111 protein-coding genes, 1 tRNA gene, 1 other RNA gene and 2 pseudogenes (1 of these 115 cut by a window edge) are annotated in these 111,865 nt (G+C 63.5%); 59 read left to right on the top strand and 56 right to left on the bottom strand.

Going from position 1 to position 111,865, the window contains the following annotated elements; all coding sequences use genetic code 11:
* Window positions 1-1,119: the 3' portion of an NAD(P)H-hydrate dehydratase gene (locus tag HOY44_RS00575; RefSeq protein ID WP_287432467.1), read on the top strand. 522 nt of this gene lie to the left of the window's left edge; 1,119 of the gene's 1,641 nt are visible here — the last part of the coding sequence; its start codon lies beyond the left edge, outside the window; it ends in the stop codon at window positions 1,117-1,119.
* Window positions 1,120-1,242: 123 nt separating this feature from the next.
* On the opposite strand, the gene HOY44_RS00570 is transcribed toward HOY44_RS00575, so the two are convergent.
* From HOY44_RS00570 to HOY44_RS00520, 11 genes are all read right to left on the bottom strand, one after another.
* Window positions 1,243-1,449, bottom strand: a complete 207-nt coding sequence (locus HOY44_RS00570) for a YgaP family membrane protein (protein WP_008328355.1) — start codon at window positions 1,447-1,449, stop codon at window positions 1,243-1,245.
* A gap of 72 nt (window positions 1,450-1,521) precedes the next feature.
* A complete protein-coding gene (locus HOY44_RS00565) occupies window positions 1,522-2,181 on the bottom strand; it encodes a Crp/Fnr family transcriptional regulator (RefSeq protein ID WP_287432465.1) in 660 nt (219 codons plus the stop codon).
* Window position 2,182: 1 nt separating this feature from the next.
* Complete coding sequence (mmsB, locus tag HOY44_RS00560) at window positions 2,183-3,055, bottom strand: 3-hydroxyisobutyrate dehydrogenase (RefSeq protein WP_287432464.1); 873 nt, start codon at window positions 3,053-3,055, stop codon at window positions 2,183-2,185.
* An 11-nt stretch (window positions 3,056-3,066) separates the two neighbouring features.
* The gene (locus HOY44_RS00555; protein ID WP_287432463.1) at window positions 3,067-4,095 is read right to left on the bottom strand and encodes an enoyl-CoA hydratase/isomerase family protein; all 1,029 of its coding nucleotides are present in this window, start codon (window positions 4,093-4,095) and stop codon (window positions 3,067-3,069) included.
* 1 nt (window position 4,096) lies between these two features.
* A complete protein-coding gene (locus HOY44_RS00550; protein ID WP_287432461.1) occupies window positions 4,097-5,242 on the bottom strand; it encodes an acyl-CoA dehydrogenase family protein in 1,146 nt (381 codons plus the stop codon).
* Window positions 5,243-5,535: 293 nt separating this feature from the next.
* Window positions 5,536-6,669, bottom strand: coding sequence for a carboxylate-amine ligase (locus tag HOY44_RS00545; RefSeq protein ID WP_287432459.1), 1,134 nt, complete (start codon window positions 6,667-6,669; stop codon window positions 5,536-5,538).
* Window positions 6,670-6,731: 62 nt separating this feature from the next.
* Window positions 6,732-7,151: a hypothetical protein gene (locus HOY44_RS00540; protein ID WP_287432457.1), complete on the bottom strand. Its 420-nt coding sequence runs from the start codon at window positions 7,149-7,151 to the stop codon at window positions 6,732-6,734.
* Between the two features lie 98 nt (window positions 7,152-7,249).
* A complete protein-coding gene (locus HOY44_RS00535) occupies window positions 7,250-7,705 on the bottom strand; it encodes a hypothetical protein (RefSeq protein ID WP_008328365.1) in 456 nt (151 codons plus the stop codon).
* A 74-nt stretch (window positions 7,706-7,779) separates the two neighbouring features.
* Window positions 7,780-8,379 (bottom strand): L,D-transpeptidase, encoded by a 600-nt coding sequence (locus HOY44_RS00530; RefSeq protein WP_008328368.1) that lies wholly within the window; start codon window positions 8,377-8,379, stop codon window positions 7,780-7,782.
* 112 nt (window positions 8,380-8,491) lie between these two features.
* Window positions 8,492-8,911: a hypothetical protein gene (locus HOY44_RS00525; protein WP_287432455.1), complete on the bottom strand. Its 420-nt coding sequence runs from the start codon at window positions 8,909-8,911 to the stop codon at window positions 8,492-8,494.
* A 108-nt stretch (window positions 8,912-9,019) separates the two neighbouring features.
* Window positions 9,020-10,519: a CoA-acylating methylmalonate-semialdehyde dehydrogenase gene (locus HOY44_RS00520; RefSeq protein WP_008328372.1), complete on the bottom strand. Its 1,500-nt coding sequence runs from the start codon at window positions 10,517-10,519 to the stop codon at window positions 9,020-9,022.
* Between the two features lie 99 nt (window positions 10,520-10,618).
* Between HOY44_RS00520 and HOY44_RS00515 the strand changes: the two genes are divergently transcribed.
* From HOY44_RS00515 to coaD, 3 genes are all read left to right on the top strand, one after another.
* On the top strand, window positions 10,619-11,515 hold the full coding sequence (locus HOY44_RS00515) for a LysR family transcriptional regulator (protein WP_008328373.1): 897 nt from the start codon (window positions 10,619-10,621) through the stop codon (window positions 11,513-11,515).
* 68 nt (window positions 11,516-11,583) lie between these two features.
* Window positions 11,584-12,018: a CBS domain-containing protein gene (locus HOY44_RS00510; protein ID WP_008328374.1), complete on the top strand. Its 435-nt coding sequence runs from the start codon at window positions 11,584-11,586 to the stop codon at window positions 12,016-12,018.
* A 151-nt stretch (window positions 12,019-12,169) separates the two neighbouring features.
* On the top strand, window positions 12,170-12,667 hold the full coding sequence (gene coaD / locus HOY44_RS00505) for a pantetheine-phosphate adenylyltransferase (RefSeq protein ID WP_287432451.1): 498 nt from the start codon (window positions 12,170-12,172) through the stop codon (window positions 12,665-12,667).
* Here the strand turns inward: coaD and HOY44_RS00500 are convergent, their stop codons facing one another.
* The 7 genes from HOY44_RS00500 to gap (HOY44_RS00470) all read right to left on the bottom strand — a co-directional run bounded on the left by HOY44_RS00500 (window position 12,668) and on the right by gap (HOY44_RS00470) (window position 17,381).
* Window positions 12,668-12,829, bottom strand: a complete 162-nt coding sequence (locus HOY44_RS00500; RefSeq protein ID WP_187432394.1) for a DUF1127 domain-containing protein — start codon at window positions 12,827-12,829, stop codon at window positions 12,668-12,670.
* 105 nt (window positions 12,830-12,934) lie between these two features.
* Window positions 12,935-13,894, bottom strand: coding sequence for an alpha/beta fold hydrolase (locus tag HOY44_RS00495; protein ID WP_287432447.1), 960 nt, complete (start codon window positions 13,892-13,894; stop codon window positions 12,935-12,937).
* A 78-nt stretch (window positions 13,895-13,972) separates the two neighbouring features.
* Window positions 13,973-14,599 (bottom strand): MarC family protein, encoded by a 627-nt coding sequence (locus tag HOY44_RS00490; RefSeq protein ID WP_287432446.1) that lies wholly within the window; start codon window positions 14,597-14,599, stop codon window positions 13,973-13,975.
* A gap of 84 nt (window positions 14,600-14,683) precedes the next feature.
* Entirely contained in the window at window positions 14,684-15,682 is a 999-nt protein-coding gene (gene gap, locus HOY44_RS00485) for a type I glyceraldehyde-3-phosphate dehydrogenase (RefSeq protein ID WP_287432444.1), read from the bottom strand.
* 140 nt (window positions 15,683-15,822) lie between these two features.
* Window positions 15,823-15,966, bottom strand: a complete 144-nt coding sequence (locus HOY44_RS00480) for a hypothetical protein (protein ID WP_008328382.1) — start codon at window positions 15,964-15,966, stop codon at window positions 15,823-15,825.
* A 53-nt stretch (window positions 15,967-16,019) separates the two neighbouring features.
* Complete coding sequence (locus tag HOY44_RS00475) at window positions 16,020-16,196, bottom strand: hypothetical protein (protein ID WP_287432442.1); 177 nt, start codon at window positions 16,194-16,196, stop codon at window positions 16,020-16,022.
* 189 nt (window positions 16,197-16,385) lie between these two features.
* A complete protein-coding gene (gap, locus tag HOY44_RS00470) occupies window positions 16,386-17,381 on the bottom strand; it encodes a type I glyceraldehyde-3-phosphate dehydrogenase (protein ID WP_008328383.1) in 996 nt (331 codons plus the stop codon).
* Window positions 17,382-17,663: 282 nt separating this feature from the next.
* On the opposite strand from gap (HOY44_RS00470), the gene HOY44_RS00465 reads away from it, so the two are divergent.
* Window positions 17,664-18,641 carry a DUF808 domain-containing protein gene (locus tag HOY44_RS00465; protein ID WP_287432439.1) on the top strand — a complete coding sequence of 326 codons (978 nt, stop codon included), beginning with the start codon at window positions 17,664-17,666 and terminating at the stop codon, window positions 18,639-18,641.
* Between the two features lie 9 nt (window positions 18,642-18,650).
* Here the strand turns inward: HOY44_RS00465 and HOY44_RS00460 are convergent, their stop codons facing one another.
* Window positions 18,651-19,199, bottom strand: coding sequence for a hypothetical protein (locus HOY44_RS00460; RefSeq protein WP_287432438.1), 549 nt, complete (start codon window positions 19,197-19,199; stop codon window positions 18,651-18,653).
* 140 nt (window positions 19,200-19,339) lie between these two features.
* Between HOY44_RS00460 and HOY44_RS00455 the strand changes: the two genes are divergently transcribed.
* Together HOY44_RS00455 and HOY44_RS00450 are read left to right on the top strand one after the other, a co-directional pair.
* Window positions 19,340-19,681: a hypothetical protein gene (locus tag HOY44_RS00455; RefSeq protein WP_287432436.1), complete on the top strand. Its 342-nt coding sequence runs from the start codon at window positions 19,340-19,342 to the stop codon at window positions 19,679-19,681.
* Window positions 19,682-19,738: 57 nt separating this feature from the next.
* The gene (locus tag HOY44_RS00450) at window positions 19,739-20,422 is read left to right on the top strand and encodes a L,D-transpeptidase (protein WP_287432434.1); all 684 of its coding nucleotides are present in this window, start codon (window positions 19,739-19,741) and stop codon (window positions 20,420-20,422) included.
* Between the two features lie 60 nt (window positions 20,423-20,482).
* Here HOY44_RS00450 and tkt read toward each other — a convergent pair whose 3' ends face one another.
* Window positions 20,483-22,504, bottom strand: coding sequence for a transketolase (gene tkt, locus HOY44_RS00445; RefSeq protein WP_287432432.1), 2,022 nt, complete (start codon window positions 22,502-22,504; stop codon window positions 20,483-20,485).
* 224 nt (window positions 22,505-22,728) lie between these two features.
* Here tkt and HOY44_RS00440 point away from each other — a divergent pair, with 224 nt between their 5' ends.
* Window positions 22,729-23,223, top strand: a complete 495-nt coding sequence (locus HOY44_RS00440) for a hypothetical protein (protein WP_008328394.1) — start codon at window positions 22,729-22,731, stop codon at window positions 23,221-23,223.
* 1 nt (window position 23,224) lies between these two features.
* The gene (locus HOY44_RS00435) at window positions 23,225-23,590 is read left to right on the top strand and encodes a cell division protein ZapA (RefSeq protein WP_008328396.1); all 366 of its coding nucleotides are present in this window, start codon (window positions 23,225-23,227) and stop codon (window positions 23,588-23,590) included.
* Between the two features lie 287 nt (window positions 23,591-23,877).
* On the opposite strand, the gene grxD is transcribed toward HOY44_RS00435, so the two are convergent.
* The 3 genes from grxD to HOY44_RS00420 form a co-directional block, all read right to left on the bottom strand.
* Window positions 23,878-24,237 (bottom strand): Grx4 family monothiol glutaredoxin, encoded by a 360-nt coding sequence (grxD, locus tag HOY44_RS00430; RefSeq protein WP_138423059.1) that lies wholly within the window; start codon window positions 24,235-24,237, stop codon window positions 23,878-23,880.
* Window positions 24,238-24,260: 23 nt separating this feature from the next.
* Complete coding sequence (locus HOY44_RS00425) at window positions 24,261-24,503, bottom strand: BolA/IbaG family iron-sulfur metabolism protein (RefSeq protein ID WP_008328399.1); 243 nt, start codon at window positions 24,501-24,503, stop codon at window positions 24,261-24,263.
* A 97-nt stretch (window positions 24,504-24,600) separates the two neighbouring features.
* Window positions 24,601-25,110 (bottom strand): hypothetical protein, encoded by a 510-nt coding sequence (locus HOY44_RS00420; RefSeq protein WP_287432430.1) that lies wholly within the window; start codon window positions 25,108-25,110, stop codon window positions 24,601-24,603.
* 78 nt (window positions 25,111-25,188) lie between these two features.
* Here HOY44_RS00420 and HOY44_RS00415 point away from each other — a divergent pair, with 78 nt between their 5' ends.
* Window positions 25,189-25,944 (top strand): MerR family transcriptional regulator, encoded by a 756-nt coding sequence (locus HOY44_RS00415; RefSeq protein WP_287432428.1) that lies wholly within the window; start codon window positions 25,189-25,191, stop codon window positions 25,942-25,944.
* Here the strand turns inward: HOY44_RS00415 and HOY44_RS00410 are convergent.
* The 4 genes from HOY44_RS00410 to HOY44_RS00395 all read right to left on the bottom strand — a co-directional run bounded on the left by HOY44_RS00410 (window position 25,922) and on the right by HOY44_RS00395 (window position 30,886).
* Window positions 25,922-26,419, bottom strand: coding sequence for a hypothetical protein (locus HOY44_RS00410; protein ID WP_287432426.1), 498 nt, complete (start codon window positions 26,417-26,419; stop codon window positions 25,922-25,924). The genes HOY44_RS00415 and HOY44_RS00410 overlap by 23 nt on opposite strands.
* A gap of 23 nt (window positions 26,420-26,442) precedes the next feature.
* A complete protein-coding gene (gene purL, locus HOY44_RS00405) occupies window positions 26,443-28,608 on the bottom strand; it encodes a phosphoribosylformylglycinamidine synthase subunit PurL (protein WP_287432425.1) in 2,166 nt (721 codons plus the stop codon).
* A 243-nt stretch (window positions 28,609-28,851) separates the two neighbouring features.
* Window positions 28,852-29,949, bottom strand: a complete 1,098-nt coding sequence (locus HOY44_RS00400; protein WP_287432423.1) for a hypothetical protein — start codon at window positions 29,947-29,949, stop codon at window positions 28,852-28,854.
* A gap of 31 nt (window positions 29,950-29,980) precedes the next feature.
* Window positions 29,981-30,886 (bottom strand): LysR family transcriptional regulator, encoded by a 906-nt coding sequence (locus HOY44_RS00395; protein WP_008328406.1) that lies wholly within the window; start codon window positions 30,884-30,886, stop codon window positions 29,981-29,983.
* Between the two features lie 159 nt (window positions 30,887-31,045).
* Here HOY44_RS00395 and HOY44_RS00390 point away from each other — a divergent pair, with 159 nt between their 5' ends.
* The 9 genes from HOY44_RS00390 to HOY44_RS00350 all read left to right on the top strand — a co-directional run bounded on the left by HOY44_RS00390 (window position 31,046) and on the right by HOY44_RS00350 (window position 39,919).
* Entirely contained in the window at window positions 31,046-34,468 is a 3,423-nt protein-coding gene (locus tag HOY44_RS00390; protein WP_287432420.1) for an indolepyruvate ferredoxin oxidoreductase family protein, read from the top strand.
* A 174-nt stretch (window positions 34,469-34,642) separates the two neighbouring features.
* Complete coding sequence (locus tag HOY44_RS00385; protein ID WP_287432418.1) at window positions 34,643-35,560, top strand: lysophospholipid acyltransferase family protein; 918 nt, start codon at window positions 34,643-34,645, stop codon at window positions 35,558-35,560.
* An 11-nt stretch (window positions 35,561-35,571) separates the two neighbouring features.
* Entirely contained in the window at window positions 35,572-36,384 is an 813-nt protein-coding gene (gene murI, locus HOY44_RS00380) for a glutamate racemase (RefSeq protein WP_287432416.1), read from the top strand.
* A 54-nt stretch (window positions 36,385-36,438) separates the two neighbouring features.
* Window positions 36,439-37,467 carry an N-acetyl-gamma-glutamyl-phosphate reductase gene (gene argC, locus HOY44_RS00375; RefSeq protein WP_287432414.1) on the top strand — a complete coding sequence of 343 codons (1,029 nt, stop codon included), beginning with the start codon at window positions 36,439-36,441 and terminating at the stop codon, window positions 37,465-37,467.
* Window positions 37,468-37,540: 73 nt separating this feature from the next.
* Window positions 37,541-37,984, top strand: a complete 444-nt coding sequence (gene ccmE / locus HOY44_RS00370) for a cytochrome c maturation protein CcmE (RefSeq protein ID WP_040885396.1) — start codon at window positions 37,541-37,543, stop codon at window positions 37,982-37,984.
* Window positions 37,985-38,050: 66 nt separating this feature from the next.
* Window positions 38,051-38,662, top strand: coding sequence for a holin-associated N-acetylmuramidase (locus tag HOY44_RS00365; protein WP_287432412.1), 612 nt, complete (start codon window positions 38,051-38,053; stop codon window positions 38,660-38,662).
* Window positions 38,653-39,183: a holin family protein gene (locus tag HOY44_RS00360; RefSeq protein WP_138423067.1), complete on the top strand. Its 531-nt coding sequence runs from the start codon at window positions 38,653-38,655 to the stop codon at window positions 39,181-39,183. The genes HOY44_RS00365 and HOY44_RS00360 overlap by 10 nt, the downstream gene beginning before the upstream one ends.
* The gene (locus HOY44_RS00355) at window positions 39,173-39,364 is read left to right on the top strand and encodes a hypothetical protein (RefSeq protein WP_008328420.1); all 192 of its coding nucleotides are present in this window, start codon (window positions 39,173-39,175) and stop codon (window positions 39,362-39,364) included. The genes HOY44_RS00360 and HOY44_RS00355 overlap by 11 nt, the downstream gene beginning before the upstream one ends.
* Window positions 39,365-39,493: 129 nt before the next feature.
* Window positions 39,494-39,919, top strand: a complete 426-nt coding sequence (locus HOY44_RS00350; protein WP_138423068.1) for a hypothetical protein — start codon at window positions 39,494-39,496, stop codon at window positions 39,917-39,919.
* Window positions 39,920-39,947: 28 nt separating this feature from the next.
* Here HOY44_RS00350 and HOY44_RS00345 read toward each other — a convergent pair whose 3' ends face one another.
* From HOY44_RS00345 to HOY44_RS00335, 3 genes are all read right to left on the bottom strand, one after another.
* Complete coding sequence (locus HOY44_RS00345) at window positions 39,948-40,451, bottom strand: outer membrane protein (RefSeq protein WP_287432409.1); 504 nt, start codon at window positions 40,449-40,451, stop codon at window positions 39,948-39,950.
* 128 nt (window positions 40,452-40,579) lie between these two features.
* Entirely contained in the window at window positions 40,580-40,858 is a 279-nt protein-coding gene (locus tag HOY44_RS00340; RefSeq protein WP_138423069.1) for a hypothetical protein, read from the bottom strand.
* Between the two features lie 70 nt (window positions 40,859-40,928).
* Complete coding sequence (locus HOY44_RS00335) at window positions 40,929-41,402, bottom strand: outer membrane protein (RefSeq protein ID WP_008328428.1); 474 nt, start codon at window positions 41,400-41,402, stop codon at window positions 40,929-40,931.
* 239 nt (window positions 41,403-41,641) lie between these two features.
* On the opposite strand from HOY44_RS00335, the gene HOY44_RS00330 reads away from it, so the two are divergent.
* The 3 genes from HOY44_RS00330 to HOY44_RS00320 all read left to right on the top strand — a co-directional run bounded on the left by HOY44_RS00330 (window position 41,642) and on the right by HOY44_RS00320 (window position 44,956).
* On the top strand, window positions 41,642-43,618 hold the full coding sequence (locus HOY44_RS00330; RefSeq protein ID WP_287432406.1) for a heme lyase CcmF/NrfE family subunit: 1,977 nt from the start codon (window positions 41,642-41,644) through the stop codon (window positions 43,616-43,618).
* The gene (locus HOY44_RS00325) at window positions 43,615-44,067 is read left to right on the top strand and encodes a cytochrome c-type biogenesis protein (protein WP_287432404.1); all 453 of its coding nucleotides are present in this window, start codon (window positions 43,615-43,617) and stop codon (window positions 44,065-44,067) included. Before HOY44_RS00330 ends, HOY44_RS00325 begins: the two co-directional genes overlap by 4 nt.
* 112 nt (window positions 44,068-44,179) lie before the next feature.
* A complete protein-coding gene (locus HOY44_RS00320) occupies window positions 44,180-44,956 on the top strand; it encodes an enoyl-CoA hydratase-related protein (RefSeq protein ID WP_138423070.1) in 777 nt (258 codons plus the stop codon).
* Window positions 44,957-45,042: 86 nt separating this feature from the next.
* Here HOY44_RS00320 and HOY44_RS00315 read toward each other — a convergent pair whose 3' ends face one another.
* From HOY44_RS00315 to ssrA, 6 genes are all read right to left on the bottom strand, one after another.
* Window positions 45,043-45,951, bottom strand: coding sequence for an AEC family transporter (locus HOY44_RS00315; RefSeq protein WP_287432402.1), 909 nt, complete (start codon window positions 45,949-45,951; stop codon window positions 45,043-45,045).
* Window positions 45,952-46,071: 120 nt separating this feature from the next.
* Window positions 46,072-47,466, bottom strand: a complete 1,395-nt coding sequence (fumC, locus tag HOY44_RS00310; RefSeq protein WP_287432400.1) for a class II fumarate hydratase — start codon at window positions 47,464-47,466, stop codon at window positions 46,072-46,074.
* 62 nt (window positions 47,467-47,528) lie between these two features.
* A complete protein-coding gene (locus HOY44_RS00305) occupies window positions 47,529-48,083 on the bottom strand; it encodes a class I SAM-dependent methyltransferase (protein WP_287432399.1) in 555 nt (184 codons plus the stop codon).
* An 81-nt stretch (window positions 48,084-48,164) separates the two neighbouring features.
* Window positions 48,165-48,659, bottom strand: coding sequence for an SspB family protein (locus HOY44_RS00300; RefSeq protein WP_138423306.1), 495 nt, complete (start codon window positions 48,657-48,659; stop codon window positions 48,165-48,167).
* Between the two features lie 71 nt (window positions 48,660-48,730).
* Complete coding sequence (gene chrA / locus HOY44_RS00295) at window positions 48,731-49,948, bottom strand: chromate efflux transporter (RefSeq protein ID WP_287432396.1); 1,218 nt, start codon at window positions 49,946-49,948, stop codon at window positions 48,731-48,733.
* Window positions 49,949-50,004: 56 nt separating this feature from the next.
* Window positions 50,005-50,354, bottom strand: a transfer-messenger RNA (tmRNA) gene (gene ssrA / locus HOY44_RS00290).
* A 433-nt stretch (window positions 50,355-50,787) separates the two neighbouring features.
* On the opposite strand from ssrA, the gene HOY44_RS00285 reads away from it, so the two are divergent.
* The 10 genes from HOY44_RS00285 to HOY44_RS00240 all read left to right on the top strand — a co-directional run bounded on the left by HOY44_RS00285 (window position 50,788) and on the right by HOY44_RS00240 (window position 61,594).
* On the top strand, window positions 50,788-51,207 hold the full coding sequence (locus tag HOY44_RS00285; RefSeq protein ID WP_008328444.1) for a universal stress protein: 420 nt from the start codon (window positions 50,788-50,790) through the stop codon (window positions 51,205-51,207).
* Between the two features lie 20 nt (window positions 51,208-51,227).
* Entirely contained in the window at window positions 51,228-52,958 is a 1,731-nt protein-coding gene (locus HOY44_RS00280; protein WP_138423075.1) for a BCCT family transporter, read from the top strand.
* An 89-nt stretch (window positions 52,959-53,047) separates the two neighbouring features.
* Entirely contained in the window at window positions 53,048-53,485 is a 438-nt protein-coding gene (locus tag HOY44_RS00275) for an SRPBCC family protein (RefSeq protein WP_138423076.1), read from the top strand.
* Between the two features lie 31 nt (window positions 53,486-53,516).
* On the top strand, window positions 53,517-54,944 hold the full coding sequence (locus HOY44_RS00270; protein WP_287432393.1) for a cryptochrome/photolyase family protein: 1,428 nt from the start codon (window positions 53,517-53,519) through the stop codon (window positions 54,942-54,944).
* 60 nt (window positions 54,945-55,004) lie between these two features.
* The gene (locus HOY44_RS00265) at window positions 55,005-56,213 is read left to right on the top strand and encodes an SAM-dependent methyltransferase (protein ID WP_138423078.1); all 1,209 of its coding nucleotides are present in this window, start codon (window positions 55,005-55,007) and stop codon (window positions 56,211-56,213) included.
* Window positions 56,214-56,223: 10 nt separating this feature from the next.
* On the top strand, window positions 56,224-56,688 hold the full coding sequence (locus tag HOY44_RS00260; protein ID WP_138423079.1) for a TrgA family protein: 465 nt from the start codon (window positions 56,224-56,226) through the stop codon (window positions 56,686-56,688).
* Window positions 56,685-57,815, top strand: a complete 1,131-nt coding sequence (locus tag HOY44_RS00255; RefSeq protein WP_287432391.1) for an NUDIX domain-containing protein — start codon at window positions 56,685-56,687, stop codon at window positions 57,813-57,815. The genes HOY44_RS00260 and HOY44_RS00255 overlap by 4 nt, the downstream gene beginning before the upstream one ends.
* Window positions 57,816-57,875: 60 nt before the next feature.
* The gene (locus HOY44_RS00250; RefSeq protein WP_287432389.1) at window positions 57,876-58,910 is read left to right on the top strand and encodes a cysteine synthase A; all 1,035 of its coding nucleotides are present in this window, start codon (window positions 57,876-57,878) and stop codon (window positions 58,908-58,910) included.
* Window positions 58,907-61,438, top strand: coding sequence for a DUF3772 domain-containing protein (locus tag HOY44_RS00245; protein WP_287432387.1), 2,532 nt, complete (start codon window positions 58,907-58,909; stop codon window positions 61,436-61,438). The genes HOY44_RS00250 and HOY44_RS00245 overlap by 4 nt, the downstream gene beginning before the upstream one ends.
* A gap of 66 nt (window positions 61,439-61,504) precedes the next feature.
* Window positions 61,505-61,594: transfer RNA gene (locus tag HOY44_RS00240), tRNA-Ser, on the top strand.
* Between the two features lie 579 nt (window positions 61,595-62,173).
* Here the strand turns inward: HOY44_RS00240 and HOY44_RS00235 are convergent.
* From HOY44_RS00235 to HOY44_RS00200, 8 genes are all read right to left on the bottom strand, one after another.
* Window positions 62,174-64,123 carry a DUF3732 domain-containing protein gene (locus tag HOY44_RS00235; RefSeq protein WP_287432386.1) on the bottom strand — a complete coding sequence of 650 codons (1,950 nt, stop codon included), beginning with the start codon at window positions 64,121-64,123 and terminating at the stop codon, window positions 62,174-62,176.
* A complete protein-coding gene (locus HOY44_RS00230; protein WP_287432385.1) occupies window positions 64,120-64,608 on the bottom strand; it encodes a three component ABC system middle component in 489 nt (162 codons plus the stop codon). The genes HOY44_RS00235 and HOY44_RS00230 overlap by 4 nt, the downstream gene beginning before the upstream one ends.
* The gene (locus HOY44_RS00225) at window positions 64,605-65,828 is read right to left on the bottom strand and encodes an ABC-three component system protein (protein WP_287432384.1); all 1,224 of its coding nucleotides are present in this window, start codon (window positions 65,826-65,828) and stop codon (window positions 64,605-64,607) included. The genes HOY44_RS00230 and HOY44_RS00225 overlap by 4 nt, the downstream gene beginning before the upstream one ends.
* Window positions 65,829-66,926: 1,098 nt before the next feature.
* On the bottom strand, window positions 66,927-67,958 hold the full coding sequence (locus HOY44_RS00220) for an ABC transporter permease (RefSeq protein ID WP_287432383.1): 1,032 nt from the start codon (window positions 67,956-67,958) through the stop codon (window positions 66,927-66,929).
* A complete protein-coding gene (locus HOY44_RS00215; RefSeq protein WP_287432382.1) occupies window positions 67,951-69,504 on the bottom strand; it encodes a sugar ABC transporter ATP-binding protein in 1,554 nt (517 codons plus the stop codon). The genes HOY44_RS00220 and HOY44_RS00215 overlap by 8 nt, the downstream gene beginning before the upstream one ends.
* Window positions 69,505-69,557: 53 nt before the next feature.
* Window positions 69,558-70,532: a sugar ABC transporter substrate-binding protein gene (locus tag HOY44_RS00210; protein WP_287432381.1), complete on the bottom strand. Its 975-nt coding sequence runs from the start codon at window positions 70,530-70,532 to the stop codon at window positions 69,558-69,560.
* 44 nt (window positions 70,533-70,576) lie between these two features.
* On the bottom strand, window positions 70,577-71,689 hold the full coding sequence (locus HOY44_RS00205) for a CapA family protein (RefSeq protein WP_287432379.1): 1,113 nt from the start codon (window positions 71,687-71,689) through the stop codon (window positions 70,577-70,579).
* Entirely contained in the window at window positions 71,671-72,675 is a 1,005-nt protein-coding gene (locus HOY44_RS00200; RefSeq protein ID WP_287432378.1) for an isopenicillin N synthase family dioxygenase, read from the bottom strand. Before HOY44_RS00200 ends, HOY44_RS00205 begins: the two co-directional genes overlap by 19 nt.
* Before the next feature lie 159 nt (window positions 72,676-72,834).
* Here HOY44_RS00200 and HOY44_RS00195 point away from each other — a divergent pair, with 159 nt between their 5' ends.
* Window positions 72,835-73,521, top strand: a complete 687-nt coding sequence (locus HOY44_RS00195) for a GntR family transcriptional regulator (protein WP_287432376.1) — start codon at window positions 72,835-72,837, stop codon at window positions 73,519-73,521.
* A 222-nt stretch (window positions 73,522-73,743) separates the two neighbouring features.
* Here the strand turns inward: HOY44_RS00195 and HOY44_RS00190 are convergent, their stop codons facing one another.
* From HOY44_RS00190 to HOY44_RS00175, 4 genes are read right to left on the bottom strand one after another with little or no spacing between them, the layout of a single operon-like run.
* Complete coding sequence (locus HOY44_RS00190) at window positions 73,744-74,127, bottom strand: ParB/RepB/Spo0J family partition protein (RefSeq protein WP_287432375.1); 384 nt, start codon at window positions 74,125-74,127, stop codon at window positions 73,744-73,746.
* A complete protein-coding gene (locus tag HOY44_RS00185; RefSeq protein WP_287432374.1) occupies window positions 74,124-75,434 on the bottom strand; it encodes a recombinase family protein in 1,311 nt (436 codons plus the stop codon). Before HOY44_RS00185 ends, HOY44_RS00190 begins: the two co-directional genes overlap by 4 nt.
* Window positions 75,431-75,880, bottom strand: a complete 450-nt coding sequence (locus HOY44_RS00180; protein WP_287432373.1) for a DUF2924 domain-containing protein — start codon at window positions 75,878-75,880, stop codon at window positions 75,431-75,433. The genes HOY44_RS00185 and HOY44_RS00180 overlap by 4 nt, the downstream gene beginning before the upstream one ends.
* On the bottom strand, window positions 75,877-76,080 hold the full coding sequence (locus HOY44_RS00175) for a hypothetical protein (RefSeq protein WP_287432372.1): 204 nt from the start codon (window positions 76,078-76,080) through the stop codon (window positions 75,877-75,879). The genes HOY44_RS00180 and HOY44_RS00175 overlap by 4 nt, the downstream gene beginning before the upstream one ends.
* A 121-nt stretch (window positions 76,081-76,201) precedes the next feature.
* Here HOY44_RS00175 and HOY44_RS00170 point away from each other — a divergent pair, with 121 nt between their 5' ends.
* From HOY44_RS00170 to HOY44_RS00120, 11 genes and pseudogenes are all read left to right on the top strand, one after another.
* Window positions 76,202-78,370, top strand: a complete 2,169-nt coding sequence (locus HOY44_RS00170; RefSeq protein WP_287432371.1) for a hypothetical protein — start codon at window positions 76,202-76,204, stop codon at window positions 78,368-78,370.
* Window positions 78,371-78,864: 494 nt separating this feature from the next.
* Window positions 78,865-79,584 carry an RNA polymerase sigma factor gene (locus HOY44_RS00165; RefSeq protein ID WP_287432369.1) on the top strand — a complete coding sequence of 240 codons (720 nt, stop codon included), beginning with the start codon at window positions 78,865-78,867 and terminating at the stop codon, window positions 79,582-79,584.
* Entirely contained in the window at window positions 79,574-79,759 is a 186-nt protein-coding gene (locus HOY44_RS00160) for a hypothetical protein (RefSeq protein WP_287432368.1), read from the top strand. Before HOY44_RS00165 ends, HOY44_RS00160 begins: the two co-directional genes overlap by 11 nt.
* On the top strand, window positions 79,759-79,971 hold the full coding sequence (locus HOY44_RS00155) for a helix-turn-helix transcriptional regulator (RefSeq protein WP_287432367.1): 213 nt from the start codon (window positions 79,759-79,761) through the stop codon (window positions 79,969-79,971). The genes HOY44_RS00160 and HOY44_RS00155 overlap by 1 nt, the downstream gene beginning before the upstream one ends.
* Window positions 79,972-79,977: 6 nt before the next feature.
* Window positions 79,978-83,010: a bifunctional DNA primase/polymerase gene (locus tag HOY44_RS00150; RefSeq protein WP_287432366.1), complete on the top strand. Its 3,033-nt coding sequence runs from the start codon at window positions 79,978-79,980 to the stop codon at window positions 83,008-83,010.
* A 404-nt stretch (window positions 83,011-83,414) separates the two neighbouring features.
* Window positions 83,415-84,647, top strand: coding sequence for a GAF domain-containing sensor histidine kinase (locus tag HOY44_RS00145; RefSeq protein ID WP_287432364.1), 1,233 nt, complete (start codon window positions 83,415-83,417; stop codon window positions 84,645-84,647).
* A 461-nt stretch (window positions 84,648-85,108) separates the two neighbouring features.
* Window positions 85,109-86,346, top strand: a pseudogene (locus HOY44_RS00140) (site-specific DNA-methyltransferase).
* Window positions 86,343-86,471 carry a hypothetical protein gene (locus tag HOY44_RS00135; protein ID WP_287432362.1) on the top strand — a complete coding sequence of 43 codons (129 nt, stop codon included), beginning with the start codon at window positions 86,343-86,345 and terminating at the stop codon, window positions 86,469-86,471. Before HOY44_RS00140 ends, HOY44_RS00135 begins: the two are co-directional and overlap by 4 nt.
* Window positions 86,471-86,917, top strand: a complete 447-nt coding sequence (locus tag HOY44_RS00130) for a hypothetical protein (protein ID WP_287432361.1) — start codon at window positions 86,471-86,473, stop codon at window positions 86,915-86,917. The genes HOY44_RS00135 and HOY44_RS00130 overlap by 1 nt, the downstream gene beginning before the upstream one ends.
* Complete coding sequence (locus HOY44_RS00125; RefSeq protein ID WP_287432360.1) at window positions 86,914-87,411, top strand: phage terminase small subunit P27 family; 498 nt, start codon at window positions 86,914-86,916, stop codon at window positions 87,409-87,411. The genes HOY44_RS00130 and HOY44_RS00125 overlap by 4 nt, the downstream gene beginning before the upstream one ends.
* 75 nt (window positions 87,412-87,486) lie before the next feature.
* Window positions 87,487-88,185 (top strand): recombinase family protein, encoded by a 699-nt coding sequence (locus tag HOY44_RS00120; protein WP_287432359.1) that lies wholly within the window; start codon window positions 87,487-87,489, stop codon window positions 88,183-88,185.
* 287 nt (window positions 88,186-88,472) lie between these two features.
* On the opposite strand, the gene HOY44_RS00115 is transcribed toward HOY44_RS00120, so the two are convergent.
* On the bottom strand, window positions 88,473-89,645 hold the full coding sequence (locus tag HOY44_RS00115) for a cytochrome P450 (protein ID WP_287432358.1): 1,173 nt from the start codon (window positions 89,643-89,645) through the stop codon (window positions 88,473-88,475).
* A gap of 3 nt (window positions 89,646-89,648) precedes the next feature.
* Window positions 89,649-90,050 (bottom strand): carboxymuconolactone decarboxylase family protein, encoded by a 402-nt coding sequence (locus HOY44_RS00110; RefSeq protein WP_287432357.1) that lies wholly within the window; start codon window positions 90,048-90,050, stop codon window positions 89,649-89,651.
* Window positions 90,051-90,188: 138 nt separating this feature from the next.
* Between HOY44_RS00110 and HOY44_RS00105 the strand changes: the two genes are divergently transcribed.
* Window positions 90,189-90,890, top strand: coding sequence for a GntR family transcriptional regulator (locus HOY44_RS00105; protein ID WP_287432356.1), 702 nt, complete (start codon window positions 90,189-90,191; stop codon window positions 90,888-90,890).
* Window positions 90,891-90,945: 55 nt separating this feature from the next.
* On the opposite strand, the gene HOY44_RS00100 is transcribed toward HOY44_RS00105, so the two are convergent.
* The 4 genes from HOY44_RS00100 to HOY44_RS00085 all read right to left on the bottom strand — a co-directional run bounded on the left by HOY44_RS00100 (window position 90,946) and on the right by HOY44_RS00085 (window position 94,580).
* Window positions 90,946-91,701 carry an SDR family NAD(P)-dependent oxidoreductase gene (locus HOY44_RS00100; RefSeq protein ID WP_287432355.1) on the bottom strand — a complete coding sequence of 252 codons (756 nt, stop codon included), beginning with the start codon at window positions 91,699-91,701 and terminating at the stop codon, window positions 90,946-90,948.
* A gap of 20 nt (window positions 91,702-91,721) precedes the next feature.
* Window positions 91,722-92,510 (bottom strand): SDR family NAD(P)-dependent oxidoreductase, encoded by a 789-nt coding sequence (locus tag HOY44_RS00095; RefSeq protein WP_287432354.1) that lies wholly within the window; start codon window positions 92,508-92,510, stop codon window positions 91,722-91,724.
* A 2-nt stretch (window positions 92,511-92,512) separates the two neighbouring features.
* Window positions 92,513-93,700 (bottom strand): serine hydrolase domain-containing protein, encoded by a 1,188-nt coding sequence (locus HOY44_RS00090; RefSeq protein WP_287432353.1) that lies wholly within the window; start codon window positions 93,698-93,700, stop codon window positions 92,513-92,515.
* 85 nt (window positions 93,701-93,785) lie between these two features.
* The gene (locus HOY44_RS00085) at window positions 93,786-94,580 is read right to left on the bottom strand and encodes an N-acyl homoserine lactonase family protein (RefSeq protein WP_287432352.1); all 795 of its coding nucleotides are present in this window, start codon (window positions 94,578-94,580) and stop codon (window positions 93,786-93,788) included.
* Between the two features lie 128 nt (window positions 94,581-94,708).
* Between HOY44_RS00085 and dctP the strand changes: the two genes are divergently transcribed.
* The 5 genes from dctP (at window position 94,709) to HOY44_RS00060 (ending at window position 99,328) form a co-directional block, all read left to right on the top strand.
* On the top strand, window positions 94,709-95,722 hold the full coding sequence (dctP, locus tag HOY44_RS00080) for a TRAP transporter substrate-binding protein DctP (RefSeq protein WP_287432350.1): 1,014 nt from the start codon (window positions 94,709-94,711) through the stop codon (window positions 95,720-95,722).
* A gap of 84 nt (window positions 95,723-95,806) precedes the next feature.
* Window positions 95,807-96,391, top strand: coding sequence for a TRAP transporter small permease (locus tag HOY44_RS00075; RefSeq protein WP_287432349.1), 585 nt, complete (start codon window positions 95,807-95,809; stop codon window positions 96,389-96,391).
* A complete protein-coding gene (locus tag HOY44_RS00070; RefSeq protein ID WP_287432348.1) occupies window positions 96,384-97,694 on the top strand; it encodes a TRAP transporter large permease in 1,311 nt (436 codons plus the stop codon). The genes HOY44_RS00075 and HOY44_RS00070 overlap by 8 nt, the downstream gene beginning before the upstream one ends.
* Window positions 97,695-97,703: 9 nt before the next feature.
* Window positions 97,704-98,624, top strand: coding sequence for an NAD(P)-dependent oxidoreductase (locus HOY44_RS00065; protein ID WP_353806580.1), 921 nt, complete (start codon window positions 97,704-97,706; stop codon window positions 98,622-98,624).
* Window positions 98,621-99,328: an SDR family oxidoreductase gene (locus HOY44_RS00060; RefSeq protein ID WP_287432346.1), complete on the top strand. Its 708-nt coding sequence runs from the start codon at window positions 98,621-98,623 to the stop codon at window positions 99,326-99,328. Before HOY44_RS00065 ends, HOY44_RS00060 begins: the two co-directional genes overlap by 4 nt.
* A gap of 335 nt (window positions 99,329-99,663) precedes the next feature.
* Here the strand turns inward: HOY44_RS00060 and HOY44_RS00055 are convergent, their stop codons facing one another.
* On the bottom strand, window positions 99,664-99,915 hold the full coding sequence (locus tag HOY44_RS00055; protein WP_287432345.1) for a hypothetical protein: 252 nt from the start codon (window positions 99,913-99,915) through the stop codon (window positions 99,664-99,666).
* A gap of 97 nt (window positions 99,916-100,012) precedes the next feature.
* On the opposite strand from HOY44_RS00055, the pseudogene HOY44_RS22690 reads away from it, so the two are divergent.
* A pseudogene (locus tag HOY44_RS22690) lies at window positions 100,013-100,166 on the top strand (IS6 family transposase); the annotation flags it as partial.
* Window positions 100,167-100,631: 465 nt separating this feature from the next.
* On the opposite strand, the gene HOY44_RS00045 reads toward HOY44_RS22690, so the two are convergent.
* A complete protein-coding gene (locus HOY44_RS00045) occupies window positions 100,632-102,341 on the bottom strand; it encodes a thiamine pyrophosphate-requiring protein (RefSeq protein ID WP_287432344.1) in 1,710 nt (569 codons plus the stop codon).
* Between the two features lie 151 nt (window positions 102,342-102,492).
* On the opposite strand from HOY44_RS00045, the gene HOY44_RS00040 reads away from it, so the two are divergent.
* The 8 genes from HOY44_RS00040 to HOY44_RS00005 all read left to right on the top strand — a co-directional run bounded on the left by HOY44_RS00040 (window position 102,493) and on the right by HOY44_RS00005 (window position 111,739).
* Window positions 102,493-103,446, top strand: coding sequence for a TAXI family TRAP transporter solute-binding subunit (locus HOY44_RS00040; protein ID WP_138423084.1), 954 nt, complete (start codon window positions 102,493-102,495; stop codon window positions 103,444-103,446).
* Window positions 103,447-103,465: 19 nt separating this feature from the next.
* Complete coding sequence (locus HOY44_RS00035; protein WP_287432343.1) at window positions 103,466-105,394, top strand: TRAP transporter permease; 1,929 nt, start codon at window positions 103,466-103,468, stop codon at window positions 105,392-105,394.
* Window positions 105,391-106,176, top strand: coding sequence for an IclR family transcriptional regulator (locus tag HOY44_RS00030; protein WP_287432341.1), 786 nt, complete (start codon window positions 105,391-105,393; stop codon window positions 106,174-106,176). The genes HOY44_RS00035 and HOY44_RS00030 overlap by 4 nt, the downstream gene beginning before the upstream one ends.
* Before the next feature lie 22 nt (window positions 106,177-106,198).
* Entirely contained in the window at window positions 106,199-107,215 is a 1,017-nt protein-coding gene (locus tag HOY44_RS00025) for an amidohydrolase family protein (RefSeq protein ID WP_287432340.1), read from the top strand.
* An 8-nt stretch (window positions 107,216-107,223) separates the two neighbouring features.
* Complete coding sequence (locus HOY44_RS00020; protein ID WP_287432338.1) at window positions 107,224-108,663, top strand: aldehyde dehydrogenase family protein; 1,440 nt, start codon at window positions 107,224-107,226, stop codon at window positions 108,661-108,663.
* A complete protein-coding gene (locus HOY44_RS00015; RefSeq protein ID WP_287432337.1) occupies window positions 108,660-110,228 on the top strand; it encodes an FAD-dependent monooxygenase in 1,569 nt (522 codons plus the stop codon). Before HOY44_RS00020 ends, HOY44_RS00015 begins: the two co-directional genes overlap by 4 nt.
* A 248-nt stretch (window positions 110,229-110,476) precedes the next feature.
* Window positions 110,477-110,929, top strand: a complete 453-nt coding sequence (locus HOY44_RS00010) for a MarR family winged helix-turn-helix transcriptional regulator (protein ID WP_287432336.1) — start codon at window positions 110,477-110,479, stop codon at window positions 110,927-110,929.
* A gap of 132 nt (window positions 110,930-111,061) precedes the next feature.
* Window positions 111,062-111,739 carry a hypothetical protein gene (locus tag HOY44_RS00005; RefSeq protein WP_287432335.1) on the top strand — a complete coding sequence of 226 codons (678 nt, stop codon included), beginning with the start codon at window positions 111,062-111,064 and terminating at the stop codon, window positions 111,737-111,739.
* Window positions 111,740-111,865 lie beyond the last annotated feature (126 nt).

Raw genomic sequence — 111,865 nt, 5'->3', positions numbered from 1 at the left:
GCCGACAGCGGTCGGGTCATCGGCGGCGACGAGCAGGGGGACGAGCTGCCGTATTTGCCCGCTTTGACGGTCACTTTCGGCGCGGCGAAGGTCGGGCATATGCTCCTGCCTCATGCAGCACACACGCGGCACAAGCTGGTGGTCGCCCCCATCGGGGTCGAGGATGACATCGCCCGCGCGTACCTGACGTGGAACGTGGTCGAACACCTCGACCTCGCGGCGGTCCGCCATATCGACCTTCTGGGCAGGCCGGATATCAGCCTTCAGGCGCTTGAGCTTGCAAAGGACGTGGCCTCCCACAAGTTCGGCCACGGCCATGCGGTGATCCTGTCGGGGCCGGCCGGGCGCACGGGGGCCGCCCGGCTCGCCGCCCGCGCTGCCCTGCGCGTTGGGGCCGGGCTGGTGACCGTGGCCGCACCGCGCGATGCCATGGCCGAGAACGCGGCCCAGCTGACCGCGATCATGCTGCGCGAGGCCGAGGGGGGCGAGGCGCTTGCGGATCTGCTGCAAGACAAGCGCCTCAACGCGATCTGTCTGGGGCCGGGGTTGGGGCAGCCGCGCGCCCGTGACCTTGTCCCGGTGGCGCTGGACGCGACGCGGGATCGGGATATGGGCGGCGTCGTGCTGGACGCCGATGCGCTTTCGGCCTTCGCGGACGATCCCGGCGGCCTGTTTAAGATGCTCCACGACGGATGCGTGCTCACGCCCCACGCGGGCGAATTCGCGCGGCTTTTCCCCGACCTCTCCGCCCGCCTGAACGCGCCTGCTACGGCCGGCCCGGCCTATTCCAAGGTCGACGCGGCGCGCGACGCCGCCGAGCGCGCAGGCTGCACGGTGCTTTTCAAAGGCCCGGACACGGTGATCGCGGATGAAACGGGTGACGCGGCCATCAACGCGGCCTGCTGCGACCGCGCCGCCCCATGGCTGGCGACGGCCGGGTCGGGCGATGTGCTCGCCGGTCTGGTCACGGGACTTCTGGCGCGCGGCTACGCCCCCGTGACGGCGGCCGAAACCGCCGCCTGGCTCCACACCGAAGCCGCCCTCAGCTTCGGCCCCGGTCTCATTGCCGAAGACCTCCCCGAAGAATTGCCGAAGGTGTTTCGCGCCCTCGGCGTCTGACCTTCTCCGGTCCGAAAATACCTCGGGGAGGTCGCCATTTCAGCGCCATAGGTGCGAGCGACAATGGCGACGGGGCAGCACCCCTCGCATCGGTCGCTCCGGCGCAAGCCGAAGCGAAGCCTCTCAGGTCTTCATCTTGCAGGTGTTGATCCCGAACACGGTGTAAAGCGCGCACCAGCCCACGGCGGCGGTGAACAGGGCCAGCACCGCCACGACGAGCGCGACCCAACCCAGCGTCGTGCCTTGATTGAGGAAGAAAACCACCAGCGCGGCGATGCCGATCACGGCGCGAATGATGCGGTCCATGCCGCTTTCGTTGGTCTTGAACATGATGACCTCCAGTCCATGCGTGTCTGATGGAGTGAGTCTACTCTCACCTTCAGGACATTGCATGTGACGTGGTCACACAGCGGGGCTGTCGATCAGTTTTTCCAGCGCGGATGTGTCCAGAACCCGAACGCGGCCCCGCTCATGCGCGATGATCCCGGCGCGGGCCATCCGGTCGAGCCGACGCGACACGACCTCGCGCGCCGATCCGATCGCGCGGGCCATGGCGGCCTGCGTCATCGCCACTTCGCCGTCCTCTGCCCGTTCGAGGAGCAGGGCAGCCAGCCGCGCTTCGACCCTGAGGAACGACATGGTTTCGATCAGTTGCATCATCGCCTGCATCCGCTCGGCAAAAGCGGCGAACACCACCTTGCGAAACGCGGGCGAGCTGTCGACCAGTTCGAGAAAGACCGGGCGCGGGATCAGGACGAGGCGCGTTGCATTCGTCGCGACCGCCTCGGCCGAGTAATCGTCGCCGCCCAAAAGGCCGAGCGTCGACTGGATGCAGCTTTCGCCGGGCTTGACCTCGTAAAGCAATATGTCGCGGCCGTTCGGGCCGACGAGGTGCACACCCACATGGCCGGTCAGGACCACGACATAGCCTTTCACCGTTTCGCCCGGCGAGAACAGAACGGCGCCTTCGGGCACCTCCAACGGTTTCAGCCGGGCGAGCGCGGTCCGGGCCGGCGGCTCGAGCGCCGCAAGCTCCTGAGCCGCGTCGACCCAGCCGGACACGTCAGCCGCGTCCGCGCTTTTCGAACCGGGGCAGCATGGCCGAGAAATCGGCGCCTTCGCCGCCTTCGTTCTCGACGAATTGCGCGTAGAGTTTCATCGCGGCTTCGCCCATGGGGGTGTCTGCATCCGCTGCCTCGGCGGCCTGCATGGCAAGGCGCAGGTCCTTGAGCATCAGTTCGCTCGCGAAGCCGGGCTTGTAGCCGTTGTCGGCCGGGCTGGTCGCGCCGATGCCGGGGGCAGGGGTGTAGGCGTTCATCGTCCAGCTGTAGCCGGACGAGGTCGAGACGACATCGAACATCGCCTGCCGGTCGAGGCCCAGTTTGTCGGCCAGCGCAAAAGCCTCGCAAGTGACGATCATGGTCGCGCCGAGGATCATGTTGTTACAGATCTTGGCGGCTTGACCGTTGCCCGACGGGCCGCAATGCACGGCTTTTTGCCCCATGATGTCGAGAAGGGGTTTCACCTTGTCGAACGCCTCTTCCGATCCGCCCGCCATGAAGGTGAGCGTGCCGTTCGCCGCGCCCGTGATCCCGCCCGAAACCGGCGCGTCGATCGCCAGAAGCCCGGCTGCCATCGCCTGATCGGCCACGGCGCGCGCGCTTTCCACGTCGACGGTGGAGCAATCGGCAAAGAGCGAGCCCTTGTCCATCGCCGGCACGATCTCGTCCGCCACGGCGCGCAGGATCTTGCCGTTGGGCAGCATGGTGATGACCACTTCGGCGCCCTTCGCGGCCTCTGCCGCGGTGTCGGCCTTGGTCACGCCCTCGGGCATCGGGGCGGCGAGGTCGAAGCCCGTCACCTCATGCCCGGCGGCGGCGAGGTTGGCGGCCATCGGTCCGCCCATGTTGCCGAGGCCAATAAATCCGATCTTCATGTCATCCTCCCTCAGATGCTCAAAGCTTCGTCACCCAGCGGCGCGCGCATACGGGCGATGTCCTCTTCGGGCACCTCCTCGATGCTGGCGTGGCGCCATGTGGGGTTGCGGTCCTTGTCGATGATCTGCGCCCGGACGCCTTCGAGGAAATCCCCGTGCTCCATCGCGCGATAGGTGAATTCGAACTCGTAGGCCAGCACCTGCCGCACGCTCTCGGCGTTGCGCGCGCGGGTGATGTTGGCAAGCGTGCAGCAGACCGACAGGGGCGAGGCGCGCCGGATCGCCTTGGCCGAGGCCCGAGCGATTTCGCTGTCGCCCGCGTCGCATTTCGCGGCGATGTCGGCGGGGGTTCCGTCGAACAGCCTGTCGATCTCGGTCTGGGCGCGGGCCAGCGGGCTTTCCGGCGGCGTCGTGGCCATCGTGGCCACGAGGCCCGCGTTTCCGGTTTCTTCCAGTTCCGACACGAGGTCGAGCCAGTATTCCCGTTCGATATAGTGATCGGCGAAGCCCGCATGGATCGCGTCGCCCGCGTTCATGCGCAGGGACGTGGCGCCGAGGTATTCGCCCAGCTTGCCCGGCGCGCGCGACAGCAGGTAGGTGCCGCCCACGTCCGGGGCGAGGCCGATGCCGGTTTCGGGCATGGCGACCTGCGAGGTTTCGCAGACCACGCGGATGCCGGCGTGACCGCCCACGCCGACGCCGCCCCCCATGACGAAGCCCTGCATCAGCGCGACGATGGGTTTCGGGTATTCCGCGATCTTGGCGTTCATCCGGTATTCGTCGCGCCAGAACGTGCGGCCGTAGTCGTAATCGCCCTTCAGCCCATGCTCATACATCGCCTGAATGTCGCCGCCGGCGCAGAACGCCTTGTCGCCCTCGGCGTCGATCACCACGATCTCGACCGTGTCGTCGTCGCGCCAGGCATCCAGCGCGGCCTCGATGTCGAGGCACATCTGGTAGGACAGGGCATTGAGCGCCTTGGGGCGGGTCAGCGTGATGCGACCGGCCTTGCCGATGATGCGGGTCGAGACTTCGCTCATCTCAGCCCCGATCCGCCAGCATCTGACGGCTTACGATCAGGCGCATGATCTCGTTCGTGCCTTCGAGGATCTGGTGCACGCGCAGGTCGCGCACGATTTTTTCGATCCCGTAATCGGCGAGGTAGCCGTAGCCGCCATGCAGTTGCAGACAGTCGTTGGCCACGTCGAAGGCCACGTCGGTGACGAACATCTTGGCCATGGCGCAGAACTTGGTCGCGTCATGCGCCTTGTTGTCGAGCTTCCATGCCGCCTGCCGCAAGAAGGTGCGGGCGGCCTGAAGCTTGATCTCGTTGTCGGCGAGGCGGAACTGGAGCGCCTGAAATTGGTCGATGGTTTTGCCGAACGCTTTACGCTCGCCCATGTAGGCCAATGTCAGGTTCAGCGCGTTCTGGGCGCCGCCAAGGGCACTGGCGGCGATGTTGAGGCGCCCGCCGTCGAGACCGGCCATCGCATAGACGAAGCCGCGCCCCTCTTCCCCCATCAGGTTCTCGTGCGGCACGGTGCAATCGTCGAACTGCACCTGCGCGGTGGGTTGGGCTTTCCACCCCATCTTGTCCTCGAGACCGCCGAAGGACAGCCCCGTCGCGCCGTCTTCGATCACCATCGCCGAGATGCCCTTGGGGCCGTCGTCGCCGGTGCGCACCATGGTCAGATAGGCGTCGGAGTATGAGCCGCCCGAGATGAAAGCCTTGGTTCCGTTCAGCTTCCAGCCCTCGTTGGTCTTTTCCGCCTTCGTGCGCAGCGCGGCGGCGTCCGAGCCGGAGCCGGGTTCGGTCAGGCAGTAGGAAAACACCTTTTCCATGCTGGTGAGAGCGGGCAGCCAACGCGCCTTGTCCTCGTCCGTGCCGAACTTGTCGATCATGCCGCCGCACATGTTGTGGATCGACAGGAACGACCCGACGGCGGGGCAGGACATGGCGAGCGCCTCGAACACGAGGGTCGCGTCAAGTCGGCTCAGACCGGAGCCGCCGTATTCCTCGGAGACGTAGATGCCGCCCAGACCAAGCTCGGCCACCTTGGGCCAGAGGTCTTTCGGGATCGTGCCCTGACGTTCCCAGTCTTGTGCGTATGGTGCGATATGTTCCTGGCCGAAACCGTGGGACATATCGAAGATGGCTTCCTGTTCCTCTGAAAGCGCGAAATCCATTCTCTCCTCCCGAGCAGAAATGAACGCTGGTTCATTTAACAGAGTGGCGCAGCATGGGTGCAAAGCACAAGGGGGAATTGGTCAAAGGGGGTTTGTGTTTCTGCAAAGCCAAGGGGTGGGGTGAGGGGCGTTTGCTGTCCCTGTTCGCATCGTCCTGCGCGATACCAGAATACTAGGATTCTAGTATTCTGGTTCTCGTGAAAGCGTTTTATATCAATGCCATAAGTAGTCATCCGACCATCAAAAGGTTAACGCACGCACGATCCCCTCGCGCGCAACGCCCTTGGCGCGCCTCACAAACCGTCGTGAAATTCGGCGATCAAAGACCTCACGACCTCCCGCAAGGCTTCGTCCCGTGACAGGTCCGCTTCGATCGCGTCGGTGAAGACCCGGCGCTGCCGTTCGGCGGATGTCCCGCCGAGAATGATGTCGCGCGCGCCTTCCAGTTCCGCCGTGCATCCCAATGCCTCTGCGTCCTCCGCCAGCAGGTCGATCAGTTCCTCGACCAGATGCGCGACCGGAATGATCTCGCGCCGGCCGAAGTCGATCAGCCCCCGGGTCGCGCCATAGCGTTGCGCCATCCAGCGGTTCTCGGAGATCAGGAAGTTGTCGTAGATCCGCCAGCGTTGATTGCGCCCCTTCATCCGCCACAGGAACCGGGCGAGGCATTGGACGAGGGCGGCGATCGTCAGCGCCGTTTCCACCTTGGGCGACACGTCGCAGATGCGCGCCTCGATGGTCGGAAACTTGGCGGACGGGCGCAGATCCCACCAGATCTTAGACGCGTCCTCGATCAGGCCGAGGTCCACGATGGCATCGACCGAACGCTGGAATTCGGCCCAGCTCCACAGTTGCGGCGGGAGACCCGTTCGGGGGAGGTTGTCGAACACCGTCAGCCGGTAGGAGGCAAGTCCGGTATCCTCGCCCTGCCAGAACGGGGAAGACGCCGAAAGCGCCAGAAGATGCGGCAGGAAGTAGGACAGTTGGTTCATCACGTCGATACGATCTTCCTGATCGGGGATACCCACGTGAACGTGCATCCCGCAGATCAGCAGCCTGCGGGCGACGCCGCCCAGATCGCGGCGCAGGTCGTTGTAGCGGTCCTTGTCGGTGTGGTGTTGTTCCTTCCAGTCGGAAAACGGGTGACAGGCCGCCGCGATGGGGGCCAGACCGTGGTCGGCGGCATGGCGGGCGACCGCGCTTCGCAGGCGTATCAGGTCTTCGCGGGCCTGCCCGACATCGGCGCAGACATTCGTGCCGATCTCGATCTGGCATTGCAGGAATTCGGGGCTCACCTGTTCGTCGAGGTCGGCCTTGCAGGCCTCCATCAATGCCTCGGGCGCTTCGGCCAGGTCGCCGGTCTCGCGGTCGACGAGCAGGTATTCCTCTTCGATCCCGATGCTGAAGCTGGGGTTTTCCTTGACCATCGCGCGCCCTCCGCCTGTGCGGGTTCAGCCTGCGCAAAACCCGCGTGCGGCGCAAGCGCGGCTCAGGCGACGGAATGAAGCAGTTCGGCGATGCTTTCTTCGCGCAGGCCGAGGATCGAAAGGGCCGCGGCCTCGTCGGTCTGAAGCGTGACGACCATGCCCGCGACATCGCTCCACGCGTCGACGAAATGCCGGGCCAGTTTCATCGACGGGCCGGGGGCCGCGTGAATGACCATCATCATTGACCGTTCCTCGACATAAATGCCGGCGGCGGCGTCGGCCTGAAACTGCATCAGTCCGACCAGATCCCGCTCCCAGTCGTCGATACGGGCGAGGTTGATGAGTTGCTTCTGCTCCGGCCTGCGCTCCGGGTCGGCCATATAGGCACCATACAGCCCGCGCGCATCGGCCAGCGTGGCGAACCCTTCGTATTCTACGTAAACAAGCCCATGTGCGGGCAGGATCCTGTATCCACCGGGCATCGCCCGTCCCCTCGATTTACCTCGTCGGACGGGTTCGACCCGTCTTGACCAAATGGTAAACTAATATGCGGGTTTCAGGAAGGCCGTCTTTGGACGGCTCACACGGTGGAGCGCAGCATGTCCGCGATCGAGGTTTCCGGCTGCCCCAGAATGGCCAGCGCGCCCGCCTCATCATACTGCATGGAAGTGACGACGCCGTTCACACCCTTCCACGGGGCGACGAGGATGCGCCCCATCGCCTGCGCCTTTTCGGTGGGTGCGACGAAGACCATGAAAAACTGGTGACCCTTGGACAGAAACGTGTCCGCCTTTTCGGCCTGCATGGCCATCAGGGTCGGAAAGTCCCGTTCGAAATCCTCGACATGGGTGAGGTCGACGAGTTGCTTCTGGCCGGGGTGGGCGTCGGGCTTGGTCTGATAATCCGCGAACAGGTCCTGGGCTTCCTGAAGACGCACGAAACCCTCGTAGCGCACGTAGACGAGCCCGCGTTCAGGCAAGATCTGGTAACTTCCCGGCATATGCGCGTCGATCCTCGGTCCGGTCCCGGCGGTCAACTGATCCGCCGGGCCTCACCTTAACGTGCCTGACGCGTGAGGGAAGGTGCCAAAAGGTCACCGCGCCGAAAAGGTCACACCAGTCTGACCTGCGTCCCGATCTCGGTCAGTTCGTAAAGCTCCGCGATCTTCTCGTTGTAAAGGCCGATGCAGCCGTCGGACGAACGGCGCCCGATCTTGCGCGTGTCGTGGGTGCCGTGGATGAGATAGGCGGGCCAGTCCAGATACATGGCATGGGTGCCCAGCGGGTTGGCCGGATCGCCCGCACCGATCGGTTCCCAATCCGGGAAGCGTTCCATCTGCGACGCCGTCGGCGTCCAGGTCGGGCCGACTTTCTTGCGCACGATCTCGGAATAGCCGCGTTTGGTCAGTTCGTCCGTGCGCGGCACCGAGGTCGGATAGAGCCGGTAGATAGATCCGTCGGCGTTCCAGTAATGCAGGGCCTTCGAGGTCGTGTCGCAGACGATCGCGCCTTTGCCGAGGCTGTCGAAATGATCGCGCCACTCCATCGTGCGGAAGGACGAGGCGTTGCGGCGCGAAAACTCCTGCACCGTCTCGTCATCCGCGCCCATTACCTGCGGCGGGGCGGACTGGGCGCGCAGCAGCGCAGGGGTGCAGAGCGGAAGGGCGGAGGCTGCGGCGAGAAGGCCGCGGCGCGTCATCTTGGAGGCCATGAGATTACCTGTATGTCTGTCTCGTGTTTCCCCGAGAGCTAGCAAGATATTCAGCCGACGCAATTCACGCGTTTGAGAGCCGGCGGAGTTTCACCGCAACGTGAGGTGGAATTCAGTAAAGATGCATGTGGACGGAACCCGTCAGGTTCTGGGTATCGACGTTCGCCGCCTCGATGGCTGCGGCGACGGTTCCGTAAGCCGACACTTTCACCGGCCGGTCCTGCGGTGCGAAAAGCGCGTAAAGGCGGATGAAATTCGACGTGATCGTGCCACGGGCCGCGATGTAGAGGTCGAGCGGAAGGCCGCGCTCGCGGATGGTCGCCTTCATGAAGCCCACGCAGTCGCGGAATTCGCGCACCGAAAGGTCGACTTCGCGCACCGAAAGGGCATCGACGACGACCTTCTGGCTCGACCGGAACTCCGTGCTCGCCAGCATCGCCGTGTTGGCCAGAACCTGTTCGACCGTCACTGAATCGGCGCAGCGCGCGAAGATGACGTCCGACCCCGAAAAGTGGTCCAGCGATATGCTCATTCAGATTGGGGTGTCCCGGTTGGGTTCGTTCGGGGAAACGGATGCACTGGAAAAAAGCAAACAATAAGGAAGGGGAGGCCGCGAAGCCTCCCCCATTTTCGTATCAGATCAGTCCATTGCCTTGAAGGCGAATTCGCCGCCTTCCTTGATGCCCGAGAACCAACGCTCGGTCACCGTCTTGGTCCGGGTGTAGAACCGGAAGGCATCGGGGCCGTACTGGTTCAGGTCACCGAAGGCCGATTTCTTCCAGCCGCCGAAGGTGAAGTAGGACAGCGGCACCGGGATCGGGAAGTTGATGCCGACCATGCCGACGTTCACGCGGCTTGCGAAATCGCGCGCCGTGTCGCCGTCGGAGGTGAAGATCGCCGTGCCGTTGCCGTACTGGTTCTTCATCACCAGATCGAGCGCCTCTTCGTAGCTGTCCTTGCGGACGGTCGAGAGCACCGGGCCGAAGATCTCTTCCTTGTAGATGTCCATGTCCTCGGTGACGTTGTCGAAGAGCGTCGGGCCGACATAGAAGCCGTCCTCATAGCCTTGCAGGCTGAAGTCGCGGCCGTCGGTGACGAGCGTCGCGCCATCGTTCACGCCCGAGTCGATCAGGCTTTCGATCCGCTGTTTCGCCTGCGCGGTGATGACGGGGCCGTAGTCCACATCCTTGTCCGAGGTGTAGGGGCCGACTTTCAGCGCCTCGACCTTGGGGGTGAGCTTTTCGATCAGCTTGTCGGCGGTGTCCTTGCCGACCGGAACCGCGACCGAGATCGCCATGCAGCGTTCGCCGGCCGCGCCGAAACCGGCACCCACCAGCGCGTCGGCGGCTTTGTCGAGGTCCGCGTCGGGCATGATAATCATGTGGTTCTTGGCGCCGCCGAAGCACTGGGCGCGCTTGCCGTTGGTGGCGGCGCGACCGTAGATGTATTGCGCGATCGGGGTGGAACCCACGAAGCCCACCGCCTGAATGGTCTCGTTGTCGAGGATCGCGTCCACCACTTCCTTGTCGCCGTTCACGACCTGAAGCACGCCATCGGGAAGCCCGGCTTCCTTGAGCAGTTCGGCCAGCATCATCGACGTGGTCGGGCAACGCTCGGACGGTTTCAGGATCATCGCGTTGCCGGAGACGAGCGCGGGGCCCATCTTCCACAGCGGGATCATGGCCGGGAAGTTGAACGGGGTGATGCCCGCGACCACGCCCAGCGGCTGACGCATGGAGTAAAGGTCGATGCCGGGGCCGCCGGAATCCATGAACTCGCCCTTGAGCAGGTTGGGCGCGCCCATGCAGACCTCGATCACTTCAAGGCCGCGCTGCACGTCGCCGGCGCCATCGGGCAGAGTCTTGCCGTGTTCGCGGCTGACGCTTTCGGCCAGCTTGTCCATGTCGCGGTTGATGAGTTCGGCGAACTTCATCATCACGCGGGCGCGGCGCTGCGGGTTGGTCGCGGCCCAGGCTTTCTGCGCTTCGGCGGCTTTCGCCACGGCGGCGTCGAGCTCGGCCGCCGTCGACAGCTTCACCTTGCCCTGAATTTCACCCGTGGCGGGGTTGTAGATATCGCTGGTGCGCGAAGAGGACGACGCCTCGTTCTGACCGTTGATCCAGTTTCCGACTTCGTACATGAGAGTCCTCCTCTAAAGCTGGCGCGAGAATATCCTTGCAATTTTGCGGCGCAAAGCGGCAACATTTCAAAACGTATTGCAATTCTGCAAGGGGTGGGCATGGATCTCGACTGGGACGATCTTCGCATCTTTCTGGCGGTGGCGCGCGGGGAAAGTCTGTCAGCGGCGGGCAGGGTGCTGAAACGCGACCCGGCCACGGTCGGACGGCGCGTTTCGCGGCTGGAGGAGGTGGTGGGCGCACCGCTTTTCGCCCGGTCGCCGCAGGGCTACGGCCTGACCGACGCCGGGCAGCGCCTGCTGGCCCATGCCGAAGAGGCCGAACAGGCCGTCACGCGCGGGGCCGAGGCGCTTGCGGGCACCACCGGGGGGCTGTCGGGGCAGGTGCGCATCGGCGCGCCGGATGGGTGCGCGAACTTCCTTCTGCCGCAGGTCTGCGCCCAGATCGCCGCCGAGCATCCCGAGATCGAATTGCAGATCGTCGCGCTGCCCCGCGTCATCAACCTGTCGAAACGGGAGGCCGATCTGGCCATCGCGGTTTCGCCCCCCGCCACGGGCCGACTGACGGTGCAGAAGATCACCGACTATCACCTGCACCTCGTTGCCGCGCGGCTGTATCTCAAGGAACACGGGCCGGTCGAAACGCTGGCCGACCTCGAAGGGCGGCCCATTGTCGGCTATATCCCCGACATGATCTTCGACAAGGAACTCGACTACCTGTCCGAGATCGGGGCCGACCGGGTGACGCTCGGTTCCAATTCGGTCTCGGTTCAGCTTGGAATGCTGCGCGAAGGCGGCGGGCTGGGCATCGCGCACGATTTCGCACTGCCGTTCGCCCGTAACCTGCGCAAGGTTCTGACCGACGAGGTGTCGTTGACCCGCAGCTTCTATCTCGTGCGTCACGCCGGGGACGCGCGGATCGAACGGATGAGCCGCGTGGCCGATATGCTCATGAGCGGTCTCAAGGCGGAAGTGGCGCGGCTCGAAGGTCTGACTTGACAAGCTGACGTGGCGGTAGGACCCTGAAATCAGGGAGTTAGCGCCAACACCGCAGCACGGAGGAAATCATGCTCGTCAGCCAGATTCTCAAGGACAAGGCCAATCAGGGTGTTCTGACGGTGACCAAGGATACGTCCGTTGCGGACGCGTCCGCGATCCTGTCGCGGGAAAAGGTGGGTGCGGTGATCGTGTCCGAGGATGGCGTGCATCCGCAGGGCATCGTCTCCGAACGTGACATCGTGCGGGAACTCGGTGCGCGGGGGACCGGCTGCCTGACCGATCCCGTGTCGGCGATCATGACCGAGAAACTCATTGGTTGCGTGCCGGGCGACCGGGCCATCGCGGTGCTTCAGAAGATGACCGAGGGGCGCTTCCGCCACATGCCGGTGATGGATGGCGACGAAATGGTCGGCCTCGTGTCCATCGGTGACGTGGTCAAGGCCCGGCTCGAGGAATTGGGCCAGCAGGCCGAAAGCCTCAAATCGATGATTATGGGCTACTGACCGGGCGATTTCCGGGGCGGGACCGGCGTTTCGTCGGCGCGTTTGAAAAGGATCGGGTCGCTTCGCGGCGACCCGCGCCGGATTGGCCCGCTTCCGGCTTGCATTCCCCAGCGCAATATTGTTGCGTGCCACCGGAACAGGGAGGCCGATCATGCGTGTTGCACTTTACCCCGGGACGTTCGACCCGATCACCATCGGGCATATCGACATCATCAAGCGGGCCTGCGCGCTCGTCGACCGTCTGGTGATCGGCGTCGCGATCAACCGCGACAAGGGGCCGATGTTCACGCTGGAAGAGCGGGTCGAGATGGTCGAGGCCGAATGCGCGGCCCTGTCCGAGCAGACGGGGACCGAGATCGTGGCCCACCCGTTCGAGAACCTGCTCATCAACTGCGCCTATGACGTCAGCGCTTCGATCATCGTGCGCGGTCTGCGTGCCGTCACCGATTTCGAATACGAATACCAGATGGTCGGTATGAACCGCGCGCTCGACGCCAGCATCGAGACCGTGTTCCTGATGGCCGACCTCAAGCATCAGGCGATCGCCTCGAAACTGGTCAAGGAGATCGCCCGGCTCGACGGCGACGTGTCGAAATTCGTCACGCCGGACGTGAAGCAGCGGCTTTACCAGAAGCTTGGCCGGAGCTGATCAACCGTAGACCGCACGCCGTGCGATGCTTTTGGCGTCGTAGGGGTTCAGCCCGAGATCTTCGATGGCGAGTTCCGGCGGCAGTGCGGCGATGGCACGGCGCGTGCGGCGGTAGTTGGCGTGCTGGCTGAGGGCGGTCTTGAGTTTGGTATAGGCGGTCATCGGTGCCTCCTGTTCGCGTGTTTCGTTCACCCGAAAGATAGGCATGCTGCGCTGCGGCACAAATGACGGTTAGCGATAACCGCCATGATCCACGTGCAACCCGGATCAGATCGCGCGATCGACCGCCCGGATCGTCTCGACCGTCCTGTCCACCTGCGTGAGCGGCAGCATATGGCCCGCGCCCTCGATCAGGTCGAGTTGGAAATGGGAATAGCGGTCCGCCATTTCCACACCCTGCTTGCGATAGTCGAGGATGCGGTCCTCGGTGCCATAGAGCACGCGCACGGGGCAGGTTATCTCGTCATACCGTTTCCACTGTTTGACGATGATCTCGCCCACGGCGCAATAGTCGCGCGACGTGTTGATGAAGCTCTTGGGTCTCAGCGACAGCAGCCCGCCTCCCTTGACGGTGTAGCCATCGGGAATCGGGTCGGGGCCGAAAATCTCAGTCCGGGTCAGGTCGGCGTTCTTGGCGCTCGTCGGCACCGCGACCGTATGCGCCACGAAGCGCCGCATCCTTGGATTGGTAATCCCCAAGGCCGCGAAACTTTTCGCCTGCATCTCGGACGGGCGCAGCAGCGGCGCGATCAAGGCCAACCCGCCGATCTTGTCGGGCGCGCGAAGCGCCGTGGCGCAGGAAATCGCGCCGCCCAACGAATGACCCATGAGGATCGGCTTCTCCAGACCCAGCGCGTCGATCAGTTCCTCGACATAGCCCGCCTGATCGTCGATCCGGGCCGAGGCGCTTTCGGGTCGGTCGGAATAGCCCATGCCGGGGCGATCCAGCGCGATCACCCGAAAGTCGCGCGACAGCGGTTCGGCAAGTGTCATGGTCAGCGAGCGCAACTGCCCGCCCAGACCATGTATCAGGATCACGGGGCGCCCGTCGCCCCCGGTGTCGGTATAGTGCAGCCGCCCGGTCGAAATGGTCAGGAATTTCCCCACGGGCGGCACCGCCGCCTCGGCCTGTGCCGCAAGCACGCGGGTGCGTTTCATCTGGCCCAGCAGCCACAGGCCGATGGCGGCCCCTATGAGAGCGAGGATGATGACGATGACTTGAACCATGGCGGGCCTCCCTCAGGCCAGCCTAGCGGGCGGTGTCGTTCTGCGGAACGCCGTTTCGCGGGTGTGACGCCACGTCGCCTAGAACGCCTCGATGACGCCGATCCCGACCAGCCCGTTCAAGACCGCGTCCACGGCCACGGCGGCAAGGATCATGCCCATGACACGGCTGATGACGGCGGCGCCGGTCTGGCCGATCACGCGCATGATCGGACCGGCGGCCAGAAGGATCACCAGCGTCACCGCGAGCACCAGCGCCATGAGCGCCGATGTCATGACCTGATGGGCGACCGAAAAGCGGTCGTTGTCGGTCAGGATCACCACCGCCAGCATCGCACCCGGCGACGCGATGGAGGGCATGGCGACCGGAAACACGGCCACGTTGCGCGCCAGATCGGCCCCTTCCATTTCCGCTTCCGGCTTGCCGGGGCCGAAAATCATGGTCAACGCGAACAGGAACAGCACGATGCCGCCCGCGATCTGGAACGATTGCAGGTCCAGCCCCAGCCCTTCGAGCACCAGTTGCCCGACGATGATGAAGGCGAGCAGCACGACGAACGCCACCAGCACCGCGCGCAACGCCACGCCGCGCCGTTTGGCCGCCGGAATGGCGGCGGTCGCCGCGATGAACACGGGCAGGGTGCCGATGGGGTCGATGACGACCCACAACGTGATGAATTCCTGAAGGATGACGGAGAAGTCGGGCAAGGTCGGTCCTGATGTTCGCGGGTTTCCGACCGGATAGCAGGTTCGGCCCGGACGTCCAGCACCCGGGCCGAAACTTCGTGTGAATTACAGCCGTTTGCCGATTTCCGCGGCGGTGTCGAGCATCCGGTTCGAGAACCCCCACTCGTTGTCGTACCAGGTCAGGATGCGGATGAAGTTGCCGTCCATCACCTTGGTCTGATCCAGCGCGAAGGTGGAGCTGTTGGGGTTGTGGTTGAAATCGACCGAGACGAGCGGCTTGTCGGTGTAACCCAGCACACCCTTAAGCGGCCCGTCCGCCGCCGCCATGATCGCCGCGTTGATGTCCTCCACGCTCACGTCGCGGTCCAGTTCCGCCGTCAGATCGACGCAGGAGACGTTCGGGGTCGGAACCCGGATCGCCACGCCGTCGAGCTTGCCGTTGAGTTCGGGCAGAACCAGCCCCACCGCCTTGGCCGCACCCGTGGAGGTCGGGATCATGCTCATCGCGGCTGCGCGGGCGCGGTAGAGATCCTTGTGCATCGTGTCCAGCGTCGGCTGGTCGCCGGTGTAGCTGTGGATCGTGGTCATGAACGCGCGCTTGATGCCGAAACTGTCGTTCAGCACCTTGGCCACCGGGGCAAGGCAGTTCGTCGTGCAGGACGCGTTCGAGACATGCAGGTCGTCCTTGGTCAGCGTGTCATGGTTCACGCCGTAGACGATGGTCTTGTCGGCACCCGACGAAGGGGCCGAGACCAGCACACGCGATGCGCCGTTCTCCAGATGCACCTTGGCCTTGTCGCCGGTGAAGATGCCCGTGCATTCAAGCACCACGTCCACGTCGCCCCACGGAAGCTCCTTCGGGTCGCGGATCGCGGTCACCTCAATCGGGCCGGCGCCTGCGTCGATGGTGTTGCCCGCGACCTTGACCTCGTTCGGGAACTTGCCGTGCACGCTGTCGAACTGAAGGAGGTGAGCGTTGGTTTCGACCGGGCCGAGGTCGTTGATCGCGACGCATTCGATATCGGTGCGGCCCTGTTCGTAGAGCGCGCGCAGGACATTGCGGCCGATGCGGCCGAAACCGTTGATGGCGACTTTGACGGTCATGGAATTCTCCCGATTTTGGCGGTCCGGAACAAGGGACTCAGGGGTCAGGCACAGTGACGCGAACGCTATCGCGCCGTTACCGCTAACATCAACATCTGAATCCAAAGGTCAAGGGCGGGGCAGGCGACCTGCCTGAAAATTCACCGCCAGAAGGCGATCCAGTCGAGAAATTCGAACATTTCCTTGCCGAGGAACAGGGTCGCGTCACCGTCGTTCAGCGTGAAATCCGCGACGATGCAGCCGACGATCAGCAGGAACAGGATCAGGGCAAGGCGGTTCGTCATCGCTGTGGTTGTTGCCGAAAGGGCGTTGCGCGGCAAGAAAAAACCGACGTCGGTCAGCCAAGCGGCGAAAGGTACAGCACCACGAGGGCGACGAGCGCGACCGGGAGCACGGGGAACCAGATCCTGTTGCGCCACGGTGTCGGGGAAAAGCAGTACGAACAGGTCGACGTGCCATAGCGCAACGCGTGGTTGCACTTGCACCGGAACAATCGCAGCTTTTTCTTCGCCATCTCGGCCCCCGATCCCTCTGGGTTCCCGCCCCCCGGAATGCGCGGTCTATCGAAGCATTATCGACGAGACCATCGGATTTTCCAAGAGCAGGCGAGATGAGAGGTGGGCGAGCGTCCCACTTGCGGGCGGACAACGAAAAAGCCCCGGCGCAGGACCGGGGCTTTTTTGTCAGGCGGGGAGGCGCCAGATCAGAGCTGGCCCATCGTTGCGGCCACGTCGGCCATCCGCGCCGAGAAGCCCCATTCGTTGTCGTACCATGCCAGAACGCGGACCGTGCGGCCCACCACGCGGGTCTGGTCGGGTGCGAAGATCGAGCTGAACTCGGTGTGGTTGAAATCGACCGACACCTTCGGCTCGGGATCGTAGGCCAGAACCTTCTTCATGTTGCCTTCGGCTGCGGCGCGCACGACCTCGTTCACGTCTTCGACAGTTACGTCCTTTCCGGCCTCGAAGGTCAGGTCGATGCAGGAGACGTTGGGCGTCGGAACCCGCAGCGCGGTCCCGTCCAGTTTGCCGGCGAGTTCGGGGAGGACTTCGCCAAGCGCCTTGGCGGCACCCGTGGTGGTCGGGATCATCGCCATCGCCGCCGCGCGGGCGCGATAGAGGTCGGAATGGCGGCGGTCCAGCGTCGGCTGGTCGCCGGTATAGCTGTGGATCGTGGTCATCACGCCGCGTTCGATACCGATCGCGTCGTTCAGCACCTTGGCGAGCGGGGCGAGACCGTTGGTGGTGCACGACCCGTTCGAAATCATGTAGTCGCTCGATGCCAGCGTTTCGTCGTTCACGCCGAAGACGATGGTTTTCTGCACGTTCTTGGCGGGGGCGGAGATCAGGACCTTCTTCGCGCCGCGTTCGATGTGCTTCTTGGCCTTCTCGCCGTCGTTGAAGTTGCCGGTGCACTCCAGCACGACGTCGCAGCCGGACCAGTCGAGCTCGTCCATGTCGTAGGTCGACATCATTTCCATCGGGCCACGGCCAATGTCCATCGTCGTGCCGTTCATGCGGATCTCGTCCGGGTAACGTCCATGGACGCTGTCGTATTTCAGAAGATGCGCGGCGGTCTCGAGCGGGCCGGTCGCGTTGACCTTCACCACCTGAATGTCGTTGCGGCCCGACTGGGCGATATGAGAGAGCGTGCAGCGCCCGATGCGCCCGAAGCCGTTGATGCCGACGGTGACGGTCATGTCTGATCCCCTTTGCACTCGATCCTGATCCTTCGCGCCCGAAGGGGCCCGTTGCCTGCGGTTGATATAGGCGAGGGGGGCGGTTCCGGCCACCTAAATTCGTGTTATCCGCCAGCGTGTTAGCGAAAACATATGTCTCAGATAGGGCGTTAGCGGAACCGTTAACGCAAACGCGGCATGCAATTGTATGCGGATCGGTCGGGAACCCGGAGGGGGATTCGCGACTTGCGGTTTCGGGTCCGGGCGCTACGTTTTCCGGGCAATGACAACGGGCGAGGCGGTATGAGCGGACTTCTGGCACTCTTGGACGACGTCGCGGGGATCGCGAAGATCGCGGCCTCGTCGGTGGACGATGTGGCCTCGCAGGCCTTCAAGGCGGGGTCCAAGGCCGCGGGCGCGGTGATCGACGATGCCGCGGTGACGCCCAAGTATCTGACCGGCTTCGACGCGAGCCGCGAATTGCCCATCGTCGGGAAGATCGCGTTGGGGTCGATCCGCAACAAGCTCCTGATCCTTCTGCCTGTCGGGCTTCTGCTCGCGAACTTCGCTCCGTGGGCGATCCCGCCGCTGCTGATGCTGGGCGGGGCCTATCTGTGCTTCGAGGGGGCCGAGAAGATCTGGCACGCGCTTTTTCCCGGCGAACACATCGTCCACGACCCGAAACAGCACGAAAACCCGGACCCGGCGCATCTGGAACAGCAAAAGGTGCAAGGCGCGATCAAGACCGACTTCATCCTGTCGGCCGAGATCATGACCATCGCACTCTCTGCGCTGCCCGAGTCGAACGTGTGGATGGAGGCCGCCGCGCTTGCCGTGGTCGCCATCGGGATCACCGTTGCGGTCTATGGCTCGGTCGCGCTGATCGTGAAGGCCGACGACCTTGGCCTGACCATGGCGTCGAACGGCCGACTTGGGCTGACCCGTGCGCTGGGGCGCGGGCTGGTCAAGGGGATGCCCAAGTTCATGAAGGCACTGACCATCGTCGGCACCGCCGCGATGCTCTGGGTCGGTGGCAACATCATCGTCCACGGGCTGCACGAGATGGGCTGGCATGTGCCCTACGACTTCGTTCATCACAACGCGGTCGCGGTGGGCGCGATGGTGTCGGAGGGCTGGCGCGGCGCGGTCGAATGGATCGCCACGGCAGCGCAGGACGGGGTGATCGGGTTCCTTGTGGGGCTGGTCCTGATCCCGGTCGCCACGCGCATCGTCGGCCCGCTGATCGGGGCCGTGACGGGCAACAAGGCCGAAGCGCACTAGGGCGTCACGTCACTTGTAGTGCCGCTTCAGCTCTTCGCTGAAGAACTCGTCGAACGCGGTCGGTGTGATCCATCCGACGGGCGCATCGTCGAGGTCCTGGCCCAGAAACAGCTTCACCGCCGCCACCGCGTGCCAGTTCTGGCCGCCTGCCGCGTGGTAGGGGCGCATCGGAACGCGGGTGCCGTCCTTGAGGATCAGGTTGGGCCGCGCGGTGCCCGTGTCGGTCCCCTGCGCGCCGACGGTGCTGATCTGCGCCGTCTCGACGTCGCTGAGCGCCCAATGCCAGTTTTTCGTCCCGGTGCGGTCCGTGACCACCAGATCGACGCTGTCGGCCTCCCGGTCCAGCGTGAAGGTCGAGGTCATGCGCGTGCGCCGCCAGTAGAGGTAGGCCCCGACGATAAGCGCGGCGACCACCGCGAGCGGTTCCCAAAACCCCTCCCACGCCATGACCAGCGCTCCGCCGGCGAGCACGACACTCGCCGCGATCAGCCCGACCTTCTTGTCGCGCTGATCGTCATAGAGGACGAGCTTCGTCTCGGTCTTGTCGGCAATGCGCATCGTGGTTCCCGCTGCGGTGTCTTTCCCCGAGCATAGCACAGGATGGGGCCTTGCGCGGGGGCAGGGCAAAAAGCCGTGAACTGAGTGAAAATCGCGCGCAGACGGGTGGACAGGCACGGACTGAGGCGAAAAGTAGTGGCATGACGTTCGCCCGCCATATCGCATTGATGCTCATGGTCGTGCTCGTCCTTCCATGGGGGGCGGCGCTGCGGCTGGCCGAGGCGCGTGGGGCGGGCGAGGTCGCGACCGTTCAGGCGGTCGCCGTCAGTCACCAGCAAAGCACCGTCGCCCGCGCGAGCGGGGTGACCCACAAATGCCGGACGGCGACCTTGCCGGGTGCGCCCTGTTTTCACGCCACGCTGCCTGACGAGACCGAGGTCTCTGCGCCCGAAAGCCAGCGGTGCCTGATCCGTCCCGACACCGCGCGCATCGCCGCCCGGCCCACGGACGCCCCCGATACCGGCCCTCCTCGCTTCGTCTGATTGCCAAGCCGACGTGCGCCTGCACGTCTTCTGACCCAATCTTACGGAGTTATTTTCATGCTGACCCGACGCATGTTCCTTACGGGGAGCGTGGCGCTTGGCCTTGCCGCCTGCGCGCGACCCGAAACCGTCCTCGAGGCACCCGAGCCCGTCATCGCGCCCTTGCCGGACTTCTACGGTCCGATCACCGACGAACCCTATCCGATCCCAGCCGTCGAGGCGGGCGTCGTTCACCCGTCGCTATGGCGGCAGGAGGTCGCGAACCCGTGGCCCGACCGCCCGCGCGGCACCATCGTGGTCGAGCCGAACGAGGCGCGGCTCTACTTCGTCGACACGCCCGAGACCGCCACGCGCTATGGCGTCAGTGTCGGCGCGGCGGGCTTCGCGTGGGCGGGCACCGCGCGGCTTCAATTCTGGCGCGACTGGCCGCGCTGGAAGGTGCCGGACGCGATGATCGAGCGGAAACCGGAGCTTGCCCAATATTCATGGCGCAAGGGCGGTATGGATCCGGGGCCGGGCAACCCGATGGGCGCACGGGCGCTTTACCTGTTCGATGACGGGGTCGATACGCTCTACCGCATCCACGGCGATGCCTCGGCGCGCGAGTTGGGGCAGGCGGTGTCGTCCGGCTGCATCCGAATGCTCGATCAGGACGTGATCCATTTGCAGGAAAAGGCCGTTCACGGCGCGGATGTCGTGGTCCTGCCATCGCGTGAGCCTGCGGGCGTGCGCGTGCTGTGAACGAAAACGCCCCCGCAGCGGACTGCGGGGGCGTTGGATCGTCTTTTGAACGGAGCCGGATCAGGCGATGAGCGCCTTGACCTTCTCGACCACGTTCTCGGCGGTGATGCCCATTTCCGAGTAGATCGTGGGGGCGGGGGCGGAGGCACCGAAGCCCTCCATCCCGACGAAGGCCTGACGGTTTTCGCGCCCGCGCTCGCCCAGAAGCCAGCGGTCCCAGCCGCAATCGCGCAGCGCAGCTTCGATGCCCACGCGGACGGGACCGGCAGGCAGCACCTTGCGACGATAGCTTTCGTCCTGCGCTGCGAAGAGTTCCATGCAAGGCATTGAAACCACACGGGTTCCGATCCCAGCCTCTTGCAAGAGGTCACGCGCTTTCATCGCGATCTCGACTTCCGAACCCGTGGCCATCAGGATCGCCTGACGCTTGCCCTCGGCCTCGGCCAGCACATAGGCGCCCTTGGCGGTCAGGTTGGAGTTCTTGTGCTCGGTGCGCAGCGTCGGCAGGCCCTGACGCGAAAGCGCCATGCAGGACGGCGTGTTCTGTGAGGTCAGCGCCAGTTCCCAGGCCTCGGCGGTCTCGACCGTGTCGCAGGGCCGGAAGGTCCAGGTGTTCGGCGTCGCACGCCAGATCGCCAGATGTTCGACCGGCTGGTGGGTCGGGCCGTCTTCGCCCAGACCGATCGAGTCGTGGGTCATGACGTAGGTCACCGGAATGCCCATCAGCGACGACAGGCGGATCGCACCGCGCGCGTAATCGGTGAAGGCCATGAAGGTGCCGCCGTAGGGCCGAATGCCGCCGTGCAGGACCAGACCGTTCATCGCGGCGGCCATGCCGTGTTCACGGATGCCGTAATGCACGTAGCGGCCCTTGCGGTTCTTCTCGTCGAAGATGCCGAGGTCGGCGGTGAGCGTGTTGTTCGAGCCCGTCAGGTCCGCCGAGCCGCCGATGTTCTCCGGCATGATCGGGTTCACGACCTCGAGCACCATTTCAGACGACTTGCGGGTCGCGACCTTCGGCGCTTCCTCGGAAATCTGCTTTTTCAGCGCCTTGATGCGGGCCGACAGCTTCTTCGGCGCTTCGAGGGCGAAAACGCGGGCGATTTCCTTTTGCCGCTGCTCGGAAAGCTCCGCGACGCGGCCCTCCCAGTCGCGCCGATCCGCTGCGCCGCGCTCGCCGATGGCTTTCCACTGGTCGGCCACGTCGTTCGGGATGACGAAGGCGGCATGCGGCCAGCCGTAGGTGTCGCGCAGCTTCGCGATTTCATCATCCCCCAGCGGCGAGCCGTGCGCCTTGGCGCTGTCCTGCTTGGACGAGCCGAAACCGATGTGGGTCTTGCAGTCGATCAGCGTGGGTTTCTTCGACTTCTTCGCCTCGGTCAGCGCGCGGTCGATGTCCTCGGGGTCGTGACCGTCGCAGGCGAGAACCTGCCAGCCCGAAGCCTTGAAGCGGCCCTTCTGGTCGGTGATGTCCGACATCGAAATCTCGCCGTCGATCGAGATGTTGTTGTTGTCCCAAAGCACGATCAGCTTCGACAGCTTCTGACGGCCCGCAAGCCCGATGGCTTCCTGGCTGATGCCTTCCATGAGGCAGCCGTCACCGGCGATGACGTAGGTGTAGTGATCCTGCACCTTGCGGCCGAAGCGTGCGCGCAGCATTTCTTCGGCCATCGCCATGCCCACGGCGGTCGAAAGACCCTGACCCAGCGGGCCGGTCGTCGTTTCGATGCCCTTGGCGTGGCCGTATTCCGGGTGACCGGCGGTCTTGGCGCCCCACTGGCGGAAATTCTTGATCTCGTCGATGGTCATGTCGGCATAGCCGGTCAGGTGCAGAAGACCGTAGATCAGCATCGAGCCGTGGCCTGCCGAGAGGACGAAACGGTCACGGTCGGGCCAGTCGGGGCGCGAGGGATCGAATTTCAGGTGCTTTTCGAACAGCACGGTCGCCACGTCGGCCATGCCCATCGGCATGCCGGGGTGACCGGAGTTCGCCGCCTGGACGGCATCCACGGCAAGCATCCGCAGAGCGGCGGCTTTCATCCAGTGGTCAGGGTGTTTTTCGCGAAGGGCGGGAATGTCCACGTCGGCCATCCTTTGCTGGTCGTTAGCGCTGTCCGGCTCTCTTAGCAGCCCTCGGGGCAAGATCAAGCGCGCATCCCAAGTGGTTGACGCCAAAGGGGGCGCAATCGGCCAATCGTTGCGATAGGATCGAGGCGAGGCTGGGCCATACGCGATTCGCGGCACGGTTGCGTGACAGGACGCGGGCAGGCAAAGTCTCCAACAGGACAAACAAGGACAGGCGGAGCATGAGCGATATTTCCGAGCTTCAATCCCGCATCGCCAATGCGCTCGACCGGATCGGGTCGGGGCTCGACTATCTCGGGCAGGCGGCGCCGGAAAGCGAAGGGGACACGGCCGAGGTGTTGGCCCTGCGCGCGCAACTGGACGAGGAACGCACGGCGAATGCGCAACTCGAAGACCGCGTGCGGTCGATCCGGGAGAAACAGGATTCGACGGTCGAGACGCTGGCGGGCGAGGTGGAGCGCCTGACGCGCCTTCTCGCCACGCAGGAAGAGACGGTCGCGCGGCTGGCGCGGGTCAATGCCGAACTCAGGTCCAACAACGCGGCCCTGCGCGAGGCGATTTCGGCGGGCGTGGCGGAGCCGCATCTGGTGAACAAGTCGATGATGGCGGAACTCGACGCGCTGCGGGCCGCGCAGTCGGCGGATCGGGCCGAACTCGACTCGGTTCTGGGCGAGCTGGACGCGATGATCGACGCAGCCGAGACGGGAGGGGCCTGAGATGCCTGACGTGAACATCACCGTGGGCGGTCGCGAATTCGAAGTGGCCTGTGCCGAGGGCGAAGAGCACTTCCTGAAATCCGCCGCCGCCATGCTGGACAACGAAGCGCAGGTCATGGTGAGCCAGATCCGGCACCTGACCGAAAGCCGGATGCTTCTGATGGCCGGGCTTCTGCTCGCCGACAAGACCGCCGGGTTCGAAGACAATCTGCGGCTGGCGGAAAAGAAGATCGCGGCGCTCGAGGCCGAACTCATCGAAGCGCGGGCCGCCGCGGGCGAGGGCCCGGCCTCGGTGCGCGACACGCTGGCCGAACTCGCCGCACGGGCCGAGGCCATCGCGGCGCAGGTCGACGAAAAGATCGGCTGAACACGGTTACCTGATCGAATGAAGCAAACTGTGCGCGGGCAGGCCGCGCGCAGGTTTTGCGCGTCTCCGCCTTCGGCAGAGACGCGCGGTGGGCGCTCTTGCCCCCCGCGTTCCGCGTGCGGATGTGTCGTGGATTTTGCTGGGGAAGCGCTTGAGGAGCAGGTCTGCCCCTCAAGGCGCGATGTCGAGTGTGGAGCGAGTCGCCGCCGCGTCAAGGACAAGCCGCGCCGGGGCGCGGTGCCTGCGGCATCCTTGACCCGTCATCGACTCACGGGTCTCGTCTTCGGTCAGCCGTTCGCTTCGCGGATCTTTTCGGCGGCTTCTTTCGAGTAGGTGATGCCTTCGTCGTCGAAAAGCTTGTCCAACTCGCCCGACAGCGTCATCTCGGTGATGATGTCGCAGCCGCCGACGAATTCGCCCTTCACGTAAAGCTGCGGGATCGTCGGCCAGTCCGAGTAATCCTTGATGCCCTGACGGATCTGGTCGTCGGCCAGCACGTTCACGTCGGTGAATTCGACGCCCATGAAGTTGAGCACCCCGGCAACGCGGGACGAGAACCCGCATTGCGGCATTTCCTTGGTGCCCTTCATGTAGAGCACCACGTCGTTCGAGGTGACGGTGGATTTGATGGTGTCTTCTGCGGTCATGATGTCTGTCCTTGTCGCGCGTCTCAGGCGGGAGCCTTGGTGGTGAGCGCAAGCGCGTGGAGGTCGCCGTTCGGCCCGTCCATCTTGCCCTTGAGCGAGGCATAGACGGCCCGCTGCTGCTGCACCCGGTTCATGCCCTTGAAGCTTTCGTCGATCACTTCCGCCGCCCAGTGATTGCCGTCGCCGGCAAGGTCGGTGATCGTGATCTTTGCGTTCGGAAAGGTCTCACGGATGAGCGCCTCGATTTCCGATCCTTCCATGGCCATGAAGTTCTGTCTCCCAGCGGTGTTTCTCTTCCATGATGTAGATTGCGTGCGCGGGCGCTGCAAGGGTGGAGGTCCGGCGGGGGCTGTGCGCTGGCGCTCAGACGAAGTCGCGAAGCCTTGGCAGGAAGTCCTTGAGCCGGGCGGGCGCCTCCGAGGCTGCGAAGGCCGAGAGCTGTTCTTCGGTCCAGCCCTCGTCCGGGGCGTAGAGGTCGAGCAAGGCTTCGCGCTCGGCTTCGTAGCTGTCGGGCAGGTCGAGCCGTTCCGCGACCAGCAAAAGCTCGATCCCGTCATGGATCTGGCGCATCGTGGCGAAGGCCGCGAGCATCGGTTGCGTGATGTCCGGCGTCCTGGCCCACGTGTCGCCCTTGAACACCTCCTGGGTGACGCGCTGGCCTGCGCCACGGCATTCATAGGCGACGCAGCCGGGAAAGCCCGCGTCTTCGAGGTGGTTGTAGAGCGAACAGCCCAGTTTCCCGTTAAGGTTGGGGCAGGGCAGCCCCGCCGGTTTGTCTATCGCGAAATCCTCGCCCGCGTCGAAGGCGAGCGCGATGCAGCACAGAGCCGAACAATTCGCGCAGTCGGAGGTCATATCGGGGATCAGGGCCATGGGCGATATGTGACGCGGGCCGCGCGCCCGTGCAAGGGGTGTTGACCCTCACGCGGGGTGAGGCCCCATGAAAGCGCCATGACTGAGCGAATCGACGAGATGACGGTGGGCGAACTGGCTAGGGTCGCGGGTGTGACGGTGCGGCTTCTGCACCATTACGACCAGATCGGCCTGCTGCGCCCGGCCCATGTGGCCGCCAACGGATACCGCTACTACCGGCGGGCCGAGGCCGAGCGGTTGCAGGAAATCCTCGCCCTGAAGGCGGGCGGTGTGCCGCTGGACGAGATCGGCGCGATGCTGGACGGCCAAGACCGGCTGGCGCGGCTGATCGCGCACCGGGCGCGATTGGAGGCCGAGGCGGCGCGGGTCACCGGCATGATCGAGACGCTCGATGCGACGATCGAAACCGAGAGGAAAGGACGCAGAATGGCGCTCGAAAACCTATACTGGCCGCCCGCGCCGGAAGAGCAGGCCGCGCACGAGGCATGGCTGGTCGAAACCTACGGCGACTGGATGGCCGAGGCGATCGCGGCGTCGAAATCGCATCTGGCCCATGCGCCCATGGGGATGGACGGCAAGATGGACGCCTTGCGCGAGATCGAGGGGGCGCTGGTCGCGGCCTACGAGGGCGGGGTGTCGCCCGAACGGGCGGATGTGGCCGCGCACCGCGACTGGGTCGCTGGCATGTGGGGCAGGCCCTGTTCGCCCGAAGCCCATGCCGGATTGGCGGAAATGTACCTGTCCCACCCGGATTTCATCGCCCGGTACGAGGCGCTTTCGCCCGGGTTCAGCCAGTGGTTGCCTGCCGCGATCAAGGCCGCAGCAGCGCGGTGATCCCGGTCAGGGACGGCGCGCCTTCCAATGCCTCGGGGTTCGGGTCATAGGCGAGGATCTGAACTTCGGTCAGATCCTGTTCGAGGGGGCGGGCGTAGATCCAGATCAGCCCGGCATCCGGACCGTCCACCGTGAAATAGCTCGCCCGCCACGGGCTGCGGGTCTGAACCCGCTTGGCGTCCGGGCCGGGCAGGCCCTGAACCTCGCGGCGCGGGTCGTGCCTGTGGGCGTCGTTCAGGTCTTGGGCGAGGCGGGTATAGGCCGCGTCGGGCAGGACAATCATGACGCGGACAAGGGGCCTGTCCTCGCGGATGAGCAACACGCGGTTCCGGGTCGGATCACCGGCCAGCGTCACGCCGAGGAACGCTTCGGTCGCGGCGATGGCGGCCTCGGGTTCCGCCGTCTCGGGGTTTTCCGGCGCGAGCGCGACATATCCAGCGCCGCAGAGCACGAGCAACGCGGCCGTGGCCGCCACGGCGCGGGGTCCGAAACGCCGGATCAGGTGGCTTTCTCGGCGAAGCTGGAACGGTAGAGTGCGGCGAGGTCCGTCAGCGGGGCTTCCGAGCCGCCGAACTTGACCGTGTCGCCCACGAATTTGCCGACGGACGAGATCGTGACGCCCGCTTTGCCCGCTTCGGTCATCAATGCCTCGGCCTGATCGAAATTGCAGGCGACGAGGTAGCGCGCCTGATCCTCACCGAAAAGTGCCGGGGTCTCGTCGGTGTCGATCTGCACGCCCACCCCGGCCGCCTCCGCCATTTCGAAGGCCGCAAGCGCGAGGCCGCCGTCGGAGATGTCGGTGCAGGCGCGGATATAGGCGCGGTTGGCGCGGATGAAGTCGCCGTTTTTCTTCTCGGCGGCGAGGTCCACATGCGGCGCGTCGCCGTCTTCGCGGTTGAACACTTCGTAAAGCAGCGCGGACTGGCCCAGATGCGTGCCGGTCTCGCCCACGAGCAGCAGCACGTGACCCTCGCGGGCTTCGCCGCCGATCAGGTCTTCGTCGAGGTTCTTCAGAAGACCCACGGCGCCGATGGTCGGGGTGGGCAGGATGCCGGTGCCGTCGGTTTCGTTGTAAAGCGACACGTTGCCCGACACGATGGGCATGTCCAACGCCTTGACCGCTTCGCCGATGCCTTGGATGGCACCCACGAATTGCCCCATGATCTCGGGCTTTTCCGGGTTGCCGAAGTTCATGTTGTCGGTGGTGGCCAGCGGCGTGGCACCCACGGCGGTCAGGTTGCGAAAGGCTTCGGCCACCGCCTGCTTGCCGCCTTCGACCGGGTTCGCCTTCACGTAGCGAGGCGTGACGTCCGAGGTGAATGCGACCGCTTTCTCGGTGCCGTGGACACGCACGATGCCCGCGCCCAGACCGGGGCGGCGCACGGTGTCGGCCATGACCATGTGGTCGTATTGCTCATAGACCCATTGCTTTGCGCCGTAGTTGGGGGATGAGAGCAGGCCCTTCAGCCCGTCGATGGGGTCGATCTGCGGCACGTCTGCCAGCGGCGCGGCCTCGGGCGTCGGCACCCAAGGGCGGTCGTATTCCGGCGCGTTGCCGGAGAGGGCGCGCAGCGGCAGGTCGGCACGGCATTCGCCCTGATGCATGATGATGAAACGGTCTTCGGGGATCGTCTCGCCCACGATGGCGAAGTCGAGATCCCATTTCTCGAACACCGCGCGCGCCTCGGCCTCTTTGTCCGGGTTCAGGACCATAAGCATCCGTTCCTGAGACTCGGACAACATCATCTCATAGGCGGTCATGTTCTCTTCGCGCTGCGGCACGTCGTCGAGATTGAGCTTGATGCCGAGCTCGCCCTTGTCGCCCATCTCGACGGCGGAACAGGTTAGGCCCGCGGCCCCCATGTCCTGAATCGAGATCACGGCGCCGGTGGCCATCAGCTCCAGCGTCGCCTCCATCAGGCGCTTTTCGGTGAACGGGTCGCCCACCTGCACCGTGGGGCGCTTTTCTTCGATGGTGTCGTCGAATTCGGCGGACGCCATCGTCGCGCCGCCCACGCCGTCGCGGCCCGTTTTGGCGCCCAAGTAAACCACGGGCATCCCGACGCCCGAAGCGGCCGAGTAGAAAATCTTGTCGGTGTCCGCGAGACCCGCGGCGAACGCGTTCACAAGGCAGTTGCCGTTATAGGCCGGGTGGAACCGCACTTCGCCGCCAACGGTCGGCACACCGAAGCAGTTGCCGTAGCCCCCGATGCCCTCGACCACGCCATGCACGAGGCGCTTGGTCTTGGGATGCGTGACTTCGCCGAAGGACAGCGAGTTCATCGCCGCGATGGGCCGCGCGCCCATGGTGAAGACGTCGCGCAGAATGCCGCCCACGCCGGTCGCGGCACCCTGATAGGGTTCGATGTAGGACGGGTGGTTGTGGCTCTCCATCTTGAAAACGATGCACTGACCGTCCCCGATGTCGACGATGCCTGCGTTCTCACCCGGTCCGCAGATGACCTGCGGGCCTTCGGTGGGCAGGGTGCGCAGCCATTTCTTCGACGACTTGTAGGAGCAATGCTCGTTCCACATGGCCGAGAAGATGCCCAGTTCAGTGAAATTCGGATCGCGATTCAGAATGCGCAGAATGTTCGCGTATTCGTCCGGTTTGATCCCGTGCGCTGCAATGATCTCTTCGGTGATCTCAGGCTCGGTGGTCATGCGCGGGTCCCCTTCAAGGCAATTGCCTGCCTCATAAGGGAAGGCGCGGGCGGGGGGAAGGGAGGGAGCGGGCTACGGCGGACAAAAAAAGACCGGGCACGAGGCCCGGCCTAAGTCCAACAGGGAGGTGAAACCGGCCAGAGAAGTCTCGATGACCAGCTTCGAGGGGGGATTTATGGGCGCAGCGCCCATTGAGCAAGCAGAGTGTGAACAATGCTGCTATGCGTTTTGTGCATAGCTTGTTCAGGCTTCCCGCATCTGGCGTTTGACATGGGCATGGCGCAGGCGCGCGGGCCAGAGGCTATGGCGCGATTGAGCCTCGGCGAACATCTGCGCCATCGCCTCCAGCATCGCGATCTCATCCGGGTTCAGCCAGTCCTCGGGTTCGACCGACATCGGCGCATCTATAGTGGCCTCGCGTTCGCGTTCCAGCGCCTCGGCCAAATAGGGCGTGCCGCCGAACCATGTCGCGTCGAAACGGGCGGCGTCTTTCGCATAGACCTCGGCCATCCGGTCGGCGAGGGCGCGGTGCATCCGTAGCTTCGGACCGCCGTCGGCGCCGCCGCGCGCCACGACATCGGCGAGCGGCCAGGCGATCTGGTTCGAGCCGTCGAACCCGATGGCCTTGAATTTCCTGTGCCAGACCTTGAGCCGCATGAGGTCGCGAACGCCCAAGGCCGCGTTCTTGCGGTCCGACGCGCCGCCGTCGACCTGTGCATCCTGACCCGGAAACACCGTCGCGGCGAAATCCGTGACGGTCGAGCCGCCGATCAGGGCGGACGGGACGAAGGGGCGCAGCGTGACCTTCACCGACGGCGACAGGTTCTTTTTCCAGCCCGTGTATTTGCGCATGTAGATGAACTGCCGATGCGCGTCGGCGGCGAAGGCATCGAAGGTCGATTGCGTGCTGCCCTGTTTGACCAACTCGACGAACAGCGACGTCAACGCGCCCAGATGCGGGCGGATATAGACCACGATCTCGCAGGTTACGAACGTGCGGCGCGCGCGATCCACCGCCTTGGCCAGCACGTCGGGGGGCAGGTTCGCGAAGTGCTCTGCCGACAGGATGACCGTCTCGGCGCGGGTGAGGGCGAGCAGGTTGGACAGCGCATCGATGACCCAGCGGTCCCGGCGTTTCCCCTCGCGGTAGGCGCGGCGCAGGATCGGGTCGAGCGAGACGTGATCCAGAAATCCGGGCAGGCGGGGATAGGCCCATGTATGGCCGGGCACGACGAGGTCGCCCCGCGCCAGTGCCGTCTGGATCGAGGTGCTGCCGGTCTTGATCTGGCCGGCATGGATGACGAGGCGCCGGGATTGTCTGGTCGTTCGGGTCGGGGGCATTGCGGGGATATGGTCGCGGCAGGCTTTGCCGTCAAACGTTCCCGCTTTCGAGGGCCTGTTTGCGGTGTTCGAATATCTCTTCCGTCACGAAATCGCGGAAGGCCGCGATCCGCTTGGAATGCCGCAGCTCTTCGGGATAGGCGAGGAACACCGGTATCTCGCGGCTTTCCTCTTCGGGAAGCACACGCTCGATCTCGGGAAAGTCCTGAAGGATGTAATCGGGCAAGATTCCGATTCCCAACCCGTTCAGGACCGCCTGAAGCACGCCGAAATAGTTGTTCACGGTGAGCAGCGAATCCACGTTATGCGTCAGGATTTCCTGCGTGAACGTGGCCCCCGCGCTGACCTGCGCCGAGTTGGTGTTCTGACAGATGATCCGGTGCTTCGACAGATCCTCCATCCGCTCCGGGCGGCCATGGGCATCGAGATAGGCATGAGTGGCATAGAGCCGCATGTTCACGCCCATCAGCTTCTTGCGGATGAGATCGGCCTGCGACGGCTCCTTGAGCCGGATCGCCACGTCGGCCTCGCGCATGGGAAGGTCGAGAACGCGCTCTTCGAGCATCAGGTCGATCTTGAGGTCGGGGTATTGCTCGTAGAGTTTCGCAAGACGCGGGGCGAGCCAGAGCGACCCGAAGCCCGTGGTCGTCGTCACCCGCAGTTCCCCGAACACCTCTTCCTTGGAATCGCGGATGCGCGCCACGGCGGCGTCGAGCCGCTGGACCATCGCGCGGGTCGCGTCGAACAGAAGCTCGCCCTGTTCGGTGAGAATCAGGCCGCGGGCATGACGGTGGAAAAGCGTCGCGTTCAGGCTCTCTTCGAGCCCGCGAATCTGGCGCGATACCGCCGATTGCGACAGGTTGAGCGCATCGCCCGCATGGGTGAGGCTTCCGGCGTCGGCAACCGCGTGAAATATTCTTAGCTTGTCCCAGTCCATCGGTGTCGCTTGTTGCTCTACAAACCTGAATTTTGTGGGCTTCTTATCATCATCAAACCGTGAAATGCCAAGGCCCTGATAAACAACATAAGACTTTTACAGGTCAAAACAATTGACCTAGCCTGACCTTGCCCAAGAGCTAGCCGGAGGAGCGCGCCAATGCGGCAAGATGTATCACTTCACGACCGTTTCGACCTGGAAAAAAGCCCGGTCCTGTTGAATGGCACGCAGGCCATGGTGCGCCTGATGCTGATTCAGGCCGCGCGCGACAAGGCGGCGGGTCTGAACACCGCCGGTCTCGTCACCGGCTACCGCGGCTCGCCTCTGGGCGGCGTGGATAGCTGGATGATGAAGGCGGGGCGCGATCTGGCCGATGCGGGCGTGGTGTTCCAGCCGGGGCTGAACGAGGATCTCGCGGCCACTGCGCTCTGGGGGTCGCAACAGGCCGAACTGCGCGGCGAGGGCACCCATGACGGCGTGTTCGGCCTTTGGTACGGAAAAGGGCCGGGCGTCGATCGCACCGGCGACGTGATGCGCCATGCCAACATGGCGGGATCGTCGAAACACGGCGGCGTTCTGATGGCGATGGGCGACGACCACACCGGCGAAAGCTCGACGGTTCTGCACCAGTCCGACTGGGCGATGGTCGACGCCTATATGCCCGTGCTGTCGCCTGCCGGTGTGCAGGAAATTCTGGATCTCGGCGTCTATGGCTATGCACTCAGCCGGTTTTCGGGGCTGTGGGCCGGGCTGAAACTGATGAAGGACACGGTTGAGGCGACGTCGGTCGTGGACGGTCGCCCGGACCGGATGAACCTTGTCACCCCCGACAACTTCGTGATGCCCGACGGCGGTCTGAACATCCGGCTCGTCGATGACCGCATCGTGCAGGAAGCGCGGATGATCGACTACAAACGGTTCGCCGCCGAGGCATTCGCCCGCGCGAACCGCATCGACAGCCGCGTCTGGGGCCATCCCGGTGCCAAGATCGGCTTCGTCGCCGCCGGCAAGAACTGGCTCGACCTCGTGCACGCGCTGTCGCTTCTGGGGATCGGCGAGGCCGAGGCGGAGCGTCTGGGCATCACCACTTACAAGGTCGCGCAGACCTGGCCGCTGGACATGGACAGCTTCCACGAATTCGCCGAAGGGCTCGACCTGATCGTCGTCGTGGAGGAAAAGCGCAAACTGATCGAAGTGCAGATCAAGGAAGCGATCTTCGACGACCGGCGCGGACGCCGTGTCTATGGCTGGCACAAGGGCGACACGTGGGAGCATGGGCGTCGGCTGGAGCTTTTCCCCACCCGCTACGCGCTCGACCCGGTGATGATCGCGGAAAAGCTGGGCGACATCCTGATCGAAGAGGGGCGCGAGACGGAATACATCAAGGCGGGCCTCGCCAAGATCGCCGAGGCGCGCAAGGCGGACAATGCCGAGCAGATCGCGGCGCGCCTGCCGTATTACTGCGCGGGCTGCCCGCACAACACCTCGACCAAGGTGCCCGAAGGGTCGCGCGCCTATGCGGGGATCGGCTGTCACTACATGGTGCAGTGGATGGACCGTTCGACGTTGGGTTTCACGCATATGGGCGGCGAAGGCGCGAACTGGATCGGGGAAGCGCCGTTCTCGACCCGCGAGCATGTGTTTCAGAACCTTGGCGACGGCACCTACAACCACTCCGGCATTCAAGCGGTGCGCGCGGCCATCGCGGCGGGCACGAACATCACCTATAAGATCCTCTACAACGACGCGGTCGCCATGACCGGCGGGCAGGCGAACGAGGGCGGGCTGGACCCCTACCGCATCGCCGCCGAAATGACCGCAGCGGGGGTGAAACGGCTTGTCGTCGTGCACGACCCGAAGGAAGAGGTCGATCCGGCGCGCTTCCCCAAGGGTGTCGAGGTGCGCGAGCGCGATCAGCTTGAGAACACCGAAAAGGAACTGCGCGAAATCAAGGGTGTAACCGTCCTTCTTTATGTTCAGACCTGCGCGGCGGAAAAACGGCGGCGGCGCAAGAAGGGCAAGTTTCCCGACCCGGACAAGCGCATCCTCATAAATACCGACATCTGCGAGGGCTGCGGCGATTGTGGGGTGCAGTCGAACTGCGTCGCCATCGTGCCGGAGGAAACCGAACTGGGGCGCAAGCGCGCCATCGACCAGTCGGCCTGCAACAAGGATTTCTCCTGCCTCAAAGGGTTCTGCCCCAGCTTCATCGAGGTCGAGGGCGGCACGCCGCGCAAAAAGGCCGCGCCGAACATCACCATGCCCGACATGCCTGATCCGGTCCTGCCGACCATCGACGGGACGTGGAACATGGTGGTCACCGGCGTCGGCGGCACGGGTGTCGTCACCATCGGGGCCGTGCTGGCCCAAGCCGCACACATCGACGGTAAGGGCGCGGGCATGATGGAGATGGCGGGTCTTGCGCAAAAGGGCGGCGCGGTTGCCGTGCACCTGCGCGTAGGCGAAACGCCCGAGGCCATTTCGGCCATTCGCATCGCGACGGGTGAACTGGACGCGCTTATCGGGGGCGAACTCGTGGTGTCCGCGGATGCCAAGACGCTGGGGCTGATGTCCACGGGGCGCACCGGGGGCGTGGTCGACAGCCACGAGACCGTCACGGGGGATTTCACCCGCGACACCGATTTCCGTATTCCGGGCGACCGTTTGGCGCTGTCTCTTGAAGCGCGGCTGAAGGATCGGGTGACGCTGTTCGACGCCACAGAACTGGCCGAAGGGCTGATGGGCGACACGATCTATTCCAACATGATGGTCATGGGCGCCTCGTGGCAGGCGGGCCTCATCCCGATCGGGTATGAGGCGATCATGACCGCGATCGAGCTGAACGGTCAGGCCGTGGAGCGCAACAAACGCGCCTTCGAGGCCGGGCGCTGGGTCATCGTCGACCGCGAGGCCGCCGAGCGCGCGGCGGGTTCAAGGGTGGTTCAGAAGCCATTGACCTTGGATGAGAAAATCGCGTTCCGCGAGCGTCACCTGACCGCCTATCAGAACGCGCGTCTTGCCAAGAAATACCGCAAACTGGTGGATCGTGCGCCGGATGATGCGATGCGCGAGGCGCTGGCTTTAGGCTACCACAAACTCCTGTCCTACAAGGACGAGTACGAGGTCGCGCGGCTCTTGCGTGACACCCGCGCCAAGGCCGAGGCGGCGTTCGAGGGGGATCTGTCGCTCAAGGTGCACCTCGCCCCGCCGGTGATGAACGGCACGGCGCCGGACGGGCGACCCAAGAAGCGCGCCTTCGGCGAAGGCTTCGTGAACGCGCTCGGCCTGCTTCCCCGGCTCAAGGTGCTGCGCGGCACCCCGCTCGACCCGTTCGGGCGGTCCGAGGAGCGGCGCATGGAGCGTGCCTTGATCGCGGAATACGAGCGCGACATGGACATGGTGCTGAACGGCTACGAGGGCGGGGAAAAGGCCGCGGCGCAGGCCCTGGCGCGCCTGCCGCTCGACATCCGCGGGTTCGGCCCGGTGAAGGAGGCGAACGCCGCAAAGGCCGCCAAACGGCGCGAGGAATTGCTGGCGGCGTTCCGGGATGGCCCTCAGGCGCAGGCCAAGGCGGCCGAGTAGCGTTTTCAGACGGAGCGGGCTTGCGCCCGCACAGGTCTTGCGCCGCCCCGCCTCAGGCGGGGCGGTGCGGTCTGGGGGCGCTGCCCCCGGCTGCATTTGCAGGCAAATGCATCCTCCCCCGAGGTATTTTGCGACCGGAGAAGTCGCGGACAGGCGCGCCTTCATCAAATCTTCATGCTGTTGTGGCATCAAGGCGGGAACGGCAGAGCAGGCAAGGTGATGCAGGGCGCGGCGCGCGATATTTCCTATGCGGCCACCATCGAAGGGCGGCTGGCGCGGCTTGCCGTGCGTGTGATCGAGGATGCGACCGGGCGGCGGCGGCTCATGCGCCGCGCGATGGGATATGAGGCCGAGCTTGCGGGCGGGGCCGAGTTCTGGTCGCTGATGGCGGCCCGCTATGGGCTGGATCCGGTGCTGGGCGGCGCGGGCCTGTCCGCGATCCCTGCCACGGGGCCGGTCGTTCTGGTGGCGAACCATCCGTTCGGGGTTCTGGATGGGCTTTTGATGGGCCTGATCCTGCAAAGGGCGCGCGGTGCGGGGTTCCGCATTCTGGCGCATGAGGTGTTCTCGCGGGCCGCCGAACTGCGCGACGTGATCCTGCCGGTCGATTTCGCAGGCACGCCCGAGGCTGCGCGCCGCACGATCCAGATGCGCAAGGACGCGCAGGGTTTTCTGACCGAGGGCGGGGCGATCGGCGTGTTTCCCGGCGGCACGGTGTCGACCGCCGCCACCCCCTTTGGCCGCGCGATGGACCCTGAGTGGCGGCGCTTCACGGCCAAGATGGTGGCGCGATCTGGGGCGACGGTGGTGCCGATCTATTTCGACGGCCAGAACTCGCGCCTGTTTCAACTGGCGAGCCATCTGTCGGTGCCCTTGCGCATGGGGCTGCTCATGCATGAGTTCCGCGCACGGGTGGATCGCCCGGTGCAGGCGATCATCGGCGCGCCCATCGCCCCGGACACGCTTGCGCAATTTCGCGCGGACCCGAAATCCATGATGGATTTCCTCAGGGAACGGACCTATGCCTTGTCGCCAACGCCGGTGGATTGGCGCGCCACCGGGTATGAATTCGACGAACGGCGCCGGGCATAGGGCGGCAGGCGATGGCAGTAGGGATTTTCGACTCGGGGCTTGGCGGGCTGACGGTGCTGGACGCGGTCACGAAACGTCTGCCGGAAGTGCCGTTCGTCTACTTCGGCGACAACGCCCATACGCCGTATGGCGTGCGCGACGCGGACGATATCTACAACCTCACGACCAAGGCCGTGTCGCGGCTGTGGGACGAGGGCTGCGACCTTGTGATCCTGGCCTGTAACACCGCTTCGGCCGCCGCGCTGCGCCGGATGCAGGAAAGCTGGATTCCCGCCGACAAGCGCGTGCTGGGCGTTTTCGTCCCGCTGATCGAGGCGCTGACCGAGCGCAAATGGGGCGACAACAGCCCGCCGCGCGAGGTGGCCGTGAAACACGTGGCGCTGTTCGCGACGCCCGCGACCGTGGCGAGCCGCGCCTTTCAACGCGAGTTGGCCTTCCGCGCCATTGGCGTGGATGTTGAGGCGCAGGCCTGCGGCGGTGTGGTCGATGCGATCGAAGAGGGCGACATGATCCTTGCCGATGCGCTGGTGCGCTCGCACGTCGATGCGCTCAAGCGCAAGATGCCCAATCCCGAGGCCGCGATCCTCGGCTGCACGCATTATCCGATCATGGAGGACGTCTTTCAGGAGGCGCTGGGGCCGGAGGTGACCGTCTATTCTCAGGCGAGCCTTGTGGCGGCTTCATTGGCCGACTACCTCGAACGGCACCCGAAGATGATCGGGTCGGGCACGGAATCGAAATTCCTGACCACCGGCAAACCCGAAAAGGTGTCGGCCGGCGCGACCCGGTTCCTGCGACGCAAGATCGCGTTCGAACAGGCCTGAATTGCACGGGGGCGCGAAAAGCCCTAAATCCCATACGACTATTCGGAGGGGACCATGACCCACAAGATCGCCATCCTCGGTGCGTCCGGCTACACCGGCGCGGAACTTGTTCGCCTGATCGCGACCCATCCGTCGATGGAAATCGTCGCGCTGTCGGCGGACCGAAAGGCCGGGATGGAAATGGCCGAGGTCTATCCGCAACTGCGCCATCTGAAGCTGCCCAAGCTTGTGACGATGGACGAGATCGACTTTGCCCAGGTCGATCTGTGCTTCGCCGCGTTGCCTCACGGGCTGTCTCAGGCGCTGGTGCGCGATCTGCCGGACAGCGTGAAGGTCGTCGATCTGGGCGCGGATTTCCGGCTGCGCAACCCGGAGGACTACACCAAGTGGTATGGCAACGACCATGTGGCGAAGGACTTGCAGCCGTCCGCCGTCTATGGCCTGACCGAGTTCTATCGCGACGACATCAAATCGGCCCGGCTGGTCGCGGGCACGGGCTGCAACGCCGCGACGGTGCAATTCGCGCTGCGGCCGTTGATCGAGGAAAGCCTGATCGACCTCGACCGGATCATCTGCGACCTCAAGAACGGGATCTCTGGCGCTGGCCGGTCGCTTAAGGAAAATATGCTGTTCGCCGAGCGGTCGACCGATGTCACGGGCTATTCCCAAGGCGGTAAGCACCGGCATCTGGGCGAGTTCGATCAGGAATTCAGCGCCATCGCGGGCCGCAAGGTCGAGATCATGTTCACGCCCCATCTGGTGCCGGTGAACCGCGGCATCCTTGCTGATTGCTATGTCGAGGGCGACCCTAAGGCGATCCACAATGCGCTGGTCGCCCGGTATGAGGCCGAACCGTTCATCGAAGTGATCCCCTTCGGGCAGGCGCCGGGGATGGGGCATGTGATGGGCTCGAACTTCTGCCACATCGGCGTGATCGGCGACCGTGTGCCGGGCCGGGCGCTCGTCGTCGCGACGCTGGACAACCTGTGCAAGGGGTCGAGCGGGCAGGCGATGCAGAACGCGAACCTGATGCTGGGCGAGGACGAGACGACCGGGCTGATGCTGGCCCCGGTCTTCCCTTGATCGTGATCAACGAAATCCCGGCGTATCGCGCTATAACGAGGCGCCTTGAAGTGGAGGACACCCTATGGCGGGCATGAAAGGCCTGAAAAAGAAACGGCGGGTGCAGATCATCGTCGTTGCCTTCGTGGCGCTCGCGCTGGCCACGGGTCTGATCGGCTATGCGTTTCGCGACGGGATCAACTATTTCCGTTCGCCCACGCAGGTGGCCGAAGAACCGCCCGCGCCGAATGAGATCTTCCGCATCGGCGGGCTGGTCGAAGAAGGCTCCATCGTGCGTGGTCAGGGCGAAACCGTGCGCTTTTCCGTGACCGACGGGGCCAACACGGTGCCGGTGGAATACACCGGGGTATTGCCGGACCTGTTTGGCGAGAATCAGGGCATGGTGGGCACCGGAAGCTACATCGACGGCGTCTTTCAAGCCTCTGAAATCCTTGCGAAACACGACGAGGAATACATGCCGAAAGAGGTGTTGGACGCGCTGAAGGAACAGGGCACCTACGTCGATCCGAACTCCTGATTCCGGGCGCATTAACCATTTGAGACCAGCCTTGGTCCCGCAATTCATGTGCGGAGGCCAAGGCAGATGCAGAGCGTTCAGGACATCGCAGCCGCGATCGTCGCCCGCGAGGGCGGCTATGTGAACGACCCGGACGATCCGGGCGGTGCGACGAATTTCGGCGTCACGATCGGGACCATGCGGCGGCTGGGGCTCGACCTCGACGGCGACGGGCGTGTGACGGCCGAAGACGTGAAGCGGTTGAGCCGGGGGCAGGCGACCGAGATTTTCATCAAGCACTATTTCGAGGGGCCGGGCATCGCATCGCTGCCCGAGGCGATTCAACCCTCGGTCTTCGATATGTACGTGAACGCAGGCGGGAATGCCGTGCGTATCCTGCAACGGATGCTGACCCGGATGGGCTATCCCTGTGCCGTCGACGGGGCCATCGGGCCGCAGACGGCGGGCGCGGCCAAGGCGGCGGCGGCCAAGGCGCCGGATCACATCGCCGACGCCTATGGCATCGAGCGGCGCAACTATTACTACCGGCTTGCCGACCGCAGACCCGCGAGCCGCAAATACGCGCGGCGGCGTGACGGCGGCAAGGGCGGCTGGATCGTGCGCGCGGAAGAGTTCATTTCGCCCAAATACCACCTGTCGGAGGCCGAGCATCGCGCTCGGGTCGCGCAATGGGGTTGATCGACGGGGCCATGAACCTCGTCTTCGGCGGCGGGCGCAACATCGTGCGCGAAACGGCGGGCGTCTTCATGGAGAACGCCGAACAGCGCGCAGTGCGCGAGGCGATGCTGCAATCCTCGGCGCTGGAGCAGTTCTCCAGCGAATTCGCGCTGCCGAAAAAAGGCTTCTTCGACCGCTTCATCGACGGGATCAACCGCGTGCCGCGCCCGGCGCTTGCCCTCGGCACCATCGGGCTGTTCGTCTCGGCGATGGTCGACCCGATCTGGTTCGCGGCCCGGATGAACGGTCTTGCGCTGGTGCCGGAGCCGCTCTGGTGGCTCATGGGCGCGATCGTCAGCTTCTATTTCGGCGCGCGCCATCAGGTGAAATCGCAGGAATTCCAGCGGTCGGTCGCGACCACCATCGCCTCGACGGGCGCGGTGGTCCAGAACCTTGAAACCCTCGACAGCCTCGAGGCGGGAAGCCGGTCGCAGGGCGACCCGAACCCGGCGCTCGACGCGTGGAGGCGGGATGGCCAGTGAGGTTCTGCTCCAGATCCTCACGGATCACGGGCCTTGGGTTCTGCTCGTCTTTTACCTGCTCTGGCGCGACGTGCAGAAGGATCAGGCGACGCGCGCCGTGCTCGACAAGAACTCGGCGATCCTGATCGAGATCACCACCATCATCCGAGAGCGGCTTCCAAGCCGGGGCAGGGATCTGTGACCCGACATTGGCGCAGAATCGGACACACGCTCAGAGCCTTTCTGGCGGGGCGAGAATTCAACCGTGCGTTGGAGCGGCATCAACGGGCGGCACGAGAACTGGACCATGCCGTGCGAGAGGTCCTTGGGCATGAAACAGGCGATTTTCCTCATCTTTCTGACCGTCCTCGCGCTTGAGGCGGGGTTCCTGCTGCTGGGCTACGTGCCGGTCGCGAACATCGTCTATGGGGCCATCGCGCTCATGGCCGTGATGATCGCGGCCACGTTCCTGTGGCTTTGGTTCGAACGGACGACGCCGCTCGCCATCGGGATGGTGGTGAGCTGGTTCGGGATGGCGTGCCTTGCGGGATGGTGGTGGGTCTACAACCTCACGGGGTCACCGGACTGGGCGCACCAGAACCCGGGCATGTTCGGCGTGCTTGCGCTGCCGATCGTCGGATCGGTTCTGCACTTTGCCGTCATCCAAAGGAGTTTCGGGTATCACGGGATGCACTTCCTATGGCCGCTCGCGGGAGCGGTCGGGCTGTCCATCGCCGTATACCTCGTGGTGGTGTGAGGCCCCCGAGGGGGCCTCATCACAAAGCTCAGAAGCTGTAGCCGACGCCGAGTTTGAAGTCGGTGCGCGGACGGGCAAGACCAGCACCCATCACGCGGACGACTTCGCCGCGCACAAGGTACTTGCCGCCGAGCGCGTATTCCGCACCGGCACCGAAGTCGTAGATGAAGCCCGCGCCGGACATGAAGCCGGCACCGCCCTTGGCGTAGATCATGAAGTCGCTCGCGGCCGCATAGCCCGCACGCGCGTTCACGAGGCCGGTGAAGGCCGAACCCGCCGGAACCTGGCTCGTGGCCCAGTCGTACTGCACTTCAGCTTCCGCACCGAGGATGAACCCGTTTCCGAAACCGTAGTTGTAACCGGCCCAAGCGCCGACGGCACCGTCAAGACCCGCCGCCTTGGCGAAATCGTTCTGAATGAATGCACCCAGGTAGAACCCGTCGAACGCGGATTGTGCCTGAGCGGCGCCGCCCGCAAGCGACGCAACGGCAACCGAAGCTGCCATGGCAAATTTCTTGATCGTACTGCCCATTTTTATCTCCTGTGATTCAAGCGCAGTTGTCCCACGCATGTCACCGCCAGTATGCTGCGTTACGGCGAAACCGGCAAAGGGAATAGGTCTATTTCTTGTCAAATACGTGTCGAAGGGTGGTTAAAAGGCTACAATTTCATCACGACGCCTGCCCAAACGTATCCCTCGATACCGAATTCAAGGTCGCCGTCAGGAGTCTCTTTCACGTATGGGTTGTGTGGTGCGCGATTGGGTTTCGCCTCGCGCGAGCGCGGATTCGTGAGCGATTCCTCGCGTGCCGTGACGGACGGCCTGTCGGGCCATGAAAAAATCGGCTCGCTCGAACCGCGCGCCTGTCCGTCCTGCGCAAAGCCCGACGCGGGAATGAGCGTCGTGGAGAGGGCGAGAAGGGCGGCGATCCGTTTCATACCGACAATCTGACATGCAAAGAGCGGCAGGGCCAGCCTGCCGCTCTCACATTGTGTCGATAGGCGGATATCAGAACGTGTAGTTGATACCGGCCTTGGCGACATAGTCGGCCGCGCCGCCGGCGAAGTCCTGATACCGGTCCATGCCGAGGCGCAGCGAGGCACCGTTGCCGATGTCGTACTGGCCGCCGCCGCCGATGGTCCACAGGCGCGTGCCGGTCTGGTCCGCACCGGCACCGATCTTGGCATAGGCCATGAAGGGCGAACCGAAGTCGTAACCAAGACGCGCGGCGCCGGTGTAGATGTTCGCGCTGCCGCTCGGGAAATAGGCGTCGGCTTCGAAACCGGCATAGCCGCCCGGCGTGAACTCATAGAGGTAACCGGCCTGCGCGCCGAAACCGTAGGTGTTGGGGTTGGTGAAGAAATCGCCCGAGGCGTAGCCGCCCAGGTAGAAGCCGTCGAAGTCGCCGGCGGTGGCGGCGGTTGCGGTGGCGCCGATGGCGAGACCCAGTCCAAGGGCCGTGGTTTTGACAAAGCGGTGCATGTGACCTCCTTCAGGTTTGTCGTTTTGCGGGTGCTCGTGCCCGCGTGCTGGTCAACTGTCCCGTCGCTCGTGTGGGCCCAATGCTGCGGGATGTCCCGTGTTCCATCTCGCGATCAGGAAATTTGGCATCGTGCCGCCCATGCCGCAGGGACAGCCCGGCAGAACTCTGCCGGTGACAAATGCGCGACATGCGCGCGCAGGCGATTGGCGGGGCAGGCAAAACACATTAGAAACATCGCATGATTGCAGAGCTTGGACATTTGGCACTGGTGCTCGCCTTCGGCGTGGCGATCGTGCAGACAGTCGTGCCCCTCGTCGGGGCGCAAAAAGGGTGGTCGGGTTGGATGGCGATGGCCGTTCCGGCGGCCTCGCTCCAATTCCTGTTGATCGCGGCGAGCTTCGCGGCGCTCACCTATTCATTCGTGAACTCGGATTTCTCGGTCCGGCTGGTGGCGCTCAATTCGCACAGCGCGAAACCGATGCTCTACAAGATTTCGGGCGTGTGGGGGAATCACGAGGGGTCCATGCTTCTGTGGGTGCTGATCGTGGCCCTGTTCGGCGCTATGGCGAGCTGGTTCGGCGGCGGTCTTCCCCCGAAGCTCAAGGCGCGTGCCCTTGCGGTGCAGGCGTCGATCGGCGTCGCGTTTCTGGCCTTCATCCTGCTCACGTCCAACCCGTTCCTGCGCCTCGCGCAGCCGCCGTTCGACGGGCAGGACCTGAACCCGCTTCTGCAAGACCCCGGTCTCGCCTTCCATCCGCCGTTCCTCTATCTGGGCTACGTCGGTCTTTCGATGGCGTTCTCCTTCGCGGTCGCCGCCCTGATCGAGGGGCGGGTGGACGCGGCATGGGCCCGTTGGGTCCGCCCGTGGACGCTGGCCGCGTGGATCTTTCTGACCATCGGCATCGCGCTGGGGTCGTGGTGGGCCTATTACGAGCTGGGCTGGGGCGGCTTCTGGTTCTGGGATCCGGTCGAGAACGCGTCGTTCATGCCGTGGCTCTTCGCCGCCGCGCTGCTCCACTCGGCCATCGTGGTCGAAAAGCGCGAGGCGCTGAAAAGCTGGACCATTCTGCTCGCCATTCTGGCCTTCGGCTTTTCGCTGATCGGCACGTTCCTCGTCCGGTCGGGCGTCATAACCTCGGTCCATGCCTTCGCCAACGATCCCGAACGCGGGGTGTTCATCCTGATGATCCTCGGCGTCTTCACCGGCGGTGCGCTGACGCTGTTCGCCGTTCGGGCCAGCGCGATGGAGGCCAAGGGCATCTTCGGGATGGTGAGCCGGGAATCGGCGCTGGTGTTCAACAATATCCTGCTTGCGGTGTCGGCCATCGTCGTCTTCATCGGGACGATCTGGCCGCTGGTGGCCGAGATGTTCTTCGATCGCCAACTGTCGGTCGGCGCGCCGTTCTTCGAGGCCGCGTTCACGCCCTTCATGGTCGTGCTGGCGATCATCCTGCCGTTCGGGGCGCTGATGCCCTGGAAACGCGCGAAGCTGGGTAAACTGGTGCGCCCGCTGGTGCCGGCGATGGTGCTTGCCGTCGCGGTCGCGCTGCTGGCCTGGTCGATCCAGACCGAGCGCACGATCCTTGGCCCCGTGGGCTTTTTGCTTGGCGTCTGGCTGGTGGGCGGGGCGGCCACGGACCTGTGGTCCCGGCTTGGCCGAGGCCCGGTGTCGGGGCGCTTCGGACGGATGCTGCGCCTGCCGCGCGCCGATTGGGGCCGCGTGACCGCCCATGCCGGGCTCGGCGTCATCTTCATGGGCATTTCGGGGCTGATGGCGTGGCAGGTCGAGGACATCCGCGTCGCCAATTCCGCCGAACCCTTCGAGGTCGCGGACCTGACGCTGATGATCCGCGAGATCCGGCAGGTCGAGGGGCCGAACTACCTGTCGACCACCGCCGATATCGTCGTCTCGAAAAACGGGGAAGAGGTCGCCCTGCTGCATCCCGAGAAACGGGTTTATCCGGTGCAGGCGATGCCGACGACCGAAGCGGCTATCGACAACGGGTTCTGGCGCGACATCTACGTGGTGATCGGCGACCCGCAGGATAACGGCGGGTATGCCGTGCGCACCTTCATCAAGCCCTTCGCCAACTGGATCTGGGCCGGATCGCTCATCATGGCGTTGGGCGGACTTCTGAGCCTGTCCGACCGCCGTTACCGCGTCGCCGCCGGGGCCGCGAAACAGAAACCCGTTCAGGGGGTGCCTGCGGAATGAAGCGACTGATCCTCGCCCTGATCCTTGCCGCCGCGCCGGCCCTCGCCGTGAACCCGGACGAGGTGCTCGACGATCCGGCGATGGAGGCCCGCGCCCGCGCGATTTCGGCGGAACTGCGGTGCGTGGTCTGCCGGGGCGAGAATATCGACGAATCCAATGCCGCGATCGCGCGCGACCTGCGGCTGCTGGTGCGTGAGCGTCTGGTGGCGGGCGATACGAACGACGAGGTGATCGACTTCGTGGTCGACCGCTACGGCGAATACGTCCTGATGAAACCCACGACCGGTGGGGCCAACATTCTGCTCTGGGGGGCGGGCCCCGCGCTGTTCCTCATCGCGGCGGCTGGCGCGCTCGTCTATCTGCGTGGGCGTTCGATGGCGAAAGCGCCGGGGGCGGATGGTCTGTCTGACGCGGAGCAGGCACGGCTCGACGAACTCCTGAACCGCTGAGGGCGGCGAAACCCGCTGCGGGTTTCGCATCCGAATTCGGGTGCCTGTCGTTGCGTTCCCCTTTCCAACCGGACCTCAGGCTCTAGTCTTCCCGCAACCGAGGAGGCCCGGAATGCAGTACGATACGATTCTCTATGACCTTGCCGGCGGCATAGCGACAATCACGCTCAACCGCCCCGACAAGATGAACGCTCTCACGCCGCAGATGCGCGCCGAACTGGCCGAGGCGCTGAAGCGGGCCGGGACCACGGCGCGGGTCATCGTTCTGACCGGGGCCGGTGCGGCCTTTTGCTCGGGTCAGGATCTGGGCGAGGGGTCGACGGCGGCGGCGGTCGATCTGGAACGGGTGCTGCGCGACGAATACGAGCCGGTGATCCGGGCCATCGCCACGGTGCCGGTGCCGGTGATCGCCGCCGTCAACGGCCCGGCGGCGGGGGCGGGGGCGAGCCTCGCGCTGGCCGCCGATGTGGTGATCGCGACCCGCTCGGCCTATTTCCTTCAGGCCTTCACCCGGATCGGGCTGATCCCCGACGCGGGCGGCACATGGGCGCTGCCGCGTCAGGTCGGCCTGCCGCGCGCGATGGGGGCCGCGCTTTTCGCCGAAAAGATCGAGGCCGAGCAGGCCGCCGACTGGGGCATGATCTGGGAAGTGTTCGACGACGACACGTTCGAGGCGGGCTGGCGCGCGCGCGCCGAACAGCTCGCCGCCGGTCCGACGCAGGCCTACCGCGCGGTGAAGACCGCGATGCGGGCCTCGCTTGAGAACGATCTGGATACGCAATTGTCGCTGGAGGCGAAGTTGCAGGGCAAATGCGGGCAGACTCGCGACTTCAAGGAAGGTGTGCTGGCGTTCCGCGAGAAACGGAAAGCCTCGTTCGAGGGGCGGTAAGCGGGGAAAGGGGGCCAGCCCCCTTGGACGCATTCGGGGAATGCGTCCCACCCCCGAGGTTTCTTGAAACAGAGAAGAGGCGGGCGTCAGGCCAGCCCGAGAAGCGCGAGCATGACCGGGATCGTGACGACCGCCGCCATGGTCTGCGCGGTGATGAGGCCGGCCATATAGGTGCCGTCGCCGCCCAGTTGGCGGGTGAGCACATAGGCGGTCGGCGCCGTGGGGATCGCCGCGAACACGGTGAGCACCAGCGTCTCGGTGGCGCCGAGGCCGATCAACCCCGCAATCAGCCAGGCGAGCGCGGGCATGGCCAACAGGCGTAGGGCGAGCGTGCCGGTCAGGGCGAGCCCGTCCTGACCGAGCGCCGAGGGCCGGAGTGCCGCGCCGACGCACAGAAGACCCAGAGGCAGGCTGGCCTGTGCGATCAGGGTCAGGAAGCTTTCGATCCCGAAAGGAAGGCCGGTGCCCAGAAGGGCCAGCGCGATACCCACGATGCAGGCGAGGATCAGGGGGTTGGCGAACACCGTGCGCAGCATCAGGCGCGGGTTGCGAAACGCGCTGCCCTCGGTCAGCGCCATGATCGACAGCACGTTCACCAATGGCACGCCGATGGCAAGGCAGACCGCCGCGCGTTCCAGCCCCGCAGGCCCGGTGAGCGCCGAGGTCACGGCGAGGCCAAGATAGGTGTTGAACCGGATGACACCCTGAACCGTCGGGCCGAAACGGGCGGCGGGCATGGGGCGGACGAGGCGGATCAGGCTCAAGGCGGCGAAGGCCATGAGGATCACCGCGACCATCGCACCGCCCAGCCGCAGAATGGCCGGGTCGTCCAGCGGCGCGCCCGCAAGGTTGCGCACGAGCAGCGCAGGGAACAGGACGAAATAGTTGATCCGTTCCGCCGCCGGCCAGAAGCCGGCATCGGGAAACCCGCGCCGCGACAGGACGAAGCCCAAGCAGATCAGCGCGAAGAGGGGCCAGATGGTGAGGAGGAGCACGTTTCGGGTCCGTGAACTGTTCCCCGTCCGACTACCACCTCGCCCGCCAAGGCGCCAGACGGGCAAAAGAAAACGGCGCGGCCCGGGTGGGGCGCGCCGTTTGCGGTCCGGTCGAAACGATCAGTCCTTCGGGCCGATCATATCCTCGGGCCGGACCACGCGGTCGAAGGTTTCTTCGTCCACGAAGCCAAGGCCGATGGCCTCTTCCTTCAGCGTCGTGCCGTTCTTGTGCGCGGTCTTGGCCACCTTGGTCGCGTTGTCGTAGCCGATGGTGGGGGCCAGCGCCGTGACCAGCATCAGGCTTTCCTTCATCAGCTTGTCGATGCGCGCCTCGTTGGCCTGAATGCCCATCAGCATCCGCTCGGTGAAGCTGTCCGCCGCGTCGCCCAGAAGCTGGATCGATTGGAGCAGGTTGTAGCTCATCATCGGGTTGTAGACGTTGAGCTCGAAATGCCCCTGCGAGCCTGCGAACTTGATCGCCGCGTCGTTGCCCATGATATGCGCCGCCACCTGAGTGAGCGCCTCGGCCTGCGTCGGGTTAACCTTGCCGGGCATGATCGACGAGCCGGGCTCGTTCTCCGGCAGGATCAGCTCGCCCAGACCCGAGCGCGGGCCGGAGCCCAGGAAGCGGATATCGTTGGCGATCTTGTAGGCCGCTCCCGCCGTGGTCGCGATGGCGCCCGACAGGAACACCATGGCGTCGTGGGCCGAGAGCGCTTCGAACTTGTTGGGGGCGGTGACGAAGGGCAGGCCGGTGATCTCGGCCATGTTCGCCGCGACCTCTTCACCCCAGCCGGGGCGGGTGTTCAGCCCGGTGCCGACGGCAGTGCCGCCCTGCGCCAGTTCATAGATCCCCGGCATGGCCAGCTTGATGCGTTCGATCCCGTTGCGGATCATCTGGGCGTAGCCCGAGAATTCCTGACCCAGCGTCAGCGGCGTCGCGTCCTGCGTGTGGGTGCGCCCGATCTTGATGATGTCCTTGAACTCGTCGCGCTTGGCTTCCAGCCCGGCGGCGAGTTTTTCCAGACCCGGCAGGAGCACGTCGCGCACCGACATGGCGGTGGCGATGTGCATGGCCGTCGGGAAGGTATCGTTCGAGGACTGGCCCATGTTGCAGTGATCGTTCGGGTGAACCGGGTCTTTCGATCCGATCACGCCACCTAGGATTTCGATGGCGCGGTTCGCGATGACCTCGTTCGCGTTCATGTTCGACTGGGTGCCGGACCCGGTCTGCCACACGACCAGCGGGAAGTTGTCGTCGAACTTGCCTTCGATCACTTCGCCGGCGGCCTGAATGACGGCCTCGCCGATCCCCGCGTCCATCGCGCCCGCTTTGGTGTTGGCCTGCGCGCAGGCTTTCTTGATGACGCCGAGCGCGCGCACGATGGCGACGGGCTGCTTTTCCCAGCCGATGGGGAAGTTCATCAGCGAGCGTTGGGTCTGTGCGCCCCAGTACTTGTCGCTGGGCACTTCGAGCGGGCCAAAGCTGTCGGTTTCTGTGCGGGTCTCGGTCATGTCAAAAGCGCCTCCGAATGGAATCTGGCGCCTTCATACCAAGTGTTTCGCAAGGATCAACGTCAATGCTGTATACGATGGAATGCAAAGACGTGGGCGGGGGGAAGGTTGGCCCAGACCATCCCGCGATAGGTAGCGGTAACACCCAGTTCCGCCTGCATCGCCGTCCCGATGGGGGCGCGGGGGGAATAGGTGATCTGGCTGAACCAGCCGGTCGGCGCCATCACGTCCAGCGCCCGGCCCACCACATCGCGCTGGATCTGGGGACGCGCCAGCACGGGGACGCCCGACACCACCGCGCCGATGCCGGTCAGGCCGATCTTCTGGATGTCCTGCGCCGGGCGGTTGAGCACGCGCACGCCGGGGAAGCGGTCGCGCAGGATGGCGCAGAAGTTCTCGTTCGTCTCGAGCAGCGTCGGGCGAGACGGATGCACCCCGCGCATGAGGATTTCGCGGGTGAAGCTGCCGGTGCCCGGCCCGATTTCGACGATGGGGCCGCGCACGTTTTCCAGACCGCGGGTCATCTTGCGGCCCACCGCCTGCGACGACGGCGCGATGGCGACGACTTCGCCGGGTTTGCGTAGGGTCTCTTTCAGAAAAAGCGTGACGTTCGACATGGGATCCCCCTGTTGGCTGGGGGAGAGAGACGACAGGTGCGTAACGCGCCCATGTCGGCGGGCTGAAGGTTTTGTGACGGCTTACTTGCGGAAGCTGTCGAGGCTCACGACCTCGGCGTCCTTGGGGGCGGATTTGCCCTTGTCGGCCTCGCGCGCTTCGCGGACCGGACGCGCGGGCGCGTCCTCGATATCGGCCACATCGTCGTCTTCGTCGTCGTCATCGTCCTGCGTTTCGAACCGCAGACCGAATTCCACCGATGGGTCGACGAAGGTGCGGATCGCGTCGAAGGGGATGTACATGCGTTCGGGGTTGTCGCCGAAGTTCAGCGTCACCGCGAACCCGTCTTCGGTGACGTCCAGATCCTCGAACCAATGCTGCATGACGACCGTCATATCCTCGGGAAACCGGTCCGAAAGCCAGTCGGCCAGTTCCACCTCGGGGTGCATCGTGTCGAAGGTGATGAAGAAATGATGCGCACCGGGCAGCCCGTTTTCGGCCACGTCGGACAGAACCTGACGAATCAGGCTGCGCATGGCGTCGTGCATCAGGTTTCCGTAGTCAATGGACCGCGACATATTGGTTCCCATGGTCTCCTGCCCTCACCATACGGGATTCGGAAGGGATGAAAAGGCGGCGTGTTCACATTTCACGGGACCATGCCGGTGAGCCATCCGGCCCCCGCCAGAAGCACGAGGGCGAGGGGAAGCGGCAGGCGGAGGAGCGTGAGAAAGACCGCCGCCAGCACCGTCAGCCCGACCGCGACCCATGACAGATCGCCGGGCGTTAACTGACCGTTTTGAAACAGGAAATGGCGTGCGAAATACAGCGCGAGGGCAGCGATGACGCCGACGACCGCCGCGCTGACGGCGCTCAGCCCGGCGGCCAGCCGGGGATGCGCCGCGAGCCGGTCCAGATGCGGGGCGAGCGTGAAGACGAGGCCGAAGCAGGGCGCGAACACCGCCCAGAGCGTCAGCACGCCTGCACCAAGGGCCGCTCCGGTACCCATCGGGGCGGCGGCGACCATGCCCGCGAACTGGGTGACGAGGATCAAGGGGCCGGGCGTCGTCTCGGCCAGCCCCAGCCCGTCGACCATCTGGTCGGGGGTGAGCCAGCCCTGCGTTTCGACCAGCGCCTGCGCCATCCACGCGAGCGCGGCATAAGCGCCGCCGAAGCTGAAGATCGCGAGGCGGGAGAAGAAGGCGGTGATCTGGGCAAGATGCTCTGCGCCAATCAGCCAGAGGATCGCGAGCGGTGCGAGCCAGAGGAAAGCCCAGAGTGCTGCCGTCCTGACGCTGCGCCCGACGGGCGCCGGGGTCGCCACATGCTCGACCGTTCCGCTGCCGAAGGCCGCGCCCGTGAGCGCGGCGACGAGGACGACCACGGGAAACGGAAGCGAGAAGAGGGCGAGGGCGATGAAGGCGGCCAGGGCGAGGGCGCGGGCCCTCCATGTGGTCAGAACCTTGCGCGCCAGCCGCGCAAGCGCCGTGGCCACCACCACGATCACGGCTGCCTTGATGCCCATGAACGCCGGCTCGACCCCCGGCAGATCGCCCCAGCGCAGGTAGGCCAGCGTGATGAGCGCCATGGCGACCGCACCGGGCAGCACGAAAAGCGCCCCGGCGATCAGCCCGCCCAGCGTTCCCCGCAGACGCCATCCGGCGTAGGTGCAGAGCTGCATCGCCTCGGGTCCGGGCAGGAGCATGGCGAAGGACAGGGCGCGGGTGAACTGCGCCTCGCTTAACCAGCCCAGCCTGTCGACGAGTTCGCGGTGCATGACGCCGATCTGCGCCACCGGCCCGCCGAAGGACAGAAGGCCGATCTTGGCGAAGGTGCGGATCAGGTGGCTCAGGCTGGGTGGCTGCATGGCGCGATAGGGCCAGCAACCCGTGAGCGGCGCAAGAGCGATCGTGATGGGGAATTAGTGCAGGTTTCTGTTGCCAGGTACCTGCGAACCCCGCCTTACGCTGCTAGGCGCAAGGGCTTAAATTTCGATCTTTCGGACTGCTTAGGCAGCCAGAGCGATCGGAGCACGATTGTCGTTGGCAATTATGCATTGTGAACCGATAACGGTGGTATCTCACCGGGACAAAGCAACACCTTTACACGTTCGTCGATCCTGTTTCGGCCCCATGTCCCCCCAACGACGGGTGTTTGGTGGAGCCGCCGGGTACCGCCCCCGGGTCCGATCCGCTTATTACGAGCGCGTTTATGCCCATAGTCCCCGAAGGGACAGGACAGATATAGGCCGGACCTTGGGGTTTGAGAAGGGGGTGCGGGCGAAATCCGGTGCGGATTCCGGTTCGAATTCGCGCGATGAAGGTGCGGGCGACGAGGCGGCATTCCTGGGCGTCGCAGACGACTTCGCCTGAATGGCGGCCTTGGCGGGCCGGATATGGTGAAGGTCTGGATCGCGCAGTGGGGCGTGTGGCAGGCCGCCATTCCGACGGGAATCAGCCCCTCGATTCGGCACTCACCACCGCGCCCGACATCCGGCCCGGGCCGTTTCGGCCTGCGCCAGCGTCGCTTGATCGCCTGTTTGCGACGCCGATGTCGCAAATGGGGAAACTCGTTTGCGAAATCCATATCCTACGTTAACCTTCACTTACGGGCGGACGCGTTGCGGAGACGCCGCATCGCCCCCCGAAACGTCAAGAAGATGCGGGCGGCGCCCTAGGGTCCCGACCTGCACGGAGAAGGGGGACCATGTTCAAACACATCATGGCGCCGGTCGATCTGGGTCATCTGGAGGGGCTGGAACATGCGCTCAAGGTGACGGCCGACCTCGCCAAACTTTATGACTGCGACGTCACTTATGTCGCCGTCGGCGCATCGACCCCGGGCAGCCTCGGGCACAACCCCGAGGAATTCGCGCAGAAACTGGGGGAATTCGCGGCCTCGCAAGGTGAATTGCATGGGGTCCGGACCAAGCACCACGCGATGACGTCGCATGATCCGACGACCGAAATGGACGATGCGCTGCTGAAAGCGGTGGACGAAACCGGGGCCGACCTCGTGGTCATGCAAAGCCACGTGCCGGGGCTGATGGACTACATCTGGCCGTCGAACGGCGGCAAGATCGCGGGCCATGCCAAGGTCTCGGTCATGGTCGTGCGCGGCGCCTAAGCGAACAGGAAGGATAACACATGACGGAAACAACCGACGATCAGGGCATACCCCAACCAACGGGTCATGCCGACGTGATCGAAACCGAATACGAGATCGGGCAGGACAATATCGAGTCCTCGATCGGGCCCTTCGGGTTCGACATCCACAACCCGGTCTTCCTGATCTCCGGCCTTGCGATCGTGGCGTTCGTGCTGTTCGCCTTCATCGCGCCGACGACGACCGCGAACTTCTTCTCTGGCGTCGATGCCTCGGCGGTCGAGGGATGCGAAGCGGGCGCGTTCTGCGATGTGGGTCTGAGGGCCTATCTCACGTCGGGCTTCGACTGGTTCTTCCTGTCGGCGGCCAATATCTTCGTGATCTTCTGCCTTCTGCTCATCGTGACGCCCCTCGGCAATGTGCGCCTCGGCGGCGTCGACGCCAAACCGGACTACGGTTACGCCGGCTGGTTCGCCATGCTGTTCGCTGCCGGCATGGGCATCGGCCTGATGTTCTTCGGGGTGCTGGAACCGGCCTATTACTTCGGCACGCCTTGGGGTGACGAGCCGCTCGGCGCCGTGCGTCCCTTCACCGAAGACGGCGCCCTCATCCCCGAGAACGTGGCCGAGGCGAAACGGATGGCGCTGGCCGCCACGTCCTATCACTGGGCCTTGCATCCTTGGGCGATCTACGCGGTCGTGGCGCTGTCGCTGGCATTGTTCAGCTACAACAAGGGCCTGCCGCTTTCGATCCGCTCGGCCTTTTACCCGATCCTCGGCGACCGTGTCTGGGGCTGGTGGGGCCACATCATCGACGTGCTCGCGGTGTTTGCCACGCTCTTCGGTCTGGCGACCTCGCTTGGCATCGGCGCACAGCAGGCCAATGCGGGGCTCGGCTTCGTCTACGGCGTGCCGGTCAACACCACGGTTCAGGTCATCCTGATCTGCGGGATCACGGCCATCGCGCTCGTCTCGGTGCTTCGGGGTCTCGACGGGGGCGTCAAGATCCTGTCCGAGATCAACATGGTGGTCGCGGTCGCGCTCCTGCTCTTCGTGGTCATCACGGCGGGCGTCGTGCAGGTGTTCGGCAACTTCTTCACCGGGCTTCTCGGGTATTTTCAGGAGATCATTCCCCTGTCGAACCCGATCGGACGGACGGATGACGGCTACCGCGAAGGCTGGACCGCGTTCTACTGGGCCTGGTGGATTTCCTGGTCACCGTTCGTGGGCATGTTCATCGCCCGCGTGAGCCGTGGTCGTTCGGTGCGCGAGTTCGTCACCTGCGTTCTCATCATCCCGTCGCTCGTCTGCGTGTTCTGGATGGCGACCTTCGGCGGCTCCGCCATCGCCGATATGGTGGCGAGCCCGGAAGCCTCGGCGGTGAAGGCGAACGTGATCGACAGCTACAAGCCGGAACTGTCGCTCTTCGCGATGCTTCAGGGCCTGCCGCTTACCGCGATCACCTCGACCATCGGGATCGTGCTCGTCATCGTGTTCTTCGTGACGTCGTCCGACTCCGGTTCGTTGGTCATCGACACGATCACGGCGGGCGGCAAGGTCGATGCGCCTGTCCCGCAGCGCGTGTTCTGGTGCACCTTCGAGGGGGCCGTCGCCATCGCGCTCCTTGTCGGGGGTGGGTTGTCATCGCTTCAGGCGATGGTGATCTCCACCGGCCTGCCGTTCACGATCATCCTGCTGCTCATGTGCTACGCGATCTGGAAGGGTCTGGCATCCGAGCGCACGACGGTGAAAGAGGCTCTGGCCGCAGAGTGACCCAAGCCCCCGGCGGCCCGTGTTGCCGGGGGTTCACACCGCTTGACAGTCCACATCATGCGCGCACTCTGGCGCAAACGGAGGCTGCCATGCGTTATGTCGAACAAACCACCATCGACCGGTCCCGCGACCGCGTGATCGCGAAATTCGACAACCCCGAAAACCTCGCGAAATGGCAGGAAGGGCTGGTGTCGATGACGCACCTGTCCGGCACGCCGGGGCAGGCGGGCGCGAAGTCGAAACTGGTCTACCAGATGGGCAGCCGGACCATCGAGATGGTGGAAACCATCGAAGAGAACGCGCTGCCCGACCGCTTCGTCGCGATCTACGAGGCCGACGGCATGTGGAACCGCAACGAAAACCACTTCGAGGAAACCGACGAGGGCAACACCGAGTGGTCGATGCTGTGCGAATTCCGGCCCAGCAGCCTTATGCTCAGGGTGATGGCGACGCTGATGCCGGGGATGTTCCGAAAGCAGACCCGGCAGAACATGGACGCGTTCCGCGATTTCGTCGAAAACGGTTGAACCGGGCGGGGTTACGGGGCGTAGACCCTGCATGAGTGCTTCAACCGTCATCCTCTGGTTTCGCCGCGATCTGCGGCTGTCCGACCATCCCGCCCTGTGGGCTGCCGCCAATGCCGGCCTTGTCATTCCCCTGTTCATCCGTGACCAGTCCGTCGATGGCTTGGGCGCCGCCGCGAAATGGCGGCTGGGCGAGGGGCTGCGGGTGTTTTCCGAGGCTCTGGAAGACCGCGGCCTGAAGCTGATCCTGCGGCGCGGCAACGCGCGCGACGTGTTGCGCGAGGTGATCGAAGAGACCGGGGCGACCGAAGTGCATTGGTCCCGGCTTTACGACCCGGAAGCGATCGAACGGGACACGGATGTGAAATCCGCGCTCAAGGATGCAGGTATCGTGGCCGAAAGCCACCCCGGCCACCTGATATTCGAGCCGTGGACGGTCGAGACTCAGACGGGCGGGCCTTATAAGGTCTACTCGCCGTTCTGGCGCGCCGTGAAGGACCGCGACGTCGATGACCCGCTGCCGACGCCGGACCTGACCGGGCCTGAGAGCTGGCCCGACAGCGACGATCTGGCGGACTGGGCGCTTGGCGCGGATATGAACCGTGGGGCCGGGGTGCTCGCGAAATACTGCAATCCGGGCGAACGCGCGGCGACATCGCGCCTCGGGTCGTTCGTGGCGCACAAGATCGACGCCTACAAGGCCGACCGCGATCTGCCGGCCGAGGATGCGACCAGCCGGATGTCGGAATATCTGACCTATGGCGAGATTTCCCCGCGCCAGCTTTGGGCCGCCGGGGCGCGGGCGAAGGACGCGGGCAAGGCGGGGGCCGAGCATTACCTGAAAGAGGTGGTCTGGCGCGAGTTCGCCTATCATCTGCTCTACCACTTCCCCCAGATGCTGACCGAGAACTGGCGCGAGGGGTGGGATGACTTTCCGTGGCGCGAGGATGAACGACTGGCCGAGGTCAAGGCGTGGAAGCAGGGGCGGACGGGCGTGCCCTTCGTCGATGCGGCGCTGCGCGAGATGTACGTCACCGGCTACATGCACAACCGTGCTCGCATGATCGTGGCGAGTTACCTGACCAAGCACTGCATGATCCACTGGCGCGTGGGGCAGGCGTGGTTCGACGATTGCCTGACGGACTGGGATCCGGCCTCGAACGCGATGGGATGGCAGTGGGTGGCGGGCTGCGGCCCGGACGCGGCCCCCTATTTCCGTGTCTTCAACCCCGAGACGCAGGGCGAGAAGTTCGACCCCAAGGGCACCTATCAGAAACGCTGGATCGCCGAGGGGCAGACCAGCCCGCCCGAGACCGCCACCGACTATTTCGAGGCGATCCCGCGAAGCTGGAAAATGGAGCCGGGCGGAAACTATCCGCGCGAACCTGTCGTGGGTTTGAAGGAGGGGCGCGAAGCCGCGCTCGCCGCATACGAGGCGCGTCCGAAAGCCTCAGAAAGTTAAGAAACCCTTGCGAGAGCGGGAAAAATCCGCTCACCTATCCAAAAAGACAGGGACGACCGAATGATCCACACCTCGACCAAGGGGCAATCCGACTTGCCCCGCTATTTTCCGCAGGTCTTCTTCATCGCTCAGAAAATCGGCAAAGGCCGTGTCGATTTCGTGATGCCCGATGGCCGGACGTTCCGCGCCGAGGGGAAGGAACCCGGGCACGTGGCCGAGGTGCATATCCATTCCGACGACGTCTTCGCCCGCCTTGTGCGCGAGGGCGATCTGGGATTTTGCGACAGTTACATCGAGGGCGGCTGGTCGACGCCCGACCTGCAATCCTTCCTCGACTTCATTCAGGACGGGAACGATGTGCTTTACGCGGGCTTCAACGGCGGCGGCATCATTCGCGCCTATGAACGGTTCCGCCACTGGCTGCAACGCAACACCAAGAAACAGGCGAAAAAGAACATCTCGGCCCATTACGATCTGGGCAACGATTTCTACACGCTCTGGCTTGACGACACGATGACCTACAGTTCCGCCTACTTCAAGACCGGGCAGGAAAGCCTTGAAAAGGCTCAGGAACAGAAATACGCCAGCATGATCGACGAGATGGGCGCGCAGCCCGGCGACCATGTGCTCGAGATCGGGTGCGGCTGGGGCGGTTTCGCCGAATATGCCGCGAAAGAGCGCGGGCTACAGGTCACCTGCCTGACCATCAGTCAGGAGCAGTTCAATTATGCCGTGGATCGCATTGAAAAGGCAGGGCTTTCCGACCGGGTGACGATCAAGCTTCAGGACTATCGCGACGAAACCGGCCAATACGACGGCATCGCCTCGATCGAGATGTTCGAGGCGGTGGGCGAGAAATACTGGCCGGTCTATTTCGAGACGCTGAAGAAGTGCCTGAAGCCCGGCAAGCAGGCGACGCTCCAGATCATCACGCTGACCGAACGGCGCTATGAACGCTATCGCAAGGGCGTCGATTTCATCCAGAAATACATCTTCCCCGGTGGGATGCTGCCCTCGAAGACGGTGCTGCGGGCCGAGATCGACAAGGCCGGACTCGCGTTTCGCAACCAGATCGCGTTCGGGGAAAGCTACAGCGTGACGCTCAGGCGCTGGTTCGATACGTTCAACGCGAAATGGGACCAGATTCAGACCATGGGGTTCGACGACAGGTTCCGGCGGATGTGGAACTTCTACCTTGCAGGCTGCGCCGCGGCGTTCCACACCGGCAACTGCGACGTGGTGCAGGTCACCGTGGGAAAACCCGCCTGAGGAGCCAGACATGGCCCGGATGAATGCCAGACGACTGCCGACCTTCGCGGGTCTCGTGGCCGCGATCTTGCTTGCCGTGCTTGGCGTCGGCGTTTCGGAACTGACGCGGCCCTATTTCGACGAAGGCACACCGCTTACGTGGCTGCACCCGGTCGCGGCTGCGATGGGGCTGATCGTCGGCTGGTTCTTCACGGGGCCGAAGCTGCAAAAGGGCAAGGGGAACCCGGTTGCGATCGGGCTGACCTCTTCGATCGTGCAGGCCTTCCTGACCATGTTCATCTTCGCCTCGGACCTGATGCTGACGCGGGCCCTGCGCAATTCCTACCGCACCGTGATGGAAGCGGTCGCCGGCGTGTTCGAAGCGATGATGGATTACGGCATCCGGGTTGCGCAGCCCGACGTGATCGTCGCCACGCTTCTGGGCGGGGTTCTGGTCGGCTTCATCACCAACTGGGTCGCACGGCGGACACGGTGAGCGGCCTTCCGATCTTCGTTTTCGGCACCCTGTGCCATGATGCCCTGCGCGACGTGGTGCTGGGGGACGCATCCGGTGTGGTGGCCGTGCCCGCTTGTCTGGGCGACTACCAGACCCATTGGGTCGAGGGGCAGGACTATCCCATGCTGGTGCCCACGCCGGGCGCGCAGGCCGATGGTCTGATCCTCGACGGTCTGACCGACACCCATCGTGCGAGATTGGACTTTTTCGAGGGCGGGTTCGGCTATGACCTGATCGAGGTCGACGTGACCTCGGGGGGCGAGACCCGGAAAGCCTTGCGGTTTCAGCCCGATCACGATGCGCGGCCCGGCGTGGCTTGGCGCTTGTCGGACTGGGCCGATTTGCACGCGCCGCTCTGGGTCGCGGCGGCGCGCGAGGCGATGGGATATTTCGGCCGGATCACCGGGGCCGAACTTGCCGCGCGGATGCCGCTCATCCGGCTTCGGGCCGCGGCGCGGGTGCGGGCCGAGGCCTCGCTTCCCGCAACGCTCCGCTCGGACATGGACACGTCCACTGACATCGACGTGTTCGCCACGCGCCAGCCCTATGTCGACTATTTCGCCGTGGGCGAAGTCGATCTGACGTTCCGCCGTTTCAACGGCACGATGAGCGCGCCGGTGACCCGCGCGGCCTTTCGCATGGGCGATGCGGTAACGGTGCTGCCCTACGACCCGGTGGCCGACACCGTCCTTCTGGTCGAGCAGTTCCGCATGGGGCCCTATATGCGCGGCGACCCGAAACCTTGGCTGCTGGAACCCATCGCGGGCCGCGTCGACCCCGGCGAAGCGGTCGAAACGACGGCCCGGCGCGAGGCGCTGGAAGAGGCCGACCTGAACGTCACGAAACTGCATTACGTCAGCGGGCATTATCCCAGTCCGGGCGCGGTGACCGAGTTCATCTATGCCTACGTGGCCGAGGCCGATCTGTTGGCCAAGGATGGCACCGTCGCGGGGCTGGCGAGCGAGGCGGAGGACATCCGCTCGCACGTCATATCCTTCGATCACTTCATGCGGCTGGTCGAGACGGGCGAAGTGGCGGCGGGGCCGCTCGTCACCTCGGCCTATTGGCTGGCACTCAACCGCGCACGATTGCGCGGGGATGCTTGATACCCGCCCCCCGGTCACATACCAAGAAGAGGGAATGTGACGACATAAAAAGGCAGGCTCATGGACACGCGCAAGGATCTGGTGGATCTGATCGGGAACACCCCGCTGGTGAAGCTGAAAAAAGTGTCCGAAGAGACGGGCTGCGACATCTACGGCAAATGCGAGTTCATGAACCCCGGCCAGTCGGTCAAGGACCGCGCCGCGCTGTTCATCATCCGCGACGCCATCGCGCGCGGTGAGCTGGCCCCCGGCGGCACCATCGTCGAGGGGACGGCGGGCAACACCGGGATCGGCATCGGGCTGGTCGGCGCCGCCATGGGCTTTCGCACCATCATCGTGATCCCCGAAACGCAGAGCCAGGAAAAGAAGGACATGATCCGCATCGCCGGTGCGGAACTCGTCGAAGTGCCGGCGGTGCCTTACAAGAACCCGAACAACTACGTGAAATACTCGGGCCGGCTGGCCGCCGAGATCGCCAAGACCGACCCCAAGGGCGCGATCTGGGCCAACCAGTTCGACAATGTGGCGAACCGTCAGGCGCATATCGAAACGACCGGGCCGGAGATCTGGGACCAGACCGACGGTAAGGTTGATGGCGTGGTCTGTGCGGTCGGCTCCGGCGGCACGCTTGCGGGCCTTGGCATGGCGCTTCAGCCCAAGGGCGTGAAGGCCGCCATCGTCGACCCCGAGGGCGCGGCACTTTACAGCTACTACACCACGGGCGAATTCGCCTCGGAAGGCTCCTCGATCACCGAGGGGATCGGGCAGGGGCGCATCACCGCGAACCTCGAAGGCTTCACCCCCGACATGGCATACCGCGCCACCGATGCCGAGGCGCTGCCCTATGCGTTCGACCTGCTCGAATACGAAGGCCTGTGCGTCGGCGGATCGTCGGCGATCAACATGGCGGGCGCGGTGCAGATGGCGCGTGAGATGGGGCCGGGCAAGACCATCGTCACGATCCTGTGCGACTATGGCACGCGCTATCAGGCCAAACTCTACAACGCCGAGTTCCTGCGCGACAAAGGCCTGCCGGTGCCCGCGTTCCTCGCCCGCGAGCCCCGCGACCTGCCGACGGTGTTCGAGGACGCATGATCCAGCGGACCGCCCAAACACTCTGGCTGGCGCTCGCCGCGCTGTGTGTGAGCGTGGTCCTCGCCACCGCGCAGGACACCGCCGGGCAGGAGAACCCGGCCCCCGAACCCGAAATCGACGCGCCGATCGTCGACGATCCCACCGTGTCCGCCGCCGAGCAGATGATGCAGGGGATCGAGCCCCCCGATGGCGCGCCGGATTACGACGCGTGGTCTCAGGTGGCCGCGCGGGCCGAACGGGCGCTGGAAGCGGGCCGGGCCTCGGACGAGGTGCTCGAAGGGCTGCGCGACGAGATCGACGGCTGGCGGGCGCAGTTCGCGGCGGCGAGCGACGAGAACAAGGTGCGCATCACCACGCTGCGCAACCAGATCGCGGCGCTTCCCGAGCCGCCCGCCGATGGCGAAACCGAAAGCCCGGCGCTGGCGCGGGAACGCGAGCAACTGACCAGCCAACTGGCCCAGATCGAAACCCCGGTGCGGGCCGCCGAAGTGGCCTTTGCCCGCGCCGACACGATCATTTCCGAGATCGACGACCTGCTGCGCACCCGCCAGACGGAAGAGCTGTTGTCGGCCGGGCCGAATCCGCTCAACCCCGCCAACTGGTCGCAGGCCCTGTCCGACCTTGGCGCGACGATGCGCGATGCGTGGAACGGCACGCGGTCGTCGCTCGACACCGAAACGCAGCGCGCGGAATTCCGGCAGGCGCTGGTCCCGGCGATCATCCTGCTCGTCATCGCCTTCGTGCTGCTGTTTCGCGGGCGAAAATGGGTCATCAACGCGGGCAACCGCGTCCGGTCGAGCGGTGACGGGCCTGCGCGCGGCGTCTGGAGCTTCCTGATCTCGCTGGGTCAGGTGATCGTCCCGCTTCTCGGCCTAGTCGCCGCGATCCTCGCACTCAGCCTGTCGGGGCTGATGGCCCAACGCGCCCAGCTTATCGCGCAACTCATGCTGAGTATCGGGATCAACCTCATCCTCGCCCGCTGGCTCGGGGTGCGCGTCTTCGGGATGCCGGGGGCGGAAAGTCAGGTTCTGAACCTCGGCAACCTCGCCCGCGCCGAAGGGCGGTTCGAGGCGACGATGCTTGGCCTGTCCTTCGGTCTCTACGTCTTCGTGTTCCAACTCGCGGAATTCGAGGGCTACCCGGACGCGACGCGCGCCGTGCTCGAACTCCCCGTGCTGGTGCTGGCGGGCGTTCTGATGGTGCGCATGGGCAGGCTCCTGCGCAATCACCGCGAGTCGATCGAAACGGGCGAGGACGAAGAGGGGCCGAACTTCATCGACCGGACCCTGTCGCTGGCCGGGCGCCTGCTGATGATCGTCGGCATCGTCGGCCCGATCCTCGCCGTGCTCGGCTATTCCCAGCTTGCCGGGACGGCGGTGTTCAACACGGCCTCGTCCTTCGCGCTGATCGGCTTCCTTCTGGTGTTGCATGGGTTCTTCGTCGACCTCTACGGCATGGTGCGCAAAACCACCACGGCGGACGCGCAGAACGCGCTTGTTCCCGTTCTGGGCAGTTTCGTCGCCATCATCCTGTCGCTGCCGTTCTTCGCCCTGATCTGGGGCGCGCGGGAGAACGACCTGCGCGAAATCTGGGGCACGATGATGCGCGGCATCACCTTCGGGGATACGGTGATCTCGCCCTCGGACGTGCTGCTTCTGATCGTCGTCTTCCTGCTGGGTATCGGGCTGACCCGCCTGATCCAGGGGATGCTCAAACAGACGGTTCTGCCCAAGACCCGGATCGACATCGGCGGACGCAACGCGATCACGTCGGGCATCGGCTACATCGGCATTTTTCTTGCCGCCGTCATCGCGATCACCTCGGTCGGGATCAACCTGTCCTCGCTCGCCGTCGTCGCCGGTGCGTTGTCGGTCGGCATCGGTTTCGGCCTTCAGAACATCGTGTCGAACTTCGTGTCGGGCATCATCCTTCTGATCGAACGTCCGATTTCCGAAGGCGACTGGATCGACGTCGGCGGGCGCATGGGGATCGTCAAGGACATCTCGGTGCGCTCCACCCGGATCGAGACCTTCGACCGCACCGACGTGGTCATCCCGAACTCGGACCTGATTTCCGGGGTGGTCACCAACTACACCCGCGGCAACCGGGTCGGGCGGCTGGTGATGGACATCGGCGTCGGCTACGGATCGGATACCCACCGCGTGTCCGAGATCCTCATGGAGATCGTGATGGATCACCCTATGGTCACGGTGAACCCCGAGCCGCAGGTCGGGTTCATGAACTTCGGCGCCGATGCGCTCGAGTTTCAGATCCGCGCGATCCTGTCGGACGTGTTCTTCATCCTCAAGGTGCGCGACGAGCTGAACCACGAGATCGCGCGCCGTTTCGCCGAGGAGGGGATCGAGATCCCGTTCGCACAGCGCGACATCTGGCTGCGCAACCCCGAGGCGCTGCGCCCCGTGGCGGCGTCGAGCGACGCGACCGGCGTCACGATCCGCCGCCCGGACGACCCCCGACTCGACCCCGACAGCGACGTCACGCCCGAAGACGGGCTCGACGGCGACTGACCCCCGAAAAACATGCGAAATCGCCCCTTGCAAGCCGGGGCCGGGTCCGGGTAGATACCCCGGCACGGAGAGGTGGCCGAGTGGTCGAAGGCGCACGCCTGGAAAGTGTGTAGGCGGGAAACCGTCTCCAGGGTTCGAATCCCTGTCTCTCCGCCACTTGCCCTCGCGAAAGCGTTCTCTCAACCTGGCTGGGGCCGGATGTTTCCGTATTTTCAAAGGGGTTTGCGGTGTGGGCTGAACACCGCGGTATCGGCTCTTGACCAAAAAAAACGTTCTCTCGGCGGGTTATTCTCCAGTCCTGATGACTGGGCCGATTTAGTAAATTACTTGTAAGGCACTGTAAGTCATTGATTTTCCCGCAGGCCAACCTAAACACTTCGACCAGAGTCGCGCTCGCCGAGATGGAACAGAAATCGAATGTCCGCCTTCCTGTATGTCTCGCGCAATTTGCAAGCTGCTGCGGTGCGGCACACGTCGACATTCCGCATGATGGGCGGAAAGCGGACTTACAGAGGCGCCGTGAGACAGCAGCAGCAAGCCGTAGGAGCTGGCGCTCGTGCAGCCCGCAGCGAGACAGCTGTCAGTCGCGCTGCGAGGGGCAGAAAGCGGTCTGAGCGCAGGACAGTGTGGTAGTCGCAAGATCTCGGCAGAATTGCCCTTCAATCACGACGCGGGAGATTTCCGCGCTCTTAGTCGTCGCAGAGGGTGGGATGCACTTCAGTGCATTACGATCATTCAACCGCTCAGCGGCCAATCCTCGGGGACCAATGCGGGGGGCTTAGTCCATGGTATTTCGATGAGTGCATCCTGAAACCACTGGTCACGAAGATTCGCATGCTCAGTGACGATCAGTTGGAAGCCCGGCACATCGTCTTGGGTGAACTTCAGCAACAGCTCGAACAGCCGGCGCACCGCATTGAGGTCGGCGTCGGCTTCCGTTTTCTGCACCGAACCATCAGCATCCCTGTATACCTGCTCGGAGGGGAAGTAGACTTGGGTTGGTTGGTCGATCAAGAGGAATCGCGGAATCGGACAGTTGTTCTGCGCCGCGAATAAATGCAGGGCGAGCAGTGCCGACAGATGGTATGCCAAATGATTCTCGCCGCCGCCAGTCCTGCCCATCGGCACGGGACGCTCGGGTCGATCGAAAACTATTGTCAACTGCGGCAGGTTGAGTCGCGCAGGGTAACGACCGAATTCGGCGTTGAACTTCTGGATGTATTGCGACGCCTTTGCGGAAATGTTGTTGAGGATCGATGTCAGGCGTTCGTTTGTGTCGTCAGCACCGATCTGTTCTTCAAGCTGCTTAACTTTGTTGTTGAGACGGCGATTCTCCGATTCGAGTTTGGCAAGATCCTCGTTCGGGATGAGCGTTTCCAGGAACAGGCTGATACGGCCAACCACGCGCGCGGCGGCGTTGTTGCGGGTACCCATCTGGGCGATGACTTCGTTGGCTGAGATCGCCGCGGACAGCTCCGTTTCCTTCTGCTTGATATCGCCGATGATCCCATCCGCTTTGTTGGTCAGTTCGGCCAGGTAGGCTTCGAGCTTGGGGCGCTGGCCGGTGGCGATGCGCAACTCTTTGTCGAGCGATTCCAATTCATTGAGCAGGACGACGGCGATCGGGGATTCCAGCGCCAAGTTTGGTTCGCTGAACGGCCATTGCCATTCACCGCTGTCGGGGTTCTTCGGCAGCGCCTTGATTGAGGCTAGCCGGTCTATCTGTTCGGCGGCCTCGTTTTCGTATCCGCCCGCCCGCTTGGCGAACTGTCGTGCCGCGTCAATCCCGGCCTGCGTATCACGGCGATCCTGACGCAGTTGGGCCAGCTCATCTTCCAAAAACGAAACCCGGCTGCCGTCGTCGTCTGGCACCGTTTCGGGCTTCCACGACAGGGCCAATCTCAATGCATCGATGATCCCGTCGGCATTCGGGTCCTCGTCGGTGTTTCCGATGATCCCGACCGTCTTGGCTTCTGAGTAGAGTCCGATAGCTTGTTCGTGCGACGTGTCGACAGCGTCCCGAGCCTGTTCCAGCTTCTTGTTGCTGATCCTCAAATCTCGCTGCGCTAAGCGCAGCTTTGATTCCAACTCGTAGCGATCGGGGGTGGAGACGCCAAGCAAGATTGGCAACGTGTCGCGGATTGTCTGCGGTTGGAACTGCTCGTTCTGGCGATAGAAAAGTTGATCTTTGTTGGCGACCAGCCCCTGCTTCTGGAACAGATAGTAGAACGTATGCTTGACGTTCGCGTCGTAGCTAACTCTGCTGTGCTCAAGCGCGACTTCCGTGCGGTTCTCGGGAATGCCGAGCAAGCGCGACAGCAGTTCGACAATACTGTCATCGTCAGTGTTGACCGCCAGATCCTTGAACTCGGGCACCTGCAATTGGGCACCCCTCCGCAACATCGCCGTGCTGCAACTGGCGCCACCTCCGGGCGGCGTCGGCTTGGCAATCAGCACCTGTTCTTTCTCGATCTGATAAATCACGGCGAACCAGGACACCTTGTCGCGGATTATGCCCTCGGGGACGTTGAACGAGGAGCGTCCCATGCAGTACTCAATGATCTCAGAGAGCGCAGACTTGCCGGTGGAGGAGCGACCGGTGATGACGTTGAGTCCGTCTACCTTGAAACGGATGTCGCGGCGCTGGCCGTCATGGCTGTAGATGTGGATGGATCTGATCTTCATGGTCGAATCCCGAAAGTCGCATAAACGGTCGCCCGGTCAGCGATGCGTGCAAACTCCTTCCCGACGATCCGCGCCACTTTCTGGCAGGCAACGGTTTCGGCGGTTCCATCTACGCTTTTGCGGACCTTCTTGGGTACGGTCTGGATGCGACCATCGTCCGCGACGGCGATGCAGCCCCGTTCCATAAGCAGACCGAACCCCTCCAAGGCATACGGCAGCATCTGTGTAACCCGGTCGGCGAAGCCAACCATGATTTGCTGGTTCTTCTCTACGGTCTTAAGCAGGTAGCTGCGTGGACTGCCGACGATTACCTCGCGCGAATCCTTGTGCAGGCACAGTGGCAGCACAAGCAGCGACAGCGAAAATGGCATGCCGCGATCGTCGTCTTCCTCGTAGCCGTGCAGGGCACGTGACAGGACCAAGCCGCAGAATGCAGGATTGAAAAGGTTCCGAATTTCAAAGGGGCGCTGATCCCATCGCTTCACGAGGCCACCCCCAGGACATTGCCAAGGCGGTCGAGAAATCTCGGATGCCAATAGACCTTGGGTTCGGGGGTGGAATCCGCCAGAATGTGGTAGCTGCCGCGAAGGACATAGGGCTCCGTCACCCGCGCGCGAATGCGTAGGGATTCGATCTTTCCAGTCTCAAATTCCGCCCAGTTGTAGAGAGCCGCGCCGGCTTCACGCAGAGCATCCTCCGCACTGTCGTCCTTCAACTTCTCGAAAGCGACGTCCTTGTAGCGCCCCCATTCATCGGTGAGGCGATCTTCGTACTCCTCGACCTCTCCCAACACGAGCAGATTCTCGCGCGCCCAGGCCGATCGTTGTTCGAACGCCCGATAATAATCCAGAATTGCGCTCCTGATCCGATTGGAGGAAATACCAATCTCGCGCAGTTGGACCACGAACAGGCGTGGGTCCGTATCGGTGTCAATCTCGTCCGCAGGCAACTTCCCGCGGAAGGTGATAGGAAGGTTGTCTGCCTTGTATTCTTCTGCGAAGCTTGAGAGCCTGTCCGACACTTCGTAGCCGAAAATCCCTTCCGGCTTGTCGCCGGTCAAATGCTTGATCACTGCATCGGTCCACCAGCCTTCCAGCCTCTCGAAGACAAACTCGCGGTGATCACGCCGGATGGGCCTCATGTACTTGTCCCTGATTAGCGCCGGGATGTCGCTTATGCGTGGGCTGCCATCGAAGATCAGGATGCGCTCAAGAAAATCTTGCTTCTCAGATTCACCTAGTTCGTTGAACGCTATCGCGATCGGCGCAATGAGTCTTGAAGTCGACTCGGCAAGCGCGGCATCGGCCAATTCGGTCAGCGTTGTTCCGTCGTCGGAAGCGACAGTCCGATCTGGGAGAAGACGAGCAAGGAACGAGCCGGTTGAGACCGTGCCGGTGGTGAATAAGAAGAACCTCAGGTTCGATGCAGCGCGGCCATCCCGCTTGTAACGCTCCAGCCAGATGTTGACGGACTTCCAGAAATCCGTCGACAGGTTATTCAATCTATCGCCAATCGCCTTGTGTTTGAGTGAGGCCAAGGACTTGCCACCGTCACTATCGACGAAATCGAGGTCATCGTCCTTTTCGAGACAAACAGCCGTGTCCTCTGGCAATTGAAGCAGGTGCAGCAGGGCAAGACGCGCCTGATAGATGTATCCTAGACCTTGCTCGCCAGCTGAAAACCTATCGGCACGTGCATTGGCCATAAGTAATTCCTCTTGTGTATGCTCGGCACGCAGATCCAAACGATGAACAAGCGGGTCTAGTATTTTGCCCTGCTGCCACCGTTACCGATTGTATGAACCAAATCAATGGGACCGTTTCCCAGAGAAGTTTTCAGATCGAGGAACCGGGCGAGGTTCACAGCCTTAATCGCGTACCACTGTGACCGAACGGTAGCATCAGGAATCGATGCACACAGCAAGCAGTATAATCGAGCGGCGGCTATGGGCCGTTTTTGTCAGGTGCCCCGCTCAATTGGGTGTTCCCCATCGTGCGCTGCCGCATGTCCATGTCGTTTCAAAGTGGCCGATGCTACGCTGCGAAAAGATACCCAATGCTTGGGGCCGGCCAAAATCTGCGAAGATAGAAACGAGCTTTCCGATTGGTAACATGGCAGATGCTGGGCGATGGTGGTGTGCGCTTCAGGTCGATGGTCAGGGGGTCGTGCACGTGACTTACAGAAAGGTTTGAGAGATGAGGTTTTTAGTAATAGTCGGTCTGCTATTCCTCTGGGCGTCCATCGGAAATGCACAGGTCTACGTATCGGAAAACGCAAGAGCCGCCGATGTATGGATCATACTCACAACGAACGCCCAGGCAGCAGACTGCTGGCTTTTGAGGAGCGATCTCACGTCAAACCATCGGATCGCTGACCTTTGGGTATACATTACCGACAGTCCCGGAGCAGCCGACAAATGGGTTATCCTGAATGACAATGCCGGAGCCGCCGACCCGGTTGCTTGCCTTCTGAGCGAGTGACAACCCAAAACGGGTTAGCCCGAATTCATACACCTCTGTCCCCGGCAAGAACCGATCATGGCAGGTTTTGCGAAATTAGAATTTGCCGCAAGTCCGGCGAAGGCCCGCTTGTCCGCATTGCGGATCTCAAGCTGGAAGACGATGCTGCGCGTTGCCACCAACGACCGCTTCGGAAATGCCGCGGCGCAGCGAAGGCCGGCTTGGCGAATGTCCGCTCAGGGCCGATCGTGACACTAGACTGCACAGAGCAGGAAGCCATCATTCGCCGGACCTTAGAAAAACGACCGGTTCCAGTCTGTAGCATGCAGCGTACGTGGGCTCATTCATGACCTCATACGTGCTTGACGCCGTTGAAGCAGACGCTGGTACCACGATCCAAGCGCATCGATACTCGCTGCGAGCACCAAAGCTAAGCCGCTTGCAACGAGTTGAACGAAAGGCGGAACGTTCAAGAGCGTTAGCCCGTTCTCCAGAACGCCAAGAAAGAGCCAAGCGGTCACGACCCCGAGAATGCGTCCGCGTCCGCCGGCGAAGGCGACACCACCCAGCAACACGATGGTGAGGATTTGCATTTCGAGTTGCAAGCCTAGAGAGCCTGGCGACGCCCCGTCCAGACGCCCTGCAAGCAAGACACCGGCGATCCCGGCGGCAGCCCCGACTGCGGTGTGAAGCGAAAACAGCATGCGCTTGACGGGCAACGCCCCCAATTCCGCTGCGTGCCGGTTGATTCCGATCGCATAGATGAAGCGGCCCCAGATCGTGAAGGAGGTGAATACGGCGGCCAGTAAGAAGGATGCGGCCACCGCCCAGATCAGGACCGGGATGCCCAGCAGGTCTCCGTTGCCCAGCCAGAAGAATGTATCTCCCAGCCCGTAGACCTCGGTGGAATTGACCAACAGCGTGACGCCCCGGATCAGCGACAACATCCCCAAGGTCACGATGATCGGATTGAAGCCCAGAACGGCGCACAGGAAACCATTCACCGCACCGACGGCTGCGCCGGTTCCGACGCCAGCGAGCATCGCGAGCCCGGGCGCCACGTTGCCCTGCGTCACGGCGAGCGCCGTGACCATCGCGGACAAGCCGATGTTCGAACCGACTGACAGATCGACATTCCCGGAAATCACCAGCAGCGCCATGATCGCCGCGACGACACCGACGGCAGCGTAGTTGGTGAGGATCACCTCGAAGTTTCGGAGGCTCAAGAAGGCCGAGCTTTCGAACGAGAAATACAGACCCATAAAAAGCAGTGCTGCCAGAAGGATGTTGGTCACGACGGCATCGCTGGAGAGCCGAGCCCGAAAGGCTTTCTTGGGCGTTTCGAGAGTGGGCATGGCATTCTGTGCGTCAGACATGGTCGAATTCCTTGGTCGTCTCCGCCGCCGAAGTGGCGCTGGCGGGTTGGGACAGGTCTTGGTGCTCGGCGGCGTGGGCGAGCGCCATCATGGCGCTGTCGGTCACGTCGTCGCCGCTGAGTTCCCCGGCAACTTTGCCGTCCGAGAGTACGATCACGCGGTGCGCGATCTGGAACAGTTCTTCCGGTTCGGACGAGGTGACGAGGATGGCGGCGTGGCCCTCGGCGGATACGGCGCGCAGAGCTTCGTAGATATCTTTGCGCGCGCCGACGTCGACACCCTGCGTTGGCTCATCGAGCATCAGCAACTTTACATCACGCAGGCCGTGCAGCCACCGACCGATTGCCAGCTTCTGCTGGTTCCCGCCCGAGAAACGGCGGGCTTCGAGTGTCGGTTCGCGCGGAACGAGGTTCAGTTTGGCCGCTTCCGCATCGAACACTTTCGCCTCGCGGGTCGGGCGCCGGAGTCCGAACAGATCCATCACGTTCATCGCGGACATCAGCATGTTGTCCGCAGCCGACATGCCCGACACGATGCTCTTTCTCAGACGATCCGAGGGTACGAGAGCGGCACCCTGCCGAACGGCGGTCGCAGTGTCGCGGGGACTATAGTGCTTGCCGTCCAGCGTGACCGCTCCGTCGACCTTCCGCGACGCGCCGAAAAGGGTTTCGAGAAGTTCGGTGCGCCCGGAACCAACGAGGCCGAAAACACCGACGATCTCGCCAGCGCTCACATTCATGGATACCGGGCCGAGGTTGACGGCCCTGAGGTTCCAGACCGACAGCATGGGCTTGGGATTTGTCACGGGCGTGACGCGGCGCACGCGGTCGATGTTCGAGCCGACAATCGCGTTCACGACATGCTCTGGTTTGAAATCCTCGGTGGCACCGGACAGAACGACCTTGCCGCCGCGCAGAACGGACACGCGATCGGCCAGCGAGAAGACCTCGCTCAGCCGGTGGGTGACGTAGAGCATCGGCAGGTTCTGGGACTTAAGCTTGCGCAGATGCGCGCCCAGAAGATCCGCTTCTTTTTCCGAGAGTGCGGCGGTCGGCTCGTCGAGGATGAGGAGCTTCGGGTTGGTCCGAAGCGCCTTGATGATCTCCAGCACCTGCAGTTCGGCATTGCCCAGACTGGTCAGTTCCGCGCGGGTCGAAACGTCGACCCCCAACGTGGACAGCCAGTGCTGCGCCTCGCGGTGCTGTTCGCGGCGGCGCACGAAGGGGCCGACCCGCAACTCGTTACCGAGAAAGATGTTGTCGCAGACGTTGAGCGACAGCGCGGTCGAAAGTTCCTGATGGATAACCGCGATCCCCGCGGCGCGCGCATCCTGAGGGGTGATGGCACGGAAGGCCTGACCGTCGATCGTGATGTCACCAGCGGTCGGCGTGGTGCCGCCTGAAAGACACTTGATCAACGTGGACTTTCCGGCGCCATTAGCCCCGAGCAGCGCATGGATCTCGCCATCCGCAACATCGATATCAACGCCGGACAGAACCTCTGCGGCGCCGTAGCTTTTTCTCAGGCCTTTGACAGTGAATGCCATGGGTACCCCCAGTGAAGGTGGCCCCGGCGAAGCTGTCGCCGGGGCGGTCGGTCTTATTCGAACCCTTGCTGGGCGAGGTACTTAGACGCGGCTTCGTCTCCGGCCGTGACAAGCTCGAGCGGTACGATCACGTTGCCGGTTTCCTCACCCGCGAGCAGGCGGTCGGCCGTGTCCACGATCGCTTCGCCGACTTCGAGAAGCGGGATCGCCATCGAGGCGCGATAGACGTTGTCGCCTTCTTTCAAATACTGCAGCGCCGGGGGCGTGCCGTCCATGCCGCCGATAAAGGCATTCGGGTCGTGCGGATCTTTACCAGCCGCAACCCAAGCTTTGTATGAGCCTTCGGTCGCAGGGTCTTCAATCCCCAGGATCACGTTGATGTCCGGGTTCGCCTGAAGCAGCGTGCGGGTGACGCTCAGACCGTCGGACGGGTTGATCGCATCCTGCTCGGCCACGATGGTCGCGTTCGGCGCGGTCGAGGCAAGACCCTCCTTGATCCCGTTGCCGCGCAGCTGACCCCAGCTTGCGACTTCGTAGCCGAGCACGGCCACGTTGGCTTCGCCGCCGAGGTTCTCGGTGATCCACTCGCCCGCGTATTCGCCAAGGCGGAAGCCATCGTCATATTGCGCGTAGCCGACGGTCGCGTCTTGGTTTTCCAGCGTCTCGCCATAGGTGATCCACTTGATCCCGGCTTCGCGTGCTTGTTTGGCGATACTCTCGAAGACGTCCGGTTGCGGCACGACGGCGACGATCACCGGAACGCCCTGCTGAATCCACGTTTTGATCGTGTTGATCTGCTTGTTCATGTCCGAGCCGGGATCGTCGACCACGACTTTGTAGCCCATCTCGGCGCCATATTCCTTGGAGCGGTTGAGCGAGGTGGTTACGGCGCCGATGGTGGAGGAGTTCGGGAAGCTGATCGCGATGATCTGCTCCTCGTCCTGTGCAAATGCGGGGGCCATTGCCGTCGCCACTGCGGCAGTTGCGCCCGCCATGACTGTCCGTCGGGTGAAGTTGAAGAGGGTCATGCGCGTTCCTTTTCGTGTGTGGTTGGGTTCGTAAGTGGTGGGTGTCACGCCACGGCGGAGCTGCCGGGGCGCGACGGTTGGTGGGAAGCGGTTAGGGTTCCGTCCTCCCGAAATTCGACAAAAGTTCCGAACGGGGCGCTGAGGTGAGCGAGCCTTTCTGCGATCTCGCGGGCTTCGACAGGGTCGGCGGGGCGTGCGAGCCGGTCGACGTCGAAGCGATGCGGATGCAGTGTGACGGCATAGGTGCCTGCGGCGTCGACCATGATCTCGGCCAGCATTCCGTCCGGCGACATCTCGGCCCACATGTCGAGCACCTGTTGCGGTGCATCGAGGAAGACCTGCTGTCCGATGAAGGTGCCCAGCCCGAACAGGATCGGCCGCCCCTTGTAGAACGCGACCGGATGGATGGCGTGGGGGTGATGGCCGTGGATGACGTCGGCGCCCGCGTCGATCAGGGCACGGGCGAGCGGTTCCTGATACTCCGCCAGGTCGTCGCCGCTACCGAACCCCCAATGGATCGTGACGATCACGATATCGCAGGTGGTCCGCGCGGCCCGGATTGCGGCCTGCATGGCAGCCAGGTCATCGTCGAAGGGGCGTGTGCGGATGCGCACGACGGAAGGGTCGCCCGGCTCCTCCATCTGGTACCACGGGTCGATCTCGTAGCCCGTGTGGATGCGCAACGGGGACAGGCCGGCCCGCGTTTCAGCGGCCGTCATGCCTGTCGGGGTCAGGCAGGTGCAGGCGATCACGCCGACGGTGCGCCCGTCGATTTCCTTTACGTGCAGGGCGCGTGCTTCGTCCAGCGTTTCACCGAAGCCCATCGCCGGAACGCCCTGTGCTTCAACCAGTGCGCGGGTCTGGCGGATCCCGTCCACGCCATAGTCCGGCACGTGGTTATTGGCGAGCGTGACCGCGTCGAGGCCCATCGCGGGCAGATCTGCGGCGAGCGCCGGATCGCCCTTGATGTTCAGCAGCTTCTCGGTCGGAGCCCCGCCTTCGACCAACGCGATCTCGAAATTGCCGAGGGAGAAGTCGGCGTCTTCGAGGATCGCGCAAAGCGATGCCATCCCATCAGGCAAAGGGCTGTTGGGCCGGATCGGGATGATATCCCCGGTGAAGGCGAGGCGAAGCGAGGTCACTTGGTGGCCATCCATTTGCCCATCCAGTGATCGCCGTAGGTGACGGGATCATACTTGAGCGGGGTTTCCGGGGTGACGCAGGTGTCGAGCGTTTCGATTAGCGCGTCGTAGTTCGGCTGATGGAAGAAAACGACCGAGTGACGGCGCGACGTGTTAGCGAGCTCCAGCGGCGGGTTCACGACACGGTGCAGCGTCGAAACCCAACGGTCGTTCGTCCATTGCTGCATGATGTCGCCGATATTGATGACGTAGGAGCCCGGCTTCGGGACGACGTCGACCCAGTATCCGTCGCGGTGCTTGGCCTGAAGCCCACCGGCCGACTGATCCGACATCAGGATCGTGAGCGTGCCGTAGTCGGTATGCGCACCGCCGCGCAGTTGGCCCGGTTCCGGCGCTTCGTCCTGTTCCGGGTAGCAGATGATGCGCAGCGCGCTCATGTTCTTGTCGAGCTTGTCGTAAAAGAAGGTCTCCGGGAGATCGAGCGCAAGAGCAAAAAGCGCACTCAGGTCGTTGGCCAGCCGGTTCATGCGCCGGTAGTAGCTCTTCATCACCTCTTCGAAGTGCTCCGGCTTTTCGGGCCAGAGGTTTTGGTAGAAATGATTGCCCGCCTCGGCGCGTTCGTAGTATTCGCCACCGGGCACGTCGACCGGCCCCATATCGATCATTTCCTTGAGATCCGCAGCCGACCCCATTCCGCCGAGCGACTCGCCCTTCATCGGCGTGTAGCCCCGGCTGATTGAGGGATCGGGCTGTTTGATCTTCAGCTTGTCTTCGACAGGCAGGCGGAAAAATTCGGCCGCGACACCGTAAGTTTCTTCGATCTGCTCGCGATCGACGCCATGCCCGACGATGGTGAAGAAACCGATTTCGGTGCAGGCGCGGTTGATCTCTTCCGCGATGCGCTGGGTGCCTTCTCGGTCGCCTTCCAGATAGGCGGAGATGTCGATTTCCGGCACGTTGTGCATCTTCTCGGGCGCTTCGAGTTCCTGTGCTGTGGTCATCTTCCGGTCCTTGTCGCTTGTTTGATTGACGCTGCGGTGCTTCCGGCAGAAGGTCACGGTCAGAAAGGTGTGAACGATAGCAAACCGGATTGTTCACAATCTTTGTCCGAAATTTGAGCTAGGCCCCTCGGGCTGGCTCACAGAAGATGCTCGACGGATATGGATTTGAGTTCGAACGCGAAGCTGGAAGACGGAATCTTAGACCACCTGCAAAGCCGAATCCTGGCCGGTCACCTTCCGCCCGGGACGAAGCTTGGCGAAGAAACCCTCGCGGAAATCTACGGCGTGCCCCGCTCGAAGATCAGGCAGACGCTTCAACGCTTGTCCTACATCCGGCTCGTGGACCTGATCCCGAACCGCGGGGCATTCATCGCGCGGCCGACGCCAAAGGATGCCGCCGACATTATAGCCGCCCGTCGCGCGATCGAAAGCGTCACGACCGAAATCGCAACCCGGACGATGCTCACGCACAAACTGAAAGAGCTTGAGGGCATCGTGCGGCAGGAGCAGAAACTCGGCAATCACCAGATCCGGGCGAAGATCGAACTGGCAGGCGACTTCCACCGAACGCTATCCATGTCGGCCCACAACGCCGCGCTAACGGAAGCGCTCGAACCTCTGATCCTTCGAACCGCCCTCGTACAGGCGACTTACCCGAGCCTTTCGACCGCCTTTTCGTTCGCGAAATTCCACAGCGCGCTCGTGGAAGAAATCGAGCGTGGGCGGAGCCGGCGGTGTGGGCATCTGATGGAGCGTGGACTGTTCGAGCTCGAAGCTTCACTGGACCTGAGCTTTCAAGAACGACGCGAGGTGCGCCTTGATGTGATGCTGAACCGAGTCGACTGATCGGCATACGACAATGCAGTGTACGTGGTCATTTTTTGAAAGCCCGGTGCATTTCGGAAGGGCCCGGTCCAAGGGGTTCTATGTTCAGCCCAAAGGAAAGTGGATCAACGCCGGAAACCATCAGTTTGGCGGTCTCGGCTCTGCTGCGAATTCCCGGTCTGGGGCGGTGCCCTGCGGCGTCAGAGCCTGATTAGAACGGCAGGAATGGGCCGTCAGCGTCGCTCAGTAGAATTGAGCCCGCTGCTCCTCCCACACAATGGGAAACGGCTCCAACACCCACGCCAGCGTCACCTTCGGCCCCTGCTTCCCATCCATGATCGCCTCGATGATTTCCGGTGCAAGCAACGTCAGGCGCAAGACACGTGTCATGTAGGACGGCGCGATTCCCTCGCGCTCGGCCAGGTCCGTGATGGTGTCGAACTCGCCCGTCTCCAGCATACTCTTCCATCGGAAGGCCCGCGCCAGCGCCTTGACCAGCGTGCTATCCGTCCGGCGCGACTGCGCGGCGCCGTCGGGTAGATGCATCTCTTTCCGCCCCCCGCGCTTCACGACGCGGAACGGGACGTGCACCGTCACCGTTTCGGGGATGGGCATGCCGCGGGTCATGCTGCCGCCCCTATGTCTCCAGCCAACATCTCTCGCGCAAGGCTGCCGAGGCCATCGACCCGCAGACGGACGTTCAGCCCATCCGTGCCGATTTCCACGCGCTCAACCAGCAGCGCCACGATGCGGGCCTGCTCGGCGGGGAAGAGTTCGTCCCACAGCGGGTCAAGCTGCTGCAGCGCCGCGCGGGCGTCGGCCTCGGTAATGTCGTCGGCGTGGGCTCGCGCCGCCTTCCATGTCCCCGCCACGATCTCGGGCTGGCGGAAGACGGCGCGAAGTTGTTCGATGACCGCAGCCTCAACTTCACCAGCCGGCACGCGGTCGACCGGGCACGACCCAGCGCCATGCTTCAGCACCGTCTGGCTGACATAGTAACGGTAGAGCTTGCCATTCTTTCGGGTGTGCGTCGGCGAGAAGGCTGCGCCGTCCGGTCCGAACAGCAGCCCCTTCAGCAACGCGGGCGTCTCGGCGCGAGTGCGGGCGGCCCGCTTGCGTGGGCTTTCCTGCAGGATTGCGTGAACCTTGTCCCACGTTTTGCGGTCGATGATGGCGTCGTGTTCGCCGGGATAGCTGTCGCCCTTGTGGACCGCTTCGCCGATGTAGGTCCGATTGTTCAGCATCCTGTATAGGAATTTCTTGTCGATCCGGTTGCCCCCCGCATTCCTGACCCCGCGTTTGTCCAGTTCGCGGGCAAGCTCGGTCCCGGATCCGATTTCGAGGAAGCGGTCGAAGATCCAGCGAACGTGTTCAGCGCGTTCTTCGTCGATCAGGAGCTTTCGGTTCTCGACCCGATATCCGAACGGAGGAACACCTCCCATCCACATCCCTTTTCTGCGACTTGCCGCGAACTTGTCTCGGATGCGCTCTGCAGTGACTTCCCGCTCGAATTGAGCAAATGAAAGCAAGATGTTGAGCGTCAGCCGACCCATGGAAGTCGTCGTGTTGAACGACTGCGTCACCGACACGAAGGTCACGCCGTTGCGGTCAAACACGTCGACCAACTTGGCGAAGTCGGAGAGGGACCGGCTGAGGCGGTCAATCTTGTAGACGACCACGATATCGACGAGACCGTCTTCGACGTCCTGCATAAGGCGCTGCAGGGCACGGCGGTCGAGCGTGCCACCGGAGATTCCGCCGTCGTCATATTGATCTCGAACCAGCACCCAGCCCTCGGAGCGCTGGCTGGCGATGAACGCTTCGCAGGCCTCACGCTGGGCGTGAAGGCTGTTGAATTCCTGCTCGAGGCCTTCCTCAGAAGACTTGCGGGTGTAGACCGCACAGCGCAGCTTTCGGGTGATCTTGTCAGTCATGACCGTCTCCTGTTCTTGAGCCCGAAGAAGACCCATCCATTCCAGCGCGTGCCGGTGATCGCGCGTGCGATCGCGGACAGGGACTTGTAGGGTCGGCCCTGCCACTCGAAGCCGTCCGTTGTGACGGTGACGACATGCTCGACGCCCTGCCATTCTCGGATCAATCGTGTGCCCGTGATCGGCATAAGGTCCGCGCGCCTCCGGCTTTTCTTGCGGTCGCCGCCGTCTAGTTCCGCGCCCAGCCGCTCCAGACGTTTGACGGTTTCGGGCTTGAGACCGCCGTAGGCGAGTTCTTGAATGCGGTAAGCGAGGCGGCTTTCAAGGAACCGGCGATTGAAGGGAGGCGGCTCGCTGTCGAACAGGTCCCGCCATTGCGCCTTCAGGTCGGTTGTCGAGGTGGTCTTGAGCGCGGCCAGGCGCGCGGGAATGGAGTCGTGCGTTGTCATGTCTTCTCCTCGTGAGTTGGAGTTGCATGACGGCATTGGTCGGGCGGAGAGTGTAGGGAACTTTCTCCATTTGCGTCAGATAGCTGCGTTCCATTGGCTAATTGGAGACGCACCAGGCCGAGGGCGAGCAGGTCGCACAATTCAGTGCGGCGTTCGGCGGGCGAAAGAAGGTTCGCATTGATCGGGTTGGGGCGCTTCATGCAGATCTCCTTTCGGGAGAAATGCCGTTTTCATTGACCCGGTGGGACAAGAAGTTGTCAAATAGAGGCCAATCCGCGCAAAGCGTTGGCCATTTTAGAATTGATATTCTCGGAGGCGATTATGGTACGTGCCCCGGCAAAGACCTGTCCAAATCTCTCGCGGTTATTCGAAAACGCCGAACCAGCGCTGATTTCTGAGTTTCTTGATCTAAGAACGTTCGAGCGGTTTCAGTGGCTGGAAGCATACCGATCGGGCAATCCTGGCGACGAGAATGTTCCGAACGCAGGCGAAATGCTGCAAAAAGAAAAAAAGGAACAGCTCAAACCGTTGGAGACGGAAGCGGCCGGAATTGTGACGGTCGCGTCAGATCGGGGCCAGTATGCACTCGAGGGGTTAGCAAGCACCAAACTTCGCTCGGACCGGTTGCAAATACTGCGAACTCAGCGGGACGAACTCACCCGCAGTTTGTGGTGCTATGTTCATGAACCCAACCTGTTTGAGGCGACGCAAAACAGCCTGCACCAGCGGCTCTTTAGGCGCTACGACAAGCATTATCAGACATTCATGGCGGAAGCGGTAGGCGTGTCCGGTCCAGATCGCGAAACCTATAGTGTCGACAAATTGCTTGCTGACCTCGCCGAACGCTTGGATCGGGGAGCAGGATACCGAGTTGATCGTTTCGATATTCCCGAGGACGCCGATGAACCGGCGTCCGAAATGTACATGATTTCACACCCAGATCCTCCAACCAGCGTCCGAGACCTGGACGACGAGGGCAATACTTCGCGGATCTATTTTCGACCACCCGGCGAGGCCGTTGTGGTGTTCACGCCGTCAACAGGTCGGGTGCATGTTCGGGCCAAGACGAGAGTCTTGCGTCACGCGATCGCAGAAAGCTTCATCGAGAACGTCCTCGAACAAGAGCCATCCAGCCAACCTGTTGATTTCCAAGCATATGACTTATCGCGATTTTTTGAAAGCTTCGACCTGGAGCAACCTATTGACGACGGGGCGCAGATCTTGCGGGCGCAGGTTATCCGAGCTGAGGTCAGTGTGAAGAACCTTGCGAACCGGCTAGCACTGTCGACGTCCATCTCCCAAGATTTCTCTGAGGTGGTCGAGAGCCAACCGGGGCTCGCAATGATATTCGAGCGTGCGGTCGCGATCCGTTTCGTCGAAATCGCTGTCCGCTATCGGCGTTCGGGTTCTATGGAGGAAAAGACACTCGACTTCACGATTACCGATCGGAATTCGAGCAGTCTGTTGAGCTTGGATGATCCTTTTGAACGAGAAATGGGGCATCGCTTACTGAGACACTGGGGCATTCTCCAGGAGGGCCAGGCACCAACGAAAGCTGAGGCTACTGCGGTTCTTCCTTCCATTCTGGCGCTTTGGGATATCGGAGCTGAAAAGGTGACGGGTGCGTGGCTCGTCTCCCGCGGCGTTGATGCGGGCCTTTTGGTGAAGCTCGGTTTTCTGGTCCCGATCGGCTGGGAAGATATCGATTTGGTCGACGAAGACGATCAGCATGAAACGGACGCGCGAATATTTGCAAGTTCTGAAAACGCGGCACTTGGTCCAAGCGAAGGGCAAGTGGCGCCTGGGACTTCGGTCGAGACTTATCGACTGTACCGTGTGCGAGATCGGTGGGTTGAAGAGCATCTTCGCGAGCAAATCGTCGGGGTTCTAGACGCACCCTATGTTGAAGAAATTGGCTCGGACCTTATCGCCTTGGGCACAATGGAGATCGATGACCGCGCAGTTCCCGTTTATCTCGCACGGTCTCTGAACAATGAACGTGTTCGCGCGGAAGTCGACACCGCGTTACGTACGCGGAGCAACCTGGGACTGGGCTTGGTCATACAAGCAGGCAACTCGGCCGGCGCATGTTTGGCCGGCAACGTTCTGACGCCGGCCATCAGCCACGTACCGGTCGGGTCATCGGAATTAGCTCTCAATGCGGAAACACTCAGGACCGTGTTCCGGCGCAATCGGGTTCTAGCGATGGGCGGTCAATCGGTTGCCCTGGCAAAGACCGGTGAGAACTCGGGGACGCTCTACATTCCCGGCAAACCGTCAATCGACATCCTTGGGAAAAACCGCCTCGTCGTGATTCAGCGTTTGGTGGACGCTTACAACGCCGGCCCGGTACCAGTCGCAACACGAGATCTCCAAGCTGGGATTGAGGGGCAGTCTCTGCAAAACATCTTTGGATCCGTGCTCTGGAAAAAGCTGCAATCGGAATATGTTCGGTCGCCAAGGACAGGCGCATGGGAGATTGCCCCATGAACGCCAACTCCGACTCAACTCCGACCGGAGGGTCTGACTAACTCCGAGTCGGTCGGTCATTTGATTCGCCATCCTTTCTACGGAGGCGACAAATGCAGAGGAAGTCCCGAAATTACGCTCCGGCACCGACCGCCAGCGCAGGCTCCGACTGGCGGTGCACGTGCTGCGGCAAGATGCTGGGCCTACGGCACGGATCGGTCGTGCTGATCCAGTTCGCGCGCGGTCATTGTTACCGGGCCCCGAGACCGATGACGGCGGTCTGCCGCGGCTGCGGCACTCTCAACGAAACTTGATCCCATGCTGAGGGCGGCTCTGAGCCGCCCTTCGCTTTTCTCCATTTTCCCGAGAGGCGCGCGACGCCCTGACCTGGCCATGAGGAGGCGCCTGACGCCCGGCCGTAAGGCAGGCGTCACGTGTCCCAGAGATGGCACGAGGTCCACGCGCACCTCATCGATCAAACCGCGCGTACACCCTTCATTGCAGAATTTCGGGTCATGGCTACGAAGCATCCCGAGCTCGCGCGTTTCGAGGCGCCGGGTGATTTGATTGCCTTTTGCCACGGGCCCGGCGGCGACCCAGACGAGAAGAACGGTGTCCTGCGCGCTCTCGTCCATCACGCGCAATGTCTAGGTGATCCGCAGCGCACGGCCGCCAGTGTTTTGACGCTTGCTCTTTGGCCCGGGCTGGATGCGATCCGCGGACGTCTGGCCCGGTATTATCGAGGCGACCAGGATCTGCTGGCTGGAGAGCTTGTGGGCAGACTGGCGCAGGGCATCGGCTCCATCGATCTCAACGCTGTCTCCCGGATCGCGGCAACGCTGCTGCGTAACGTCGAGCGGGACCTAAAACGTGCCTTGGTGCGAGCACAGGGGAGGCGTGAAGATCAAATTGACGATGCGCTCCCAGCCCCAGATCCGGATACGCCGCCGCTCCCGAGAGACCTGTGCAACAAACTTCGGGCCCATATCGGGTCCGACGCGGACCTCGTCGTCGCTGTTGCGGTCTTTGGCTTCAGTCAGAAGGAGGCGGCCCGAGCGCTTGGCCTTTCCCATGACGCCGCCCGCAAGCGCTACCAGAGGGCTCTCGCGCGCCTCGCAGCTTTGATCGACGATGGCAAACCCAGCCTGTCCCAATCCGCTCGGCCCTCCGGCTTTTCCCCGACAGGCGCGACGATCAAGTCGCGCAGAGTACACGGAGGTGGTGATGGAGCATGAGCTTGAACAGTACCGGCAGATCCCGGGGCTGTTTCGGCTGTGGGACCTGCAGTTCGTCTTCAATCGCGAAGACGACTATCAGGTTCACTATGTCGAGCAGACCGATGCGGGGACGCCGCTCTTTGCAGTCTACCGCAAGGTGGATGCGGTTCCGGGCGTGGAGGTGACCGGCTGATGGCGCATCCCTTTGCCCCGACTGACCGCGATGCGCCCATGCTGCGGCAATCCCAGCTTGCCAAGCGCTGGAACATGAGCACGAGAACGCTGGAACGCTGGCGGGCCGAGAACTATGGCCCGCCCTACCTGGTCCTTGGCGGATCCATTCGGTACCGCCTTGACGATATTGTCGCATTCGAGGCCGCGGGTCTGCGCGGCACGATCCGGTAGGTCCTGGTGGCCGCGCCGAGTGAGCGCCGCCACGAAAGCCAAACAGACACGCGACGGGTGGCCAACGGCCGCCCCGTATGTGCTGGCCACGCCACTTTCGCCGATGCAGGTCCCCAATTGGTGGAGATGGGCTATGAACCCTTGCCGATCCGGCCGGGCGAAAAACGCCCTGCGCCCAGTCGATGGAGCCGTGTCGAGATCGGTGCAGACCAGGTAAAGGACTGGGCTCGGACCTTTGCCGCGCATGGCGTCGGGCTGCGCACCGGCCGTCTGGTCGCAATCGACATCGACGAACGCGACCCGGATTTGGCACACAGGGTTCAGGCGCTCGCCGAAGAGCGACTGGGCGCGACGATGCTCCGCGTAGGGCAGTGGCCAAAGCGGTTGATGCTCTACCGAACCGACGCGCCGTTTGCGAAAATGAAGGTTGGGTGCGTTGAGGTGCTCGGACGGGGCCAGCAATTTGTGGCCTTCGGCCGGCATCCGGGCACAGGCAGGGTCTACTATTACCCTGACGGTGACACGCCTTTGGATGTGCCTCTCTCGGACTTGCCGGTGGTCACCGAGGCGATGGTCGGGGCGTTCCTGGCGGACGTCGCGGCTGTGCTTGGTGTCGAGAAACAAACGAGACCTCGGACAGGACTCGTTGCCGCTACCCTCATGTCTCCGGTTCGCGGGGCCTCTGGGCTCGTCAGTGACGGGCGGGATGCCTGGCTGAGTGCCATTGCTTTCCATGCAGTTCATGACGCCCTTGATCGGGACAACGCGCTTGATCCGGACGCCCTTTCTGACGCGGTCTGGACGCGGTTCGTAGAAACCACCGACCTTGAACGCCCGCGGAAATCCGGCGGCCGGCAGTATGGATATTGGGACGCATCTCGGAAGGTTGCTGACAAACTTCGATTGCGCCGTGACGGGCGTCTGCCGCCCCGCAGTTCGGAACACCTGCTCGAGACGTCCTATGACCCGCCAACACTCTCCGTGGATGAAGGACGCGCACGGCTGACCCAACGTCTTGAGGCCTTCGTGTCCCGGGTTGCAGCCTGGCATGTGGCGTCAAATGACGAGCCCGTTCCCTTGCTGGGGATCCGGGCAACCGTGGGCCTCGGCAAATCGCGGGCAGCGCGTGAGGCGCTCTTGACACTGCAGCACGATCTCAAGGCGGAAGCGCTACCTCATCGTATCATGGTGTTCACGCCCTCCCATGCCCTGTCGGAGGAGGTCGCGCAGAACTGGGCTGCCACTGGGGCCGATGTCGCAGTTCTTCGAGGCTACGAGCGAACCGATCCCGTGACCGGCGCGCCGATGTGCCGGGACATCGAGATGGTTCGCGCGGCCGTTTCCGCCCGGTCGTCGGTTCAGGAAACGGCCTGCGCTGGCCGGGAGGGAGCCATTTGTGTGCATTACCATAATTGCGCCAAGCAACAAAACAAACGCGAGGTCGGCGCGGCCGGCATCGTGGTCGCGCCATATGATGCGCTGTACTCAGGCTTCGGCTTCGATCACGATGATATTGCGCTGCTCCTCGTCGACGAAGCGGTCTGGCCGCGGGCGACGGACATGAAAGCGCAGTTCGAACTGACGGCTCTCATGGATCTGCCGCTTGCGGGCCTTGGCTCAGTCGGAGGCCTGCGATCAGGTGCAGGAGCCACCGCCGATCTGCAGGCGCTGCGGGTCCGACTCGCCGAGGCCCTCTTGCGAAACGGTCGCGGACCGGTCCGACGAGATAATCTGACTGACGCCGGACTGACCATCGATGATTGCCTGTGGGCGGCTCGCACGGAACGGGCGCGGCGGCAGGCCGTGCACCTCGAGCCGGGCCTCGCCCCCAGCGATCGAAACAAACAGTTCGGGGTGGTAGGGCTTAATGCGCAATGCGATCAGCTGGCGGAGGTGTGGGAGGCCGTCGCGAAATTCCTGGCGAGCGGTGAGACAACCTCTGGTCGGCTCCGCATCGCTGAAATGGGGGGAAAGCTGTCGATCGAGTTAAGAGCCCCCAAGACCCTTCATGCCGGCCTCCGTGGCAAACCGGTGTTGCACCTCGACGCGACGCTGCGGCCCGAGCTGGCGCGGAGCATCTTCCCCGGGCTTGAGGTTGAGCGCATTGATGTGGCCGCACCCCACATGCACGTCCGTCACATCATCGGGCAATTTGGGAAATCCATGATCTGCCCCGGGCCCGGATTGAGCCAGGAAGAACACGCAAGGCGCGGAAACAGGCTCAGGGAATGCGTCGACTATGTGAGATGGCAGGCGCTTCGCCACCGGGACGGGCGCGTTCTGGTGGTGACCTACAAGGCCATTGAGCAATCCTTCGCGGGGATCCGTAACGTTGACGTGGCGCATTTCAACGCCATCGCCGGGCTCGACCGCTATCGTGATGTCAGAGCCCTCATCGTGATCGGGCGTCCATTGCCGTCGAGTGAAGATCTGGAAGCTCAGGCCGGGGCGCTCTGGGGCACGTCGATTGAAGGCAGGTACGAGAAGACGCAGGCGGCGGTCTGGATGAGGTCTGGTGCGCGGGGGCGGGTTCCGGTCATTCAACATTCGGATGAGGATGCCGAGCGCCTTCGCGCGGCGATCTGCGACAATGAACTGATCCAGGCCATTGGGCGGGGCAGGGGCGTGAACCGCTCATCTGAGGCGCCACTGGACGTCCACGTTCTGGCAGACGTCGCATTGCCGCTCATCTACGACGACCTCGTCCCTTGGGAATTGGTCAGACCGGATGCAATACAGCGGATGTTGATGGCAGGGGTCGCGGTCAGCAGCCCGGCGGATGCATCCCGGATCCACCCAAATCTCTTTGCAAACGAAAACGAAGCCAAGCTGGCGTTCAAGAGGGCAGCATTTAAGGGTCAAACCCCTATGAGTAACTCTTATAGGGAAATGACCCTTAAATCGGCTGCCTATCGACGCCCCGGGCGGGGACACGGTTGGCAGACGGCCTATTGGGAAAGGGAGCATTGTGCAGATATCCGAGGCAGACTCGTTTCTAGCCTTGGGCCTCTTGAGGATTTTCTCGAGTTAGAGTGCTAGCTCATTGATAATTTGGCCTTGTCGCGGTCGCAACACATGTCGTTGGATCCCATGGTTCCAAGTGGATTCCATCGGCCAAGAACACTTCGGTCATCGGGACTTCCCAAGGTCGTCATCGTGAGCCGAGCCTATGCGTATCTCCAGACTTGGTTTCATGCCTAGTCCTAAGTTGCTGGTTGATCCGCGGCTCGTCCGAGTTGCAACCGGATGACGACCGAGTGGGTCAGGATGGAGCGGTTCAACAATGCACCAGCGACTGAGCTAGGAGCAACAGTCGTGTCGATGGACGCGTGTGCTTCGCTTTTCAGCCAATAGAAACTGCAAGGCGGAAGGCATCTACCCATTTGCCTGCCTTGGTTGTAGGTTTCTTTGAATTGCTGAAACGAATACTTCAGGTGGTGTCGATGCCCGGACAAGAGCCCCAATACGAACTACAGGACCATAGTGCGTACTTGAACGGGACGCACGATTTTCAGTCCGATATCGAACGTCTGGCGGGGAGTGATTTCATCACGACCATTCTCGAAACCGTCATGCTCGCGACAAACATGCGCTTTGCTGGGGTGGCTCGCGTGACGGCTGACAGATGGGTCGCGTGTCGCACAATCGACGAGGTCAAATTCGGTCTCGCAGAAGGAGATGAGATCGCCATTGACTCCACCTTTTGCCAGACGGTACGGGAAACGTCCGAGATGGTGATCTTCAATGACGCCACGACTGACCCCAAGTATAAGGGCCACCCCATTGCCGCAGCCTTCGGCATCGTCAGTTACGCGTCCGTGCCAGTTTATCGCAGTGACGGTAGCTTTTTTGGAACCCTCTGCGCAATCGACACAGAACCAAAGGACGTGAAAAGTCCCCGCGCTGTGGCGATGCTGAAGATGTTTTCCGACCTTATCGGGCGCAGTTTAGAAACCGAGGAACGATTGGAGGCTCAGGAGCAACTGATCGAACACGAACGGAAATTGGCACAGATACAAGAAGAGTTTGTAGCAATCCTCGGCCACGACTTGCGAAATCCAGTTGCCGCTTTCCGAGCGGGCGTCCGGCAACTCGACAAGGAACCGGTGACTAGCCGCGGGCGCGAATTGCTCGTCCTGATGCGCGCCTCGCTTCACCGAATGAACGAGTTGATCGACAATATGATGGTGCACGCGAAATCTCGGCTCGGCGACGGTATCGCCGTGATCTGCGTTCCAGACTCTCCACTGTTGGAAACGCTGAGACACGTCGTTGACGAAATCCGGGTCACGGCGCCCGAAAAGGAAATCCTTTTGCATGTCGAACTGACGCATCCGGTAAACTGCGATCCGGACCGAATTGGACAAGCGGTGTCGAACCTCCTTTCTAATGCCATCACGCACGGGACCCCGGGGACACCTGTGAAAGTCACTGCAAAGAGTTGCGATGAGAAGGCCATAATCGAAGTTGAAAACCATGGGAAACCGATCCCCACAGATGTCCAGGAAACGCTTTTTCGGCCATTTAGGCGGGGCAACGAAGCCAGTGAAGGTCTCGGCCTCGGCCTGCACATAGCATCGTCGATAGCGAAAGCGCACGGGGGGCGACTATCCGTAGCGTGCCATGGAACCGCAACCAACTTCCGACTTGAATTGCCGATACTTGGCGTTTCGTAGTTTCCTGATATTCCGGCACATCGTTCTCGCAAACCAATGCGACTTTGGATTCATGCGAGATAGCCTGGGTCTATCGCTAGAGCGTGGTCGCAGGACGAAACGATTGTTGTCCACTCTTCGGGCCCAATAGTCTTAACTGACCGGAACCCGGAGTTGGAGTAGGCGTAGGCTCTGGCTGGCAGTTGAAGCGTTGCTGCCTAAACTGTGGATGCCCGCTTCTTCTGCGCGTTCTTCTTACGGCATGCAGGCGCGACAGATGTAAAACATGCCCATGTGCCGCACGTTCGCTTGGCCACTTCTTGCGTCAGTATCTCTGAGGCGCAGTTGGGCCAACCGCCGTTTGAATTTCGGTCAATGGCGGGTGTTTCGTAATTATGTCTATATTATAAAGACTTAACTCCCGTGCTATCATCTTGGAAACGGGCCCGCGCAGGGCGCACTCATTCAGGCGGGGGGCCTCGATGGCAGTTCCAGGCGCACATCAGATCGAAGACCGGCCGGTCGAGGCACTCATCCCGTTCGCCAACAACGCGCGCACGCATTCGGCCGAACAGGTGGCGCTCATCGCCGGGTCGATCCGGGAATTCGGGTTCAACAATCCCGTGCTGGTCGACGGCCAGAACGGGGTCATCGCGGGCCATGGGCGGCTGCTCGCGGCGAACAAGCTTGGACTCAAAACCGTTCCGGTGATCGAACTCGGGCATCTCTCCGAGGCCCAGAAGCGCGCCTACATTCTCGCGGACAACAGGTTGGCCGAGCGTGCGGGCTGGGATCGGGAACTGCTGTCTCTGGAACTCGGTGACCTCTCCGAGCTTGGGGTCGATCTGGACGCCATCGGTTTCGATGGCGCTGAGCTCGACGAGCTTCTCAGCCTCGGTACCGACGATCTGAAGGAAGAGGACATCCCGGAGGTGCCGGCCGAGCCGGTCTCGCGCATTGGCGATGTCTGGCTGCTGGGCAACCACCGGATCATCTGTGGCGACGCGACCGACAAGGCGACGGTGGACAGGTTACTCGATGGTGTCCAGCCGCATCTCATGGTGAGCGATCCGCCCTACGGCGTGGAATACGATCCGGCCTGGCGCAATGAGGCTGGCGCTTCGAAGACTAGGCGGACCGGCAAGGTGCTCAACGACGACCGCGCCGACTGGCGGGCGGCCTGGGCGCTGTTTCCGGGGGACGTGGCCTACGTCTGGCATGGTGCGCTCCACGCGAAGACGGTCGCGGAAAGCCTGACGGCGGCAGGTTTCGACATCCGCTCCCAGATCATCTGGGCCAAGGATCGGCTTGTTCTGAGCCGGGGGCACTATCACTGGCAGCACGAGCCCTGCTGGTACGCTGTGCGCGGCAAGGGTCACTGGAGCGGCGATCGCAAGCAATCGACACTGTGGTCGATCCCGAACCGGGATCAGGATGCCGAGACCGTCCATGGCACCCAGAAACCCGTCGAATGCATGCGTCGGCCGATCCTCAACAACTCGAACGTGGGGCAGGCGGTCTACGAGCCCTTTGCGGGGTCCGGGACCACGATCATCGCAGCCGAAAGCACGAAGCGCATGTGTTTGGCCGTCGAACTGGATCCGGCCTATGTCGACGTCTGCGTGTTGCGTTGGCAGACTTAACCGGGCAGGCCGCGAAGCATGGAGAAACCGGGCAGGCGTTCGCGACGGTTGCATCAGATCGGGGGAACGCACCATGAGCCGGCATCCCGAGGTCCTGCCCTTTCTCACGGCTTTGCTGTCCGGCGCCCTGTGCCTGGTCCTCGGCGTGCCGTTTGCCGGGTTCCAGCTGCGCTTTGGTCGCCGGCGCCGTGAGGTGCTCTAATGGCACGCCCACGCATCGTTCTGACTGAGGACCAGTGCCGCGAGGTCGAGACGCTCGCGGCGCTTCTGAACCAGGACCAGATCGCCGACTACTTCGGTATCGCCCGCAATACGTTCCGCGCGATCTGCGAGCGGGACGAGGAGGTTCTTGCGCGCTACAAAAGGGGAAAGGCGAAGGCGATAGCCCACGTCGCCAACGGGCTGCTCCAGAAAGCCCGGGCAGGGGACACGACCTCATCCATCTTCTACCTGAAGACACAGGCGGGGTGGCGGGATCAGCCGGTCCGAGAGGCAGTTTCACCCAAGGATCACGGCAGTGCACGGGATCGGTTGAGCAACCTGCTCGATGAGGTTGCCCGGCGCGGTCAACGCGTTGGTGTTCCCGAGAGGGAGTTTGCGCAGATCGAAGCCAAGCCGGAAACACGCGAAGAGCTGGATCAGACATGAGACGCGGCAGGAAACCCTATGCGCAACCTGGCAGCCTCGCGACAACCTCGCTCAAGGCGCTGCCGCGGTGCCCGTCCCATCTGAACGACGTGGCCTACAAGGAATGGCGGCGCCTGGCGACGCCGCTTCACGAGGCAGGTATCCTGACCCTCGCCGACCGGTCGGTGCTGGCTGCCTATTGCCAGGCCTATGCGCGGTGGGTCGAAGCAGAAGAAAAACTCGCCGAGACGCCCTCTCTCCTGAAGACCCCGAGTGGCTATGTTCAACAGTCACCGTGGCTCGCGGTTGCAAACAAACAGATGGAACTCATGGGCCGGTTCATGGCGGAGCTGGGCCTGACGCCCGCAGCCCGGTCGCGCCTGGGACTGGAGTCTGCGCCGAACGCCGATCCGATCACGAAGATCGAGCTCGTGACTGTCTTTCCGGGTGATCGATCGGACCAAGATCAAAAACCGGGGGTCATCCGGATCGATGAGGACTCTGCCCGATTGTGAGAGCCGTCAGGCGTCTACACTACGGCCGCCTCGTATCGTACAAAACTGCCAAACCAACGTTGCGCAGGTTTGTACATGGCCGATGCTGCCCCGAAGTTCGTCGCCTACGAGCGGGTCTCGACCGCAAGGCAAGGGAAGTCGGGATTGGGGCTCGAGGCCCAGCGCAAGGCGATTGACGACTTCGCGGCATCAAAGGGCGCCAAGATGGTGGCCCGGTTCACGGAAGTGGAAAGCGGACGCAAGGCAGACCGGCCTGAACTGCAGCAGGCGCTCCACCTTGCCAAAATCACCGGGTCAACTCTCCTCATCGCCAAGCTTGACCGGCTATCTCGAAATGCAGCCTTCCTCCTGACCCTGCGCGACAGCGGTGTGAGGTTCATCGCGGTCGACATGCCTGAGGCCAATGACCTTACGGTCGGGATCATGGCGCTCGTCGCCCAGCAAGAGCGAGAGGCCATCTCGAAGCGGACCAAGGAAGCTCTTGCTGCTGCAAAGGCACGAGGCGTGAAGCTGGGTAATCCGAACGGCGCGGCTGCTCTGAGGCGGGCAGGGAAGGGCGCTGCGGCGCTACGTGAAACGGTCTCCGCAAATGCTGATGACTTTGCAGAGGCGCTCCGGCCGATAATCGAGGAACTACGACAGGATGGATACACGACTCTCCGGGCCGTTGCGCAGGAGTTGAACGCGCGGGGTGTGCTCGCGCGGCGCGGGGGAAGGTGGCATGTATCCAGCGTACGTGGCCTGTTGGAAAGGCTGTTTGAGACATCAGTTTGAAGGTGAAAATGGCTTCGCCGCTCCAAACGTTGGGCTCGCACTACTCTGATCAAGAACCCAGCCCATTTAGCAGAGCGCCTACCTAGCCAACCGCTCCGCCGCGCTTTCCCAGTGGCGCGATGTCTGTGCGGAAAAGGGACAGCGAACCTGCCCTAGCTGAGACTGGTTCGAATTAGCCTGCCAGCACCACCTAAAGCCCTTGATCCGAGAAAAGCTTTCAATGTTCAAAAGGACGGGGACCCGCCTGGTCGCATCATCATCGACAACCTGACAAAGCGCCTTCGCGGCTAGGTCTTTGCAGAAAGCTTGGAGACCTCGGTGACAGCGTTGGTAACGTGGGTTGTCCAAGGTGCATTCAACTCGAGGTTCGGAAAACGCTCCGAGATCGCGGATACCGCCTCTTGCAATTCGATCCGGGCAAGCGTCTGGCCAAGGCACGAATAGGGCCCGCCGCCGAATTGCAGCGCGCGGACCATGCGCCGGTCCAGCCGGAAATCGTGCGGATCCACGAACCTTTCCGGGTCGCGATTGGCAGCTAGGGTTGAGACGAACACCCACTCCCCCGCGTCGAGCGGATGGCCGTTCAACTTGGTCGCTTCATGTGCCTGACGGAATACGGTGTTGAACCGCGGAGTAAGGCGCATCGCCTCTTCGATCGAGGCCGGGATAAGTGACGCGTCCTGAACGATGGCCTGCCACCGTGTGGGGTCCGAAAGCAGCGTGCCCAATACCAGTCCCAGTTGGTGAACCGTGTTGTCAACGCTGGCCTGCAGCAGAGCGATCCCTTCGTAGATCAGTTCTTCCTCGGTTTGGAGGCCCTCGATCTGCTGACGGATCATAATCGACGCAAAGTCGTCGCCCAGACCTTCGCGCCGGCGCGCGCCCAGATGTTCGCGAACGAAATCTCGTGTCGTATTGAAGGCGTCGATGCTGTCCTGACGCCGCGAGCGGTCGACGGTAAGGACCGGGGCGAGCGTGCGGTCCGACAGGCTCGCGACCATAGGCGCCTGATCCAGGGGAGCGGCGACCAAGTGGCAATAGACCCGGGAAGGCACCTTCCACGCGATGTCGCCCATCACGTCGATCTCACGCCCTTCGGGGATCTCGTCGAGAATGCCCTCGACGATGCGCCGCACTTCGCCCGTCAGCTTCTTGACCTGCGGTCCGGCGAGAAGCACCGCGAACGGCCGGCGCAGCGCGCGGCGATGGGCGCCTTCCGTGGTGACGAGCATTTGTTCCCAGTCGTCGCGCGCGGGGCCATCTGTGATGCCGAGGTCGTCGAGCCGCCGCTGGAACGATACGCCTTTAGCGAGTGATTTGTGTTCCAACGTCTCGGCGGCGGGCGCGAAATGCAGCACCTCGAGCCCCCGCTCCGAGGTCACCGCCCAGGATTGCGCACTCAGCCGGTCAAGTTGATCTCGATCTGTGCCGAGCGTCTCTACATGCGGAAGAACACCCATGGGTCAGTCGACCTTTCCCATGTCTTTCAGGACTTCGTTCGCCGCCTTGAACGCATCGAGGCCGGCAGGAATCCCGCAGTAGACTGTCGCGTGCAACAGCGTTTCACGGATTTCCTCGACGCTGACGCCGTTGTTGACCGCGCCGCGCACGTGCAGCTTGATCTCAGCTGCCCGGTTCAGGGCGGTCAGCATGGCGAGGTTCAGCATCGAGCGCGTCTTGCGGTCGATCGTGTCGCGGCCCCAGGCGTAGCCCCAGCACCACTCGGTCGTGATGTGTTGGAACTCCATCATGAAATCGTTGGCCTGTTCCATCGAACCGTCGACGTAGTCCGCCCCCAGCACCTCCCGGCGCAGGTTCAGACCCTCGTCGAAAAGCTCTCCTACGGTTTTTTGTTTGTCCTTCATTGCTTCTGACCCTTGTCTTTTTGCCATACAAAATACAATTTTAGGGAAAGCGGTCTGCTCTGCAGGTCGTCACCCCCCCTCCTGACCGGCGGCCAGCCGCCCCGGTCTCGTTATCCGCCAGCGCGAAGGAGCCACCTCATGCCAGTCCCGTCCAAGCCCCAGGATATGAACCTTCGTGTCGAAACCCTGCCAGGACTTCGCGAACAGGTGGCCGAGCGACTTCGCATGGCGATTGTGACGGGCCACTTCAAACCCGGCGAACGCCTTATCGAACGGGAATTGTGCGACGTGATGGGCGTGTCCCGAACGTCTTTGCGTGAAGCTCTGCGCGAACTTCAGGCCGATGGGCTGATCACGCTGAAGCCGAACAAGGGCATGAGTGTTTCCGTGCTGACGCAGGAAACCGCGCGCTCGATTTATGAGGTGCGCCAGATGCTGGAAGGGCTGGCGGCGCGGTTGTTCGCGCGCAACGCGTCCGCCGAACAGATGAAGGCGCTGCGCGAAAGCGTGGAGGAACTGGCGGTGGTCTACGAAAACTTCTCCGCCGAAAACTTCATCGACGTGAAGGGCCGGTTCTACGACATCCTTCTGGACGGCGCGGGCAACGAGGTCGCCGCCGACATGCTGCGCCGCATCCATACGCGGGCGTCCCAGCTTCGTGTCGTTTCGCTGTCCAGCTCGGAACGTGCCCAAAAATCCATCCGCGAATTGCGGGCTTTCTGCGATGCGCTGGAGGCGCGCGACGAGGATCTGGCCTGGGAGCTGTGCCTCGACCACGTCCAGAACGCCGCGAAAGCCGCCTTGAAATCGATCCCCGAGGGCGGTCCCCGCGACGAATAACGCGGGATGCCCCGGTTCTCGGCCGACACGGATAAGGGGCAGACAGTTCGTCATTTCAAACGGACTTGATCGTGATGCCACCGTCCGCGCGTAGGATCGTGCCGGTGACGAAACCCGCGTCGTCGGACAGGAGATAGGCTATCGCCGCCGCGATATCCTCTTCCGTGCCGAGCCGCCCCAGCGGGGTCTGGGCGCGGCGCTTGTCATAACCTGCCTCGTCCACGATGGTCCGCGCGCCGGGCGTCGGAACGGCCCCGGGCGTGACGGCGTTCACACGCACTCCCTGCGGGCCGAGCTCGACGGCGAGCTGGCGGGTGACCGCGGCGATTGCGCCCTTGATCGCGGTATAGGAAGAGGTGCCGGCAGAACCGACCTCGGCCACGGGCGAGGTGATGTTCACGATTGCAACTTCGCCCTCGGCACGCTGGGCCAGCAGCGCCTGAACGCCCCAGAACGGCCCTTTGACACCGACGTCGAGCATGCGACCCAGTACCTCGTCCGTCACCGCTTCGACGGGTTCGTAGCGGATCCAGATCGCGTCGTTGACGATACCGGTCAGCGGCCCGGACTGCCCGGCGAGCGTTTCGGCCGCCGTCATCACCTGCGCCCTGTCGGACGCATCGGCGGTCAGGGCGATGGCGCGCCCTCCGGCCTCGGTAATCGCGGCGGCGGTTTCCTTGGCGAGGGTTTCGTCGATGTCCAGAACGCCGACCGCCGCGCCTCTGGCTGCCAGCAGTTTCGCCGTCGCCGCCCCGATCCCGCGCCCTGCGCCGGTGATCAGGACGACCTGACCCGCATGTCTGTCGCTCATCTTGTCCTCCCTTGGGGCCTTCAGCCCGCGTTGTTGTCCGGTACGCCGCCGTAAAGCGACCACAGCCCGGTCGCGCGCGTTCCGCTGTCTACTGTCATCTCGATGCCGGTGATCGCCGCAGCTTCGTCCGACAGTAGGAAATGAATGGCGTTGGCCACTTCTTCTGGCATCACGAGGCGGCCGAGCGCGGTTTGCCGGATCATCACGTCCGGGCTGCGCTCACCGCGCGCATAGCTCGCCTCGACCGCCGGTGTCCGGGTGGGGCCGGGGTGCACGACGTTCAGCCGCACACCCTCACGTCCCCATGCCACGGCGAAGTTCTGCGTCATGTTGATGATCCCGGCCTTGGTCGGACCATAGGCCATGAGCGGGCTCGAATTGGTCGAGGTGATCGAGCCGACCGTGACGATCGCGCCCTTGCCGCGTTGGCGCATCGGATTGCCGAAGGCATTCAGCGTCTTGAACGTGCCTGTCAGGTTCACCTTGAGGATCGCCTCCCATTCGTCGGGATCCTGATCCTGCGGGTTGTGCGGGTTTTCAAGATGCGCGGCCACGCAGGCCAGCGCTTCGACCGGGCCCATGTTGGCCTCGACCCAGTCCGCGGCGGACCGGATGCTGTTGCCGTCGGCAAGATCGATCTCGTGTGCGACGCCACCGGTCTCGGCCGCGATCTTGCGGGCAAGATCCATGTCGCGATCGAGGATTGCGACCTGCCATCCGGCAGCGCGTAGCCGCGCCACCGTGGCGGACCCGATGCCGCCGGCCCCGCCGGTGACGGCCGCAACGCGGTTCTGTGTGGTGGGCGCCATGGTCAGATCCCTGCGTAGAGCGCTTCGATGATGCGGCGTGCGCGCGGGCCGTTGTCGCCGCGCGCGTGCAGCTTGTTGCAGGCATAGGCGAAGCCGATCTTCGCGTCGGGGTCGCCGAAACCGATCGAGCCGCCGAAACCGTGGTGGCCGAAGGATCGGGGGTTGGGCCCCATCCAGACCGCTTCTTCCGTGTTCAAGAGGATGCCGCGACCCTGATGGTAGTGTCGCTGCTGCATTTGCTCGTACTGGTGATGCTGTTCGGTGATCATGTCCTCGACCGTTTCCGGCGCCATAATCGTGACACCATCCAGGCTGCCGCCACGCGACACCGCGCCATATACCTTGGCGATGGTGCGCGCCGTGCCGTGTCCGTTCGCACTGGCGATTTCTGCCGTGCGCCAGCCGTGGGAATTGAGCGTGTCCCCGATAGGTTCGTCCGGGTGCTGTGCGAAGCCCTTGGCGAGCAGGGTGTCGGGCTCGGTGTCCTTGCGCTCCAGCAGCGTGCCGGCGAGCGTCGGGACGAGCGTTGCGACGCGGTTCTCGATCTCGTGCTCTGTCAGACCGCCGATCTTGTAGTCGCCGCCGAGCGGTTGGATCACGCGCTCCTGAATCAGGTCCTTGAACCGCTTTCCGGTCACGCGACGCGCAATTTCACCCAGCAGGTTGCCCTGCGTGTGGATGTGGTATGCGGCGATTGTGCCCGGCTCCCAAAGCGGGGCCTGCTTTTCCAAAGCCGAAACGATCAGATCGCAGTCGAAAATCGCACCTTTGTACAGCGGTTCCGTCACCACCGGCAGCGCGCAGGTGTGGTCGAGCACCATTGCAACGGTGATGTCTTCTTTCCCGTTCTGGGCGAATTCCGGCCAGTACGTCGCGACCTTTTCGCTCGGATCGACCAGGCCCTCGGAGATCAGCCCGTTGAAAGTGATGCCCGAGATCCCCTTGGCAACCGACATCATGCAAACGATTGTGTCTTCTTCCCACGCTTTCGAATGGTCGGCATCGCGGTAGCCGCCCCAAAGATCGGCGACCTGCTCTCCGTCCACGAACACGGCCGTCGAAGCACCGATTTCCTCTTCCACCGCAAAATTCTCGGCAAAGGCGTCTGCGACGGCTTCGTGGCCCTCCTTGACCCAGCCGGTCAAGTGGAAATCGTGGCCACGCGCGGTCACGGTCTTGTCGAATTGCATTGGGGCTCCTCCTAGAGTTTGCAGTTTGATTATCAGTTTGTATGACAATACGTCAACAGACCATATGATAATCAATCGGCAAGTATTAGGCGATGGGGGCGAGGTCGAGCCTGAGGATGTTGGGTTCGTCGGGGCTCACGGTGGGCCACCGGTGCCGGACTTCCGGATCGTGACCGGGAATCAGAAGGTCCGGGTCACCGCCCGCCAAGGCTTCGCACTTGGCGAAACCCTCCAGCATGTCGCCCACGTGATACACCAGCGGGAAGGGCGCCCGCCTGATGCGGTTTTCCGAAAAGTGAAACGCGTCCGAAGCCAGCACGAGCGGGCCGCGTTCAGTCGTTACGCGCACCACCTGCAACCCGCCGGTATGACCTCCGATCCGGTGCAGGGTGATGCCTGGCGCGAACTCGGTATCCCCGTCGTGAAAGGTCATGCGCCCGCCGTGTACAAGGCGCACGGCATCCACCACGTCGTCGACGTTGAAGGGCGCCGACAGGCAGGCGTGGCACATCGGCCGCCCGGTCGCATAAGCCATTTCCGCGTCTTGCACGTGGAACTGCGCCTTCGGGAAATCGCTCATGGAGCCCGCGTGATCATAGTGAAGATGGGTCAAGATCACGCTACGCACCGCGCCCGCGTCGATCCCGATCCGCGAAAGCATCTCGGCCGGGGAGGCGATCAGGTGTCGCTGCCGCTTGGCGGCCTGCGCGGGGCCAAACCCCGTATCCACGACCACATCGCCCTCGGGCCCGCGGATCACCCAGATGAAATAATCCAACGGCATCGGGCCGTTATGCAGGTCCATGCCCGGAATGAAGTTCTCCCGCCGCGGACGATCCTGGGCCGTCGTGGCGTAGCGCAGCGCATAGACCTCGTACATTCTTGCTCCTCCCAAATCACGATTCTGCCTTGTATCATAATATCGTCATGTTGTATGACAAACTGCCAATGTGGCGAACAAGTTTTTCGCAAGGCCAGCTTGCGCATGACCTAAAAGGGAGGAAAACCATGAAGTTCACAACGATCGTTGCATCCGCCGTTGCAGCGCTATCATTCGGAACCGCGAGCTTTGCGCAGGACTATCCGGAAATGACTTTGCGCTACTCGTCGAACATTCCCGAAGTCGTCAACACGTCGTCCATCGACACCTATTTCTCATCCGAAATCGAGAAACGGTCGGGCGGCAACATCAAGATTCAACACTTCTGGGCGAACACACTCGGGGGCGAGGCCGAGATCGTCGATCTCGTGGGATCCGGTGCTGTCGATCTTGGCCTGATCGTGATGGGCAACCAGGCGTCGCGCCTGCCGTTCTCGGCCGTGACCAACGCGCTTCCCGTGACCTATACCGACGGCCCGACCGTCAACGAGCTGACCCGCGCGATCATGACGGAGGACCCCGCCGCCAAGGCGGAGCTCGACCGGGCGAACCTGCACCCGCTTCTGTTCCGCTACCTCCCGGACTACCGAATCTACTGTACACAACCCGTCAGGACGATGGAGGACTTCGAAAACCTGAAGATCCGCTCCTACGGCGCCTTCGTGCCGAAGATGTTCGAAGCCCTCGGCGCGATCCCCGTCAATATTCCGCCGGTCGACATGGTTCAGGCGATGCAGTCGGGGGCGATGGATTGCACGTACATGTTCAACTCCGCCGTCAAGGCGTTCAAAGTCGACCAGGTCGCCGACTACGCCACCGACCTGTCGTTCGGGGTGATCTCGGCCCACACGTTGTTCATCGCGAAAGACAAATGGGAAAGCTGGCCGGAAAACGTGCGCACCCTGTTCGAAGAGGTGGCTGCGGATGCGGAGGCCTATGGCAATGAACTGATCGCCGCGGATGAGGCCAAGGCGGTCGACGCGATCACCGAAGCCGGTCTCGAGATCGTCCCCTTCGAGGAAAAGGATGCGTTCAAGGAGGCTCTGCCCGACATGCTTTCGCTTTGGCTCGACAGCATGGCTGCGGATGGCAAGGGCGAAGAGGCGCAGGCCACCGTAGACTTCATTCGCGAATACAACTGATCGCGTTCGTGATTTGATATTTGGACGAGGGCGGGTTCGCCCGCCCTCGTTTCCTTAACTGGGGTCGGTCGGTTGATGTACCTGATGCGGCTCCGCCTGACGACCGAGGTCTTGATGATCCTAGTCACACATATCGACTGGTTGCTGCGCAAGCTTGCCTATCTCGGCTTCGTGGCCGCGTCTGTCCTGCTTCTCGTGGTCGCCTTGATGGGGGCCGCGGACGTGATTTCCACCAACCTGTTCTTCGAACCGATTCCCGGGATGGTCGAGCTTTCGGGCTCACTCCTCGCCGTCATTGTCTTTCTTGGTCTCGCGCAGGCACAGGCGCGGGGTGCGCACATCGTGATCGACGTGGCGACGGGCGCCATGGGGCCGCGGATGAAAAAGATCGCGCTGATCTTCACGCTCGCGGTGGGTGCGGCGTTCATGGCCACGGTCGCATGGCGCACCACGAACCTTGCGATCAATGCCTATGGCTACAACGAAAGGGCGCTGGGCGCGCTGCCTTTTCCGCTGACACCGTTCAAGGCGCTCGCCGCTTTCGGCGCGTGGCTGTCCGCTGCCGAGTTTGCCCGCCAACTGGTGATCCGGCTGGTGACCCCCGCCGCCGTCGACACCTCGCCAACAACCGACACTCCCGAAGACCCCGAGGATGGTTCCGATGCTTGATCCGCTCGCCATCGGCGCAATCGCCGTCGCCGCGATGCTGTTGCTTTCGCTCGCGGGCATTCCTGTCGGGATTGCAATGGGCACTGTGGCCGTCGTGGGCCTCTGGATCACCGGCGGGCCGAATTTCGCTCTGTCAGTCCTGACCAACTTGCCGTTCGCGACCGCTTCGGATTATTCCTTCGTCGTCATCCCGATGTTCGTGCTTATGGGGGCGATCGCATCGTCGTCCGGAATCACGAACGAGCTCTTCCGCTTTTCGAATCTCATCCTGCGCTCGACACGTGGTGCCCTGTACCAGGCTACGATCCTGTCCTCGGCCGGTTTCGCCGCGATTTCTGGCTCGACCCTCGTCAACGCCGCCCTGTTCACGCGCATCGCGCTGAACGAAATGCTGAAACTTGGCTATGACAAGGCACTGTCGGCGGGTGCCATCGCTGCCGCGGGTACCATCGCTGCGCTTATCCCGCCGTCGATCAGCTTCGTCATCTACGGGCTTCTGACCGGCGAGAGTGTCGCGGAACTTCTGATCGCGGGGATGCTGCCCGGCGTTCTGACAGCGGTGGCCTACATGATCGGGGTGTACCTGTTTGTCCGGGTCCGTCCAGGACTTGCGCCAGAACCGCAGCCACGCGCCTCGCTGAGGGAGATCGGCAGGAGCGCCCTTAACCTCTGGGCGACCTTCCTGCTTGCTGGCGTCGTGATCGGCGGCATTTACCTCGGGTTCACGACGCCCTCGGGCGCCGGTGCGCTCGGGGCCGCAGGGGCGCTGGCCATCGCGCTGTTCCGTCGCAAGATCACTTGGGCCTCGTTGGGAGAGAACCTGCGATCCACCGCGGCGATTACGGCGGCCCTGTTCATCGTCATCATCGGCGGGCTGATGTTCACGCGCTTCTTCCTCGTCGCCGGTACCGTGACCGAAGCGACCGCTCTGATTCAGTCCCTCGACATTTCGCCCATCGCCTTCATCGCGCTTTTGGCGGTGGTCTTCACGATCCTCGGGATGTTCATGGACCCGATGGCGATGCAGGTGATGACTCTGCCGTTCATCTACCCAATCGTGACCGCAATGGGGTTCGACGGGATCTGGTTCGGCGTCATCATGGTCAAGTTGGTGGAGCTTGCCGTTTTGTCGCCACCGGTCGGAATGAATCTCTTTGCCGTGATCGGCGCGGCGGAAGGAAGGGTGAAGCTGCCCGACATCTACCGCGGCATTATCCCCTTCATCATCATTGAGATAATCGTTCTGGTGCTCCTGATCGCGTTCCCGCAGATTTCGCTCTGGCTGCCAGGCAAGATGATGTGACCAAAGACAATGGATAGGAATATGACAAAACCGACTGTGGGCTTCATTGGGCTCGGCGCGATGGGAGACCCTATGGCGAGACGCTTGGCCGGGGCGGGTTTCCCGATCGTCCTGCTCGACGCGGACATGGGCAAGACGGACCGGATCGCCGCAGCCACGGGCGGCACGGCTGCTGCGCATGGCAGGGCGCTTGCCGAAGCCAGCGACCTCATCGTCACAATGCTGCCTTCCTCTGCCATCGTGCGGGCCGTTCTCGACGGCGACACCGGCGTGATCGCAGGTCTGAAGCCGGGCACCGTCTTCCTCGAGATGTCTTCGGGCGTCCCCGACGCCACACGCCGGATTGCCGAAGAGCTCGCTTCGAAGGACGTCACCCTAATGGACTGTCCCGTCTCTGGTGGCGTGTCGCGCGCGGTCACGGGTGAGCTCGCGATCATGGTTGGTGGCGACGACGTGGGGTTTGCGGTGGGCGAGCCGGTCCTCGCTGCCATGGGCACGACCATTACCCGGACGGGTCCGGTGGGCTCCGGACATGCCATGAAGGCGCTCAACAACCTCGTCTCGGCGGGCGGCTTTCTGATCGGGATCGAAGCGCTCCTGATCGGGAGCCGGTTCGGCCTCGACCCGGCGCTGATGACCGACATTCTGAACGTCTCGACCGGCATGAACAACTCGACCCAGAAGAAGTTCAAACAATTCGTACTGTCGCGGGAATTCAACGCGGGCTTCGGCCTCGATCTTATGGTCAAGGATCTGGGCATCGCGATCAGCGTGGCTGAAAGTACCGGGACCACGGCCCCCTTCGCAAACCTCTGCCGCGAGATGTGGCAAGGCGCGCAGAAGACGCTGGGTCCGGGGCTCGACCACACCGATGTCGCCAGGTTCTCGGAGCTGCTGGCGGGCAGTGAATTGCATTCGGCGGACAAATGACCCTCGAAGGTCAGCAACTCGCGGTGTTCGGCGGCTCTTCGGGGATCGGACTGGCCACGGCGCAGGCTGCCGCGAAGGCCGGCGCCGGTGTCACGCTTATCTCGCGTTCCGCCGACAAGCTGGGAGCGGCTGCCAAGACTATCGTGGCCTGCGAAACCGCTGCACTCGACGTCACCGACAGCGGGGCTGTTGCCGCGTTCTTTGACGAGCGTGAGGTGTTCGACCATGTGGTCGTCACGGCCGCCGCGCTTGATCCCGGTCCTCTGCGCAGCCAAAGCCTTGCGACTGCCCGCGCGGCGATGGAAAGCAAGTTCTGGGGCGCGGTCAATGTGGCTCATGCGGCTAGAATCACCGACGGCGGCAGCCTGACTCTCGTGTCCGGGATGCTCGGTAAACGTCCCGCGGGCGGTGCCACGATCCTCTCCGCAATCAACGCGGGCCTCGACGCGCTGGCGCAGGCCCTCGCCCTTGAATTGGCACCCACGCGGGTGAACTGCGTCTCGCCGGGACGCGTGGACAGTAGCTGGTGGGATTACCTTTCGCCTGAGGACCGCAAAGCGCTGCTCGACTCGACGGCGGCGAAACTACCCGTCAAACGTATCGGACAGCCCGAGGACATCGCGCAGGCGATCATCGCCGCGATGACCAACACATTCATGACCGGGGCTGTCCTGATGTTGGACGGTGGCGGCCAACTGGTGTAATCGAAACCGGACTTGCTGGCGTGACATGAAGCACCGGGGCGCTTTCTGGGAAGTTGCCTTCATGGGTGTGTGGCAACCCTGGTTAGTTGGCCCAGTTTGAGAGTCAGTGCCTGATCAGCTCCAGTGCGCCACCGACGATCCCGCCGTCATCGCAACGGCCCGGCGTCCTCTTCTACCCCTCGTGGCGCTGCCTGGCGATAGTCGACGAAATTGCTGCCAAGTTGCTCCGTTGCCTACCGGTGGGTTGGTCAGGAGAACTTCATGGAAACTTGAACCCCAAAGATCGTCCAGTATGTGCAGAGTCAGGTGGAGGCAAAACCACTGGGGAACCAGATTCAGTTCGGCCGCAGCGGCCCATCCGTCTTCGATCTCTGCGCGCGCCACCTCCGAAGGGCCTGCCTCTCCGATTTGAAGTGCAAGTAGGAAGCATCGAGTCCGTCGTAGAGCTGGTCCGTGAGGGCGAGGTCTAGAGCCTCGGAGATTCCTTCTTCGTCGTCCTCGTCCTCTTCGCCCGCTCCTTGGTCCGCGTCGTCCTCCAAGACCTCTATCAACTCTGGATGGCACGGCTTCATCCGAACCAGTGCCATCCCGCTTCCATGCGATGATTCCAGCTTCAAGCTGATCGAGGGCCTGGGCAGAGGAACTTGGCTTGAGGTGGAACAGGGCGCCAACCAGCGTTCGAGCATGCCCAAGCCAAGTCCCTTCCGTTACTTTTCGACATCCCACAAGATCATCCGGTTGCCAGTGATGCTGTAAGTTCGGTTCCCGCCCTCGCTCCGCAATGTAGAGGACCCGCTCCTTGAGCGCGGGATCGACGTGAGCCACGAGACCGTCCGATACTGATGGCATCGGTTCGGGCCAATGCTCGTAGCCGAGATCCGGAAAAGTCGGGTTGAGGGAATGTGCTCCAGTAGCTGGCACCTCGACGAATTGTTCGGCAAGATCAATGGTTATCTGCACTACCTTTGGCACGCGGCTAGCGTGTTCGTTTGAACGACATTCATTTTAATATACTGTCTTGGAGGCGGAGAACGTTCGATCCGGGTCCCATTCCCTCCGCCACTTGCCCCGATTTGCCCTGCTTTCGCCACGACCTGCGACGTGGTTCTTGGCCTTTTCTGCAACCCATGCCTCTGTTCGTCATGTTCGCGCGCTGTCCGGAAAGCCCATGCCACCGCGCTCGCCGACTTGCGGAAGCGTCGCGTTCGCGAGGCCGCAAAGAACCTGCGTCGGCTGACACCTCCGGAGCCGTTCGCTCGGCCCCCCGAAGCCAAGCCAAATCGCCCGAACGGCGCCGCCGGGTCTAATTGACGTCCGAGAGTCCGACAGCCACGTCCAGCAGCGCGGGGCGGCCTTCGGTTCGGATCGCTTGGATCGCGCGGGTCAGGGCCGCGGGGAGGGCTTCGGGCTCTTCCACGCGTTCCGCGAATGCGCGGCTGGCTTTCGCGATGGCTGCGAAATCCGGGGTCGGGGCAAGTGAGGTCAGGGGCATCTCGTTCGCGCGGACCGCGGCACCTTCGGGATAAGCGCCCAGGACCGAGCGTCGGACGGCATTCCACATCGCGTTGTTCTTCACGATGATCAGGACGGGCAGGCCGAGGGCTTCGGCGACCTGATGACAGGCGACCGGGTTTGCGAAGATGTAGGAGCCATCGCCCATCGCGGCGATCGTCAGCTTGCCGGGTCGCGCGAGTTGTGCGCCCATCGCCGCCGGGAGCGCCCATCCCAATCCGCCGGAATGCGGGTTCGAGAACAACCTGTTCGGCCCCTTGAGCCGCATGGCGCCGGGAACCAGACCGAGTTCGCTGAAGATCACGGCGTCCTCGTCCATGATGTCGGACAGGCAATGGCTCAACCATTCCGCGCCCATCGGGGTCGCGGCGCGGGCGGTTGCGACGATCTCCGCGCGGCGGCGTTCGCGGCGGTCTGTTCGGTCGGTCAGGCGCCGGGTCCGGTTTGCAAGGGCCGGGGCCTCGGTCGTCATCGCCCGCGAAATGGCCGCGATGGTCATGGCCGGGTCGCCGGTGAGTGAGAGGTCCGAGCGATAGCCGCGGATCGGCATGCGGGTGAACTGCGGGTCCGCGCCGATATGGATGATCGTCGCGTCCGGGGCAGGGGCCTGCGTGGCCTCGATCCAGGGCACACCGGAATCGACGACGACGATGGCATCTGCCTCGCGTGCCAGTGTCGGATCGTATCCCAGCGATGCCGGGTCGTCGTGGGCAAGCAGGTTGCGCACCACGAACGGCTCGACGGTGCCGATCCCATGCTCGCGGCCAAGCTCGGACAGAGCGGCGGCAAGGCGGCCACCGGGGTCACCGCGCTGGCAGATCACCAGAGGCCGCTCGGCCTTGGCGAGGGCCCGCGCAGCGGCCTGCACGGCGTCCGGGTCCGGTGCCGGGGCCGTGGCGGCGGGGCGGGGCGACGGATCGGAGGCCTGAGGTGGCGCGATGCGCGCGGCCAGGGGTTCGCGCGGCAGGCTCAGATAGACCGGGCCACGCGGTTCGGACATGGCGAGCGACACGGCGCGGGAGGTGAGCGCGCCGGCCTGATCCGGGTAGCGCATTTCGTAGTTGAACTTGACCGCCTCGCGCACGAGCGAGGTCTGGTCATACATTTCCTGCCCATACTGGATGGGGGTCATGCGGCTGCCCTCGTGCCCGGATTCGGTAAGCGGTGTCCGGCCGGACATCATCACGATCGGCACGTTGTCGGATGCTGCGTTCAGCACGCCCATGACGGTGTTCGCGAGCCCCACGTTGACGTGAACCATCACCGACTGCGGCTTGCCGGAGACGAGGTAATAGCCATGTGCCATGCCCACGGCGGCCGTTTCGTGCGGGACCGTCACCGGGGTCGGCATCTCGGGGGCCGAGGTGCCCGCAAGTGCCTCGATAATCGAAGGAAAATCGGTTCCTGCATTGGCGAATAGGTAGTCGATCCCATTGGCCTTGAGGCCCGTCAGAAGCGCCTCTGCGCCGGTCGGCGCGGTCGCGCTGCTCGCATCATCCATTCCGTTCTCCTCCCTCGGTCCGTGGTCGGACCCTGCGGATAAATTGTTCTTGTCATTCACCTTTAGCAACCCCAAACTGATCCCGAATCTCATAAAGTGAGATTTGGGTTCGCTCCTTGGAGGGGAGCGGCACAACTTGGGAGGAAATAAAATGCGCAAGATATTCGCGTCTGCGGCCATGGCGGCCGGCCTTGTGGTCGGTGCCGGTGCCGCTCTGGCTCAGAACGTGGGGATCGCCACGTCGAACCCCGGTTCGCTGTTTCACAACATCGGCACGTCGGTCGCGAACGCGGCCAACGCAAACGGCCTGAACACCACGATCCAGCCCGCCACCAGTCCGAACCAGTTCATTCCGTTCGTGAACTCGGGCGGCATCGAATTCGGCGTGGCGAACCTTCAGGAGGTGAACTACGCGATCACCGGCGAAGAGTGGTGGAACGGGGTCCAGAACCCGAACCTGCGTGTCGTCGCCCATCTGCAGCCGCTGGTCGAAGCGATCTTCGTGCGCAAAGACAGCGACATCATGTCGGTGGCGGACCTTCGGGGCAAACCGATGACGGACGGCTACACCGCGCAGAACACCATCCTGCCGCAGCTTTCCGCGTTCTACTCGACCGCGGGCATGACCCGTGACGATGTCGAAAAGGTCTCGGTCGCCTCGGTGGTGGCCGGTGCGGATGCCTTCATGGCCGGCGATACGGTCGGCTTCATCTTCGCCCATGGTGCCGGCAAGGTGCGCGAGGCGGATGCCGCCGTCGGCGGTCTGCGCGCACTCGGCGTCGGTGACGACAGCGACGAGGCACTGGCCGCGGCGCGCGAGCATTGGCCCACCGCTTTCTTCACGACCCTGCCCGAGGGCGCCATGCCCGGCGTGCTCGAGGAAACGACCTACATCGCGTTCCCGCAGGTCGTCTTCACCCATGCCAATGTGCCGGACGACGTGGTCTACGAGATGGCGAAGGCGATGTACGAACAGGCCGCCGTCATGGGCGACACCTTCCCGCCGATGCGTGCTTTCAAGCCTGAAAACATGCGCGGCGATCCGGGTATCGCCGAGTTCCATCCGGGGTCGCTGCGCTTCTTCGAAGAAGTCGGCTTGAACTGAGGCACCACTGATGGCGGCTATGGACCAACGGAAGGCCGGTTTCGGCCTTCCTCCCTCGGTGTGGCGCCCGATCTCGAACGTATTGGCTGCATTGATGACGCTCACCGCGATCGGTTGGGCCTTGTCGGTGAACCGCTACTTCGGATTGGGGCTTTACCCGCAGCAGTTTTTCGCAGCGATGCTGGTGTTCGTTCTGCCCATCGCCTATCTGACGCTGCCCGCCCGCCAAGGGGCGACGCGCGAGACCGTCCCGCTTTCCGACGTCGCGCTGGGTCTTTTGTCCATGGCCGCCTTCGCGTTCATCGCGGTCGGGTATCCCGACCTCGTGCTGATGATCTTCTCGAGGCCCTTGGAAGTCTGGCTTCCGGGTCTCATCGCCATCGCCCTGACGCTCGAGGCGCTGCGGCGCGCGACGGGCTGGGCTTTGGTCATCATCATCGCGGTCTTCATCCTTTACGCGCTCTTCGGAGACATCTTCCCCGGCCGACTTCAGGGCCGTCCGCAGAACTGGCAGCTTCTGTCGGGCTACATGGCCTTCGATTCGAATGGCATCCTCGGGCTGCCCATGTCGATCGCCTCGACCGTGGTGGTGGCCTTTATCCTGTTCGGCGTGCTCCTGAACCTCACCGGAGGCTCCCACTTCTTCACCGACGCGGCGATCATCGGCATGGGCCGCTACCGAGGCGGGTCGATGAAGATCGCGGTGCTCGCCTCGGGCCTCTTCGGCTCGATCAGCGGGTCCGCCGTGGCGAACGTCGTCGGCACCGGGGTCGTGACGATCCCCATGATTAAACGCGACGGTTATCCGGGCCACAAGGCCGCAGCGATCGAGGCGGTCGCGTCGACGGGCGGTCAGCTCATGCCGCCGGTCATGGGGGCGTCGGCCTTTCTGATGGCCGAATTTCTCGCCGTTCCTTATTCATCCATCGTGCTCGCGGCACTGGTGCCTGCGATCCTTTACTACATCGCCCTGTTCATTCAGGCCGATCTGGAAGCTGCCAAGCTGGGCATCCGCGCGATCCCGAAAGAGGATATTCCGGACCGTCGCAAGGTGCTTGTCGGGGTGCACTTCGTGCTCGCCTTCGCGGTCCTGATCTACCTGTTGTTCTGGCAGCGATACCAGCCGGAGCGCGCCGCGCTCTGGTCGGCGGTGGTGTTGATCGCCACCTCGCTGGCCATCGGATACGACGGCGTGCGGCCCAGTGTGCGCACCGTGTTCTCGGCCCTGTCGCGCACCGGACACGGCGTTGTGGAAATCCTGCTCATCTCGGCCGCGTCCGGCATCGTGATCGGTGTGCTCAACGTCACCGGCCTGAGCTTCAACCTGACCTACGCGCTGGTGCAGATCGGCGGCGGCAGCGCGGTGATCCTGCTCGCCCTGTCGGCAATCGTTTGCATCGTGCTTGGCATGGGGCTTCCGACGCTCGGCGTCTACGTGCTTTTGGCCGCGCTCGTGGCCCCGGCGCTGATCCAGGTCGGAATCGAACCCATCGCCGCGCATCTTTACGTCCTGTATTTCGGCATGATGTCGATGATTACGCCGCCGATCGCGCTTGCCGCCTTCGCAGCCGCGTCGATTGCGAAATCACCGTCGATGGCGACGGGCTGGGCGGCCATGCGGTTCGGGTGGTCGGCCTATGTGATCCCGGTGCTCTTCGTCTTTTCGCCGACCCTCATCCTGATCGGGGCGCCACTGGAAATCGCCATCGCGCTCATCACCGCGATCGTGGGCGTCTGGCTCGTCTCCTCGGCGCTCGCCGGATACTTCTCGCAGCGACTGAGCCGTGGGAAACGCTGGCTGTTCGCCACCTTCGGCCTGCTTGCGCTCGTGCCGGCGGGCATGTTCGAAGGCGCGATCTACTCCGACGCCATCGGCGTTCTGGGGGGCATCGTCCTAATGGGCGCGGAACTTCGCCGTGGCCGCGCAACGGCAGAGGCGCAGGTATGAGCAGCGGGGCCGGGAGCGCGGAACGGATCCTGGGGATCCTCGATCTTTTCAACGAGAGCCGGCTCGAGTGGACGGCGGAAGAGATGATGAGCGAACTCGGCTACACCCGCCCGACGCTCTACCGCTACATCAAGACCCTGAAGGATGCGGGCTTTCTAAGCCAGAACGGGCCGCATGGGTTGACGCTCGGCCCCCGCGTCGTGGAACTCGACTACCTCATGCGCAAGTCCGACGCGCTCCTGCTCGAAGGGGGGGCGGTGCTCAAGGAGCTTGCGGCACGGCACCCCTCGACCGCGCTTCTGGTGCGCTGGTATGGAAACAAGCTTCTGTGCGTCGCGTCGGAAGTCTCGACCCCGCAGCCCAAATCCAGCTACCCGCGCGGGCGGCCCATGCCGCTGGCCCGTGGCGCGATCAGCCGTGCCATCCTCGCGCATCTACCACGCCGTCAGATGCTGGCGAAGATCAACGAGAATTTCTCGGACCTGCGCGAGCTTGGGTTGGGCGACACCGTGGACGAAATCGCCGAGACCCTGCGCCACATGCGCAAGGGCGGCGCCCTCGTCGCGCGCGGCGAGGTTACCGACGGGGTGGTGGGGATCGCCGCGCCCGTGTTCGACGCGAGCCGCGCACCCATCGCGGTGCTCTGCCTGACCATCGACCGCGACACATTGGACGACACCAAGGTGAAAGACCTGTCCGACACGATCTGGGCGGCCAGCACGCGCCTGAGCGACGCCCTGACACACATGCGTTCCGAGGACATGGTCCTCGGGGAACTTTGACCTTCGAGAAACGAGACAGCCCATGAAAAAGATCGACATCTTCAACCACATCTGGCCGAAGCCCTTTCACGAGGCGCTGATCGCCCATGTGGGCGAGACGACGGACATCACCCGCCGGTCCGAGGCCGTGCCGATGATGACCGACCTCGACCGCCGGTTCGAGGTGATGGATATGTTCGGAGACGACTACTGCCAGATCCTGTCGCTCGCTTCGCCGCCGTTCGAGAAATACGCCGATCCCGAGAAGTCGCTGGAACTGGGCAAGATCGCGTCGGACAGCATGGCGGAGCTGTGCCAGAAATATCCCGACCGCTTCCCCGGCTTCATCGGGTCCGCCGTCATGAACAACCCGGACGCGGTGGTGGACGAGGCGCGGCGCAACATCGAAGAGCTCGGCGCCGTCGGGATGCAGATTTTCACCAACGTCGGGGGCAAACCGCTCGACCTGCCGGAATTCGAGCCATTCTTCGAATACATGGCGCAAAGCGGCAAGGCGGTCTGGCTGCATCCGGCGCGGGGTGCGAATTTCCCCGATTACCTGACCGAGAAACAGTCCGAATACGAAATCTGGTGGACCTTCGGGTGGCCCTATGAAACCTCCGCCGCCATGGCGCGTATGGTGTTCTCGGGGCTTTTCGACCGGAACCCGGGCCTCAACATCGTGACCCACCACGCGGGCGGCATGGTGCCGTTCTTCGAGGGTCGTGTCGGACCGGGCTGGGACCAGATGGGCGCTCGCACCACCGACCGCGATCTGGCCGCCGTCCGCAAGGCGCTGAAGAAGCCGCATCTTGAGTATTTCAAGGATTTCTACGCCGACACGGCCACCTTTGGATCGGCCACCGCCATCAAGCACGCCATCGAGTTCTTCGGCGAGGATCACGTCATGTTCGCCTCCGACGCGCCCTTCGATCCCGAGGCGGGGCCGATGTATATCCGCGAGACGATCCGCATTCTGGACGAACTCGAGATCTCCGACGAGACGCGTCGCAAGGTCTATCAGGACAACGCGGCGAAGTTGCTCGGCCTAACGCTCTGAGGTCCGCCATGACGTATCCGACCGCACGGCATTTCATCGGCGGCACATGGGTGTCGGACGGGGCGACGGGCGAAAGCGTGAACCCCGCCGACGACACGGTGCTCGGCCGGTATCATGCGGGGTCCGCCGCCCTCGTCGAACAGGCCGCGCGCACGGCGCGCGAGACGTTTTTCGCGACCGATTGGGCGCACGCGCCCCGCCAACGCGCGCAGGCGCTGTTCGAATTCGCCGACCGGATGGAGGCGGCGCGGGACGAGATCGTCGACCTGATCGTCGCCGAGAACGGCAAGCTCCGCTCCGAGGCGATCGGCGAAACCATGGGGTCGATCTCCGAGGTCCGCTATTACGGCGGACTGGCACGCAACCTCAGGGGAACGATGCAGGAAATCAGCCCCGGCCAGATGTCGCTCTTTCACCGCGAGGCGGCGGGTGTGGCGGGGATCATCGTGCCGTGGAATGCGCCCGTCACGCTTCTGGTGCGCTCCCTCGGCCCGGCGCTCGCGGCCGGCTGCACCTGCCTTATCAAGCCCGCGCACCAGACCCCGCTGGTTCATGCCCGTGTCATGCAATGCCTTGCCGACTGCCCGTCGCTTCCGCCGGGTGTCGTGAACTCGATCAACGAGAGCGGGATCGAGGTGGGGCAGGCCATCGTGTCCTCGCCGCTGGTGGACACGATCTCGTTCACCGGGTCATCGGCCACAGGCAAGGCGATCATGGCCGCGGCGGCGCCGACGCTGAAGCGTGTCGGGCTGGAGCTTGGCGGCAAGGCGCCCGCCGTGATCTTCCCCGATGCCGATCTAGACAAGGCCGTGGCCGAACTCACGCACGGGGCGCTGACCATGGCCGGTCAGATCTGCGTCGCGGCGGCCCGGTTCCTCGTGCATGAAAGCATCGCGAAGGACTTCGAGGAGAGGATCAAGGCAAGCTTCGCCGCCGTCCACGTCGGACCGGGCAACGACTCGGCAAGCGAGATGGGCAGCCTGATCGACCGCGCGAACCTCGACCGGCTCAGGACGATCATCGAACGGGCGGGCGACGAGGGCGAGATGGTGCTGCGCGGCGAGGCCCTGAATGCAGGGGCCTTCCTGACCCCAACGCTGTTTCGCATCGACGACGTGTCATCGCCGCTTGTGCAGGAGGAACTCTTCGGTCCGATCGTCTCGCTCGAGACCTTCTCGGACGAGGGCGAGGCGGTGTCGAAGGCGAACGCGACCTGCTACGGGCTTGCCGCCAGCGTCTTTACCACCGACCTGTCGCGCGCAATGCGTATGAGCCGCGCGATCCGGGCGGGGACCGTCTGGCTCAACAGCCACATGCGCCTTGCCGCCGAGGCCGAAACGGGCGGCTTCGGCCAATCCGGTCTGGGGCGGCTGCACGGGCCGGAAGGGCTGCATGACTTCATGGAAACGAAACATATCTACCTCGAACAGGGAATGATCGGCGGATGAAGGCACGAACGGATTACGACGTCGTTATCTCGGGCGGGGGGCCGGTCGGCATGGGGCTCGCGATCGAGCTGGGGCAGCGGGGCATTCCGGTGCTCGTGATCGAACGCTACCCCGAACCGCAGCCCATTCCCAAGGGCCAGAACCTGACCCAGCGCACCACCGAAACGCTGCATTTCTGGGGCTGCGAAAAGGAACTCCGCGCGGCCCGGTCGATCCCCGACGAGGTCGGTATCGGCGGGCTTACGCTCTACGAACACCTCCTCAGCGACTATCATTACGACTGGCTGAACCGCTCCAGCGTGAACGACTATTATTTCACGACCAACGAACGGCTCCCCCAGTATGAGACGGAAAAGGTGCTGCGGGCACGGGCCGAACAGATTGCGTCAATCGATATCCGCTATGGCTGGACGGTGGAAAGCGTGACGGATCACGGCGACCATGTTTCGGCCACGGCGACCCGCCGCGACGGGGCCGAGCGCGATACGGTCACGGCGCAATATGTCGTCGGGTGCGACGGAAGCCGCTCGGTGGTGCGCGCGACGGGCGGCATTCCGCAGACCCAGTCGGACCATGACAAGCTGATGGTGCTTCTGGTGTTCCGGTCGATGGAGTTGAACGACCTTTTGAAACGCTATCCGGGCAAGGCGTTCTTCAATGTCCTGCACCCGGACCTCAAGGGCTACTGGCGCTTTTTCGGTCGCGTCGATGTGGGGAGTTTCTTTTTCCACGCGCCGGTCCCGGCGGGCACGACCGAGACGGACGATTTCGAGGCCCTGCTTCATGAAGTGGTCGGGCGTCCGTTCGCGCTCGACATCGACTATGTGGGGTTCTGGGATCTGCGCGTTTCCATCGCGTCGCATTACCGGGCGGGGCGGGTGTTCGTCGCGGGCGACGCGGCCCACAGCCATCCGCCCTACGGCGGATACGGCATCAACACGGGGTTCGAGGATGCCCGCAACCTCGGCTGGAAGCTCGCGGCGCGGCTTCAGGGCTGGGGCGGCGAGGGGTTGCTCGACAGTTACGATGCCGAACGGCGGCCCGTGTTCGAATCGACGGCGCGTGATTTCATCGAGTTCTTCATCGAAGACGACCGGCAGTTCCTTGAAACCTACGACCCCCGCAAGGACCGGGACGCTTTCGAGACCGCGTGGAACAAGCGCAACGCCACCGCCGCAGAGGTCGCGAATTTCGAGCCGAACTACGAAGGGTCGCCGATCGTCGCAGGTGGCGGCGGTGCGCCGAGTGCGCGGGGCGATCACAGGTTCGAAGCCCGCGCCGGGCACCATCTCGCACCGCAAAACCTGTCGGACGGCGCGAACGTTTTCGACCGCCTCGGGTCCGGATACACATTGCTGAATCTCGCGCCTTCCGGAACGGTGGACAAGGTCGTCGCGGTGGCGTCCAGAGAAGGGATTCCCTTGACGGTCGTCGAGGACGGCGCGCCGACCGACTACGGCGCGTCCCTGATCCTCGTGCGCCCGGATCACTACGTTGCGTGGAGCGGCGACGATCCGTCCGAGGGCGCGGATGCGCTGTTGAAGGCCGCTGCGTCGGCGTCGTGAGGTCTGGCGCGTTACGTCACCACTCGGGTGGGGCAGTCGAGGACGTTCAGTCGGCGCTGTGACCGCGTGGCTCGATCTCTGCGAAGCACGGTGAAAACTGTCCTGCCTCGCCGGACGCCCTGCGCGTGTTCGTCTGAAACACAGGCGACGCTTCGTAGATGCGGTGATCCTTCCCCGTTTTTCGCGTGCATGGCGCGCCTGTCGGCTTAGTATCCTTGGTTCAGGGCCTCCAAGACGGGTGGATTTCAGTGGACGACGACGACGCCTTCGATCGGGCCGGTTTGCGAGACGCGGAATGGCCGTTTTTCTGGATCACCCAGACGGCGCATCGCTACACGCAGGTGATGGAGGCGCGGCTCAAGACGATCGGCGTCGATCCGACCTATTGGCGCGTGATGACGGCCCTTGATGAGCGCAAGCGGCTCTCGGTCTCCGAGATTGCCGCGCAATGCATCCTGAAGCCCAACACAGCGACCAAGATCGTGCAGCGGATGCTGGCAGAGGGGCTGGTCGAGACCGGCGAACGCGCCGGCGACGCCCGCGTGACCGAGGTGATGCTGACCGCCGAGGGGGACGCACTCGCGGCCAAGGCGCGCGTCGTGGCGGACGCGGTATATGCGCAGGCCTTCGCGGGGCTGTCGCAGGACGAACGGCTCGTGCTGGAATTGCTGCTGGAGCGGGTGTTCAACCGACTGGGCTAGGGCGGTGCCTGTGGCTTGCCCTGCGGGCGGTGCCCTTCACGGCGCGCTCGCATTGGGGCGGGCGGAAGGTCAACCGAGGCGACCCGGACGCCGTTGTGTGACGGGCGGCCGAGTGCGATAGCGGTGGGCGACATGATTATCTGCCACGACAGACGTCTTATCTTCCTCAAAGGCCGCAAGGTCGGCGGGACCGCGCTCGAAATCGCGTTGTCGACCGTCTGCGGGCCGCGCGACGTCATCACGCCGCTCACGCCCGAAGACGAGGCCCTGCGGCGCGACGTGGGCGGGCAGGGGCCGTGTCACCACGACCGGGTGCGCTGGCCCGGCACGCTCTGGCCCCGGCGGGTCGCGTTCCGCAATCATTCCACCGCCGCTCAGGTCCGCGCACAGGTGCCGGAGGCGATCTGGACCGGATACCGAAAGATCGCGATCACACGCGATCCGTTCGACGTGGCGATTTCGCGCTACCATTGGCGGCGCTCGCGGGGGACGTTCCCGGACGATATGGATTTCGGCGGGTTCGTCGCGGCCCGACGGCATCGGCTGGACGCCAACAGCCGGATCGCCCCGCATCGCGGGCCGGACAAAGTGGACCTGCACCTGCGCTATTCCAGCCTGCTTCAGGATCTGCGCGACAACGACCTGTCCGACATCGTGGAGATCGTCGCGCGCATCCGGCCCAAAAGCGGCCTCCGCCCACGCGAGGCCCGTGTCGCCGAGGTCTATCGCGCCTATCCCGAGGCGCTGGAGATCGTGGCCGAAGCCTGCGCCTCGGAAATCGCGGCCTTCGGATACCTGCGCCCTGCGTGAGACCGCAAATCCTGTTGCGAGCCCGCCAGCCTTGCCCTATACCGCGCGAACGACGCACCCGTAGCTCAGCTGGATAGAGCGCTGCCCTCCGAAGGCAGAGGCCCCCCGTTCGAATCGGGGCGGGTG

This window comes from Maritimibacter sp. (genome assembly GCF_016774595.1).
GTDB classification, from domain to species: Bacteria; Pseudomonadota; Alphaproteobacteria; order Rhodobacterales; family Rhodobacteraceae; genus Maritimibacter; species Maritimibacter alkaliphilus.
Note: the sequence above shows the minus strand (reverse complement) of the source record. Positions and strands in the feature narration are given on the sequence as shown.

Bases quoted from the DNA above. Each gene is read 5' to 3' on its own strand.
- HOY44_RS00345 (WP_287432409.1), bottom strand. From the start codon at position 40,451: ATGGGCAGTACGATCAAGAAATTTGCCATGGCAGCTTCGGTTGCCGTT.
- murI (WP_287432416.1), top strand. From the start codon at position 35,572: ATGGCAGTAGGGATTTTCGACTCGGGGCTTGGCGGGCTGACGGTGCTG.
- HOY44_RS00185 (WP_287432374.1), bottom strand. From the start codon at position 75,434: ATGACTGACAAGATCACCCGAAAGCTGCGCTGTGCGGTCTACACCCGC.
- HOY44_RS00305 (WP_287432399.1), bottom strand. From the start codon at position 48,083: ATGTCGAACGTCACGCTTTTTCTGAAAGAGACCCTACGCAAACCCGGC.
- HOY44_RS00475 (WP_287432442.1), bottom strand. From the start codon at position 16,196: ATGGCGAAGAAAAAGCTGCGATTGTTCCGGTGCAAGTGCAACCACGCG.
- HOY44_RS00055 (WP_287432345.1), bottom strand. From the start codon at position 99,915: ATGGCACTGGTTCGGATGAAGCCGTGCCATCCAGAGTTGATAGAGGTC.
- HOY44_RS00460 (WP_287432438.1), bottom strand. From the start codon at position 19,199: ATGCGCATTGCCGACAAGACCGAGACGAAGCTCGTCCTCTATGACGAT.
- HOY44_RS00365 (WP_287432412.1), top strand. From the start codon at position 38,051: ATGCAGAGCGTTCAGGACATCGCAGCCGCGATCGTCGCCCGCGAGGGC.
- HOY44_RS00250 (WP_287432389.1), top strand. From the start codon at position 57,876: ATGGACACGCGCAAGGATCTGGTGGATCTGATCGGGAACACCCCGCTG.
- HOY44_RS00085 (WP_287432352.1), bottom strand. From the start codon at position 94,580: ATGTACGAGGTCTATGCGCTGCGCTACGCCACGACGGCCCAGGATCGT.
- HOY44_RS00520 (WP_008328372.1), bottom strand. From the start codon at position 10,519: ATGTACGAAGTCGGAAACTGGATCAACGGTCAGAACGAGGCGTCGTCC.
- HOY44_RS00205 (WP_287432379.1), bottom strand. From the start codon at position 71,689: ATGGATGGCCACCAAGTGACCTCGCTTCGCCTCGCCTTCACCGGGGAT.
- HOY44_RS00110 (WP_287432357.1), bottom strand. From the start codon at position 90,050: ATGAAGGACAAACAAAAAACCGTAGGAGAGCTTTTCGACGAGGGTCTG.
- HOY44_RS00220 (WP_287432383.1), bottom strand. From the start codon at position 67,958: ATGTCTGACGCACAGAATGCCATGCCCACTCTCGAAACGCCCAAGAAA.
- chrA (WP_287432396.1), bottom strand. From the start codon at position 49,948: ATGCAGCCACCCAGCCTGAGCCACCTGATCCGCACCTTCGCCAAGATC.
- HOY44_RS00335 (WP_008328428.1), bottom strand. From the start codon at position 41,402: ATGCACCGCTTTGTCAAAACCACGGCCCTTGGACTGGGTCTCGCCATC.
- HOY44_RS00395 (WP_008328406.1), bottom strand. From the start codon at position 30,886: ATGGACTGGGACAAGCTAAGAATATTTCACGCGGTTGCCGACGCCGGA.
- HOY44_RS00385 (WP_287432418.1), top strand. From the start codon at position 34,643: ATGCTGTTGTGGCATCAAGGCGGGAACGGCAGAGCAGGCAAGGTGATG.
- HOY44_RS00160 (WP_287432368.1), top strand. From the start codon at position 79,574: ATGGAGCATGAGCTTGAACAGTACCGGCAGATCCCGGGGCTGTTTCGG.
- HOY44_RS00455 (WP_287432436.1), top strand. From the start codon at position 19,340: ATGACGTTCGCCCGCCATATCGCATTGATGCTCATGGTCGTGCTCGTC.
- grxD (WP_138423059.1), bottom strand. From the start codon at position 24,237: ATGACCGCAGAAGACACCATCAAATCCACCGTCACCTCGAACGACGTG.
- HOY44_RS00525 (WP_287432455.1), bottom strand. From the start codon at position 8,911: ATGAGCATATCGCTGGACCACTTTTCGGGGTCGGACGTCATCTTCGCG.
- HOY44_RS00260 (WP_138423079.1), top strand. From the start codon at position 56,224: ATGGCCCGGATGAATGCCAGACGACTGCCGACCTTCGCGGGTCTCGTG.
- HOY44_RS00120 (WP_287432359.1), top strand. From the start codon at position 87,487: ATGGCCGATGCTGCCCCGAAGTTCGTCGCCTACGAGCGGGTCTCGACC.
- HOY44_RS00510 (WP_008328374.1), top strand. From the start codon at position 11,584: ATGCTCGTCAGCCAGATTCTCAAGGACAAGGCCAATCAGGGTGTTCTG.
- HOY44_RS00340 (WP_138423069.1), bottom strand. From the start codon at position 40,858: ATGAAACGGATCGCCGCCCTTCTCGCCCTCTCCACGACGCTCATTCCC.
- HOY44_RS00105 (WP_287432356.1), top strand. From the start codon at position 90,189: ATGCCAGTCCCGTCCAAGCCCCAGGATATGAACCTTCGTGTCGAAACC.
- HOY44_RS00265 (WP_138423078.1), top strand. From the start codon at position 55,005: ATGATCCACACCTCGACCAAGGGGCAATCCGACTTGCCCCGCTATTTT.
- HOY44_RS00060 (WP_287432346.1), top strand. From the start codon at position 98,621: ATGACCCTCGAAGGTCAGCAACTCGCGGTGTTCGGCGGCTCTTCGGGG.
- HOY44_RS00115 (WP_287432358.1), bottom strand. From the start codon at position 89,645: ATGGGTGTTCTTCCGCATGTAGAGACGCTCGGCACAGATCGAGATCAA.
- HOY44_RS00210 (WP_287432381.1), bottom strand. From the start codon at position 70,532: ATGACCCTCTTCAACTTCACCCGACGGACAGTCATGGCGGGCGCAACT.
- HOY44_RS00280 (WP_138423075.1), top strand. From the start codon at position 51,228: ATGACGGAAACAACCGACGATCAGGGCATACCCCAACCAACGGGTCAT.
- HOY44_RS00045 (WP_287432344.1), bottom strand. From the start codon at position 102,341: ATGGATGATGCGAGCAGCGCGACCGCGCCGACCGGCGCAGAGGCGCTT.
- HOY44_RS00360 (WP_138423067.1), top strand. From the start codon at position 38,653: ATGGGGTTGATCGACGGGGCCATGAACCTCGTCTTCGGCGGCGGGCGC.
- HOY44_RS00030 (WP_287432341.1), top strand. From the start codon at position 105,391: ATGAGCAGCGGGGCCGGGAGCGCGGAACGGATCCTGGGGATCCTCGAT.
- HOY44_RS00035 (WP_287432343.1), top strand. From the start codon at position 103,466: ATGGACCAACGGAAGGCCGGTTTCGGCCTTCCTCCCTCGGTGTGGCGC.
- HOY44_RS00350 (WP_138423068.1), top strand. From the start codon at position 39,494: ATGAAACAGGCGATTTTCCTCATCTTTCTGACCGTCCTCGCGCTTGAG.
- HOY44_RS00355 (WP_008328420.1), top strand. From the start codon at position 39,173: ATGGCCAGTGAGGTTCTGCTCCAGATCCTCACGGATCACGGGCCTTGG.
- HOY44_RS00195 (WP_287432376.1), top strand. From the start codon at position 72,835: ATGGATTTGAGTTCGAACGCGAAGCTGGAAGACGGAATCTTAGACCAC.
- HOY44_RS00325 (WP_287432404.1), top strand. From the start codon at position 43,615: ATGAAGCGACTGATCCTCGCCCTGATCCTTGCCGCCGCGCCGGCCCTC.
- HOY44_RS00500 (WP_187432394.1), bottom strand. From the start codon at position 12,829: ATGACCGCCTATACCAAACTCAAGACCGCCCTCAGCCAGCACGCCAAC.
- HOY44_RS00040 (WP_138423084.1), top strand. From the start codon at position 102,493: ATGCGCAAGATATTCGCGTCTGCGGCCATGGCGGCCGGCCTTGTGGTC.
- HOY44_RS00245 (WP_287432387.1), top strand. From the start codon at position 58,907: ATGATCCAGCGGACCGCCCAAACACTCTGGCTGGCGCTCGCCGCGCTG.
- HOY44_RS00570 (WP_008328355.1), bottom strand. From the start codon at position 1,449: ATGTTCAAGACCAACGAAAGCGGCATGGACCGCATCATTCGCGCCGTG.
- HOY44_RS00540 (WP_287432457.1), bottom strand. From the start codon at position 7,151: ATGCCCGGTGGATACAGGATCCTGCCCGCACATGGGCTTGTTTACGTA.
- dctP (WP_287432350.1), top strand. From the start codon at position 94,709: ATGAAGTTCACAACGATCGTTGCATCCGCCGTTGCAGCGCTATCATTC.
- HOY44_RS00285 (WP_008328444.1), top strand. From the start codon at position 50,788: ATGTTCAAACACATCATGGCGCCGGTCGATCTGGGTCATCTGGAGGGG.
- gap (WP_008328383.1), bottom strand. From the start codon at position 17,381: ATGACCGTCACCGTCGGCATCAACGGCTTCGGGCGCATCGGGCGCTGC.
- HOY44_RS00530 (WP_008328368.1), bottom strand. From the start codon at position 8,379: ATGGCCTCCAAGATGACGCGCCGCGGCCTTCTCGCCGCAGCCTCCGCC.
- HOY44_RS00465 (WP_287432439.1), top strand. From the start codon at position 17,664: ATGAGCGGACTTCTGGCACTCTTGGACGACGTCGCGGGGATCGCGAAG.
- HOY44_RS00400 (WP_287432423.1), bottom strand. From the start codon at position 29,949: ATGCCCCCGACCCGAACGACCAGACAATCCCGGCGCCTCGTCATCCAT.
- HOY44_RS00545 (WP_287432459.1), bottom strand. From the start codon at position 6,669: ATGGTCAAGGAAAACCCCAGCTTCAGCATCGGGATCGAAGAGGAATAC.
- HOY44_RS00300 (WP_138423306.1), bottom strand. From the start codon at position 48,659: ATGTCGCGGTCCATTGACTACGGAAACCTGATGCACGACGCCATGCGC.
- HOY44_RS00095 (WP_287432354.1), bottom strand. From the start codon at position 92,510: ATGGCGCCCACCACACAGAACCGCGTTGCGGCCGTCACCGGCGGGGCC.
- HOY44_RS00015 (WP_287432337.1), top strand. From the start codon at position 108,660: ATGAAGGCACGAACGGATTACGACGTCGTTATCTCGGGCGGGGGGCCG.
- gap (WP_287432444.1), bottom strand. From the start codon at position 15,682: ATGACCGTCAAAGTCGCCATCAACGGTTTCGGCCGCATCGGCCGCAAT.
- HOY44_RS00435 (WP_008328396.1), top strand. From the start codon at position 23,225: ATGCCTGACGTGAACATCACCGTGGGCGGTCGCGAATTCGAAGTGGCC.
- HOY44_RS00440 (WP_008328394.1), top strand. From the start codon at position 22,729: ATGAGCGATATTTCCGAGCTTCAATCCCGCATCGCCAATGCGCTCGAC.
- HOY44_RS00390 (WP_287432420.1), top strand. From the start codon at position 31,046: ATGCGGCAAGATGTATCACTTCACGACCGTTTCGACCTGGAAAAAAGC.
- HOY44_RS00090 (WP_287432353.1), bottom strand. From the start codon at position 93,700: ATGCAATTCGACAAGACCGTGACCGCGCGTGGCCACGATTTCCACTTG.
- HOY44_RS00555 (WP_287432463.1), bottom strand. From the start codon at position 4,095: ATGAGCGAAGTCTCGACCCGCATCATCGGCAAGGCCGGTCGCATCACG.
- HOY44_RS00515 (WP_008328373.1), top strand. From the start codon at position 10,619: ATGGATCTCGACTGGGACGATCTTCGCATCTTTCTGGCGGTGGCGCGC.
- HOY44_RS00420 (WP_287432430.1), bottom strand. From the start codon at position 25,110: ATGGCCCTGATCCCCGATATGACCTCCGACTGCGCGAATTGTTCGGCT.
- HOY44_RS00130 (WP_287432361.1), top strand. From the start codon at position 86,471: ATGGCACGCCCACGCATCGTTCTGACTGAGGACCAGTGCCGCGAGGTC.
- HOY44_RS00075 (WP_287432349.1), top strand. From the start codon at position 95,807: ATGCGGCTCCGCCTGACGACCGAGGTCTTGATGATCCTAGTCACACAT.
- HOY44_RS00020 (WP_287432338.1), top strand. From the start codon at position 107,224: ATGACGTATCCGACCGCACGGCATTTCATCGGCGGCACATGGGTGTCG.
- HOY44_RS00450 (WP_287432434.1), top strand. From the start codon at position 19,739: ATGCTGACCCGACGCATGTTCCTTACGGGGAGCGTGGCGCTTGGCCTT.
- HOY44_RS00425 (WP_008328399.1), bottom strand. From the start codon at position 24,503: ATGGCCATGGAAGGATCGGAAATCGAGGCGCTCATCCGTGAGACCTTT.
- HOY44_RS00480 (WP_008328382.1), bottom strand. From the start codon at position 15,966: ATGACGAACCGCCTTGCCCTGATCCTGTTCCTGCTGATCGTCGGCTGC.
- mmsB (WP_287432464.1), bottom strand. From the start codon at position 3,055: ATGAAGATCGGATTTATTGGCCTCGGCAACATGGGCGGACCGATGGCC.
- HOY44_RS00135 (WP_287432362.1), top strand. From the start codon at position 86,343: ATGAGCCGGCATCCCGAGGTCCTGCCCTTTCTCACGGCTTTGCTGTCC.
- purL (WP_287432425.1), bottom strand. From the start codon at position 28,608: ATGACCACCGAGCCTGAGATCACCGAAGAGATCATTGCAGCGCACGGG.
- argC (WP_287432414.1), top strand. From the start codon at position 36,439: ATGACCCACAAGATCGCCATCCTCGGTGCGTCCGGCTACACCGGCGCG.
- HOY44_RS00225 (WP_287432384.1), bottom strand. From the start codon at position 65,828: ATGGCCAATGCACGTGCCGATAGGTTTTCAGCTGGCGAGCAAGGTCTA.
- HOY44_RS00155 (WP_287432367.1), top strand. From the start codon at position 79,759: ATGGCGCATCCCTTTGCCCCGACTGACCGCGATGCGCCCATGCTGCGG.
- HOY44_RS00005 (WP_287432335.1), top strand. From the start codon at position 111,062: ATGATTATCTGCCACGACAGACGTCTTATCTTCCTCAAAGGCCGCAAG.
- coaD (WP_287432451.1), top strand. From the start codon at position 12,170: ATGCGTGTTGCACTTTACCCCGGGACGTTCGACCCGATCACCATCGGG.
- HOY44_RS00125 (WP_287432360.1), top strand. From the start codon at position 86,914: ATGAGACGCGGCAGGAAACCCTATGCGCAACCTGGCAGCCTCGCGACA.
- HOY44_RS00175 (WP_287432372.1), bottom strand. From the start codon at position 76,080: ATGAAGCGCCCCAACCCGATCAATGCGAACCTTCTTTCGCCCGCCGAA.
- HOY44_RS00200 (WP_287432378.1), bottom strand. From the start codon at position 72,675: ATGACCACAGCACAGGAACTCGAAGCGCCCGAGAAGATGCACAACGTG.
- HOY44_RS00025 (WP_287432340.1), top strand. From the start codon at position 106,199: ATGAAAAAGATCGACATCTTCAACCACATCTGGCCGAAGCCCTTTCAC.
- HOY44_RS00165 (WP_287432369.1), top strand. From the start codon at position 78,865: ATGGCTACGAAGCATCCCGAGCTCGCGCGTTTCGAGGCGCCGGGTGAT.
- HOY44_RS00170 (WP_287432371.1), top strand. From the start codon at position 76,202: ATGGTACGTGCCCCGGCAAAGACCTGTCCAAATCTCTCGCGGTTATTC.
- HOY44_RS00235 (WP_287432386.1), bottom strand. From the start codon at position 64,123: ATGAAGATCAGATCCATCCACATCTACAGCCATGACGGCCAGCGCCGC.
- HOY44_RS00190 (WP_287432375.1), bottom strand. From the start codon at position 74,127: ATGACCCGCGGCATGCCCATCCCCGAAACGGTGACGGTGCACGTCCCG.
- HOY44_RS00330 (WP_287432406.1), top strand. From the start codon at position 41,642: ATGATTGCAGAGCTTGGACATTTGGCACTGGTGCTCGCCTTCGGCGTG.
- HOY44_RS00145 (WP_287432364.1), top strand. From the start codon at position 83,415: ATGCCCGGACAAGAGCCCCAATACGAACTACAGGACCATAGTGCGTAC.
- fumC (WP_287432400.1), bottom strand. From the start codon at position 47,466: ATGACCGAGACCCGCACAGAAACCGACAGCTTTGGCCCGCTCGAAGTG.
- HOY44_RS00495 (WP_287432447.1), bottom strand. From the start codon at position 13,894: ATGGTTCAAGTCATCGTCATCATCCTCGCTCTCATAGGGGCCGCCATC.
- HOY44_RS00070 (WP_287432348.1), top strand. From the start codon at position 96,384: ATGCTTGATCCGCTCGCCATCGGCGCAATCGCCGTCGCCGCGATGCTG.
- ccmE (WP_040885396.1), top strand. From the start codon at position 37,541: ATGAAAGGCCTGAAAAAGAAACGGCGGGTGCAGATCATCGTCGTTGCC.
- HOY44_RS00215 (WP_287432382.1), bottom strand. From the start codon at position 69,504: ATGGCATTCACTGTCAAAGGCCTGAGAAAAAGCTACGGCGCCGCAGAG.
- HOY44_RS00415 (WP_287432428.1), top strand. From the start codon at position 25,189: ATGACTGAGCGAATCGACGAGATGACGGTGGGCGAACTGGCTAGGGTC.
- HOY44_RS00270 (WP_287432393.1), top strand. From the start codon at position 53,517: ATGAGTGCTTCAACCGTCATCCTCTGGTTTCGCCGCGATCTGCGGCTG.
- HOY44_RS00275 (WP_138423076.1), top strand. From the start codon at position 53,048: ATGCGTTATGTCGAACAAACCACCATCGACCGGTCCCGCGACCGCGTG.
- HOY44_RS00100 (WP_287432355.1), bottom strand. From the start codon at position 91,701: ATGAGCGACAGACATGCGGGTCAGGTCGTCCTGATCACCGGCGCAGGG.
- HOY44_RS00180 (WP_287432373.1), bottom strand. From the start codon at position 75,880: ATGACAACGCACGACTCCATTCCCGCGCGCCTGGCCGCGCTCAAGACC.
- HOY44_RS00550 (WP_287432461.1), bottom strand. From the start codon at position 5,242: ATGGATTTCGCGCTTTCAGAGGAACAGGAAGCCATCTTCGATATGTCC.
- HOY44_RS00320 (WP_138423070.1), top strand. From the start codon at position 44,180: ATGCAGTACGATACGATTCTCTATGACCTTGCCGGCGGCATAGCGACA.
- HOY44_RS00065 (WP_353806580.1), top strand. From the start codon at position 97,704: ATGGATAGGAATATGACAAAACCGACTGTGGGCTTCATTGGGCTCGGC.